Here is a 97,882-nt window from a genome sequence, read left to right as displayed (position 1 = left end):
AGGCACACCTGACCCCAAGGCACACCTGACCCCAAGGCACACCTGACCCCAAGGCACACCTGACCCCAAGGCACACCCTCGTTGATCTCATCCTCGACACCGTGCGGTTCTCCACCGAGCAGCGGGAAAAGGCCGGTCTCTACGATTACCACCAGGCCCTTGCCGAGCGGATACGGACCGTCCTGGACCGGGAGGTGGTGGCGGAGATAAACCGGATCATGACGATGGGGGAGGGGGAGGAGCGGGAAGCCGCCGTGGCGGCACTGAAGCTCAAGCACGAACACTTTCTCAACCGGCCGGTGGAGTCGTTTCTGCAATAGGTGCGGAAAGCAGAAGTGAGGCAGAATGGGAAACGCCGTGTGGCCTTGGAATCAAGGGCGCACGGCGTTTTTGTTGTCGTGTGGCGAGAAGGGCTGTGGCTTGAACGTGCATGAGGCTGACCCCCGACCGCAGGGAGAGGGGTCGTGCCGAGAGTTGGGACATTCATTTCTTATTTTGAATTTAATGCGGCGGTCTCAGATGTTTTGTTGTCTCTGGACATTGTGAGCGCAGTTATTAGCGTGTTAAACTGCTCCTGTGTTAGCACGATATTGTTGCAGCTATTATTTGAGTCCTTTGAAGTTGTTGCTCTTTTTGCCTGTTTCGTCCTTGCTGGTTTGTTATTTTTTGAACTGGATGTCAAATTTAATACTGGTTGAGAGATTTTAGGAATATCTCCGGTTACTCGATCTCGATATTGTGTCCAGGCAAACCTTCCCAGTTATCCTCTATCCTTTCCGTAAAGACATTTAAAGGGCCTGCAACTATGCCATGTTCCAATTCAATTGATTGCTGCTCAGATGCCAGCCTGAGTGCTGCCTTGACCTGGTCCCACGCGCCTGGAACATTAAGGTCAACGTATTGTAGTCGAGCAGCTATGTGAGTCGGTACTTCGCAAGGCTCAAGCAGCAGCGGGATTACATAGATGTCTGTAAGTTGCTTATATCTTAAGCGTTCTATCGCATCATTAGCTTCTCTCTGCACAAAGCCCCGCTTTGTCACGCTTCGCTTGCTGAGCAAAAGCACCACTACATTTGCATCACTAAAAGCCCGCTCTATTTCCGCTTCCCAGTTCTGACCTGGCAAAAGGTGCTTAAAATCAACCCACGGTGACGCTCCCTCTTTAGCCAGAAGTTCATAATAGCGCTCGGCACTTTCGCGGTCTTCCTTGGCATAGCTAATAAAGACTTTCAGAGCCACATTATCTCCATTTATAAGTTTTGTTTTCCAACTCATTATTGAGCAGTTAGAAAGTAACATCTACCAGTATATACATGCATATACAGTTAGATGCTTGCATCTATATATAGATGCTGTCCTTGTATATACATATAGATGCTTTTAGGCAAATTGCTGCTTATCCTTTGCATCTATATCTATATGCTTTTACCGTTCCGTTCTGTCGCCCTGCCATGGCGAATCGATTATGCAATGCAAAAACGCCCGGCCGGTTCTGAGCCGGCGCGGGCGTTCTGCTTGGAGGAATTCTACCCCTGCGACCTGCCGGCGATCCCTTTGACCGCTCCCAGGATATCCGCCGGCAGGACGAAGGTCTTGGCGTTGCTCGATGTGGAGAGTCTCTGGATGGCGTTGACGTAACGGTCACCGAGGAGGAAGAGGGCGGGGAGTTCCTTGTCGCCGACCGCGCCGGCGATGTCCTCTATCGCCTTTGCCGACGCCTCGGCCAGGGTTACCTGGGCCTCGGCCTCGCGCTTTGCCGCCTCCAGCTTCCCTTCCGCCTCGCGGATCATTGCTTCCTTCTTCCCCTCCGCCTCCAGGATCATGGCCCGCTTGAGCCTCTCTGCCGTGGCCTGCTGCTCCATGGCTTTCTGCATGGAGTCGGACGGCTTGATGTCCTGGATTTCCACCGATTTCACCAGGATCCCCCAGTCGGTCACATCCTCTGAAATTATGTCCTTGAGCCTCGCCTTGATGATGTCTCGGGAGGAGAGGGCCCGGTCAAGTTCCATTTCGCCGATGATTGCCCGTAGCGATGTCATCACCAGGTTCTGGATGGCGTACTCGTAGTTGCTGATGCCGTACACCGCCTTGACCGGATCGACGATCTTGATGAAGGCGATGGCGTTGGTGACGATGACCGCGTTGTCCTTGGTGATCGCCTCCTGGGCGCCGATGTCCAGGGGGATGTCCTTGGTGGTGAGGCGGTAGGCGACGATGTCAACGTAGGGGATGATGAAGTTCAGCCCCGGCTTGAGGGTCGAGTGGTACTTGCCGAGCCGCTGGACGACGAACTCGTAACCCTGGGGGACGAGACGCACCCCCATGAAGATTGTGGTCAGAACCAGAGCAAACAGTACTCCCAGTACGATCGTTCCCGGACTCATGATTTTTCCCCCCTGTCGGTTTTTTCCACCTTGAGCAGATGTCCCTCCACGTCTACCACCCTGATCCGGTCCCCGATCTCCAGGGGCTCGTCCGCCATGCAGGGCCACTCATCCGCCCCGAGTACCGGCAACTGGAATCTGACCCGCCCCTTTTCGAAGGTGGCGGCCCCCACGATGACCAGCCCCCTCTCGCCGACGACCGCATCCTTGGATGAACCGGAAACGGTCCTGGTGCGCGGCTTGAAGAAGCGGAACCAGGCTAAGGTCAGCCCTGCCGAGAGAACGGTCCAGGAGAGGATTTGCCCGGCAATGGACAGACCGGGGAAGATGACAAGGATAATGCCCACCAGGACGGCACCGAGGCCGAACCAGATGATGGTGAATGAAGGGATTACGAGTTCGAGGCCGATGAGGACCAGCCCCGTCACAAGCCAGTGCCACCAGGATATGCTCATGCGGATCTCCTTGCCGGGAATGGACAGCCCGGGAAAAGATAGGGCCACGCCCTACGGTTGCGTGTTTTTTATGGTGTTGATCAACCCTTTATGCTGGCATCTTTACGCTGTTACCGTTCCGTTCAATCGTGCTGCCATGGCGACTCGGACCTGCAATGCACAAAACGCCCGGCCGGCTCTAAGCCGGTGCGGGCGTTTTAATTGCGGAGATTGGGCAGTTCCATGGCGACTTGTCCCCTGTGGCTGCTGCGTTGTGTCGATTAGATGGTTGTAATCCTCTTGGTTGCGGGTGTCAAGGAAGTTCTTTCCCCTGCAACCGCGTGACATGGGCGACTATGGGATGGTGTCGTTTGAATCACCCCGAAGCCCGGTAGCGCAGCAGGGGGACGATGCCCCGCGCCAGCACAGCGCCGATGATGACGGCCCCGCCGCACAGGGCGAGGGGGCCAGGGATTTCGCCGATGAAGAGCAGGGTCCAGATGGGGTTGAGCACCGGCTCTATGGTCGGGATGAGGAGCGACTCGACGGCGGTGACGTGGCGGATCGCCTTGGTGAAGAAGACGTAGGCCATGCCGAGCTGCACCACCCCCAGGGCCGCCAGCCGCAGCCAGCCGGCCGGGTCCGGGAGGTCGCCGGTCATGAAGGGGATGCCGGCCAGCCCTGCCAGCAGATTGCCGAGCAGTACCGATTCCATCGGTGAGGTGTCCTTCTGGCGGCGCATGAAGAGCGCCATCCAGGCGAAGGTGAACCCGCTGACCAGGGCGGCGATGTTTCCCCAGAGACCCGCCAGGGTCAGGCGGTCGAGGAAGAAGAGCACCATCCCCCCCATGACCACCACAAGGGTGATCCAGTCGCTGCGCCGCGGCCGCTCCCCCAGGTACCAGATGCCGAACAGGGCGGCGAAGGCGGGCGCCGTGTACTGTAGGAGAATGGCATTGGCGGCGGTGGTCAGCTTGGTGGAGACCACGAACAGGATGGCGGTGGCGGCGTAGGTGAGCGCACCCCCCAGCTGGGGAACCGACCAGGTGAAGCGGGGGCGGCCGAAGACCAGCAGGATGAGGGCGGCGGCGATGAAGCTGCGTACCCCCGAGATGGCCATGGGGTGCCACATGACCCCCTTGATCAGCACCCCGCCGAGGCTCCAGCAGAGCGCGGCGCAGAAGAGATATATCACGGCAGTCCGCCGTTCCATGGATTATCCTTTCCGGAAAGAGTGTCATGCGGGTCGGGAGTGCATCGTGCCCCACGCGGGAATCCGTTATGGCATGGGTTCGTGGAAATAGCAAGAGGAGGTGGGAGGCCGGCCGGAGAATTGTAGGGATTGATGGCGAACAGGAAAAAAATCCTGTTGAAAAATGAGACAAATTAGATACATTTAACGGTATCATCTGTCTATAAGGGGTAACAGTCATGGATATAACCATCATGAACAGCCGTGGGTTCATCGGTATCGTCTCCGCAGCGGACCTTGACGGTCTCATCCGCAATAACGAGATCCTTGCGTTCATGAGGTCCGACGGATGGGCGAGAGTAGGCATGGAGCCCATGCGCAAGAGTCAGCAACCGTTTGCCGGCGAGGGGCGGCGGGCAGAAGACCGGTCCGGGAACGGGTTCTCGACGCGTAAAGAACACTATTGTCCGTCAGGAGGGGGAGAGTCATGGTAATTAAAGTCATTTTCCAGGATGGCTATTCCGGGGTTGTCTCGTCGTCCACGCTCAACTACCTGATCGAGAAGAGAGCCGTCGTCGCCTTCAAGAGATCGGACGGGTGGGCACGAATAGGGCGGGATGTAATACGCACCAGGCAGCAGCCTCTTGACGGCCCCGACAAGCGGGAAAAGGGGCAGATCCTCTTCTAGCCGCTCCTGCCCGCAGTTCATCATGGGACGGGGGAATGCCGGACCATTCCCGGTCATTCCCTCGTCTCTCGCCGCCAGACCCCTTTTGCCCCACACTTCGTGTGCCCGTAACGTAATATTCCCACCGCATTTTTCCGAAAAAATATCTGTTGACAAATGCAACATTACATGTAATATTGCATGAAAACAAACCGCGATACTTTAATCGTGCAACCATCATGGTCAAAAGGGGGAGAAGAAATGGCGACGGCGAAAGACTTCTTAATCATTGATTGTGAGGCGCATACCATGCCTCTCGACTTCAGGAAGCATATCAACTACTACCCGGGAACGCGCTATTTCTCCAAGCCGGAAGAATCCCCCACGGGGCGGTGGTGGTGCACCAACCCCATCACGGGGGAGCGGCGGGAGAAGCCGGCCGACTGGACCAAGGAAGGGCTCATCGCGGACATGGACAAGGCGGGGATCGACATGGCCTGCATGCTGCGGGAGTCGTTCCTCGGGCTCTCCTACAACGGCGTCCCCTGTTCCACCAACTACCACGTCATCGAGGCGATGGAGCAGTATCCGAACCGGATCATCGGCTGTTCCAACGTCGGCCCCCACCTCAACCGCGGCGTGAAGAACGCCATCAAGGAGCTGGAGATCCTCCACACGGAGTACGGCTTCAAGTGCACCAAGGTCTATTCCCCGGAGGATGGCGGGCCGATCAACCACAAGGACATGATGCCCTTCTACGAGAAGTGTCTCGAACTGGGGGTGGTGGTCTTCATCCACACCGGTCTCGCCGTGGGGGGACATTCTGACTATTGCAGACCGATGCAACTTGATGATATATGTCTAACGTTCCCGGAACTGAAGATCGTCGCCTACCACTTCGGCTGGCCCGAGCACGAGACCCTGAACGCCCTTGCCTGGAAGCACAAGAACCTCTACATCGGGATGAGCGGCATGCTCGGGCCCCTCTACTACGCGCCGGTGAAGCTTGCCCACATGGTCGGCAGCATCATGAACATGATGCTCGGCAGCGAGAAGATCGTGTTCGGCACCGACTGGCCGGCCGCTCCCGCCGACCTGCAGGTCCAGGCGATCCTCAACCTCCAGATCCCGAAGGATCTGCAGGAAGGGTGGGGGTATCCCCCCATCACGGACCAGGACCGGGCGAACATGCTGGGGATAAACCTGGCGAAGCTCCTGAACATCGAGGTACCGAAAAAATACAAAAAATGGGTGAAGTGACGTGATGGTGAGCCCGGGTTGCCCGTACGGCAACCCGGGTCCACGGCAGCTCACTCGAAGGATTGGTGACCATGGGCGAGAGAAATCTGAATAACGTTGTCTACCAGAAGATCAAACAGATGATGCTCGATTACGAAATTACTCCGGGGCAGCGCCTGACGTTTGCGGATCTGGCGGAAAAGCTCGGGGTGAGTCGCACCCCGGTCAACAATGCCTTGAGCCTCCTCAACAAGGAGGGGTTTCTGGATTTTACCCCCAACCAGGGGTATACCGTCCACCAGATTACCAAGGAAGAGGCGGATCAGTTGTACGAACTGAGGACGATTCTGGAACTCGGCGCCATTGAAAAGACCATCCAGAACCTGACCCCGGCGAAGTTCAAGGAACTGGAGAAGCGGGAACGCCTGTTCAAGCAATCGGTGGATGAAAATCAGAGCAGGAGCCGCTTTTCCCTTGACGAGGAGTTCCATGCCTACATCGTCGAGATGTCGGGGAACTATTATCTGGCCGAGTATTTCCGCGAGGTGTACCAGCGGATCTTCCTCCGGCACCGGATCCGCCCCCTGAAGGGGGAGCGGGTGGTGCAGGTTCCCGCCGAGCACCACGAACTGGTGCAGGCGATCGGCAACCGCGACGTGGAAAAGGCAAAGCGGATCGTGGCGGAGCACATCGAGAGCGGCAAGCAGTACATCTATTCGTTCATCTTCGATTGATCGGAGCTGTCCATGTCGATTTCCGGCGAACATACCCTGGCTCTCTCCCTCGCACAGCGTGTCCTTGATATCCGCACCGCGCCCTTGGGGGATGCTGCCGTCCGCAAGGTCCGGCAACACCTCCTCGACGGGATCGCGTCGGCGTTTATCGGCTGCAGGAGTTCGGTTTTCGAAGACATCGCAGCCGGGATCGTTCCCAAGTGGGGCGGGGCTCTCCCCCGGGGAGAGGACTGCGCCATGGCCTGGGCCTTTGCCATCAACGGCTCCGTGTCCGAGGACGGCTCCCGGGAGGGGGCCTGCCATCCTGCGGCGGTCGTGGTGCCGGTCATCCTCGCCTTCGGCGAGGGGAAATCGCCGGAAACCATCGACCGGGCCATGGTGGCGGGATATGACGTCATGATCCGCCTGGCCCGGGCAGGCAATCCCCATTTTGCGCGCAAGGGTTTCCACGGCACCGCCGTCACGGCCCCCTTCGGTGCTGCGGCAACGCTGGCGCAACTGCGGGGTTACGATCTCGCGACCACCAGCCATGCCCTCTGTCTTGCTGCGTTGGGCGGTTCAGGCCTGATGGCGGCGTTCAAGAACGGCGGCACCCAGCCGGTGCAGGTGGGGTGGAGCGTGCGCAACGGCGTCGAAGCTGCCCTGCTGGCGGAAAAAGGTCATGGGGGGTACGGCAACGTCCTGGAAGAGGGGTTCTTCCCGGCGTACCTGGAGAAAGGGCTGCATGAATCGGTCATGGCGCCGCTCGAGAAAGAGTACGCCATCGAAGGGTGCTATCTGAAGCCCTACCCGGGGTGCCGCCACATGCATGCGTCCCTGGAGGCGTTCAGCACCATCGTCGAACAGCAGGGGATCGGGCATGGGGAGATCGCGGGAGTCAGGGTGGGGACCTACCGGATTGCCCTGGAGACCGGCATCAAGAACGTGAAGAAGCGCGGCGACGCGTATTTCAACATCCCCTATGCCATCGCCGCCCGGGCTGTTCTCGGCGTCGCCACCTACGACTCCTTTGACGAGAGGCACTTTGCCGATCCCGACATCGCGCGGCTGACCAGCCTCGTTGCCGAGAGCGTCGATCCTGATATCGAGTCCCGGTACCCCCGGCAGCGGGGGTCCCGCGTGGAGGTAGAACTGGCTGACGGCAGAACCTTCTCCCACAGTGTCAGCTATCCGCTGGGCGAGCCGGAAGCCCCCCTCTCCCTGGCGGTCACCCGGGCTAAATTCGTCAGCTGCACGGACGGCTACCTGTCCGATGACGAGCGTGAAGCTGTCCTCCGCCGCGTGGAAGGGTGTCCGGACGAACCGGCGGGAGCGGATTTTTGCGGTGTGCTGTCGCGGCGCCTTTTTTGTGACCGCTAAAATTACATGTAAAAATACATACAAAAGAACATGGTAAACCGGAGATCCCTATGAAAAACGACGCATGGAAAAAGTCTCTCGAGGCGGATTACGCAAAGCGTGGCCGCAGGAAGCCGGTGTATCTCTCCGAGTCGAGGATCGAACTGAATGATGTCTATGACCAGGACGATCTCAAGGCGGCGGGCTTCGAGGCGGAAAGGGACATCTCCCTGCCGGGCCAGTATCCGTATACCCGGGGGATCTATCCCTCCATGTACCGTGCCGAATTCTGGGCGATGGGGCAGTACGCCGGCTTCGGCAACCCCGAAGCCACCAACCTGCGGTACAAGTACCTGATGTCCAAGGGGCAGACCGCCCTGGCCGTCGCCCTGGACCTCCCGACCCAGCTGGGGGTCGAGTCCGACGACGAGCTGGCGGACGGGGAAGTGGGGAAGGCGGGGGTGGCGATCAACAGCCTCAAGGACATGGAGGCGCTGTTCGACGGCATCCCCCTGAATACCACGCGCCAGATCTTCACCACCGCCAATGCCATCGGCCCGATCATGCTGGCCCTCTTCCTCGCCACGGGGGACAAGCAGGGGGTCGATCCCTCCGAGTACGTGGTGGTGCTGCAGAACGATATTCTCAAGGAGTACGTGGCCCGCGGGGCCTATGTCTTCCCCCCCACCCCCTCCCTGAAATTCGCCGTGGACGCCATCGAGTACTGCACGAAGCATCACCCCAGGTTCAAGCCGATCTGCATCTGCGGTTCCCACATGCGCCAGGGGGGCGCCACCGCCGCCCAGGAGATCGCCTTCACCCTGTCCAATGCCCAGGCCTATATCGACGAGGCGTTGAGCCGCGGCCTGCACATCGATGACTTCGCCCCCCTCCTGGAGTGCCAGCTTTCGGTCCCCATGAACCTGTTCGAAGAGATCTGCAAGTACCGCGCATTCCGGCGGATGTGGGCGCGCATGATGAAGGAGCGCTACCACGCCCAGAAGGAAGAGAGCATGAAGTGCGTGATCCGGGTCTACACCACCGGCTACACCATGACCGCCCAGCAGCCGATGAACAACATCGTGCGGGTGACCATCGAGTGCCTGGCGGCCATCCTCGGCGGGGTGCAGAGCCTCTCCGCCAACGCCATGGACGAGGTCATCTCCATCCCGACCGAAAAGGCGGCCAAGGTCGCTCTCATGACCCAGCACATCCTCGCCAACGAGACCGGCATCGCCGACGTGGCGGATCCGCTGGGGGGCTCCTATTATATCGAGTCCCTGACCAACGAGCTGGAGCAGAAAGCGCTGGCCATCATGGAAGAGATCGCCGCCAAGGGGGGCGCGCAGAAGGCCATCGAGGAGGGGACGTACCAGGCCCACTGCCGCAAGGCGGCCAGCGAATACCAGCAGCAGATCGAAAGCGGGGAGCGGGTCATCGTCGGCCTGAACAAGTTCCAGGACGACGACGAGGTGATCGACGCCGAGAGCTTCAAGTCCGAAGAGGGGATCCAGGAGCGAATCATCGCCAAGATGCAGCAGGTCAAGGCGGAGCGGGACAATGAGGCGGTGGCCCGCTGCCTGAAGAGACTCGAAGAGGATGTGCGCGCCGGCAAGAACACGGTCCCTGCCCTGATCGACTGCGTCAAGGCCTACGCCACCATCGGCGAGATGTGCCAGGTGCTCGGCGGAGTATGGGGATATTACAAGGAGGGGTCATCATGGATGTAGCGAAACCAACCCGCAAACCGCGGGCCCTGATAGGGAAGATCGGCCTGGACGGCCACAACCGGGGCGCTTACGTGGTTGCCCATGGTCTCAGCCTCCAGGGGGTGGAGGTCATCTACACCGGCCTGCGCCAGACCGCTTCGACCGTGGCACGTGCTGCGGTCCAGGAAGATGTGGACGTGATCGGCATATCCTCCATGGTCGGCGCCCATCTCGCCATCGTCAAGAAGCTGCGGGCCGAGCTGGAAAAGCTGAACGCCCTCGATATCCCGGTGACCATCGGCGGGATCATCCCCCGGGAAGATTACGACAAGCTGTATGCCATGGGGGTCCAGAAAATTTATCCCACCGGCACGGAAGTGAAGGAGATCGCCGAGTACGTCTTCTCCCTGGTAACGGAGAAGGAGTGGAAGTGCGACGTTCCCGGGACGCTGAAAGGGAAAACCCTGCAGCAGATGTCGCTGGTGGGTACGGCATGCGCACAGTGCAGCCGGACCTATTTTCCGAAGCGCCGCAACTGCCCCCACTGTCTCGACGACGCCCACGTGAAGGATGTGGAACTGAGCAGGACCGGGAAACTGCAGAGTTTCGTCGTCACCAAGGCGGCTCCCCCCGGCTACTCCGTCCCCCATGCCCAGGGGTACGTGACCCTTGACAACGGACCGACCCTGTTCACGCTCCTCACGGAGTACGAGGAGGAGAAACTGCAGGCGGGGTGCACCATGGAGCTGAAGTGCGTGGAAACCCGCCGGGACGAGAACAACGAGCCGGTCATCGGCTACCGGTTCAAGCCGGTCTAGCATAGTACTCCCTCCCCCTAACCCTCTCCCCCGGGGAGAGGGAACTGTTCAAGAAGGAGAATCCGTCGTGAGAGATACCTATATACTCGGTGTGGGAATGAGCAATTTCGGCAAGCATCTGGACAAAGGTCTGAAGGATCTTGCCTATGGCCCGATATGGGACGCGATCCGCGACTCCAAAGTCGATCCCCACGCCATCGACATCGCCTTTGTGGGGAACGCCTACGGCGGTGTCCTCCAGGGTCAGGAGTCGGTGCGGGGGCAGGTGATCATGCGGGAAGCGGGAATCACCGGCATCCCCATCATCAACGTGGAAAACGCCTGCGCGTCCGGCTCCACCGCGTTCTACCTCGCCCATCGCGCCGTTGCCGCGGGGCAGGCGGAGCTGGCCCTGGCCGTCGGCGTGGAGAAGCTTTTCTGCGGCGACACCCCGACCAGTCTCAAGGCGCTCTCCACCTCCACGGACGTGGGGATCGAGGGGCAGATGGGGATGCTCTTCGCCGGGATCTACGCCATGCGCTTCCGGAGCTACATGGCGAAATACGGCGTCACCAGGGAGCAACTGGCGAAGGTGGCGGCGAAGAACCACCTCCATGGTTCGCTGAACCCCCACTCCCAGTACCGCAAGCCCTACTCGGTGGAGGAGATCCTGGAGTCGCGGACCATCGCCGACCCGATCACCCTGCTCATGACCTGCCCGCTGGGGGATGGCGCCGCCGCCCTGCTCGTCGGAACGCGGGAGATGGCGGAGCGGATGGGCAAGCGGCCTGTCAAGGTGGGATCGAGCATGCTCGGGAGCTTCGATATCAGCGGTCGGCAAGAGCTGTCCATTGCGGCCCGCACGTCGCAGAAGGCCTATGCCGAAGCAGGGGTGACCGCCAGGGATATCCAGGTCGCGGAGATCCACGACGCCGTGGCGCCTATCGAACTCTACCTCTACGAAGAGCTCGGATTCTGCGAGCCGGGGGGGAGCGGGCGGATGATCGATGAGGGGGCGACCCGCTACGACGGGAAGCTGCCGGTCAACACCTCCGGCGGCCTGACGGCCAAGGGGCACCCCGCCGGGGCGACGGGGATTGCCCAGCTTGCCGAAGTAACCTGGCAGATGCGGGGCGAGGCGGGGGGACGCCAGATTTCACCCCCACCCAACGTCGGCATGACGGAAAACGGCGGCGGCAACATGGCCGGCGAGACGGCGGTGGTGGCGGTCAACATTCTCAAGGGGGAGTGACCCCTTACAATTCGCACAACGCAAGTTACTAATTCGAAACCTGACTACTCGACATCAACCCCCACCCAACCCTCCCCCGCTGGGGGAGGGCAAAGAGTTCTCCCCCCGGAGGGGGGAGGAAGGAAGGGGGGCATGGCGAGTAGTAATCACATCAAATTAGTACTTGTGGAAAAACTACACACATTGAGGAGACAGATATGGGAACCAACATCAAGAAACCATTGGAAGGCGTAAGAATCGTGGACCTGACCGCCTGGCTCTCCGGGCCGTACACCACGGAGATCATGGCGCACCTGGGTGCCGAGGTGATCAAGATCGAAAAGCACGACGGAGGCGACGCCGTCCGGAACAACGGCCCCTACTTCGGCCCCAACGGCATCACCCTGAAGCGGACCGACCCCCGGGACATCTCCCTCTGCATCCTCAAGCGCTCCCGGGGCAAGAAGAGCGTCTCCCTCAACCTCAAGTCGGAGGAGGGGAAGGAAATCCTGCGCAAGCTTATCGCCACCGCCGACGTGGTGGCGGAAAACTTCCTGCCGGGGACGATGGAAAAGCTCGGCTTCGGCTACGAGGACCTGAAGAAGATCAAGGCCGACATCATCCTCGGTTCCTGCTCCGGTTTCGGCCAGGACGGCCCCTACAAGAACCTGGCGGCATTCGACCCGGTCGTCGAGGCGATGAGCGGCGTCATGGAGGTGACCGGTTACGCGGAGAACGCCCCGGTCCGTCTCGGGGTCGCCGGTGGCGACCTGATCTCGGCCCTCTACCTCGCCATCGGCCTGCAGGCGGCGTTGCGGTTCCGCGACCAGACCGGCAAGGGGCAGCATGTGGATGTCTCCATGCTCGACTCACTCTTCTCCTTCCTCATGGAAGAGAGCCTGGACGTCTTCATCGACAACAACATCCCGATCCGTACCGGCAACCGGCGTCTCCGCCTCACCCCCTTCAACTCCTACGAGTGCAAGGACGGCTATGCCGTGATCTGCAGTGCGGCCGACAGCCACTGGGTCGGGCTCTGCAAGGCGATGGGGCGCGAAGACCTGATCAAGGACCCGCGCTGCGAGAAACTCGATTACCGCCAGCAGCATGCCGACTTCGTCGACGAGACGGTGGAGGCCTGGACCAAGACCCTGACCAAGAAGGAGGTCGTCGCCAAGGTCCGCGCGGCCGGGGTCGCCTCCGGCGAGGTGGCGACCATTCCCGAGGTCCTGGACGACCCGCAGCTCAAGCATCGCGGCATGATCACCGACCTCTACCATCCGGAGTTCGGCAAGGTCAAGGGCGCGGTGGGTCACGATTTCCCCTTCCGCTTCACCGAGGCCGAAATCGGCTTCGAACTGCCGGGGGGGTACCTGGGAGCGCAGAACGAGGAGGTGCTCTGCGGCATCCTCGGCTACTCCAAGGAGGATCTGGCCAGGTTGAAGGAAAAGGATGTCATCTAAACCGATAAAACATGGGTTTAGATGTTTTATCGCAGGTTATGAACTCAACAAAGCTACGCATCGCTACCTGTACGGGTCTATGTCTCCTTTGTCCGATGATGTCATAGGTGATGCGTGTAAAGAAACGGAATGCAAAAAAAATAAAAAACTGTTGCATTAGATGACTAGTAGTTGTATAGTACAACTATCCCGATGCGGAGGACCCCTATGTCAAAGATACCCGAACTGTTGGCCAGGCCCGGCAAGATAGGCACGATGGAGCTCAAGAACAGGCTGATCATGCCGGCCATGTGCACCAATTATACCCGCAACGGTCACTTCACCGACGCGGCATGCCATTACTACGGGCTCCGTGCCCAGGGGGGGGTCGGCCTCATCATCATCGAGGCGGCGGCCATCGACTATCCCATCGGCCGCTCCGTCATCAACTGCGCCATTTCCGATGACTCCTACATCGCCAGCCACAAGAAGCTGACCGACAGCGTCCATGCCGGTGGGGCCAAGATCGCCCTGCAGATCATGCATTCCGGACGGCAGACCTCCGCGGAGACCGCCGGCACCCAGCCCCTCTCTTGCTCCTCCTTCGGCAGCGCCGAGGCGCTCGGCTACGCCACCCCGCGGGAAATGACCCTGTACGAGTGCAAAAAGACCCTCCGCCAGTTCGGCGAAGGGGCGCTGCGGGCCAAGAAGGCGGGCTACGACGCGGTGGAGGCCCACTTCGCCCACGGTTACATGCTCAGTTCCTTCCTTTCCTCCTTCATCAACAAGCGTACCGACGAGTACGGCGGTATGGAAGGGGGGCTGAAGTTCTGCTGCGAGGTGATCCAGGAGATCAAGAGGACCTGCGGCGACGATTATCCTGTCATCTGCCGGATCAACGGCGACGACTACTATCCGGCGGGGGGGGTGACCCACGTGGATTCCCGGATGATCTCCGTCGCTCTGGAGAAGGCGGGGGCTGACATGATCAACGTCTCCTCCGGCCTGCGGGAATCCAACCATCGCCTCCACGACCAGACCATGGCGTCGCCGCGGGGGTCCTGGGTCTACATGGCGGAAGGGATCAAGAAGACGGTGAAGATTCCCGTCGCCGTCGCCAAGCGGATTTCCGAGGACATGGTGGAGGGGATCCTGGAGAAGAATCAGGCCGACTTCGTCTGCATCGGCCGTCCCCAGATCGCCGACCCCGATTATGCCAAGAAGATGCTGAGCGGCAAGGCGGAGGATATCCTCCCCTGCATCTGGTGCTGCCAGGGGTGCTTCGATGTCCTCTGGATGCTCTATCCCACTACCTGTCTCACCAACCCGGCTGCCGGCCTCCTGGACGAGAAATCCCTCGACCAGTACGCCCCGGCAACGGAAAAGAAAAAAGTGATGGTGGTCGGTGGCGGTCCGGCCGGCCTGGAAGCGGCCCTCATTGCGGCCCGGCGCGGCCACGAGGTGGCCCTCTATGAGCGGTCCGCAAAAATCGGCGGCGCCTACGGCCTCGCCTCCACCTCCCCCACCAAGGCGGAGACGGCGCGGCTCTTCACCTTCTTCGAACATGCCCTCCCCAAGGCGGGGGTCACGGTAGTCCTGAACACGGAGGTCACCCCCGAGCTGGTTGAGCAGGCAAAGCCGGACGCGGTGGTCCTGGCGGTCGGCTCCGACCCGGCGATCCCGGCCAAAACACCCGGCGTCGACGGCAAGAACATCGTCGATGCCCGGGAGATCATGAGCGGCAAGGCGGCAGTGGGGGAGAAGGTGGTCATCTGGACCTGCAGCTACCAGTGCAGCTACACCTGCTGCGCCAAGCCGGCCCCCATCGAGGGGGACCCGACGGGGACCCACTCCAAGTACAGCTATGCCTGCTGCGCCGGCTATGCCGCCGTCGATACGGCCGAGTACCTCGCCTCCCAGGGGAAACTGGTGAGCATCGTCACCGAGCGGGAAGGGGTGGTTCCCGGTATGGGGTATACATCGCGCAACTACACCATCAAGCGCTTCTACAACTCCAACATCCGGGTCTGCACCAGCGCCAAGGTGAAGGAGATCAACGACAACGGCGTCGTGATCGAGAAGGCCGGCGTGGAATTCCTCCTGGATGCGGACCACGTGGTGGTGAGCGTTGGCGAGCGTTCCAACAAGACCCTTGCCAAGGCGCTGGAGGGGAAGGTGAAGGAACTGTACCAGGTGGGTGACGGCGCCAAGGTCGGCAATGCCATGAAGTCCATCGAATCGGCGTTCAACGTGGCGGTGAAGATTTAACACATCAGAGAGAACCAACGCGGGGAGGAAAACTATGAAGTATACGACAAAGGATGAGCAGCAGTATGTGAACTGTACCCTCAGCGGTCCGGTCCGGGTCTTCGTCAAGGACAAGAAGATCGTCCGTATCCTGCCGCTGGAGTATACCCAGGAGGACGATGCCAAGCCATGGTCCATCACGGCCCGTGGGGAGACCTTCGTCCGGCCGAACAAGGCGGGGATCGCCTGCTGGGTCCAGGGGAGCAAGCAGCAGGTCTACTCCAAGGACCGCCTGCTGACGCCGTTGAAAAGGGTGGATTTCGACCCGAACGGCGAGCGCAACCCCCAGAACAGGGGTGTTTCCGGCTATGAACCGATCACCTGGGACGAGGCGCTCTCCATCGTCACCAACGAGATCGTCCGGATCAAGGATGAGAACGGGCCGTCGGCCATCGCCGTGACCGGCTCCTCCCACGACTCCTGGGGGAACATCGGCTACCGGATGAGCGCCCTGGAGCGGTTCTGGAACCTGGTGGGGTGCACCTGGATCGACCACGACCCGGACAGCTGGCAGGGGTCCTACTGGGGCGCCATCCACGCCTGGGGCTTCCACTGGCGTCTCGGCCAGCCCCCCGCCTTCGACCTGCTCGGCGATACCTTCGAGAACACCGACATGATCGTCTTCTGGAGTTCCGACCCCAACACCACCTCCGGCGACTATGCCTGGAACGAGACCGATCACTGGCGCTTCCACATGAAGAAGCTCGGGATCAAGTTCGTCTTCATCGACCCCCACTGCAACTACACCTCCGTCATCGACGGGGACAAGTGGATCAAGCCGAAGCCGGGGACCGATACCGCCATGGCGCTCGCCATCGCCTACACCTGGATCAAGGAGGGGACCTACGACAAGGAGTACATCGCGAGCCACACCGTCGGCTTCGACAAGTGGGAGTCCTACCTCATGGGTAACGAGGACGGCGTTGCCAAGACCCCCGAGTGGGCCGCGGAGAAAACCGGCGTCGAGGCGAACATCATCAAAGCCCTCGCCCGGGAGTGGGCCAGCAAGCGGACCACGCTGGCCGGCGGCGGCCGCTCCGGCATGGGGCACATCATGCGCTCCTCCTACGGCCATGAATGGTCCCGCGCCATGGTCCTCCTCATGGGGATGCAGGGGCTCGGCAAGCCGGGTGTCAACTACTACTCCACCACCGGCGGCGCCCCGGCCGACTGGGAATTCTTCTTCCCCGGCTACGCCGACGGCGGCATCAGCGGCGGCAGCGCCGGTCCCAAGGACCTCGGCCCCCGCGGCTTCCCGAAGCGGGCCACGGCCAGCCAGATCCGCCAGCGGATCAACCGGGCCTGCCTCCCGGAGTGCGTTATCAGTCCGCCACAGACCTGGCGCGGCGTGTACGGCTACTACGGCCAGAGCGCCCAGCAGCAGTTGACCGAGTGCACCTTCCCGTTCCCCGGCTACTCGGAGATCAAGATGATCTACCGTCAGGGTGCCTCCTACATCGGCACCATGATGGAGACCAACCGCTTCGCCCGGATGTACCGGGATCCGAAGCTGGAGTTCGTGGTCAACCAGACCATCTACAACGAGCCGGAAGCGAAGTTCGCCGACATCATCTTCCCGGTCTGCACCAACTTCGAGCGGTACGACATCGGCGAGTGGGCCAAGATCTCCGGCTACTCCAACAAGCTCTCCCCCACCAACGCCCGGGTGGTCGTGTTCCAGCAGAAATGCATCGAGCCCCGGGGTGAGTCCAAGCCCGACTACCAGATCTTCGCGCTCCTGGCCGAGCGGCTCGGCATCGGCGAGATGTTCACCGAGGGGCATCCGGACGAGATGAGCTGGATCAAGCGGATGTACGAGGTCTCCGACCTGCCCAAGGTGATCAGCTGGGAGAAGTTCCTGAAGAAGGGGTACTACATCATTCCGCCGAAAATGGACAAGAAGCCGACGCCGGCACTGCGGTGGTTCTATGACCAGCGTCCCATCGACATACCCGATCGCCCCATGTCCACCGACCGTCCCACCAATGCCACGGAAGGGCTCTCACGCCTCTCGACGCCGACGGGGAAGATCGAGTTCGAGTCCCAGCTTCTCAAGAAATTCGATCCCAACGACAACGAGCGGCCGCCGGTCCCGCACTACGTACCGTCCTGGGAAGGTTCGGAGAGCACGGAGATCCTGAAGAAGTATCCGTTGCAGCTCATCTCCCCCCATCCCCGCTTTACCTTCCATTCCCAGCATGACGGGAAGACCCTCTGGAACGACGAGATCCCCCATCACCGCCGCCTCATCAACGGCTACCGGTACTGGGTGATCCGGATCAACCCGGCGGACGCCGCCAGGTACGGGATCAAGGAGAACGACCTGGTCAAGGTCTGGAACGACCGCGGGGTGGTGCTCTGCGCCGCCAACGTCACCGAGCGGATCAGGGAAGGGGCGGTGCACTCCTACAGCTCCGGCGGCGGGTACGATCCCCAGGGTGAGCCGGGCAACAATGCTACCATCGACAAGGGGGGGACGATCAACCAGCTGACCTCCTCGCGGTTCCTGTCGAAAAACTGTGCGGGGATGGCCCCCGGTTCGTGCCTGGTTGAAATAGCTAAATGGACTGAGGGGGTGTAACATGGCAAAATACGCAATGGCCATAGATTTGAACAAGTGCATCGGCTGCTACAACTGCCAGATCGCCTGCAAGGACGAGCACGTTTACAACGCCTTTCCGCCCATCGCCGCGGAGCAGCCCGCTTTCGGCCAGTTCTGGCTCAGCATCGAGGAGCGGGAGCAGGTGTGGGACCCTTCCCACATCAAGGTGACCTATATCCCGAAACCGTGCCAGCACTGCGACGACGCACCCTGTGCCAAGGCGGCCGAGAACGGCGCCGTCTACAAGCGGGACGACGGGATCGTCATCATCGATCCGGAAAAAGCGGTGGGGCAGAAGGAGCTGGTATCGTCCTGCCCCTACGGCTCCATCTACCTGAACGAAGAGAAGGGGCTCCCCCAGAAATGCACCTTCTGCGCCCACCTGGTGGATGACAACTGGCAGGAGCCCCGCTGTGCCCAGTCCTGCCCCATGAGCTGCATGTATTTCGGCGACGTGGAAGACCCGGAGAGCAGGATATCCAAGTTCCTCGCCGCCAACCAGGGGGAGGCGTTCCATCCCGAGTACGGCACCAAGCCGAATGTCTATTATGTCGGTCTCCCCAAGCCCAACCTCTCCGGAACCGTCCGGCTGGCGGAGGGGAACGAGTGCGCGGCGAACGTGGCCGTGACCTTTACCGGCGCCGACGGGGTGAAGCGGCAGGCGGTTACCGACTGTTTCGGCGACTTCCAGTTCAAGAACGTGGCGCCGGGGAAAGGGACGATCACCTATGAACTGGCGGGCTATGCGCCCCAGTCGTCCCCCCTCGTTCTCGACAGGGAGATCACGTTCCTCGGTGAGATCAAGCTGAACCGCTGACAGGCCACACAACCGTCATGCAGTCCCGGGGGTTCCCCCTGGATGCATGACGGTACTTTTTATTCTTCAAAATTACATGAAAAACTACATGCAATCTCCGGGTGCCCGTCATCCCGCGACTGCAAGGAGAACCCGATGAACATCCACGAATACCAGGCAAAAGCGATACTGCGGAAATTCGGCGTGCCGGTCCCGGACGGGCATGTCTGCTATAACGGGGCGAGTGCCCGGGAGTGGGCGAAGCGTCTCGGCGAAGGTCCCTGGGTGGTGAAGGCCCAGATCCACGCCGGCGGCCGGGGGAAGGGTGGGGGGGTCAAGCTGGCCCGCACCTCCGAAGAGGTACGGCTCATTGCCCGGGACATGCTGGGGATGACCCTGCGGACCCATCAGACCGGGCCGGAGGGGAAGGTGGTCACCCGGGTCCTGGTGGAAAACGGCTGCAACATCGACCGTGAGCTGTACGTGAGCCTCCTGGTTGACCGGGGGACCTCCCGGGTTACCGTCATGGCCTCCACCGAGGGGGGGATGGACATCGAGGAGGTGGCGGCAACGACCCCGGAGAAGATCTTCCGGGAAGCGGTCGATCCGCTGGTGGGGCTCACCCCGTTCCAGAGCCGCAACCTCGCCTTCTGCCTGGGGCTGACCGGCAAGCTGACCGGCAAGGCGGTCAAGCTGCTGCAGGGGCTCTACGACACCTTCCTCGCCTGCGACTGCTCCCTTCTGGAGATCAATCCCCTCGTGGTCACCAAAGAGGGGGATCTGCTGGCCCTGGACGCCAAGTTCGGCTTCGACGACAACGCCATGTTCCGCCATCTCCAGATCGGCGACATGCGGGACTTCGACGAGGAAGACCCCAACGAGATCGAGGCATCCCAGCACGACCTCTCCTATGTCTCCTTGAACGGCAACATCGGCTGCCTGGTCAACGGCGCCGGCCTGGCCATGGCCACCATGGACATCATCAAGTTTTCCGGTGGCGAACCGGCCAACTTCCTGGACGTAGGGGGCGGAGCCACCATCGAGCGGGTCACCGAGGCGTTCAAGATCATCCTCTCCGACAGGAACGTCAAGGGGATCTTCGTCAACATCTTCGGCGGCATCATGAAGTGCGACGTCATCGCCACCGGGGTCATCGAGGCTGCCCGGCAGGTATCGCTCAACGTGCCGCTGGTGGTACGCCTTGAAGGGACCAACGTGGAAATCGGCAAGAAAATGCTGGCCGAGAGCGGCCTGAACATCGTCGCCGCCGACGGGATGGCCGACGGAGCCCAGAAAATCGTCCAGGCCGTAGCCGCCTGAAGGAGAGAGCAATGAGCATACTTATCGATAAGAACACCAAGGTCATCACCCAGGGGCTCGGCGCCACCGGCCTCTTCCACGCCCAGGGGGCCCGGGAGTACGGCACGCAGATGGTAGGGGGGGTCACCCCGGGCAAGGGGGGTACGGTCATCGACGGCTTCCCCGTCTACGACACCGTCAGGGAAGCCGTGGCCAAGATCGGCGCCACCGCCTCCGTCATCTACGTGCCGCCACCCTTCGCCGCCGACTCCATCATGGAGGCGGTGGACGCGGGGCTCGACCTGGTCATCTGCATCACCGAGGGGATACCGGTCCTGGACATGGTCAAGGTCAAGCAGTACATGCAGGGGAAAAAGACCCGGCTGGTCGGCCCCAACTGCCCCGGGGTCATCACCCCCGGCCAGTGCAAGATCGGGATCATGCCGGGGTACATCCACAAGCCGGGGAAGGTGGGGGTCGTCTCCCGCTCCGGCACCCTCACCTACGAAGCGGTCTGGCAGTTGACCAACGTGGGGCTGGGGCAGTCCACCTGCGTCGGCATCGGCGGCGATCCGGTCAACGGGACGAACCATGTGGACGTGCTCCGGATGTTCGAGGAAGACCCCGACACCGAGGCGGTGATCATGATCGGCGAGATCGGCGGCAACTCCGAGGAAGAGGGAGCGCGGTTCGTCAAGGAGCAGATGACCAAGCCGGTGGCGGCGTACATCGCCGGCGTTACCGCCCCTCCGGGAAAACGGATGGGTCATGCGGGTGCCATCATCTCCGGAGGGAAGGGGACGGCGACGGAAAAGGTGGCCGTACTGGAAGAGTGCGGCATCTCCGTAGCCGCCAGTCCGGCCGACATGGCCAAGGCGCTCCTCAAAATCTACACTCCCAGGAATTGAAAAAAACGGCAGGAACAACGGGGGGTGCATGACGCGGGATAACGCTTCATGCGCCCTGGACGGGGTGATTGCATGGGAAAATACAGCGAAAATGCCAGGTACGACGTGATATCGATCAGGGTTACCGAAGACGAGAAGCGAAAAATTCAGGATATTGCCACGTCGAACAACATAAATATGACCAATTTTATCAGGGAAATTCTCTTCGGGTCAGGCCTGATAACGAAGGGGAAGATAGCTGACTCAAGCTGCTCGGATTGGATGTAGTGATGACTGCTGAAATTTGCCGAACTGACCTGATTACCTTCTTGACATGGGTATAATAAGTTGTAGAATGCAACTAAATGAGACATAACAAGACGACATATTCATTTGAAGAATCCCTTGGTCACCTGACCAGCCAGGCTTCGCGGATGATCCTGAAACGGATCAACCAGGAACTGGCGCGGCGCGACCTCCCCCTCACCTCGGACCAGTTCTCCACGCTGGTGTACGTCTGGAACCAGAACGGGCAGCCCCAGTACACCCTCGCCGAGAGCCTGAACAAGGACAAGACGACCATGACCCGGATGCTGGCCGGACTGGAGTCGGCGGGGCTGATCGTCCGCCTGCCAGGGAGCACGGATGCCCGGGAGAAAAACGTGTTTCTCACGGATCGCGGCAACCAGATGATGCAGGACGTGACGCAGGTTGTGCAGGAGGTGCTGGAAAACGCCATGGCCGGTATCGAAGAGGCGGATATCGATATCTGCAAGAACGTGCTGCGAAAATTCTACGGGAACCTGTGCAGTCTGTAGCGTCCAGCGCTCCTTCCGGCGGTGTCGCCCGGATACCCCGTTTATTCCCCCTCGGAAAATTTGGCTCTTGGCGGAAAAGTGCAAAAAAGATATTGACTCGATGTTTGATTGCATGTAATATTGCATGCAAAAGTTCAAGGAGACCACCGTGAGCGAAGTGATGCTGGAACATCCTGCAGATGGGGTAGCCCTGGTGAGGCTCAATCGGCCGGAAGCGAAGAATGCGCTCAACCTTGCCGTGCGGCAGCAGCTTGCCGAGCATTTCCGGGCGCTGGGTGCGGATCCGGCGGTGCGGTGCATCGTGCTGACCGGCGGGGGCGAATGCTTCGCCGCCGGTGCGGACATCAAGGATATGGCCGACAAGGGGGCCATCGACATGCTGCTGCGCAATGTCCAGCTCTACTGGCAGGCGATCGCGGTCTGCCCGAAGCCGATAATCGCGGCGGTCAACGGTTATGCCTGGGGGGGCGGCTGCGAGCTTGCCATGCATGCCGACATCATCATCGCCGGCGAGAACGCCTCCTTCTGCCAGCCGGAGATCAAGGTCGGGATCATGCCGGGGGCGGGGGGGACGCAGCGGCTCACCAGGGCGGTCGGCAAGTTCCAGGCCATGAAGATGATCCTCACCGGCAAACCGGTTTCGGGGCGGGAGGCCTTCTCCATGGGGTTGTGCAGCGAAGTGCTCCCCGACGACGAAGTGCAGGCCGCGGCGTTGAAAATGGCGTCGGCCATCGCTGCCATGCCCCCCATCGCGGTAGCCCAGATCAAGGAAGTGGTGCTGGCGGGGCAGGACATCTCGCTTGATGCCGCCATCATGCTGGAGCGCAAGGCCTTCCAGCTCCTCTTCGACACGGAGGACCAGAAGGAAGGGATGCAGGCCTTCATCGAAAAAAGGAAGCCGGTTTACAAGGGGAGGTAGACGATGTCGGTCGATGCCACAAAAAGCGACCTGGTGCTGGGGATTGTCGGCACGGGGATAATGGGGCGGGGGATCGCCCAGATAGCGGCCCAGGCGGGGGTGACGGTTCTCCTGTTCGATGCCAAGGAGGGTGCGGCTTCCGACGCGCGGAATTCGGTGCAGGCCGCTCTCGCCAAGCTTGCGGAAAAGGGGAAGATACCGGTGCAGGATGCCGAGGCCGCCGTCAGCCGACTTGTCATCGCCGACTCCCTCGATGCCTTCTCCGTTGCGGATATCGTTGTCGAAGCCGTTGTGGAGAACATCCAGGTCAAGCACCAGCTGTTCCAGTCCCTGGAAGGGGTCGTTGGCGACGGCTGCCTCCTGGCCACCAACACCTCGTCCCTGTCGGTGACCGAGATTGCCGCCGGCTGCCGGCTGCCGGGCCGTGTCGGCGGGTTCCACTTCTTCAACCCGGTGCCGCTCATGAAGATCGTGGAAGTCATCGACGGCATCCTGACGGAGAGCTGGGTCGGTGAAACGCTCACCTCCCTCGCTGTCCGGATGGGGCATACGCCGGTGCGGGCCAAGGATACCCCCGGCTTCATCGTCAACCATGCGGGGCGCGGCTACGTCACCGAGGCGTTGCGGGTTCTCGGCGAGGGGATTGCCGAGCATCACGTCGTCGACCGGATACTCCGGCAGGGGGCCGGCTTCAGGATGGGGCCGTTCGAACTGCTGGACCTGACGGCGCTCGACGTGTCCCATCCGGCCATGGAGGCGATCTACAACCAGTACTACCAGGAGCCGCGGCTGCGCCCCTCACCCATCGCCCGGCAGCGCCTCATGGCGGGGCTTCTGGGGAGGAAGGTGGGCCGGGGGTTCTATACCTACACCGCCGCAGGAGCAGAGGCGATCCCCGAAGCGGAGTTGCCCGCCGTCCAGCCCACCTCGGTCTGGGTCAGCTCAGCCCGCCCCGACGCCCACGCCGCCGTTACCGATCTCGTCACCAGGCTGGGGGCTCCACTGGACACGGGGACAGCCCCTGCCGCCGATGCGGTCTGCGTCGTCATGCCCCTCGGAACGGACGCGACGACCGCCTGTCTGGCCGAGAACCTGGATCCGGCCCGTACCGTTGCCCTGGATACCCTGTTCGGGCTGGATTCCCATCGCACCCTCATGACGACCCCGCTGACGGCGCCGAACGTGGCCTATGCGGCCCACGGCCTGTTCGGGAAGGACGGCGTCCCCGTCTCCGTGATCCGCGACAGCGCGGGATTCGTTGCCCAGCGGGTGCTGGCGGTGATCGTCAACAATGCCTGCGACATCGTCCAGCAGCGGGTCACCTCCCCTGGCGACCTGGATCGGGCGGTCACCCTGGGGCTCGGTTATCCCAGGGGCCCCCTGGCCTGGGGGGACGACATCGGCCCGCGGAACATCCTGACAATTCTCAACGAAATGATGGCATTTTACGGCGATCCGCGCTACCGGCCGAGCCCGTGGCTCACGAGGCGCGCCAGACTCGGCGTGTCGCTGCTTACCCCTGAAAACTGATACCGGGAGGAATAACCCATGTTGGATGCCTATATCTATGACGGTTTGCGGACACCCTTCGGCAGACATGCCGGCAAGCTGGCTTCGGTCCGACCCGATACACTGGTAGCCGGTGTCATGAAGGCGCTGCTGGAGAAAAACAGCTTCAAGCCCGACGAGGTGGAGGATGTCATCATCGGCTGCACCAACCAGGCGGGTGAGGACAGCCGGAACATCGCCCGGCATGCGGTGCTTCTCTCGGGGCTTCCGGTGACGGTTCCCGGCCAGACCGTCAACCGCCTCTGCTCCAGCGGTCTGGCGGCGGTGGTCGATGCCGCCCGTGCCATCACCTGCGGGGAAGGGGAGCTCTACCTGGCCGGCGGCGTGGAGAGCATGAGCCGGGCACCTTTCGTCTTCGCAAAGTCCGAGTCAGCCTACAGCCGCGATTTGAGGGTGTTCGACTCCACCATCGGCGCCCGTTTCCCCCATCCGGAGATCATCTCCCGGTTCGGCAATGACACCATGCCCGAAACGGGGGATAATGTGGCGAGGGATTTCGCCATCAGCAGGGAGGATGCGGATATCTTCGCCGCCGGCTCCCAGGCGAAGTACGCGAAGGCTCTCGGGGAAGGATTCTTTACCGGGGAGCTGACCCCCGTTACGATTCCCCAGGGGAAGAAGCCGCCGGTCATCGTCGATGCCGACGAGCATCCCCGTCCCGAATCGGACCTGGAGGCGCTGGCCCGCCTGAAGCCCCTCTTCGCCGACGGGGTCGTCACCGCCGGCAACGCATCGGGTGTGAACGACGGAGCCGGCATGCTGCTGGTGGGGAGCCGTTCCGTGGGGGTGAACAAGGGGGTCGAGCCGATGGCCAGGGTCGTCGCATCGGCGGCGGTCGGTGTCGAGCCGCGGATCATGGGGATCGGGCCGGTAACCGCCATCCAGAAGGCGCTTAACCGTGCGAAGCTGTCCCTCAAGGATATGGACGTCATCGAGATCAACGAGGCCTTCGCCTCCCAGGTCCTCAGCTGTCTGAAGCTGCTGGATGTACCGTTCAACGACAGCCGGGTGAATCCGAACGGCGGGGCGATCGCCGTCGGGCATCCCCTGGGGGCGTCCGGCGCCAGATTGGCACTGACTGCTGCCCGGCAGTTGAAGAGAAGCAATGGTCGCTATGCTGTCATCAGTCTCTGCATCGGCGTCGGCCAAGGGCTGGCGGTGGTCATCGAAAACGTTCGACAGTAGCACCACGTGGCGGGGGCGAATCCGGTATTCGCCCGGGGTTCGAGGGGGATCACGGGGATTGCCCCAACGAGGAATCGATCATGGAAGCGACGCGCGAAATATACTGGAACATCGGTCACGGGGTGGTGATACCCATGTACCTCCTGAGCATCGCAGCCGTTGCGGTGCTGGCGTGGGGGTTCTGGAAGCGCCTCCCTCTCTATCGGCTTGGCCGGTCCCTGGACCGTTTCGACCGGTACGACGAGCGGGTGAGGCGGATGATCGACGAGGTCTTCGGCCAGGGCAAGGTGGCCCGGGTAAAGGACGGCGGGCTCCCCCACAACCTGTTCTTCTGGGGGTTCCTCACCCTGTTCGTCGGCACCCTGCTGGTGATGGCCCAGGCCGATTTCTTCACCCCGCTGATGCACGTCAACCTCCTCTCCGGCGAATTCTACAAAGCCTTCTCCCTGGTGCTGGACCTGGCGGGGCTCGTGGCGCTGGTTATGCTGGGAGGGCTCTTCTGCCGCCGCTTCGTCAAAAAGCCCGAAGGGCTGGAGACCACAGAGCAGGACTATGTCATCCACCAGCTGCTGTTCGCCATCCTCCTCACCGGCTTTCTCATCGAGGGTGCCCGAATGGCGGCCACCGAGCTGCAGCGGAACCCCGGGCTGGCCGTCTACTCGCCGGTCGGTTACGCGGTGGCCCAGCTCTTCACCAGCTTCGACGAAGCCTCCATCCGGACCACCCACAAGGTGCTCTGGTGGCTCCATTTCGCCCTGGTGCTCGGCTTCTTCTGCGCCATTCCCTACAGCAAACTGCGCCATATCGTCACCACCAGCCTGAACGCTTTCTTTGCCCCCCTGGAACCCAAGGGGAGCATCGGCACCATCAACCTGGAAGACGAGAGCGTCGAGCAGTTCGGGGCGGCCAAAGTCACCGACCTCGCCTGGAAGGACATCTTCGATGCCGATGCCTGCACCAGCTGCAAACGGTGCCAGGACCGCTGCCCCGCCTACGCCACCGAAAAGCCCCTCTCCCCCATGAAGGTGATCCAGCAGGTGGGTGAGGTGGCCGAGACCGACCCGACGGCCAGTCTCTGCGACACCGTCGGCCAGGATGTTCTCTGGTCCTGCACCACCTGCCGCGCCTGCCAGGACATCTGCCCGGCCAACAACGAGCACGTCAACAAGATCCTGGAGATGCGCAGAAACCTCACTCTCATGGAAGGGGCCTTCCCCGGCGACGAGGTGCGCACCGCCATCAGCAACATCGAGGTGAACGGCAACCCCTTCGGGCTCGCCTTCGCCGCCCGCGGCGACTGGGCCGACGGCCTGCCGGTCGTCCGGATGGAGGAAGGCATTGAGGTGGACATCCTCTACTTCGTCGGCTGCTATGCCTCCTTCGACAAGCGCAACCGGGAGATCGCCCGGAGCTTCATCACCATCTGCGCCGCCGCGGGGATCACGGTCGGCATCCTGGGGAAAGAAGAGAAGTGCTGCGGCGAGCCGGCGAGAAAGCTGGGTAACGAGTACCTCTACCAGATGATGGCCGCCGAGAACATCGAACTCATCAAGGGGTACGGGGTGAAGAAGATCGTCACCACCTGCCCCCACTGCTTCAATACCCTTTCCCGGGACTATAAGGACCTGGGGTTGGAGGTGCCGGTGGAGCACTACAGTACCTACCTGCACAGCCTGCTTAACAAAGGGGCCCTGACCCTGAAGCCCGAGCCCTTCGTCGCCACCTACCACGACTCCTGCTACCTGGGGCGGTACATGGACATCGTGGATCAGCCGCGGAGCATTCTGGCGGCAGCCGGCGGCCGGATACAGGAGATGGAGAAATCGGGCTACGACAGCTTCTGCTGTGGCGCCGGTGGTGGGCGGATCCTGGCCGAAGAAAAGCTCGGCACCAAGATCAGCGAGAAAAGGGTCAGGATGGCCCAGGAGACCGGGGCACCGCTTCTGGTCTCCAACTGTCCCTTCTGCCTTACCATGTTCGAGGATGGGATCAAGACTGGCGGAGCGGAAGGGGATATCATCGTCAGGGACCTGGCGGAGATCGTGGCGGAACGGATCGTCAGGCAGGGCTGACTGTCCTGGCCAGGGAGGATGACGTGTACGAAAAGCAGTACGACATCCCGGTCAGCGAGACCGGACCGTTTCCGGCAAAACTGACGGATCAGATTGCCTGTGCCCCCTTTGAAGAGTATCTGGGGATGAAGATCGAGAAGTCTGACCACACCGGTACGGAAATGTCCATGCCCTTCAATGTCAAGCTTGCCCAGTCGAAAGGGTTGATGCACGGGGGGGCGGTTGCGTCGCTTGCCCATACGACCCTGGCGGTGGCGATAAAGAAACAGCTGCCGGTGGGAAACGATATAGAGATCATCACGTTTTCGCTCCGGTTCCATCTCCCCGTACGGGGAGGAACGATCCGTGCCAGCGGAAAAGTCGTCGAGGAAACGGAAAGGGATATCCGGGGAGAAGTGCTGGTGTACAATTGCCATGGCGAGAAGGCCGCGACCTTCAGCGCTGCCTACCGCAAGGAGCGGGCCCGGAAGCTGGGCTGATGTATCATAAGTTGCTAGGACCTATGGGTCTTATAAGACCAATGGGACCGAGGAAAGTCTTACTCAGGAGGTTTTATGAAGATACTGGTCTGCATCAAGCAGGTGCCTGACATGGAGTCCCGGTTCAAGCCGGGAGCGGGGGGGACCTGGTACGACGAAAGCGACCTTGCGTGGCGGATGAACGAATACGACGAATACGCCGTGGAGCAGGCGGTGCAGCTCAGGGAGCAGCTGGGGGAGAGCGCCGAACTCACCGTCCTCTCCATCGGTCCGGACCGGGTCGGCGAAGCGATCAAGAAGGCGCTGGCCATGGGGTGCGACCGTGGTGTCCATGTGCAGGACGACGCACCAGCCACCAGAGACCCCTGGCAGATCGCCGGCATCATCGCCGCCTACGCCAAGGACCAGGGGTACGACCTCATCTTTACCGGCATGCAGTCCCAGGACCGGGGCTCGGCCCAGGTAGGGGTCACCGTTGCCGAAGACCTGGGGTACGCCTGCGCCACCACCCTGGTCGGCTTCGCCTTTGCCGACGGGACCGTCACTGCAAAGCGGGAACTGGAGGGGGGGATCAAGGGGGTCGTCAAGCTGGCCACCCCGGCCCTGGTTACCTGCCAGCTGGGGCTCAACGTCCCCCGCTACCCGACGCTCCCCAACATCATGAAGGCGAAGAAAAAAGAGATCCAGGCCATCCCCGTGGCGGAACTCCTCAAGGAAGAGCCCCTGGCCGCCACTGTCAGCTTCCACCCCCCCGCCAGGAAGGGTGGGGGGATCGTCCTGGAAGGGGAGGTCGGGGCACTGGCCGACCAGCTCGTGGGGATACTCAAGGAAAAGACCGCGATATTAAGGTGAAGCAGGCAGAGGTAAAGGTAAAGGTAAAGAAGGCAGCTAGTAAAGCAGGTTTCTCTACCTCTACCTCTACCGTTACCTGCCTCCAAAGGAGGCATTATGAAAACATTACTGATCGGCGAATACCGCGAAGGGAAACTTCTCGACAGCACCTATGAGCTCCTGGGCTTTGCCGGCCAGCTCGGGGCGGAGACCGCCATGCTGCTGGTGGGGAGCGACAGCCAGCTCCCCGCCTGCGGCGGCACCCTCTACCTGGCCGACGCAAGCCAGTGCGGGGAGTACAACCCGGACCTGCACAAGCAGCTGATCCTCGATGCCGTCCAGAAGGAAAACCCCGACTACGTCGTCTTCCTCCACTCCTCCTACGGGTGGGACCTGGCGCCGCGGGTGGCTGCCAAACTCAGGGTCGCCCAGGTATCGGAAGTGATCGGCCTGGCCGAGGGGGGCTTCGAGGTGGGGTGCTGCAACGCCAAGATGCGGCGGACCGTCAAGCCTGCTACCCCCAAGGCGGTCATCACCATCCAGGCCGGCGCCTTCGCCCCCCAGCAGCCCGGGGGTAACCCTAGCGTGCAGAAGGTAACCGCCTCCGTCATGAGCAACGTCACCTTTACCGGTTACGAGCCGGCCGAGGCGAAGGATGTGGACCTGACCCGCGCCGAGGTGATCGTCACCGCCGGGCGGGGTGTGGGTAAGAAGGAGAACGTGCCGGTCATCGCTGCCCTGGCCAAGGCACTGGGGGGCGAACTGGGCGCCAGCCGTCCTGTCGTCGATGCGGGGTGGGTGGAGCACAGCCACCAGGTCGGGACCACCGGCCAGACGGTCAGTCCCAAGCTGTACATCGCCTGCGGGGTGAGCGGCGCCATCCAGCACCTGGCGGGGATGAAGAAATCGGACTTCATCGTCGCCATCAACAAGGACAAGGACGCCCCCATCGGCGAGGTCGCCGACGTCCTCGTGGTCGCCGATGTGCTCCAGTTCGTTCCTGCGCTCACGGCCAAGTTGTAAGTGGTGTCAGGACACCTGTCTTTTTCTTGCATGGGTTTCAGGTTGAAGGGTTGTTATCGCCGCCATGGGCGCCTTTCACTGTGATGGTGGGGAGGTTGCCAGCCTCCCCCGTATTTTCCGTACAGTTTGAATATCAGCGCTTTAATGCGCAACAGTTACACCGTTATTTCCAATCCTTCCGCAGTTGAAAGGAGCTATCGTATGATAAAAGATGAAAGTACCCTGAACGTCATGGTTGAAACCGTGCAGAAATTCGTCAAGGAGCGCCTCATCCCCTTTGAAGAGCAGTGCTCGGAAAATGACGAGATTCCCCATGAGATAATCGATGAGATGCGGGAACTGGGGCTGTTCGGACTCTCCATCCCCGAAGAGTACGATGGCCTGGGATTGACCCTGGAAGAGGAGATCAACGTCGTCCTCGAACTGTGCCAGGCGTCCCCGATCTTCCGGTCCGTCATCGGCACCAACGTGGGAATCGGGGCGCTGGGTATCGTCATCGACGGAACGGAAGAGCAGAAGAAGAAATACCTGCCGAAGCTCGCTTCCGGAGAGATCATCGGCTCCTTCGCGCTGACCGAACCGGATGCCGGTTCCGACGCCGCCTCCCTCCGCACCTCGGCGGTGAAGGACGGCGACCACTACGTACTGAACGGAACGAAGCGGTTCATCACCAATGCGCCGGAGGCGAGCGTCTTTACGGTATTCGCCCGGACGAACCCCGACATCAAGGGTGCCGGCGGCATCTCCGCTTTTCTGGTGGACAAGGGAACCCCTGGCCTGTCCCTGGGGAGAAACGAAAAGAAGATGGGGCAGTGGGGGGGGCACGTGTGTGACGTGATCCTGGACAACTGCCGCGTGCCGGCTTCCGCTATCATCGGCGAGAAGGAGGGGGTCGGATTCAAGACGGCCATGAAGGTCCTGGACAAGTCCCGTACCCACATAGCCGCGGTCTGCGTCGGGGCGGCGACCCGCATACTCGACGAGGCCCTCAGGTACGCCGTCGACCGGAAGCAGTTCAATAAACCGATCGCCGACTTCCAGCTGATCCAGGCGATGCTTGCCGACAGCAAGGCGGAGATCTACGCAGCCAGATGCATGGTGCTGGAAACCGCGCGCAAGTACGACCTGAAGAAGAATATCTCCACCGAATCCTCCTGCAGCAAACTGTTCGCTTCGGAAATGGTCTGCAGGGTCGCGGACCGGGCCGTGCAGATACTGGGAGGGTCGGGCTACATCCGCGACTACGCCGTGGAGCGGTTCTATCGCGATGTGCGCCTGTTCCGGCTCTATGAAGGGACGAGCCAGATCCAGCAGCTCATCATCGCCCGCAACATGATCAAGGACGTCAGCTGAACCCTGGAACAGGTATCTCCCCCTGCCCAGGAGGAGATACTTTTTTGTCACCGTATTTTACATGTAATATTGAATGCAATATCCGCCCATGATTTCCCGAGGTCCCCATGCTTATCGTCGTCTGCATCAAACAGGTACCCGACACGACCCAGGTCCAGATCGACCCGGTGACCAACACCCTGGTGCGGGAGGGGATCCCGTTCATCGTCAACCCCTACGACACCCATGCCCTGGAGGAGGCGTTGCGGCTCAAGGACCGGTTCGGGTACAGGGTCGCAGCGCTTTCCATGGGGCCGCCCAACGCCGAGGCCACCCTGAAGAAAGCACTGGCCCTGGGGGTCGACCGGGCCATCCTCCTGTCCGACCGGGTCTTTGGGGGTGCCGACACCCTGGCCACCAGCAATGTACTCGCTGCGGCCATTCGCAAGCTGCACGACGAGTTCGACAGGGTTGGCCTTGTGCTCTGCGGCAAGCAGACCATCGACGGCGATACCGCCCAGGTCGGCCCGGGGATTGCCAGCCGCCTCAACTTCCGGCAATTGACCCTCGTTGATCGTATCGTGAACCTGGACTCCGTCGGGAGAAAGATCCGCGTCAGCCGAAAGCTGGAAGGGCGCCACGAAATCGTGGAAACCCCCCTGCCGGCCATGCTCACCGTTGTCCGCGAACTGAACCGTCCGCGCTATCCCAAGGTTCCCCTGCGGCTGGCTGCGGCGGAAGCCACCGTCGAGGTCTGGAACAACCAGGTACTCAAGCTCGATGAACAGAACATCGGCCTGAAAGGCTCCCCCACCTGGGTAAGCAAGATATTCTCCCCGGAACGGGCCAAGGGGGAGATCCTGGGGGACGGCATCGCCGAGCCGGCGGCGGCGACCCGGATGCTGATTGACAGGCTTCTCAGTAAAGACCTGCTGGCGTTGTAACCCCCCTCGGTCCCCCCTTGTCAGGGGGGAAGATAGCCCCTCCCTGACAAGGGGAGGCGGGGGAGGGGTTTGATCATACCCCAAACCGTAAGGAACCATCCATGACCGAAGCGAAGAAACCGACCAAGAAACCCCGCGGCGTGGCGCAGCTCATCGCCGGAGCCTGCATCGCCTGCGGCGCCCGCTGCCAGAGCGTCTGCCCGGTCAACTGCGTCGACATGAACGACGCCGGCGAGCCGGTGGTCAACGGTGCCAAATGCATCGGCTGCCAGAAATGCGTGAAAATCTGTCCCGCCACCGCACTGGAGATGTATTTCACCCCCGAGGAGCGGAAGATACTGGACGAGCTGGCTGCTTCGGCCACCCCCGTCGAAGAGGAGATCGACCCGGAAGCCGCCGCCCTGGCAGAGAAGCTGGCCGGCTACCGGGGGGTATGGGTCTTCATCGAACAGACCGAAGGGGAACCTGCCAAGGTCTCGTGGGAACTGCTCGGTATCGGAAAAGAGCTGGCCGCCAAGCTGGGGGTGGATCTGTGCGCCATGGTCATCGGCGAAAACGTGGAACACCTCTGCCGGGAGGCGTTTGCCTACGGCGCTACCAGAGCCTACCTGGTGGATGCCCCGGTCTTCAGGAACTACCGGACCGAAGCCTATGTCGAGGCTTGCTGCCACCTCATCGACCGGTATAAACCCGAAGTCATCCTCATGGGGGCCACCGGCATGGGACGCGACCTGGCGGGTGCCGTCGCCACCCGGGTCGCCACTGGTCTCACGGCCGACTGCACCGGCCTGGACATCGACGCCAAGCGGAACCTCATGCAGACCCGCCCGGCCTTCGGCGGCAACATCATGGCCACCATCATGTGCGACAAATTCCGTCCCCAGATGGCCACCGTCCGCCCCAACGTCATGCCCCTGCCGGACCGTACCGGTGCCTCGACGGGGGAAATCATCCGGGAAGAGTTCACCGTCCCGGAAGAGAACATCTTCACCAAGGTCATCGAGATCATCCGGGACGCCAGGAGCAAGAGCCACGTGGATATAGCCGGTGCCGATTTCATCGTCTCCGGCGGCCGCGGCATGATGGCTCCCGAGAATTTCACCCTCCTCCAGGACCTGGCCGACGAGCTGAGCGGCGTGGTGGGCGCCTCCCGCAGTGCAGTCGATGCCGGCTGGATGCCGGGCGACCGCCAGGTCGGGCAGACCGGCAAGACCGTCCGCCCCAAGATCTACATCGCCTGCGGTATCTCCGGCGCCATACAGCACCTGGTGGGGATGCAGGACTCGGACATCGTCATTGCCATCAACCGCGACCGCAACGCCCCCATCTTCGAGGTTGCCACCTACGGCATCGTCGGCGACCTGTTCCAGATAGTCCCCATGCTGACGGAGCATATCCGCGAGCTGAAACGGCGGAAAGGCAGGGACTAGGGATTGGGGACGAGGGACCAGCAAAGGCTTGTACCAGTCCCTATTCCCCAGCCCCCAGTCCCTAAGACTACACGAGGTTTGCATGACACCCAATCCGACCATCTTCATTCCCTTGCTGGTGATATCCTTGAGCATCTTCGCCTGGGGATGCTGGCGCCGGCTGAGCCTGGTGACCGTCGGCACCGGCGAGGAGCGCTTCGATAACCCCGGCCGCCGCGCCGGCGAGATGCTTCGCTACGCCTTCGGCCAGAAGCGGGTCGTTGCACGGCCGTTCGGCGTCAACCATGCGGTCATCTTCTGGTCGTTCCTCGTCCTGCTCATCGCCAATGGGGAATTCGTGCTCCACGGGGTGTTCCCTGCCGTCGCCCTGGAGAAGCTTTCCGCGGGGATATACCACCCCCTGGCGCTGTTGCTTGACGTGGTGTCGCTCCTGGCCCTGGTGGCCGTCTGCGTCGCCGCGGTGCGCCGGGTGGCGTCCCCCCCCTATCCCGAGGCGCGCACCGTCGAAGCCTTTGCCATTCTCGGCCTGATCGCCATCCTGATGCTCGCCTCCTTCGGCATCAACGGCTCCCGCATCGCCGGAGGGGAACTGGCAGGGGCCCGTTCCTGGCTGCCGGTCTCGGGGCTCGTCGCCTCATGGATCACGGCGTCGTCGGCCCCCCTCTACTACCTGGCCAGCTGGTGGGTCCATGCCATAGCCCTGCTGCTGTTCATGGCTTATCTCCCCAACAGCAAGCACCTCCATATCCTCACCGCCATCCCCAACTGCTTCTTCCGGCGGCTTGAGCAGCCCAACACCCAGCCGCGGGAGGAGTTCGCTCCGGGTAACGAGTTCGGTGCAGCACGGGTGGACCGTCTCAGCTGGAAGGACCTCCTGGATTCCCTCTCCTGCACCGAATGCGGTCGCTGCCAGAATGTCTGCCCGGCCGCCATCACCGGCAAGCCCCTCAACCCCCGGGGGGTCATCCACGACATCAAGGTCAACCTCCTGGAAAACGGCCCGCTCCTCAAAAAGGGAGAGAACCCTTCCCGTCCCCTGATCGGCGAAGGGGAGGGGAGCTGTACGGAAGAGACCCTCTGGTCCTGCACCACCTGCGGCGCCTGCATGGAGGCGTGCCCGGTCTTCATCGAGCATGTGTCCAAGATCGTCCAGATGCGCCGTAATCTGGTGGAAGCCGAGGCCCGGTTCCCCGAGGAGCTGCTCAACCTGTTCGAAAACATGGAAGGTCGCAGCAACCCTTGGGGGATAGCCCCCACGGAGCGGACCAAATGGTCGTCCACCCTGGAGGTAAAACCCTTCGAGGCGGGAAAGACCGAGTACCTCTTCTACGTGGGATGCGCCGGCTCGTTCGACTCCCGCAACAAGCACGTGACGGTGGCGCTGGCCCAGCTCCTGAACCGGGCCGGCATCTCCTGGGGGATACTGGGGAAGGACGAGAAGTGCTGCGGCGACAGCGTACGCCGCCTGGGGAACGAATTCGTCTTTGACCGGATGGCGCGGGAGAACGTGGCGCTCTTCAGGGAGCGGGGGGTGACGAAGGTCATCACCCAGTGCCCCCACTGCTTCTCCACCCTGAAAAACGACTACCGCCAGTTCGGCCTGGAACTGGAGGTGATCCACCATTCCGAGCTCCTGCGGGACCTGGTGCGGGACGGCAGATTGGCGCCCGATACATCGGCGGCAGCCTTCGGCGCTACCGTATTCCATGATTCCTGCTACCTCGGGCGGCACAACGACGTCTACGATGCCCCCCGTGAGGTCATCCGGGCCAGTACCGGCACCGCTCCGGCGGAGATGGAGCGAAGCCGCGACAACGCCTTCTGCTGTGGCGCGGGTGGGGGACGGATGTGGATGGAGGAGCACGCGGGGACGCGGATAAACCTGGCAAGGGTGGAAGAAGCCCTGCAGCAGAACCCGGATACCATCTGTGTCTCCTGCCCCTACTGCATGACCATGATCGAGGATGGGCTCAAGGATGTGAAAGCCGAAAACGTCAGGGTCAGGGACCTGGCCGAGGTCCTGGCCGAAGCGGTGTTACGGGAAAAATCCGCGTGATGGCCCTGCGTCGTGACGACGCTGTGTAGTGTCGTGTCGTAGGTCGGGCGACGGGTGGCTGCAACGTCCCGAGCACCATGTAAAAAATAGAACAAGGGAATGGTAAGCATGTATTGAGGTCATGAAAGGGGTGTCGGCCCCGAATTGTTGCCGCTGTTCCATGCAACGATTCCGGCTGGTTATGGCAATGCATGGCGGTGATTAGCAATAAATAATCGCCGTTTAATTTACAAACAATATTTTAAAAACGCAATTTTTGTGCTTGCAATGGGATGTATAAAGTTGTATAGTACAACTATATCCCGCGGGAAAGCAGCGTAGATTTTTCCCTGGGGTGTCGGAAGAGATTCAGATCGACACGACAGACGGAGACCCAACAATGAGCGCAACCACTCTCCAGCTGATCACCACGTTCCATCACGTCATCCGGGAGCAGACCGGCAATGACGTCACCATAGCGCGGGCCAAGACGATGATCGCCCTCGCAAGTCTTACCTGGCCGACCCTCGGCATTGTGGTCACCCCCCATTACATAACGTCGGCGCGCATCATCTGGAAATCGGACGATTTCGATGCGATGGACATCGGCGGCTCGTTCCGGCGGGATCCGGTCGGTGACGATGCCTCCATCATCATCGACAGTGACGAGCCGAAGGAGCTGGTCATGATGGACGAGATGCGCGCATGTGCGGAGTTCATCCCGCTGTTCGGCCGGCAGAGCCTGGAGCGGTTCAATTCCACCCTTGCCGGTCTCTATTCCCGCAAGGCAAACGGTGCAGCGCTCCCCGTGCCGTCGAATGCAGCGGGCGAATTCCCCAACGAAAACGAATACCGGCAGCTTTACGAATGGCTGGTGGCCCACGGTACCATCTCACCGGACGGCGGGTGGCGGACGGTCGAACGATACATCCCCGCATAGGGGAGGAGAAGCCGGGATGATATCCATCGAAGAAGCACGACACCTTGTTTTGCGGCATGCCGGACTCCTCGGGAGCGAGGACGTTCCTCTCCTGCAGGGGCTGGGTCGGGTCGTCGCCGGGGATGTGGTTGCCCCCTGGAATATCCCCCTTGCCGACAGTTCCGCCATGGACGGCTATGCGTTTTCTGCTGCCACATGTCATGGGGAGTCTGTTCGGGTCGTCGGGTTTCTTCCGGCCGGGGAGCGCCGAGATACACCCCTTGCCGCAGGGGAAGCGGTAAAGATAATGACCGGCGCCCCCCTCCCCCCCGGCAGTGACACCGTCGTTCCCATCGAAGAGGTGGAGGAGACGGTCGAAGGCATCAGGCTGCGGGGTGGGATAAAGGCCGGGGCCCACGTGCGGAAGGCGGGTGATGACGTGAGGATGGGCGACCAGGTGATCGTGGCCGGCACCACCCTCAGGGCCCAGGAGATCGGCCTGCTTGCCTCTCTGGGAAAGGTTTCGGTCAGCGTCTACAGGGTTCCGTCGGTCGCCATCATCGCCACGGGAGACGAACTGGTGGATTCGGATACGGAGCCGGTTCCGGGTAAGACGATCAACAGCAACAGTTTCAGCCTTGCCGCCCAGGTCCTGGAGTGCGGCGGCAGACCGCACATCCTGGGGATCGCGGCGGACGAGCGGAAAACCGTATGCGAGAAAATCGAAGAAGCTCTGCAGTACGATGTTATACTTACTACCGGCGGGGTGTCGGTGGGGGACCGGGATCATGTCAAGGAGGCGATTCAATCCCTGGGGGGTGAGATCGTGTTCTGGAAGGTCCGCATGAAGCCGGGGAAGCCGGTCGCCTTCGCGCTGCTCAAGGGGAGGCCGGTGTTCGCCCTTCCCGGCAATCCCGTATCGGCCATGGTTGCCGGTGAGCTCTTCGTCAGGCCCGCACTGCTCACCATGCGGGGGGTGCGGAATGTTTGCCGCCCGGTGGTGAAGGGGACGGCAACCGAAGGGTTCCGCAATGCCGGCGAACGTCCCCATGTCGTTTTTGTCGATGCCACACTGCATGAAGGGAAGTACGTGGTAGGGTCCACGGGTCGCCAGAGCTCTTCCCGCCTCTCTTCGATGACGGCGGGGAATGGTTACGTGCAGTTGCCGCCCGGGGCCAGCCTGGAGCCCGGTGACGTGCTCGATGTCACCCTGCTGGATACCGCGTCGGACAGGAGGATGGACAATGCCGCTCCGTGATTCGTATGGAAGATCCATAAACTACCTCCGGCTCTCCATAACCGACAGCTGCAATCTCAAGTGCCTGTACTGCGTTCCGGCCACCGGCTGCCGGAAGAGCAGGAAGGACAACCTTCTTAGCTATGACGAGTTGTTGCGCCTGACCAGGGGGGCGGTCGGCATCGGGGTGGAAAAGGTCCGGGTCACCGGCGGCGAACCCCTGTGCCGGCCCGGAATTACGCCGTTCCTGGAAAAGCTCGGCCAGATCGAGGGACTGAAGAAGCTGGTCCTGACGACGAACGGCATACTCCTGGAAGAGATGGCGGAAGGGCTGAAGAACGCCGGTGTGAGCAGTCTGAACATCAGTCTCGATTCGCTGCGGCCGGAGCGGTTTTTCAGCATTACGCGCGGGGGTGACCTCAGGCGGGTGCTGCGGGGGATCGATGCGGCCGAGCGGGCCGGCATCCGGAACATCAAGATCAACGTCGTGATGATGAGGGGGGTGAATGACGACGAGTTGTTCGATTTCGCCGCCCTGACACGGGACGCCCCTTACAAGATCCGGTTCATCGAGTACATGCCCACCTTGAACGACGGCAGGGAGCAGTCGCTCATGGTCCCCGGTGAAGAGCTGCTGGCAAGGCTTGCCCGGGCGTTTGCCGTCGAGAAGGTGGAGAAGGATACGATGGACGGCCCGGCCGTGTATTACCGGATTGCCGGCGCCCAGGGGGAGATCGGCCTGATAACGCCCGTTTCGTGCCATTTCTGCCATGAGTGCAACCGTATCCGGGTTACCTCCAGCGGTATGCTCAAGACCTGCCTGTTCGACAACGGAGTGATGAACCTGAAACCCTTCCTCGGCGAGGGGGGGGATGGTGAGCTGCAGGAGGTGCTGCGCCGGATGGTGAGTGCAAAACCACGGCAGCACTCGCTCCATGATGAGACCGTATCCCGCCGGCCCATCGCCATGTCGTGCATAGGCGGCTAGGGTCGGCACATGCCGGGAAATTCACGCGCAAGGTGGTGACAGCCATGAAAGGTGAAGTCGTCGCAGTCTGTATCAGTGAAAACAAGGGGGAGAGGAAAACCCTCGTCCCCCAGGTGGAGCTGCGTGTCGACCACGGCATCGTCGGCGACGCCCATGCCGGGGACTGGCACCGGCAGGTAAGCCTGCTCGCCGAGGAAAGCATAGAGAAAATGCGCCGCCTGGGGCTTTCCGTTTCGGCCGGTGCCTTTGCGGAAAACATCACCACCAGGGGGCTCGATCTCGTTTCCCTTCCCGTGGGAACCAGGCTTCATCTGGGTGAGGCTCTGGTGGAGGTGACCCAGATCGGCAAGGAGTGCCATACGCGATGCGCCATCTATTACCAGGCCGGAGACTGCGTCATGCCGAAAGAGGGGATTTTCGCCAAGGTGCTCCGCGGTGGAGTGGTAAAGCCGGGGGATGTCGTTTCGGTCGAGCAGGGCGCCTGAACTTCTTTGCCGGGGTGGGGAGCTTTTCGGGGGTGATGATGCGCTTCATTTTTTCGTTGGACAAAGCTCATAATAACACGGTTTAAAAATAGTCCCCTCTGGATTCCTGTCACAAAAAAATCCTTGCCGAATAGTTAGTTGCGCGTTGTTTGCCCGTTGTGCGCGCGTGAGTTTATGGGGTAAATTAGCATGCCGCGCGTGAAAATATCGCGCTGCATGAAAAAAATGACTTGCACTTTAAACAATGTTCTGTTATCTTGCATGTAACATTGCATGTAAGATAACATGTTGCATGGATCGGTAGGGTGGAAGATGCGGTTGTGTTGTCGTCGGTAACTGCATGTGCCATCGGGTGCGAATTTAACCACGTAAATCGCTGACGGAGAGAACGTAATGGATTCCACGATTTTTCTGCTGCTCGCCCAGGATGCATTGACCAACGGCGCCATCTACATCCTGCTGGCCCTGGCGACAATCCTGATCTTCGGAGTCACACGCATCATCTTCATCCCTCAGGGAGAGTTTGTCGCCTTCGGCGCCCTCACCCTGGCTACCCTGCAGATGGGGGAGGTGCCGGGCACTGTCTGGCTGGTGGTGGCGCTGGCGGTGGTCGCGGCGATCATGGAGGCTTACCGGCTGCTGCGGATGGGGGTGAGCCGCGAGATTCCCGCCGCAGTCGCCAGGACCCTCGCCCCGCCGCTCGTCGTTTCGGGAATCGCCTATGTCTGCGCACCGCTCAACCTCAACCTCGGGTGGCAGGTGCTCCTGACCGTCATGCTTGTCACCACGCTCGGCCCGCTCGTGTACCGGGTCGCCTTCCGGCCCATTGCCGACACATCGGTTTTGAACCTCCTGATAGCAGCCGTAGCCGTCCATTTCGCCCTGGTCGGGCTGGCGCTCCTCTTTTTCGGTGCGGAAGGATTCCGTACCCCCGCCTTTTCCGAAGCCCAGATTCCCTTGGGCGTTCTGACCGTTTCCGGGCAGAGCATCTGGGTCTACGTGATGAGCATCGCTTTCATCGGGCTACTGGCATATTTCTTCGGCAGGACGATGTACGGCAAGGCCCTGCGCGCTGTTGCCTTCAATCGTAACGGGGCGCGCCTGGTCGGCATCAGCCCGAGCCTGGCGGGCACCCTGGCCTTCGCGCTGGCAGCCCTCATCGGCTGCCTGTCGGGCATTCTCATCGGGCCCATCACCACGATCTATTACGATTCCGGATTTCTCATCGGTCTCAAGGGGTTTGCCAGTGCGATCGTCGGCGGTCTGGCCAGCTACCCCATGGCAGCGGGGGGAGCATTGCTGGTCGGCATTACCGAATCCTATTCCTCATTCTGGTTGAGCGCCTACAAGGACGTCGTGGTGTTCACCCTGATCATACCGGTGCTGTTGTGGCTGTCACTGAGGAGTGTCCATTTCGAGGAAGAGGAATAAATCATGGCTGATCAAACCGGTTCTTCCGTGGCTGCCGTCGCGGAATCCCCTCATCAAGCACAAGGAATACTATCTATGCGACGGGTTGGATTGATTGCCTTTCTGGCACTGGTGGCGATGATACCGCTCAGCCCCCCCTTCTATGTCACCATGGGGAGCTACATAGGGCTCTACACCATGGTGGCGCTCGGTCTGGTCCTCCTGACCGGGGTGACCGGCCTTACATCGTTCGGCCAGGCGGCCTTCATGGGGCTGGGGGCTTATACGAGCGCGGTTCTGACAACCACCCTCTCCTGGTCCCCCTGGCTTGCGCTGGTCATCGCCCTGCTCCTGACCATCGGGGTCGCGCTGGTTCTCGGTGCTGTCACCCTGCGCATGGGAGGGCATTATCTCCCCCTGGCGACCATGTCCTGGGGAATCAGCCTCTTTTTCCTCTTCGGTTCCCTGCCGGAACTGGGGGGGCAGACCGGACTGAGCGATATACCTGCACTCGCGATTGCAGGGGTGGAGCTGCGCGATGAGCGCATTTACTACTATCTCATCTGGCTGGTCTGCCTTGCCGCCATGTGGGGGACCGTCAATCTGCTGGATTCCCGGGAGGGGCGCGCCATCCGGGCCCTCAAGGGGGGGCTGCACATGGCCGAGGCGTTTGGCGCCAGCGGCCTCCGCCTCAAGATGGTCGTATTTGTCTATTCCGCAGTCCTTGGCTGTCTCGCGGGATGGCTCTATGCCCACATGCAGCGCTTCGTCAATCCGTCCCCCTTCGGCATCAATGTCGGTATCGAGTTCCTCTTCATGATCACCATCGGCGGCGCAGGAAGCATCTGGGGGTCCGTTATCGGCGCAACGCTGGTGTCGTTCCTCAAGACGGCCCTGCAGGGAATACTTCCCAAGATCATCGGCCATACCGGCAACTTCGAAACCATTATATTCGGGATCATGATCCTCATGGTGCTCCAGTGGATGCGCGGCGGCATCTGGGTGTTCGTCGAGCGGTTCCTCCCCCCCAAGCCCAACAAGGATGTGGGGGAGGCGTCGGACCTGCCGGTTCGGACACAGCCCCGGCGCGGTGAGCCACTGCTCAGGGTGGACGGGATACGCAAGGAGTTCGGCGGCCTGGTGGCCGTGAAGAACGTGAGTTTCGAGGTCGCCGCCGGCGAGATCGTCGGGCTCATCGGCCCCAACGGGGCGGGTAAGTCCACGACGTTCAACCTCATCAGTGGAGAGTTGCCCCGCACCGATGGCAACGTCTACCTGGGAGCCGAAAAAATCAGCGGCCTGCGCCCGTCCAGGATAGCGCGCCGCGGCCTCAGCCGGACCTTCCAGCACGTCAAGCTCATTCCCGGCATGACGGTGATCGAAAACGTCATGCTCGGCGCCTACCTCCGGACCAACGAAGGCTTCTTTTCCGCAGGATTCCGCCTGAACCGGACCATGGAGAAAAGGGTCGCTGCCGAGGCGGCAAGGCAGCTCAAACGGGTAGGGCTCGAAGAAAGCATGCATGTCCCTGCAGGGAGCCTGCCGCTCGGCAAACAGCGCATCGTCGAGATCGCCCGGGCACTCTGCTCCGATCCGATACTGCTCCTGCTCGACGAGCCCGCCGCCGGCCTCAGATACAAAGAGAAACAGGAACTGGCCCGTCTGCTGGAGCAGCTCCGGAGCGAGGGGATGACCGTGCTGATCGTCGAGCACGACATGGAGTTCCTCATGAATCTGGTCGACCGTATCGTGGTGATGGAGTTCGGTAAAAAGCTTGCTGAAGGGCTGCCGCACGAGATCCGCTCCAACCCGGAGGTTCTCGAAGCATATCTTGGGGGTGTGTGATGTCGGAACGTTTGCTTGCGGTGAGTGACCTGAATGTCCGCTACGGGAAGGTCGAGGCGATATACAAGGCGTCGATCAATGTCGACCGGGGAACCATCGTCAGTGTCATCGGTCCCAATGGCGCCGGCAAGACGACCTTGCTGAACGCCATCATGGGGGTGCTGCCGTCGCAGGGGGGGATCGAATTCTGCGGTGCAAACATCGGCAGACTCACCACCGAGCAACGGGTAGCCAAGGGCATGTGTCTGGTTCCGGAAAGCCGGGAACTGTTTGCACAGATGTCGGTGGCTGACAACCTGGAGCTGGGGGCGTTCACCCGCTACCGGCGAGGGGACAAGGGGATCAAGCAGAGTCTCGACGAGGTATACGAGCTCTTCCCGCGTCTCCTGGAACGGCGCACCCAGCTGGCAGGGAGCCTCTCCGGCGGCGAGCGGCAGATGCTCGCCCTGGGGAGGGCTCTCATGAGCAAGCCCACCCTCCTGATGCTCGACGAGCCGAGCCTGGGACTGGCCCCCCTCATCGTCAAGGAGATTCTGCACAACATCAGTAACCTCCGCTCCACCGGCGTCAGCATCCTGCTCATCGAGCAGAACGCCCGTGCCGCCCTGCAGATATCCGACTACGGGTATGTGCTGGAAAACGGCGATATTGCCATGGAAGGGCTGAGCAAGGAGCTGGCCAACGACCCGAAGGTCATCGAGAGTTACCTCGGCATGGGGGGAGCGGGACAGGACAGGGACAAGAAGTAGCGGTACCCGCAGGCTGCAGTACACCTCAACCGACCGAAAGGACAAGGACATGAACAGACTCAGATTGCTGACGGGAATGGTTACATTGCTTTTTACCGCAACAGTTGCGATGGCGGATATCACCATCGGCGTCAACCTCTCGACCACGGGGCCTGCCGCCTCCCTGGGGATTCCCGAGAAGAACGCCCTCGCTTTCGCTCCCAAGACCATTGCCGGCCAGAATGTGAAGCTGGTTGTCTATGATGATGCATCCGACACTACTACGGCGGTGCAGAACACCAAGCGTCTGGTTTCGGAGAACAAGGTCGACCTGATCATCGGGTCGTCGACCACCCCCTGCTCCCTGGCGATGGTCGATGTCGCTGCCGGGGCGAAAACCCCCATGCTTTCCGTAGCCTCGGCGAGCGCGATCGTCGCTCCGGTGGATGCGAAACGGAAATGGGCTTTCAAGGTGTCGGCCAACGACGATATTTACGCTGCAGCCATGGTTGCCCACATGGTCAAGAAAGGGGTGAAGAGCGTCGGCGTTATCGCGGTTGACGACCCCTACGGCGAATCCAATACCCAGGAATACGTCAAGCTTGCCAAAAAGTACGGCATCAAGACCCAGTCGATCGAGAAGTTCAAGAAGACCGATACGAGCGTTACCGCCCAGGTCCTGAAGCTGATGAGCGGCAAGCCCGATGCCATGTTCATCGTCGCCGTCGGCACCCCGGCAGCACTCCCCCACACCGCCCTGGTCGAGCGCGGCTACAAGGGGAAGATCTATCAGACCGGCGGCGCGGCGAACGCCGATTTCCTCCGGGTGGGTGGCAAGGCACTGGAAGGGTCTTTCCTGCCGGCGTCCCCCGTGCTGGTGGCGGAACAGCTTCCCAACGGCTACCCCACCAAGGCTGAGGCCCTCAAGTTCGCCAAGGCGTACGAAGGAAAGTACGGCCCCCGCTCGACCTTCGCATCGCACATCTGGGATGCGCTGAAAATCGTCGAAGCCGCCGTGCCGAAGGCCCTGAAAAAGGCGAAGCCGGGTACTCCCGAATTCCGCCAGGCGCTGCGCGATGCCATCGAAACGACCAAAGGGTACAACGGGGCGTACGCGGTATTCAACATGTCCCCGACCGATCATTCGGGAGTGGATCAGCGCGGCATGTCGGTCATCAAGATTGAAAACGGGAAATGGAAGCTGGAGGACCATGCCAAATTTTAGCCGGTTTTTCCTCCGGAAACTCCGGAGGAGGCTCCGATCGGTTTCCGCCCGGCATACTCCTTTCCGGGCGGAAACTGCCATTGAGGGAACAGCAGGAAGTTGTGATTTCATGCATTGCACATGTGGCGAAGAACAGTGTGGAGCAACCAAACGAAGAAGGGGGAAAACATGAAAAAATGGACGGCAGCACTCAGTATGTTCGCAGTCATTACTTCGGCAACGGCGGCCATGGCAGACATCACCATCGGGGTTACCATCGCGACGACGGGGCCGGCGGCCTCTCTCGGCATACCCGAGAAGAACGGCCTCGAATTTGCTCCCAAGACCATTGCGGGGCAAAAGGTCAAGTTCGTGGTCTATGACGATGCCTCGGATACCACCACGGCGGTGCAGAACACCAAACGGCTCATCTCCGAGAGCAACGTCGACCTGATCATCGGCCCGAGTACGACGCCGAACGCCCTCGCCATGGTCGACCTGGCAACGGAAGCCAAGACCCCCATGATTTCCCTCGCTTCGGGAAAACCGATCGTGGTCCCCATCGAGAAACGGAAGTGGATATTCAAGATGACGGCCAACGATGAGATCGCCGTAGGGGCCATGGTCAATCACATGGTCAAGTCGGGGGTGAAGACGGTGGCCGCGATCGCGACGGACGATCCCTATGGCGAGGCCAAGATCAAGCCGTTCAACGAGCTGACGGCAAAGCACGGCATCAAGGTGCTCATGATCGAGAAATTCAAGAAGACCGACACGAGTGCCACGGCCCAGATCCTGAAGATCATGAGCGCCAAGCCCGATGCGGTATTCGTCGTCGCGGCGGGAACTCCCTCGGCAATGCCCCATACGGCTCTGTTCGAGCGCGGCTACAAGGGGAAGGTCTACCAGTCCGACGGAGCGGCTAACTCCGATTTCCTCAGGGTCGGCGGCAAGGCTCTGGAAGGTGGCCTGGTGTCCGCATCACCCGTCCTGGTAGCCGAGCAGCTGCCGAAAGGGTACCCCAACCGTGAAGAGGCCCTCAAGTTCGCCAAGGCGTACGAAAGTAAATTCGGCCCCCGTTCCACCTTCGGATCCCACATGTGGGACGCGCTGAAACTCGTCGAGACCGCCGTGCCGAAGGCGCTGAAAAAAGGGAAGCCGGGTACGGTCGAATTCCGCGAGGCACTGCGGGATGCGATAGAAACAGCCCATGTCAAGGGAGCGTATGCGGTGTTCAACTTTTCACCGACCGACCACTCGGGGGTTGATGTGACCGGTATCGCCATGCTGAAGATTGTGAATGGAAAGTGGAAGCTCGAAGACTACGCTAAATTCAAATAGTTCTGAACAGGGGGGCGGACAGTCCGTCCGTCCCCCGGCAGTTCCCTGCACATGACGGAGACACCGATGAAATTCAAAGACATCTTGGTTCATCTCGACAGCTCACCCCAGTCGATGAACAGGCTCGATCTGGCAATCAGGATTGCAAAGGAGCACGGTGCCCGCCTGACGGGGTTGTACGTGGTGGTTCACCAGCAGTACAAGCCGGAAAAGGAGTATCTGGCCCAGAGGATTGCGGACATTGAAAAGACGTTCCTGGAGAAAACCGCCGGTGAAGGGGTGGAGTCCTGCTGGATCTGTGCCGACTGGCCTGTCGTCGGCCTCAGCGTGGTGGAAGTGGTAAATTACTACGCCCATTCCAGGGACCTCGTCATCGTCGGGCAGGCAACCCGGGACCAGACCAAGAGCAGTGTGCCGCTCGATCTTGCCGAGCGGGTCATCCTGGGTGCCGGGCGACCGGTTCTCGTCGTACCGTACGCGGGTAGTTTTACCTCCGTCGGCGGACGGGTGATCGTGGCCTGGCGGCCGGGACGGGCGTCGGCCCGGGCGGTCAACGATGCCATGCCGTTTCTTGCGGCTGCCCGGGAGGTATGCCTGCTCGAAATCCGGCCCCCCGACGGGCAGGGGGTGGTGGACGGCTTCACACCCAAGGCGGACATCGTAGGGAATCTGCGGTGCCACGGCATCAAGGTGACGGAAGAGCACCTGGTTACCGGAAATATCACGGTTGCCAACATCCTGATGAACTATGCCTGGGAAAACGGCTGCGACCTCATCGTCATGGGAGCTTCCACGTCGGGCAAGGGTGCAGCGTCCCTGGGTGCGGTGGCGAACCAGATGCTTGAACTCATGACGATCCCCGTTCTCATGGCCCATTGACTAGACAGCACAGGACGGGGACATATGTCCCGATGGTGCGAGCAGCAGCACTATCGGTAGCGAAAAAATGAAAGGGGTCAGCTTTGTTAGCTGACCCCTTTCATTATGTAATTGCATTTAATCGTCTCACGTGGTACGTAAAACACATAAAAATTTGAAGCGATTTTTGAGACGAATCCATGGATACCTACATCTGGCAACTGGACAACTGGCCCCAACTGACTTGGGACACCGACAGGCTCCTGGCCCCGTTGGGAGAATGCCGCCTGCTGCAGGGCAAGCTGCTGGGCAGGATCGGCGAGCTGGGGATGCAGCTGGATGCTCAGGCCCAGGCCGAAATCCTCGTGGAGGAGACTATCAAGACCTCGGCCATCGAGGGGGAACAGCTGGATGTGCGTTCCGTACGTTCATCGGTCGCCCGTCGGCTCGGCCTTCCCTCGGCGGGCCTGCCGGTGGACCGGAGGATCGACGACCTGGTTTCCGTGCTGCTGGACGCAACTCAGCATTTTGATAGACCACTTACCCAGGAGCGTCTGTGGGGATGGCAGGCGGCCTTATTCCCTTCCGGTTATTCCGGCATGCACAAAATCAAAGTCGGTGGCTGGCGTGACAGCGACGAACCGATGCGGGTCGTCTCCGGTCCCATCGGCCGGGAGAAGATCCATTTTGAAGCCCCTCCCGCCGGCAGGCTCGATGCAGAAATGGGACGTTTCCTGTCCTGGTGGGATGATAGTCTCGGCAAGGTCGAGGGGCTGGTGCGGGCGGCGCTGGTGCATGTGTGGTTCGTGACGATCCATCCGTTCGACGACGGTAATGGCCGTATAGCCCGCGCCTTGACCGATATGGCACTGGCCCAGGATGACAGGCAGCGGGTACGTTACTACAGCCTGTCAACCCAGATCATGGCCGAGCGTGAAGGGTATTACGAGATATTAGAGAAGACACAAAACGGCTCTGGCGATGTCACTGATTGGCTGGTCTGGTTCCTGGGGTGCTTTGCCAGGGCGATCGGGAAGTCGGAAGACATAATGAACGGCGTGTTCTCCAAATCGGAGTTCTGGCGGCACCACGCCCAGGATCAATTGACCGAACGGCAGAAGAAGGTTATCAATCGTTTGTTGGATGCTGGGGCAGAAGGTTTTGAAGGTGGGATGACCACGCAGAAGTATGCGTCCATGACCCATTGCAGTCGGGCCACGGCGTTTAGGGAGCTGGATCAGTTGTTGGAATTGGGGATTGTGAAGAGGGTCGGGCAGGGACGAGCGGCGAGGTATGAAATTGGATTAAAAAGGTGAGGAAGGCGCTTCCACGTAAGGAGTGATTACTTTACTATTGCCTGGGCTGTGTAAAAATGCTTCACGAGTTGATGACAGAGTATAAGTCGAAAGAGTAAGAAATGAACCGTGCGTATTATTCCGATCCAATAGCAATATTTTTGAGCCGATCGACAGAGGAAGTTATCGGTATTCTTAACTGTGCAAGTGAGTTCCCAGTTCTGCAGACTCAGCAACAGGCGTGGCATTACCAGATACAACTTCTGAAGTCCATTCTTGGTTCCTACAACGGTAAGATCTACTTCGAATATGCTATCCCTCGCATGGGGAGGCGCATTGACGTTTTGCTGTTGCTTGGTTCTGCAATTTTTGTTCTTGAGTTCAAAGTAGGTGAACAAGAGTACAGCGCGTACGGGGTCGATCAGGTCTGGGATTATGCCCTTGACCTCAAAAACTTCCATGAAACGACTCATAAGCAATTTGTTGTCCCGGTCCTCATTGCCACGGATGCAAATAATTCATTCATTGCAGCCACCCTTACCGGATGGCCCTTGATGAAACCTTATCTTCTGTGTCGGTCCTGTCAATTCAAGAAGCCCTGTACGTCACCCGTCCCACTCTTGCCACGGGAACAACGGTGATTGTCTCCACCATTCAGGCGTTCCGGGTAGATGCAACTGAAGGACGCAAGGTGTATGAACCTTCCGGCGCACTCATGGACCATTTCAGCGGGGTAGACCCTGCCTTGCTGGATACCTTGGATAAGTACGAAGACGGAAAGCCAGTGCAATCACTTGCAAACCTGCTCCGGCTTCACCGCCCCATTGTGATAGTAGACGAAGCACACAACGCCCGGACAACCCTTTCCTTTGAAACCCTGGCCCGGTTCAACCCTTCATGCATTATCGAGTTCACCGCCACGCCTGACACGGAAAACAGCCCTAGCAACGTGCTTCATTCCGTATCAGCGGCGGAACTGAAAGCGGATAACATGATTAAGCTACCTATCCGCCTTGAAACCCGCCCCAACTGGAAGGAGCTTGTAGGGGACGCAATCACCCTCCGCAAGAACCTAGAAGCCTTGGCAATAGCGGAGAAACGAGCAACGGGTGAGTATATCCGCCCCATCATACTTTTACAGGCCCAACCCAAGAGCCAGACACATGACACGTTGACTGTTGAAGTGGTTGAACAGTGTCTACCCATATAACACTCGCTATGAAGGAAGTTACCCCTTCCAGAAGCACTACTATAAGGAAGTAGGGAATCTGAAGGATACCGGGGAAGAGTTCGACTGTGCAAAGTTCCTTGACACCCTGCCTGAAGTGAAGTTTTGGGTAAGGAACATTGAACGCCGGGAACGTCATTCCTTCTGGCTTCAGACAACCACTGACAGGTTCTACCCGGACTTTGTTTGTATGCTCAATGACGGGCGGTTTCTGGTTGTCGAGTACAAAGGGGAAAACCTTTGGACTAACGATGATTCCAAGGAGAAGCGAACCCTTGGGGAGTTGTGGGAGAAGCGAAGCGGCGGAACCTGCCTGTTTATCATGCCGAAAGGGAAGGATTTGGAAGCTATAGTGGGGAAGATATGTAATCCCATCTAAAGTGGGGATAATACAGTTGAATGGGGGTATGCAATGTCATTGAAGTTTTTTATGATTACACTCTGTATGCTGTTCTTGCCTTGCTTTGCATTTGCTGATGACTCTAACTTATCGCGTGAACGCGAATTTCAAGAAGGGCTTAAACGTGCTGTAGATTCTGCTAATGCATCAAAAAAACGTCAAGCCCATTTTGAATCACTTCCTGCTGCTGAACAAGAACGGTTAGGGGAGGGATTCTTTTGGGCATGACTTCATCCTCCTTTTAGGTATACGAGGTTCAGGTTTGGTATATCTATGGTGAATTTATATACCAAAAACCTTTGGATTTAAGTATACCAACCCGGATGAAGGTGGACAACAGAAAAAGAAAAAGCCCCTATTTCTAGGGGCTTTCTGTACCACGTCGGTCTGTGGTGGACTATCTTATGGTGCCCAGGGACGGAATCGAACCGCCGACACGAGGATTTTCAGTTTTTTGCTCCAAAGTTAATGTATAATAAAATTAGCAAGTTGCATGATGTTTTTTTGACCGGTATAGTCAATAGATCCATTCGTGTTACCTGTCCGCAAGTGCCCGTCTGATGCCGGTTAGTGTCGGTATGTAGCGCGGCCGTTCCAGTTCATTTCCTGAGTAGGGTAGATTCCTTTCTTTTCCGGGGTAAATTCACTTCCGTAGACAGAATCAGTTGCGGAGGAATTTCTTCAGCTCCGATAATTCTCACCAGTTCATCCATGCTTTCGGCAATCCGGGAAAGTTTCCTGGTGGACACGCTTTCAAGTCCTCGCACCAAAAGTCCTTGGGGCACTTCAGGTGCCAAGACCAACAGTTCCTGTCCTTGTTCAGTCAGCGCGATTTCCACGACCCGCCGGTCTTCCTGGGAACGGGTACGAGAAACCAAATTCCTTTTCTCCAACCGATCGATAAGCCCGACAACAGTGGCCGGGTGAAGGTACATACGTCGTGCTAGTTCGGAAGGTTTTATCGGTGCGGCTTCGGCGATCACCTTTATTGCCCACAGTTGAGGACCCGTCAGTCCTGTTTCCCGTTCTGCACGCTTGGAATGCTCGTTAACCACTTGAAAAAAACGTCGTATGTTGTCAATGATTTCCGCCACAACTTCTGGGGTAGTTGCCATAACATTCCCTTCATCTGCATGATCGAAACTGCCTTACATGTCAATCACGATAAAACTGCCTAGTTGTTTTTTAGCACAAAACGACTGCAAAGCCTATTGGAAAGGCATTTCTATGTGTCTTGTTTAGTGCCTGTGTGCTTAGAGTGCCAAGAACATGCAGTAATTGTTGGGCAACTCAATTTGGTAAGCGTATTGTTGAGGGGGGTGTAAAAATATCTTTTTAAAACAGCCGGTTGTGGCTTAAATAAAAAAACAAAAATTATGGTTGCATGACAAATAAAAAGTTGTTATATTTTGCTGTAACAAATAATATTGTTAACGCTACTATTGTTGATAGCAAAGCAATTAGCCGGCGAGATATAAAAACGGGTTACCATGAACAGGAAGCTACTCATCAGCACAATTTTTATCGCAGCGTTCTTCCTGCTCTTCCTGGGGATGCGCAATCCTTGCCTGTCGGGCGGAAGCTCCCCCAAGCAGCGCCCGCGTGCAGTTATCGAAAACATCACACAAAAGTCACTTGATGTAGTAAAGTGGTCGAACGCTGAAGCTGCTGAACCCCCAAGGTTTTTCTATCTTGCTCCAGTTCAATACATAACGCTGTTAGCACCTACCTTAAAGCCCTCCTCACCGACTTTCATATCAACCGAAAGCCTGGCCGCTCGCGCACCACCCCATTCATGCATCTGATTTCCTGATTATCCGTACTTCTCGTAATTCTTTAGGAGGCTCAAAGCGGCAGTTTTATATCGCTGCTATCGAGAGTTGTCCACCGTTGCAGCGGCAATGGCTCAATACATCATGTGTCGCCGCTTTGCATTCTGGGTCGATAATAAAAGGCTGTTTGTGCGTATTCGTTTATCTCTACGATCTCGTGCTCAATGCCTATCCCCATGCTCCAACATTTCAAAGAAGCGAGGGAGATAAAAATATGGTGAAAAAAAACATTCAAGATTATTCCGTACGAACCGTGGAAAATGTATTTGACATACTGGAGCTGATAACAATTGAAGATATGACGCAGGTAACGATACCGCGTCTCTGCTCCGTATTGAATATCAGTAAGAACAAAGCGTTTCGACTCATGGTAACGCTCGAAAAACTGGGAATTGTGGAAAGGTATCCCGGAAGCGGCAATTATGGGCTTGGCGTCTGCGCCGTTGGACTTTCCCAGAAAATATTGCATTCCTCCAACATTATTGCCCATGCGCATCCGGTTATCGAAGAACTGGCAAGAAAGCATGATGAAGCGGTGTACATGACGGTCCTGAAGGATGACGAGGTGACGTTCCTGGACATGGTTGATTGCGAGCAGAAAGTCAAGGCTGCTCCACTGATCGGCAAGCGTTTTCCGTACTTCAGCAATGCTGCCGGCAAGGTCATCAGAGCCCTGGAAACGAAGGAACTGAATAAAGTGTTTAAAAGAACAGTGCGGAAACAGGACCTTTGTAATTTGGATCTGTTGGAGAACGAACTGGCTGACATCAGACAAAAAGGAGTCGCTGTCGATTGCGATGGTCTGGGAGACGGTATCATCAGCGTTGCTGTGGCAGTCAGAGATTACGCTGGCAAGGTCGTTGGTGCCATAACGATTCTTGGCCCATCATTCAGGATGTTGGCAGAGCGACTTGAAAATGAAATTATTCCCTCATTACGTGAGGGGGCGGAGATGCTTTCCGGAAGGTTCGGTTACGCAAAATGATCGAGTGAAGCGAGTTTACCTGTTCGGCGGGGGAAAGGGGGAGCACGAACTGTACATTGATTCCCATATTAATCGATGTTGATAGCTGGAAGAATTCACAACGAAAGGAGTAACTCCCATGGCAGACAAGCAGTATGACTGGGCGGCGATAGCCAGAAATCCCAAGTTTGTCGAGCTGCACCACAAGAAATCAGCATTTCTGTTTGGCTGGTGGATATTCTCCACCGTGTACTATTTCCTCCTCCCCATCGGGGCAGCTTATGCCCCCGGCCTGTTCAAGGTCAAGGTCATCGGCGTCATCAATATAGGGTATGTATTTGCCCTCTCCCAGTTCTTCGTTTCCTGGGGGCTGGCACACTATTATGCCCATGTGGCCAACAAGGATTTCGACCGTCTCACCCGTGAGCTGGTGGACGAACTCAAGTAAAGGAGGCTCAGAGAATGAAAAAATTAATTGCAGCGTTTACCCTGACCCTTTCCCTGGGCGCACTTGCTTACGCGGCTGAGCCGGCAAAAGTCCCGGACGCCGCCTCTGCAAGCGCATCAGCTCCGGTCGCCACTACACCTGCTGTAGCGACGCCGGTCCAACAGACGGTTACACAGGCCGCTGCCCCAGTCGCTCCGGTGAAAAAGGAGATCAAGGCCAACAAGACCATCACCATAGGCATGTTTCTGGTCATAGTTGGCATTACCATGTGCGTTGTCGTCTGGGCTGCAAAGAAGACAAAGACAGCCGCTGATTTCTACGCAGCGGGTGGCGGGATCACCGGTACCCAGAACGGCTGGGCCATTGCCGGCGACTACATGTCGGCCGCCTCGTTCCTGGGTATCTCCGGGATGATTTCCCTCTACGGGTATGACGGCTTCATGTACTCGGTGGGGTGGCTGGTTGCCTATATCACCGTGCTCCTGATCGTGGCCGAGCCGTGCCGAAATGCCGGCAAGTATACCCTTGGGGATATCCTCTCCTTCCGGACCGAGCCGAAAAAAGTACGTGCAGTTGCCGCCCTCTCCACGGTTGCCGTTACCACCTTCTACCTCACCGCGCAGATGGTTGGTGCAGGCAAGCTGATGGCTCTGCTGGTCGGTATCCCCTACAAGGCTTCCATCATCGGCGTCGGCATCCTGATGGTCGGCTACGTCGTCTTCGGCGGCATGACCGCCACCACCTGGGTTCAGATCATCAAGGCCGGCCTCCTCATGTCCGGCGCCTGCCTGCTGTCGGTGCTGGTTATGGCCAAGTCCAACTTCAATCTTATTGGCTTCTTCTCCGACATCGTCAACAACCCCAGCATCCAGGACCATGTGTCCAAAATGGTGTTGAGGGACGGCGTCACCCTTGCCGGTGCCGATGCCGGGCAGCGCTTCCTGGAGCCGGCCCTCTTCATGAAGGCACCCCTTGACCAGATTTCCCTCGGTATGGCCCTGGTGCTTGGCACCGCCGGCATGCCCCACATCCTCATGCGTTTCTTCACGGTTCCCACCGCACAGGCGGCCCGCAAATCAGTCATCATTGCCATGTGGATCATCGGTATGTTCTACGTTCTCACTACGTTGCTCGGCTTCGGCGCCGCCATCCATGTTACCCCGCAGGGTATCTCCGGTGTGGACAAAGGTGGCAACATGGCAACCCTACTCCTGGCCCAGCAACTGGGTGCTGACATCGCTCCGATCGTCGGCGACATCTTCCTCGCCTTCCTCTGCTCCGTTGCCTTCGCGACGATCCTGGCGGTCGTCTCCGGCCTGGTTCTGGCGGCTTCCGCGGCCATCGCCCACGACATCTACGTCAACGTCATCAAGGACGGTCATGCCGACCAGCATGAGCAGGTCATGGCGGCACGTATCACGTCACTGTGCGTCGGAGCTGTCGGCATAATCATCGGCATAACCGCCGAGAAACAGAACGTCGCCCACCTTGTCGCGCTTGCCTTCGCCGTCGCAGCTTCCGGCAACCTGCCAGTCGTGGTCATGTCGCTGTTCTGGCGCAAATTCAACACTGCCGGGGTCATCGCTGGTTTAGTGGTCGGCACTATCGCTGCAATTGGTCTGGTTATGGTATCCCCTAACATGACGTACCCCAAGACTGTTGCTGCCGGAGCCCAGAAAGTGATCACCGCCTTGGAGACCAAGCAGGCCGCCCTGCCTCCGGGTGCCACTCTTGACGAAAAAGATCTGAAGGCACTGGACAAGGCCAAGGTTGATTACGAGAAAAACAAGGACGGCACGTCCATCATGGGGCTTGATAAACCGTTCCTCAAGCTGAAGAACCCGGGCATCTTCTCCATCCCGCTGGGGTTCCTTGCAGCCATCATTGCCACTCTGGCCTTCCCAAGCCGTCGTTCGGAAGATATGTTCGACGAGATTTATGTCCGCCAGAATACCGGCATCGGCATGGCCAAGGCTATTGATCACTGATTTCTCCGCCAAAGAGATTGTTATGCGATGGGGGGCATTGCCCCCCCTTTTTTTGCAGAAGGTTATCAGTGGTTATTTTTAAATAGATGATTGATTTAACTGTTCTTAATTCTTGCGGGTGAAGATGAACACAACTGAACACCTGCTATACTTTGCATAAGCAAATTATGGGTATCTGCAAGGGTACGATTCAAAGGAGTTTGTTTATGGCAAATTCTCTCGACCTCGGCCTAATAGGCAACTGTCAGATAGGCGCACTGATTGATGCTACCTCTGAAATTGTCTGGTGTTGCTTGCCGCGTTTCGATGGCAATCCCGTTTTCTGTTCTCTGCTCAGCAATAGTGCTGCGGCAGACCGGATAGGTTTTTGCTCTGTGGAAATGATAGAACAGATAGGGGCCGAACAGACCTATCTTGCAAACTCGGCAGTGCTTGTCACACGGCTCACTGATGCCCAAGGTGGGGTTGTTGAGATCACCGATTTCGCTCCGCGCTTCCGGCAGTATGGTCGGATGTTTACGCCGACGATGCTGATCAGAACGGTTCATCGCCTGCAGGGGAGTCCCCGCATCCAGCTTCATATCCGCCCCTCCCATGATTATGGCCGGGGACTGTGCGATATCACCTACGGCAGTCACCACATCCGTTACGTATCGCCCAATGGGGTAATGCGGCTCAGCACGGACGCGTCCATTACCTCCATTATCCAGGAGATTCCTTTCTTTCTTGAAGATCGAATAACGCTTATCTTCGGTCCCGACGAGACGATTCCGGGAGGCATTCAGGAACTGGCCCAGAGGTTCCAAGCTGAAACGCTTTCCTACTGGCACGAATGGGTGCGTGACTTGGGGATCCCCTTTGAGTGGCAGGACGAAGTCATTCGCGCTGCGATTACCCTCAAACTTAATACCTTTGATGATACGGGGGCCATCATTGCCGCCATGACCACTTCAATCCCCGAAGCACCCGATTCCGGACGAAATTGGGATTATCGCTATTGCTGGATTCGTGATTCCTATTTCGTAGTCAACGCGTTGAATCGTCTGGGCGCTACCAGAACCATGGAACACTACCTGAGTTACCTGATCAACGTTGTCGCAGCTGCTCCCGGGACGCAGATTCAACCGGTATACGGCATAGACGGCCGGGCGCGACTCGAGGAGAATGAAATCAGTACTCTCCCAGGATACCGTGGTATGGGACCGGTCAGGGTTGGCAACCAGGCATATGAACAGATTCAGCATGACGTGTACGGTTCGGCAATCCTCGCGGTAACCCATGTCTTTTTCGACCAGCGTCTGGTGAATCGTGGCGATACGGCCCTGTTCCATCGTCTTGAACCGCTCGGAGAAACCGCAATCCAGGTTCACGATCAGCCGGATGCCGGATTGTGGGAGTTACGTGGTACCAAGAGAGTGCACACCTTTTCCAGCATCATGTGCTGGGCGGCATGCGACCGGCTGGCAAAAATCGCCACTAAACTCGATTTGGCCGAACGTGCTACCTACTGGTGCACACAGGCTGAACGAATTCATGCAACTATCTGCGAACGTGCCTGGAACGAACGTAAGAAGGCATTCGTTGCATCGTTCGAAGGAGATACCATGGATGCAAGCCTTCTGCTGATGCACGATGTGGGGTTTCTTGCAGCGGAAGACCCCCGCTTTGCAGGAACCGTCGTCGCAATCGAGAGAGAGCTGCGTCATGGTGATTTCATTTTCAGGTATGTGGAGGAGGATGATTTCGGTGCACCCGAAAACGCTTTCATTGTCTGTACCTACTGGTACATATACGCCCTGGTGGCACTCGGCCGCAGTGATGAAGCCCGGCAGCTGTTTGAAAATCTGCTGGTGCGTCATAACCAACATGGATTGATGGCCGAACATCTGGATGTCCGCACCGGCGAGCAGTGGGGCAATTTTGTCCAGACTTACAGTATGGTGGGACTCATAAACTCTGCCATCCGTCTCAGCAAGCGATGGGACCATGCCTTTTAAAAAATGCGGGAAAGCCTATCTCGCAAAGAAAGGATGCCTTAGACCGGAGGTGCACGATGAAACCATTTCACGTGAGCGATTGTACTCTTTTGACCAATATGAGTGGTTTGCCGGTTGCCGTCAATTTACGGGAACTGCGTGACCGGATTGCAATATGCAGTGCTGACGTTCTCTATCACCATTTCTGTGAAACACCCCTGGTCCCCTTTTTCGACAATCCTGACTACCGCAATGATTTTGCCGTCTGGGCCAAACTCCATCTCAATGACCGGGTGCTGGCGGAGCGTCTCGGGATCATTGATCCTTACCTTTTTGCCGATATCGAAATTCTCCGTTCTCAGGTGCTTGACATTATTGATGAGCGCTTGAGTGAGGTTCAAGTCGTACCCACCGCACTCTCCGGTTCCGAATTCTATTTCCTGGAAGCAACGACCGTCGTTTTTGATACCGGTAACGTAATTGAACATCCGACCGGTCTTAGGAATGCCATCCTCAACATGACCAACAGCAGCATCTATTTCCATTTTCTGGAGGCGAAACGCCGACCTCCCGTTTGCATTGACGATTTCTCCGCTTGGCTTGCCGACTGGGGGAGCGATTTTGAACCCTATATTCAGGCGCTGCGGTCCATTGATTTAATGTTCCTTTCTCTTGCCGAACTCAAGAACGAACTGACAACCGTTGTGGCCATGCAGGGAGAGTAATTATGGGACGCAAACTTGAGGCCTATGAAGGGATTGTGGGAACGGCAGTCATCCGGCAACTCCGGCAACTCGGCGACAAACTCGCCGGAAAACGGGTGGTACACGTCAACTCAACCCGTGAAGGGGGCGGTGTGGCAGAAATCCTTGCCTGGATGGTTCCCCTCATGGAAGACCTGGGACTGGATGCACGTTGGGAAGTGATTACCGGGTCCGGAGACTTTTTCAGCGTAACGAAATCCATCCATAACGGCCTGCAAGGCTTTCCGCTCACCATTTCCTCCGCAGGCTGGCAGACCTACCAGGATGTCAATGCTGTGAACTTCGAGCGGATGCGTCCTTTACTGGAGGATGCCGACGTGGTCATCATCCATGACCCCCAGCCCGCACCTCTGCTCAATCTCTGCAGCGACAGGAAAGGGAAATGGATCTGGCGCGGCCACATCGATATCAGTCACCCGTTCCGCCCGACATGGAAAGCACTGAAAAACTTTATTGTGGGATATGACGCCAGCATCTTTTCCATGTGCCAGTTTGCGAAAACACTTCCCCATCAACAGTTTCTGATTGCCCCGAGTATTGATCCACTTAGTGACAAAAACTGTGATCTGGACATCCATGAACTGGAAGAGGTGCGGGCCAGGTTCGGACTCGATCCGACCCGGCCCTTGGTCGTCCAGATATCCCGTTTCGACCGGTTCAAGGACCCAATCGGCGTTATTGAAGCCTATCGGCTGGTTCGTAGGGTCATCCCGGTCCAGTTGGTTCTGGCCGGTGGCGGAGCTACAGATGATCCGGAAGGAAAAGCCATGCTGAACGACGTACTTGAAGCAGCTGCCGGTGATCCTGATATCCATGTGCTGCTTCTCCCCCCCGATGCCCATCGTACCATCAACGCATTGCAACGGCTGGCCGATGTCGTGATACAGAAATCGACCCGGGAAGGTTTCGGTTTGACGGTCACAGAGGGGCTCTGGAAAGGGAAACCGGTCATCGGCGGTGATGTGGGAGGGATACGCAGCCAGGTCGTTAACTACCATACCGGTTTTCTGGTGAACACCCCGGAAGGTGCAGCCCATCGAATACGGTTCCTTCTTCATCATGCCGAACTGCGGAACAACATGGGAATGAAGGCGCAGGAATACGTGCGGGAGCATTTTCTGCTCACCAGGCATCTCAGGGAGTACCTGACTCTCTTTCATCAGCTTCTCAGTAAACGTGAAGAGAAGATGTTCTATGTTTGAAAATCACCTGCTGGAATGCTGCCCGTGTTCTTCGGATTTTCTTCGTAGGCACGATATCGGTGTCGTTCCCCTTGCGGACGGGAACGACAGAACAATAATGGTGATAGTATCCCGTTTTCCCGCTGCCTTGCTTGAAAGCCTCATCACCGCTTGAACAGGGAGGAACTATTCATGCAAAAAAAGGAGTCGGTTTATGACCGCCGCGGCGGAACAGACGCGGCTACTGACCCCATCTGTGGCATGACCGTCGACCCGGCTACGACTGCGTACCGATACGAGTACAAGGGAAAAAGCTGGTTCTTTTGCAGCGGCCACTGTTTGGAGAAATTCAAGGCCTCTCCCGAGAACCATATCGCGGCCCACGGCGGCGTAGTGATTGAAGAACCGGCCGCGGGAGCAACCTACACTTGCCCCATGCACCCGGAGGTGTTACAAAGCGGGCCGGGAGCATGCCCCAAGTGCGGCATGGCGCTTGAGCCGCTGCAAGTCGCTCCCGAAGAGGAGGAAAACCCCGAACTGGCGGATATGCGGCGGCGCTTCCGAATAGGAATCGCCCTTACCCTCCCTCTCTTTTTCGTAGCCATGGGTGAGATGTATCCCAGGATGCCACTGGGGGGAGTAGTGCCAGCGGCCGCTTTCGGCTGGCTTGAACTCATCCTGGCGACTCCGGTAGTCCTCTGGTGCGGCTGGCCTTTTCTTGTCAGGGGGTGGCAATCGCTCATTAACCGCAGTCTCAACATGTTTACCCTCATCGGAGTGGGGGTTGCCGTCGCCTACCTCTACAGTGTCGCAGCCACCCTCTTCCCCGACATTTTCCCCGATTCTTTTCGCGATGAACATGGAGCAGTTGCAGTCTATTTCGAGGCGGCGGCCATGATTGTCTCCCTCGTCCTGCTGGGGCAGGTGCTGGAACTGAAGGCCCGCTCCCGGACCGGTGCCGCCATAAGGGCGCTTCTGGGGCTTGCGCCAAAAACTGCGCGCCTCGTCAGGGACGACGGTATGGAGGAAGACGTGCTGCTTGACCGGGTTGCTTCCGGGGACCGGTTGCGCGTTCGTCCCGGCGAAAAAGTGCCGGTGGACGGGACGGTGCTCGAAGGAAGGAGCAGTGTGGATGAATCTATGCTCAGTGGCGAACCTATCCCGGTTGAGAAAGGGCCGGGGGATCGGGTGACCGGGGCCACGGTGAACGGAACCGGCAGTCTGGTGATGCGCGCCGAACGGGTCGGCGCCGAAACCGTCCTGGCGCAGATTGTGCGCATGGTCTCTGAAGCTCAGAGAAGCCGGGCGCCGATCCAGAAGCTGACTGATGTCGTTGCCGGCTGGTTCGTACCGGCCGTGGTGCTGGTAGCCGCGGCGACTTTTGTCGCATGGGGGCTCTTCGGGCCGGAGCCGCGCATGGCCCACGCTTTGGTGAATGCCGTTGCGGTCCTCATCATCGCATGCCCCTGTGCTTTGGGGCTCGCCACCCCCATGTCGGTCATGGTTGCCACCGGCAAAGGTGCCACCATGGGAGTACTCTTCAAAAACGCCGAGGCGATCGAGCTTCTGCGCCAGGTGGATACCCTCGTGGTGGACAAGACGGGCACCCTCACCGAGGGGAAGCCACGGCTTATGTCAATCGAGACCAGCGGCGAACTCGACAGCGAACGGCTTCTCTTCCTGGCGGCGAGTCTGGAGCTTGGGAGCGAGCATCCCCTGGCCGCCGCCATCGTGAACGGAGCACGGGAGCGGGAAATCAAACCCGCAGAGGCCGAATCCTTCGAGTCGGTGCCCGGCAAGGGGGTCAAAGGGCGGGTGGACGGGAGGGAAATTCTCCTTGGCAACCGGCCGTTTCTGGAAAGCTTCGGTATCGAAGCCGATTTTCTCATCAACCTGGCCCAGGCCAGGCGCGTCGAAGGGGAGACGATCATGTTCGTCGCTGTCGATGGCAAGGCAGCCGGACTGCTCGGCGTCGCAGATCCTATAAAGAGTACTAGCCAGGAGGCGATCAGAAAGCTGCACGAGGAGGGTATCCGCGTTGTCATGCTTACCGGCGACAACCGGATTACGGCCAAGGTGGTTGCGGAAAAGCTCGGCATCGACAAGGTGATCGCCGAGGTCTTACCGGAGGTAAAAGCCGACAAAGTGAAGGAACTTCAGGAGCAGGGAAGAGTCGTGGCCATGGCCGGGGACGGGATAAACGACGCGCCGGCCCTCGCCCAAGCCACGGTGGGAATCGCCATGGGGACGGGGACCGATGTAGCGATGGAAAGTGCCGGCGTAACCCTCGTCAAGGGTGACCTGCGCGGCATTGTCCGGGCGATTCTCCTCAGTCGGGAGACCATGCGAAACATCAAGCAGAACCTCTTTTTCGCCTTTGTCTACAACTCCGTGGGTGTTCCCGTGGCAGCCGGCGTGCTCTACCCCTTTTTCGGTATCCTGTTGAGTCCCGCCATTGCCGCCGCGGCCATGAGCTTAAGCTCGGTCTCGGTTGTGGGTAATGCCCTCCGTCTCAGGTGGGTGCGTCTCTGATCGCAGGCAATTAAAATAATAGCACAGGAGGAGGTAACCATGCTGGGACGCGCAGAGATTGCCGGATAATGTCCTTGGCCTTGTGGCAAAGGGTAAAGTGGCCGGGGATGCCGCCTGCCTCCGGATTTTCCAGACCGGTGCCAGCGCGGAACATGGTGAAAAACAGGATTCGGACAAGTACGGGAAGTGAGGTCAGATGTCATTGCCAGCCTTCAATAAACGGATTTTCTGGTACGTCCTGCTGTGGCTACTGCTTCCGGCGCTCTCAGCAGAGGCGGACGAGGTGCGGATGAAAAACGGCGACCGGCTCACCGGCGAGATCGTCAGGATGGAGAAGGAACTTCTCGTTTTCAGGACGAGCTATGCGGAGGAAAAGCTCAGTATAGCCTGGAAGGAAGTAGGCTGCATCGTCTCAGATCGCAACCTTCCCGTGGAATTCAAGGGCAATGAATTTCTTATCGGCAGGATAAACTGCCCGGAAACCGGCAAGATCCAGGTCGAGAGCGTGGTGCTCGGCAAATCACAGCCGGTACCTTTGGTTCAGCTTTTGGCAGTCAACCCGTCCACATATTCCGGCGTATTCAATCTCGGGGGCAGTTTCAACAACGGCAATACCGATACGAGGGGGGTGAACATCGCAACCCAGTTCCAAGTCAGGACGCATAAGCACCGATTTACCGTCGGTGCCAAGTACAATTACGCCGAGGCCAACGGAGCGGCAACCGCCCGCAATTCCTCGGGCAGTCTGAAATACGACTTCTTCACCACGGAGAAAATATATTCTTACGCCCAGTCGCTTACCGAGCAGGATACATTTGCCAACCTCAATCTCCGGAATACTGAAGGGCTCGGACTTGGCTACCAGTTCTTCGATTCCAGACCACTCAGCCTTTTTGTCGAAGCGGGCATTTCCTATTTCAACGAAGACGTCAAGACTGGTGAGGACAAGCGTGACGCTGCGGGGCGCTGGTCTGCAGGGCTAGATTGGGAAGCCGTTCCAAAGCGACTCAAGCTGTTCCATCGTCAGGAAGGTTATTACAGTTTCAGTGTGGGCTCCGTGGTTCTGCGGGCGGAGCAGGGGTTTCGCATGCCACTCCGTGACAGCATCGCAGCCAATTTCGAAGTTGATTATCGATTCAATAGTTCTCCCGAAGCGGGAAAGAAAACATCCGACCTGAGTCTGATACTCGGACTTACCTACGAATATGCCTATTGGTGAGTTTCGATGGAGGAATATCATGAATATACGACTTGACGGCAAACGTGCCGTTGTTACCGGCGGTATCCCATGCGCTATACTGCTTGTAGAGAATATTCACCAGTGTCACTACAAATAAAAGAGGAGGTGTACCATGTTGGAACGTATCCAGGGGCTGCCTGATAATGTTCTCGGCTTTGAGGCAAAAGGAGAGGTTACTGGAGCCGACTACGAATCTGTACTCATTCCGGCCGTTGAGAAGATGCTTGCACAGCGAAAGAACATCCGCTTTCTATACCACCTCGGAAATGAGTTCACGGGGTTTAATGCCAAAGCCATGTGGGACGATGCTAAGGTGGGGTTACAGCACCTCTCTGCATGGGAGCGAGTTGCCGTGGTCACCGATGTGGAATGGATTCGTGTGGCAATGAAGGCGTTCGGATTTGTAATGCCGGGAAAGCTGAGGGCCTTCGGCAACGACGAGCTTGTGGAGGCTCGGCGATGGCTTGACATAGAGGGATAACATGTCAGAAGGACTGAGTTCATATGATGGTTTGTGCCGGCTGGAGTGAGCAATGAATATCTCGTTGGACAGATTCACCTGCCGGGTGAGGGCATGGCTGCTGAGTCAGTCTGAAAAGATCAATCACCGCGGGGTCATCAAGGATGTTTTCGCCGAAGGGGAGATGTCAGCGGGCTATATCTTCTCCCTCAACGTGGCGAATCTGATTGCCCTCTGCGGCCTACTTGTCAACAGTTCCCCTGTGATCATCGGCGCTATGCTCATCTCTCCGCTCATGGGGCCGTTCTTAAGCTTTGGTTTCGCCTTTGTCACGGGGGATGGCATCATCTGGAGCAAGGCTGTAAGAAAGATCATTCTGAGCGTTACCTTGTCAATCGTTGTCGCCGCTTTCGCTACCTATCTATCACCCCTTAAGGAGCTTACTGGCGAAATCGTCTCCCGCACGAGGCCCAACCTCTATGACCTTATCATCGCCTTTCTTGCCGGCCTTGCCGGAGCGAGTGCCCTCTGCACCAAGAAGAACTTTCTAACTGTCGTGCCTGGAGTAGCCATTGCAACTGCTGTCATCCCTCCCCTGAGCGTGGTGGGCTTTGGGCTGGGAACATGGAATCTGCGAGTGTTTTTAGGTGGATTCCTCCTCTTTTTTACCAACTTCGTTGCCATCATCATCTCGACTTGTATCGTCTTCTACTTTTACGGCTTCCGGCGGAGTATGGCCACAGAAGTCGAACTTTCCCAGTTGAAGAAGCGTCTGGCTTTTCTTGTGACAGTTCTCATAGTCATTTCCATTCCGCTTGGCTATACCCTTCAACGTTCTATCAGTGAAGTCAAACTACGCAACACAATCCGTGACGTCCTGCATGCCAGACTGGACAGGGCAAATCAGTCCCATCTCGCTACCTTCACGTACAAGGTCGGAAGCGACGACGTGCTGAAGATCGATGCGGTGGTAAATACCGTGCGCTACCTGAATGAAGCAGACGCGAGACAGGTGGAGAGTGCTCTGTCATCGACTTTGCGGCAAAAAGTGGTCCTCAACCTCGAACAGATCAAGGTTCAGACTGGCGGACTCAAAGAATTGCCGCGATCGCAACCTCCCGCGATCGCTTCGTTGAAGCCTGTCGTCGAGACACCGATCAGCCCCGGCGAACACTTGAGGACCACCGTGAAACGGACAGAAGACCGGCTTGCCCAAGTGATAATCCCTGCCAGGATTGCCGCTCTCTCAGTCGGCTTGCGCAATTATTCTGCAGGCGGCCTCGCCATCCGGATGAAACTTCAGCGTGACACTCCCCTGACTGGCGACGAGACGGCATGGCTGCGGAGGTATCTTGCCGCGGACTTGGGTAGTGAGGTTCAACTGACGGTCGAAACCGCGCCTTTTGTCCCCTTGCTTGCATTCCGGACAGGGGAAACTATTCTTTCCGAAGAGATGAAAAAAAAGATGCTCAAACTCAGGGATGTCTACCAATCCGACAGGAGTGTTACCATCCAGGTGGAAGCGTTGCCCGGGCGGGCCAGTAGCAAAGAAAGACGCCTGGCGGCTGAACGGCTCAGTGGGGTGGCAGATTATCTGACCACGTCGTGCGGGGTGCCCCGTGACCGGATTACGACGAAAATCGGTCCTCTGCGAAGAAAGGGTGCGGCGGTAAAGATTTCTGTTTTGGCCGAATGAAACGTAGGATGACACCGCGAACCATGAACAGCCTTCTCGGAGCCAGATGCAATGGCAACGTTACTTGCGCATCTTAGGGTAGAATGAAGCACAATTCCAACGAAAAGCAGGACAGCAAGGTAGATGCGACCCAGGAGAATGGCATGCGCCGTGGTCTGGCGCTTAGCATTACTGCTCTTGGCGTTGTCTATGGTGACATCGGCACGAGTCCTTTATATGGGCTCAGAGAGTGTTTTCACGGCAGCCACCCCCTCCCATCAACGCCTGAAAACGTACTTGGCATACTTTCCCTCGTCTTCTGGGCTCTCACCCTCGTAATCTCCGTCAAGTATCTCCTTTTTCTGACCCGTGCGGACAACCGCGGAGAAGGAGGTATTTTGGCGCTTCTTGCCCTTCTCACCCCGCGGCAGTTTCTTTCAACAGCCCAGCGTCGCTGTCTGCTTCCTCTCGGTCTTTTCGGAGCAGCCCTTCTATATGGCGACGGGGTGATCACTCCCGCTATCTCGGTCCTGAGCGCCGTTGAAGGTCTCAAGGTGGCTGCTCCGACTCTGGAACGATTCGTCGTTCCAACCACCGTTCTGATCCTCATCCTCCTTTTTCTCTTCCAGAAGCGCGGGACCGCAAAAATAGGTGCCGTATTCGGTCCGGTCATGGCAACCTGGTTCTCCGCCATCGCCATACTCGGCATTGGTGGCATCGTGCGGGCACCCGAGGTCATTTATGCCATAAATCCACTCCATGGCGTGCTCTTTTTCATGGAGAACGGCCCCCTCGCATTTCGCGCTCTCGGTTCTGTTTTTCTCGTGGTAACCGGCGGAGAAGCCCTCTATGCCGACATGGGACATTTCGGCCGCCAGCCGATTCGCCAGGCGTGGTTCACTTTTGTGCTCCCCGCCTTACTCCTCAATTACTTTGGCCAAGGCGCCCTGCTTCTCGTCCGCCCTACAGAGGCGACCGAACCATTCTACCACCTGGCTCCGACATGGGCGCTTTATCCCCTCGTAATCCTTGCCACACTTGCGACGGTGATCGCCTCCCAGGCCGTCATTTCCGGTGCCTTTTCGCTAACCAGGCAGGCAATGCAACTCGGTTACAGCCCCCGTTTCCGACTGGTCCAGACTTCATCCGAGGAGATCGGTCAAGTTTATCTTCCGACGGTTAACTGGGGACTTATGCTTGCCACTCTCACCCTTGTTTTCGGCTTCGGTACGTCGGCAAATCTCGCCGGTGCGTATGGTGTCGCCGTAACCACCACCATGGTCATCACGACCATACTCGCCTTCTTCCTCATGATGAAGCGCTGGCACTGGAAAGCCATGGCAGCCTGTACGCTGGCCGGGCTCTTTCTCTCCATCGACCTCTCCTTCTTCGCTGCAAATCTTCTGAAGATTGGCAATGGAGGCTGGTTTCCCCTTGCTGCCGGCACCGTGGTCTTTACTCTTATGGCCACCTGGCAGCGGGGACGGAACGTGCTCGGCAAGAGATTGCGAGGAGGCTTGGAATCCCTTAAAGGTTTCATCTACAGGCTTGCTACGGCACCACCCTGCCGGGTGAAGGGAACGGCGGTCTTCATGACCGGTAACCCCACCGGGACTCCCCCCATTATCCACCATCATCTGGCCCACAACCAGGTACTGCATGAGCAGGTCATTATTCTCACCGTCCTCACGGAGGAGGTCCCCCGTGTGCCTGCTGCGGACCGGGTCACGGTAAACATCCTGCCCCTGGGGTTCGCAAGGGTCATCGTCCGGTACGGTTTCATGCAGAGCCCCAACGTCCCCGTGGCGCTTCGGCAGTGCGAGCCCCTTGGGCTGTCGGTGGATCTTGAGCACACGACCTATTATCTTGCCCGTGAAACCGTCATTTCCACCCCGCAGCCATCGGGAATGATGCGCTGGCAGGAAAAGCTTTTCGCCTTCATGTCCCGCAATTCACTGACGGCGACCGCTTTCTATAATATTCCGGCTGAACAGGTGGTCGAACTTGGGCAGCAGGTGGAAATCTAGTATGGTTTCAAATGTTAACATCCGCCGGTTTTCAGTTCGCTTGTTGTGACCTCGTGATTTCCTCACCTGATAGAGTCTCTTCCCCCTTCGTCTCGTCCTCCTGTTTATGGTGCAGGAATATCCGCCTCCGCTCCTGGAGCCTGCAGAAGTTTTCCGCGTTGCTTCGCACCTTCAGGTGATCCCCTGTCCGGAGTACAATCGGTCCGACTGCGGCCGCCATGACGAAGATCAGGACTATCACGAGTCAACGGTCATTAACATCCTCAATGCCGCGTCACATAATACCTCAATTACGGCCAACATTTGCGAAGGTGCATAGAAACGTTGGCACTATGGTGATTTCAGCGGGCATGAGATCGCTTTTGGTGTCTTTTCTTGATGCCCATCATCTTGCCGGCCACGATGTGAATTCTCTCTCAAACGGCCCGATTGTCCCGTTCTCCACTGCTTCACGCTATGGTTACGTCGAGTCCGACCATCCGGCGGATTTGCTCTACAAGTGATAAATGGTCCTTGACGATTTGTGCCCCAGCGACAGGAAAAGAACTTCCCACCATGAGAGCATTTCCTCCCCGATGGATGACCCACCTCATGGCAACGGCATCATTTTCGTCATCACCCGCATATACGACTGTGCCGCTTGAGAGATCTAAATTTAGTATTTGGCAGAGCATCCGCACGCCAAAGGCCTTGTCGACTTCAGGGAAAAGTTGAATTTCCAGAACCTCCGGACCGCTGAATATCCTTACCGGATGGGGTGGACGCCACGATATAATCCGCGAATAAAGTTGTTCCTTCGCCTGCAATGTAGCGTTGCGGGTATGGAGGGCAACGGACCATTTCTTGTCCTCGAGTTCAACGCCGGGAATCACGGCAATGCTGTCGAGGTCATGCAGAAGTGAACCTCTTGTCCGGGAGAGCCGTTCCGCCCAATTGCCATCCGACATGATGTGTCGTCCATCCGGGAAGTACCACTCGATACCACTCCCCCCTCCCAGATAAACTCCCTCTATTGGCACCCGCGAAATCAGATCCTCAAGCGAGCGACTTGAGAGAACGGCGACCCGCTGGTGGGGAAGGGAGGCCAGAGCTTCCAGTAGTCGTTTGCATTCAGGGTGAAGCTGTGCCCGTTCCCTGTCAGGAACCAATGGCGACAGGGTGCCGTCAAAATCAAAAATCCACAGCCTTTCTTGATCCATTCCGTCTCCTTTACATTTTACTGGTGCCGGCCGATGCGTAAAGCCAATTTCTCCCGTTGCCGGATACGGGCTGCGTCGAGCAGCATACGTCCTGCCCAGCGATAGACGTTGAAATCTCGAACCAGTGCCCGCATGCTTCGCATCCGCTCCTGCTGTTCGAACGCGGGCATTGAAAGTGCCTGGAACAGTGCGTCGGCGGTCTGTTCGATATAGTAGGGGTTAACGAGCAGCGCTTCGTGCAGCTCGTGGGCCGCACCGGTAAACTGGCTGAGGACCAGCACCCCTTTTTCGTCATCCCGGGCTGCCACATACTCCTTGGCCACCAGGTTCATGCCATCGTGGAGGCTGGTTACCATGCAGACGTCCGCAGCGCGGTAATAGCGGTTCACGAGCTCCGGCTCGTGATGTTCAGCCTTGAGAATAATCGGCTGGTATGATCCAGTCGAGAACCGCTGGTTAATGCGCGTTGCGAGGTTGCGGACCTGTGCTTCGAATGCCTGGTAATCATCAAGTGCCGAACGGGTGGGTGCGGCTATCTGAACGAAGCTGAATCGCCCCACCATTTCCGGATGTAATTCCAGCATCCGTTCAACTGCAAGGAAACGCTCCAGTATGCCTTTGGTGTAATCCTGACGGTCAACGCCGAGTCCTATGAGGTGAGTGGGAGAGAGCCCGAGTGACGTCAATATTTCATTACGGCATTCGTCGACCGTCGGAATAGTATCCTGCCACGGGTATGGCCACTGGATCGAGATGGGGTAGCTTTCCACCAGTGTCAGATTACCCCCGTGGGAAATGGTCGAGGATTCATGTTCGATGCGGGTTTCCAGATAGCGATCTACTGTTTCAAGAAAATTCTTGCAGTGAAAAGGTGTATGGAAGCCGAGGATTGTGCTCCCGAGCATCCCCTGAAGAAGTTCTTCCCGCCAGGGGCAAATGCCGAAAGATTCCGGGTTGGGCCAAGGTATATGCCAGAATGTTATGACCGTGGCCTTGGGCAGGACTGACCGGATCATTCGCGGCAGAAGTGCAAAATGGTAATCCTGCACGAGCACCACCGGGTCGTCGCTATCAGCTTCCTTCACAATTGCATCGGCAAATCGTTTGTTGATCGCTTTATACTGCTGCCAGTCACTTAACCGGAAAATGGGGCGGACATGGGCGATATGACAAAGCGGCCAGAGGCCTTCGTTGGCAAAACCGTAATAATAACCAGTTTCTTCCTCTTTTGTAAGCCAGATGCGGCGCAGAGTGTAGTCGGGATGACTTGGCGGAACCGGCACCCGGTCGTGACGATCAACGGTTTCACGGTCGGCTGAGCCACTGCCATGAGCGATCCATGTTCCCGAGCAGGCCCTCATGACCGGCTCCACGGCAGTGACAAGGCCACTGGCTGGTCGGTGAATCTCGACTCGTCCATGTTCCTTGGTATGGATGTAGGGCTCGCGGTTAGAGACGACGATGATTCGCTCACCGGTTAATTCTTTGTGGAGAAGTCTGCGCAGGGTATCGGGGGTCCAGGAAATAGTGGCGTCATCGGCAAAACGGCGCTCAGCATCAATGTTCCGAAGAAGTGTCCGCAGATCTCCCACCAGTGGTTGCAGTTCAGAACTGGCAGCTGGCTGACTAAAAGGACGGAAAATCCCCTCGCCCCGCAGCATGGACCTGACTCCCTCGACCCAGCCACGCCAGCAAAGATGGGCGACCAGCACCGTAATCAATGAAACTACCACACCAAGAACGGCAAAGAGAGCGATCACATACTTCTGGGTGTCGCTGCTTCGCCGTTCGACAAAACTCATATCGTGCACGAGTATGAGGGTTCCAAGAGCTTCTCCTGTCATCTCGATCTGGCTGGTGGAAACGTACAGCGGCCCTTGAGCCAATTTCAGTATTGAACCGGACTCGGAATGGCCGGTGCCGGCGGTGCACCTGACCGATTCGGGGAAAGTAGGAGTTTTGTAGAGAAGATTACCCTTTCCGTCGCAAAACCCGAGGGCGAACAGCCTCTCATCCTTGATGGCACGCATAAAAAGAGCATTGATCTTCGCTCTGTCTCCCTGTTTGACCAGATCTGCGAGGGGGTCGTGAAAGGTGCTTGCAATGAGACGAGACCGGATATCTAGGTCCTTTTCAAACCAGCGCAGTGTCAGCTTCCCGACCAGCGGCATCACCGTGTATGCGAGCAAAACCAGGGCCAGTGCTAGGGGAATTATAAACCGGAGTGAAAGACGTAGTGAACGGAGCGAAACCATATAAAGCCTCCAGATGTGCAGTGCCAATCAGTGACACCCGCATGGCAGCGTTGCAGTTTACGCATATTGCGGGGAGTGTAGGGTTCTTTCCCTCAATTGAGCATCACCATCAATTTGCGTTGACTTACTCATTCGTCAGGCAGTTTTGGGCATCTTAGCCGGATCAGATTTTACGCTGAGTGCAGTGGCTGTGGAGTGATAGCGTCTGCGCCAAGAATGCGCACGAGCAGATCCATCCCTTCGCTGACTTTGGTAAACTGCTCATCTGTTAACTCCTCAAGTCCCCTGATCAGCATGACCTGGGCAACTTCGGGCGCTTTGGCCACTACGTCTTTCCCCTTTTCGGTGAGATTCAAGTCGATGGCCCGGCGGTCTTCCTTCGAGCGGGTTCGCGTGACAAGCCCTTTTCCTTCCAACCGGTCAAGGATTCCTACAACTGTTGCCGGACGCAGGTACATCTGGTGCGCCAATTCAGAAACCCGTAAAGGAGATGTCTTTGCAAGAATTTTCAGAGCCCAGAGTTGAGGTCCCGTTATTCCGGATGTTTTTTCGGCGGTTTTTGAGTATTCGGTTATTACTTGGAATACTCGCCTCAAATTGTCGATGATCTCAGGGGTCGCAGCTCTATTTTTCTTCATTTTTGATTCTCCAAATAGCTTGACAATATAATTAGCAACGCTGATAATTAGCAACGCTAATAATATTTGCATCCCAATAATTCGTCAAGGTTTGATTTGGTAGCCACATCTCTAGGAGGGTTTTCCACGTAAAGGAGGTAGTAAATGTACAAGCATACTGTAAGTCTGTTGTTGGCAGTGAGCAGCCTTATGATCTTTTTCGGGGGGTGCTCCAAGAGTGATATGGTGAAGAAGGAAGAGCCTGTCGTGCCAGTTGCTAATGTTGCCGGAACGGTCAAGACAGAATCGGCAAGTAAGAAGCCAGCCATCCAGTCCTCCAAGGATAGCATCGTTAGCGAAACAGTAAACCCTATCACGAATGCGGGCGAACTAAAGGCTGCTCTGGAAAATATTTATTTCGATTTTGATGCACATGTTCTTTCCCCTCAAGCGCGTGAAACCCTTGCGAAAAACAGCGAGATGATTAAAAATGACTCTGCCATTAATGTGCGGATAGAAGGCAATTGTGATGAGCGCGGCTCGGACGACTATAACCTGGCCTTGGGTGAGAAGCGGGCTAAAGCAGCAATGCAGTACCTCATGACATTGGGTATTTCCGAAAAGCGGTTATCCGTCATCAGTTATGGCAAGGAAAAGCCTGTTGTTGCAGGCCATGATGAAGCTTCATGGGCCAAGAATCGCCGGGATGATTTTGTCATTACATCAAAATAGAATTTTCAGTTCCTCCCTTCTTGCATGATAAGGGAGGAACTGACTTTTGTGGGTCACGAATGCAGAGAAAGTTGATCGAAGAGATAACCCTCTTGGCAAGTGTGGTCAAGTGGACTACTTATGCTGCAATAGTAGGTGTACTGGTCGGCTGCGGCACGACCGTGTTTCTCACCACCCTCACCTGGACTTCCAGTCAGGTCGGCCGTTATCCTTGGTACTATTACTTCCTGCCGATGACCTTCGCCGTCAGCAGCTTTCTGGTTGCCTGGCTCGCTCCCGAAGCTGCGGGGCATGGGACCGAGAAAGTCATCGAGGCGGTGCACAAGCGGATGGGACGGATTCCCTTTAAGGTTGTACCGGTGAAGCTTCTGGCCACGGTGATTACCCTCGCCGGTGGTGGCTCTGCGGGTAAAGAGGGACCGTGCGCGCAGATTGGCGCCGGACTTGCCTCGTCGTTTGCCAGTCTACTTCGGCTCGACGACGTGGACCGTCGCAAGCTCGTCATCTGCGGGATCAGCGCTGGCTTCGCTACGGTGTTTGGTACACCGGTTGCCGGGGCACTCTTCGGCGTAGAGGTGCTGGTTCTGGGGCAAATGTTCTATGATGTGCTCTTCCCCTCCTTTGTCGCCGGGATCGTTGGTTATCACGTTGCCACCAATCTGGGCGTACAGTACGCGCATTCGCCGATCTGTGTCCTTCCCCATATGACCGGTTGGAGCATGGCGGAAATTATCCTGCTCGGAGCCTGGTGCGGCCTTATTGCCCTTTTCTTCATTGAGATGATGAAGCTGAGTCACAGATCCTTTGACCGATTTTTCAAGGGCCGGCTCCTGAAGGCGGTTGTTGGAGGGGGGGTGCTCGTGCTGATCGCCGTGTTTGCTTCACCAGCTTATCTGGGGCTTGGTCTCGATACTATCGATGCAGGCTGGAAAGGAACGGTTCTGCCGACTGGCGCCTTTTTCTGGAAAAGTATAGCCACCTCAATCACCCTCGGTTGTGGCGGAAGCGGCGGGGTGGTTACCCCCATTTTCTTCATCGGCACGGCGGCAGGGAACCTGTTTGCTCATCTCTTCAATCCCCAGTATATAGCTTCTTATTCTGCGATCGGTATGGTTGCCCTTCTGGCCGGTGCTGCTAATACGCCCATTGCAGCATCGGTAATGGCGATCGAGTTATTCGGTCCGGCGCTCGCCCCTTATGCTGCGGTCGCCTGCATGGTCAGTTTCCTTGTCGTAGGCTATCGAAGTATCTATCCAAGCCAAGTTCTGGGAATGCAGAAAAGCGCTTCTTTGCCGGTCATCACGGGTAAACCTGTTGGTGAGTCCGACGCAGCCGTCGTTTCCTTGCGTGAAAAGTCCTTGATCGGTATAATAACCAAACTGTTTCGTTCAAGAAACTTGAAAGATAAATGAACTCACGGAGTAATTTCGCACATGTCGTAGCAGCGAGTCAAAAACTGACACAACTCTTCTTGCATGAGCTACGTATTTGTTTTACGCACATAAATTAAGCTTGTACGTTGGTTTAGTACCCTCAAAGTGACGTCATCATGAATAAATTATTCCTTGGTATAATTCTCTATCTGCTTTTTGCAGGTGTAACAGCCTATGCACGAGAGAAGATTGAATTCCCCTTAATATGTCAGAGCTGCGGGATGAGCAGAGGGGGAGTGAATGTCAAGAATCGAGTGCTAATTACTTATGCCGATGGAAGCGTCGTTGGAACGTGCAGTCTTTACTGTGTAGCTCTTGTAAAGAGCAAGGACCGAGACCACAAGATTGTGTCTATCAAGGTTGCGAATTACATGACTGGAGAACTCATTGATGCAAAATCGGCGATATGGGTGATTGGCAGTAAGAACAAGGGAGTCATGTCCAGTGTTGCACGATTTGCCTTTGCCAATAAAAAGGACGCTCAATCGTACATTGATAAATATGGGGGGAAGGTTGCTACATTCGAACAGGCCATCAAGTTGGCAGAAATAGAAAGTGCCGCACACAGGCTTAATTATCCTCCGAGTAGACTCTGGGCTTCCTCGAAAAATGCTGAAAAGCGAAGACTCACGGAGTCCTGTGTTGCAATAATGACACTGTTGCCGGAGTTGTTGCGGGAGAACGGTTTCTGTTATAGCTGCCTTGCCAAGGTAGATGAATCCCATATGCTTGCATTGTTTATAGTAAATGGAGGTCAAGGCCTGCTGATGCAAGTGTTTGGAGAGGAACGGATGGCTCATTTGCTGGAGGAGATAGGCCGGCAGCAAAACAAAGGTCCTATGAAAACGGTAGTAATTGACAAAGCGCTCTTTGATGGTGCCGGTGCTGTGGATCGAGATGCCATTGGGCAGCTACTTAAAATTTTCGGTGTCGAAGCAGCAGTGCAGGATCGGATTTTAAATGCCCTGGCCAATGTAGCTTCGGCGCAGTACGACTTGTGGTGGAAGTTGACGGAAAACAAGCGCTCAGAGATAATCAGCAGGATAGGTGGGGAAATTGTAGATAACAAGGTCCAGATAATAGACCTTTTGAAGTATCTGGTGGTGAAAGAAAGTTATGACCTGTTTGAACATGACCGTGGAGAGCTTATTGCCATGATAACGCAGCCTCGCAAGTTTAGGGGCGGTCTGATAGACAGTTAGCGGCCTCAGCCCTACCTACCTACCATTGAAATGTGGCCACCTCAATTTACCAGTCAATCACCAGTCATTTTTTAAAACAAAAAGGCTTCGCGGAAAACCCGCGAAGCCTTGATTTTACTGGTGCCCAGGGACGGAATCGAACCGCCGACACGAGGATTTTCAGTCCTCTGCTCTACCGACTGAGCTACCTGGGCAAAAAGAATCTACCTTATAAAACTATTTGGGGCCGCTGTCAACTGGTTTTTTGCCTTGGAGAAACGTGGATTTTTCCCAAGGTCAAGGCAATCGAGGGATAACGTGGAGGCCCTCACCCGGCCTTTGGCCACCCTCTCCCAGAGGGAGAGGGTAACTGGATACCTTCTCCCTTCGGGAGAAGGATAGGATGAGGGGCGCTGCCGCACAAGGAATCCCGAAGATTAACGCAGAGATTGGGGAAAAGCCGCGTTTCTCTCATGCCCGGGAGATGAAGCGGCCGTCCCGGGTATCGACCTTCACCTTGTTGCCGGTCTCCAGGTAGGGGGGGACCTTGATCTTCAGACCGGTTTCCAGCAGGGCTTCCTTGGTCTCGGCGGTGGCGGTGGCGTTCTTGATGACCGGGGCCGTGTCGGTGACGGTCAGTTCCACGGTCATGGGGAGCTCCACGGTCACCATCCGCCCTTCGAACAATCCCAGTACTACCTCGGTCCCCTCCAGCAGGTAGGGGGAGTTTGCCGCGAAGTCGTCCTCGTCCTGCTCGAACTGCTCGTAAGTCTCCAGGTCCATGAAGACCCCCCGGCCACCATCGGCGTAGAGGAACTGCCCCTTGTGCCGCTCGAAGTCCGCCTCGTCCACCTTGTCGCCGGAGCGGAAGGTCTTGTCCAGCACCTGACCGGTGATGAGGTTGCGGTAACGGGTTTTTACCATGGTGTTGGCCCCCCGGGCGGAGGGGGACTGAAAGGTGACGTCGATGATCAGGCAGGGGGCGCCGTCGAGCTGGATGACGATCCCCCGCTTGAAGTCGGATGTGGTAAGCATGATGCGGTTCTCCTTTTCAGAAAGTTCCCCTTTTTAGCAGAAATTCGTGCTAAAAACAACCTGCAAGCAATCTGATACGGAGCAGTGCCATGAAGATCGATACGGAGTACATCAAGCTGGACAGCTTTCTCAAGGCAGTGGCGGCCGTCGGGTCCGGCGGGGAGGCGAAGATCCGGATCGCCGGGGGTGAAGTGCGGGTGAACGGCGAGCGCGAACTTCGCCGGGGGCGGAAGCTCCGGCCGGGGGACCGGGTGGAGCTGGCCGGCCGGACCTACGACGTGGAGTGACCCCATGGACCTTCTGCAGATAACCGCGGAGCTGGTAAGGGAGCTGGATCGGCTGAGCTTCGCACCGCCGGTGGCCCACGTCTACAACCCCCTCGTCTATGCCATCAAACCCCACGAAGAGTACCTCCGCCGTTACGGGACAGCCCCGAAGGAGACGGTGTTCGTCGGAATGAATCCGGGGCCGTGGGGGATGGCCCAGACCGGGGTCCCCTTCGGCGAGATTTCGGTGGTGCGGGAGTGGCTCGGTATCGACGGCACCGTGGAGCGACCTGCGGACGAGCACCCGAAAAAGCGGGTGACGGGGTTTGCCTGCCGGCGGAGCGAGGTGAGCGGCCGGCGTCTCTGGGGGCTGATCCGGAAGAGATACATCACTCCCGAACGGTTCTTTGCCCGTTTTTTCGTCCTCAACTACTGCCCGCTCCTCTTTCTCGACGCCGACGGGCGGAACCTCACTCCCGACAAGCTGCGCCCCTCCGAACGGAGTTCCCTCAACGCAGCCTGCGATCGGGCTCTGCGTCGGGGGGTGGAAATCCTCCAGCCGTCCTGTGTCGTCGGCGTCGGCAACTTCGCTGCTGACCAGGTAGTGCGAGCCCTGGCCGATACCGACATCCGTGTGGTGCGCATTCTGCATCCGAGCCCGGCCAACCCTGCCGCCAACAAAGGGTGGGAAGAGGTCGTCCTGCGCCAGCTGGCCGAGCAGGGGGTGGCGTTTTGAGCGGGTGGGGAGGAGGATGGCGTGATGCGTAAGCTGTTACTCGTAGTTTGTACGGCGATCGGCCTGGTAACCGCCGTGACGGCTTATGGCGAGGCGGGGCTTGCCGACCAGGTGCTGGCCGAGATCAACCTGGCCCGGACCAATCCGAAGGCCTATGCGGGCTTTCTCCGGGAGTTCCGCACGCAGTTCCGGGGCAAGGATTACCGCCAGCCCGGGTCGCCCATCCTCATCCGGACGACCGAGGGGGCAGGTGCGGTAGACGAGGCGATCCGTGTCCTCTCCCGCCAGAAACCCCTGCAGCCGCTTTCCTGGTCCCGGGGACTTGCCGCTGCAGCGGCGGAACTGGTTGAGGATGAGGGGGAGAGCGGGATGACCGGCCACGTCGGGCATACAAGCGGCTCACCCCTGGAGCGGATCGAGCGGCATGGAACGTGGCAGGGGCTCATCGGCGAGAGTATCGGTTACGGGCCTGACAAGGCACGGGCCATGGTCATGCAGCTCATCATCGATGACGGGGTGCCGGACCGCGGGCACCGGAAATCCATCTTCACCCCGGCCTACCGAACGGCCGGCGTCGCCTGCGGTCCCCACCCCCGCTACGGAAACATGTGCGCCATCGATTTTGCGGCTGGCTTCCGGGAGAGGAGGTAGTCGAGCGCTTTACCCAATCCCCCGGTCGATGACACCTTTACAAAAATAGGACATCCCCCTTTCGCTTCACGGTTGTTCTGGTAACATTTTCCCAGGAGCATGAAGAACAGTTGCCTGCCGGTGCGGGGAAAGGGTCCGTTGGATGTTCCGAAAACGTGTGATTCCGGCCTCTTTCAGGATTTCCATCCTCTATCTGCTGATCGGAGGGGCGTGGGTTTTCTTTTCCGACAAGATTCTCGCGGTGCAGGCCGAAGACCGGGCCGCTATTATCCAGTTTTCCATTGCGAAGGGGTTGCTGTTCGTCAGTGCCACCGCTGCAATGCTCTTCGTTCTCATCAGCAGGTCCATGAAGGAAATAAGCCAGTCGCGGGATTTCTACCTGAAGGTGTTCGAAGAGTTTCCCGCCCTCATCTGGCGTGCGGGGACAGACGGAGCGTGCGACTATTTAAACAAGACCTGGCTTGCCTTTACCGGGCGTACCCGCGAACAGGAACTTGGTTACGGCTGGGCCGAGGGGGTCCATCCTGAAGACCTGGGCAATTGCCTGAACGCCTATCGGGAAGCGTTCGATTCCCGGAATCCCTTTGTCCTGGAATACCGCCTGCGCCGACATGATGGTGAATACCGCTGGATACTCGACTCGGGCAGGCCGTATTACGATCAGCATGACAAATTTGCCGGCTATATCGGCTCATGTTATGACATGACGGAGCACAAGCGGACTGAACAGGCCCTGGCCCAGAGCGAACGGCGATTCCGCGACCTCACCGAAAATACGAGCGACTGGATCTGGGAAGTGGGTCGCACCTTGCGCTACGTTTATGTCAGTCCCAAGATTACCGATCTGCTCGGGCATGCTCCGGCCGACGTGCTGGGAAAGACCCCTTTCGATCTCATGCCGCCCGATGAGGCGGCTCGCTTGCGACCGGCTTTCGACGAGTTCATGAAAGATCCGCGGCCGTTCGCAGCTTTAGAAAATGTGAATGTGCGACGTGACGGCTCCCTCGTCGTGCTGGAGACGAGCGGCATCCCCCTGTATGACGCGGAGGGGCAGTTTTCGGGATTCCGGGGCATCGACCGCGACATCAGCGCTCGCAAGGCGGCGGAAGAAAGGATCAACACGCTAAACGCCGAGCTTGCCGCCAAGGCTGCAGAACTGGAAGTCGCCAACCGGGAACTGGAAGCCTTTGCCCATACCGTATCCCATGACCTGCGAACCCCCTTGACCAATATCACCTTGAGCTGCCAGGTTATGAGGGAGATATGTAAAGAGAAGAACGGTGATCAATGCAATGAGTTGATTCAGGGGATCTGTAACGCCGCCGAACGGATGGACAGGCTCATAACCTCCCTGTTGAATTTTGCCCGTATTTCCCGCAGCCCCTTGAATGTGCAGCCGGTCGATCTCTCCGAAATGGCGAGGGTCATAGCCGCCGAGCTCCAGCTCAATCAGCCGGACCGACGGGTGACGTTCATTATAGCCGAGGGGATAACGGCCCGGGGTGACGGGAACCTTCTTCACATCGTTTTGACAAATCTCCTCGGCAATGCCTGGAAATATACCCGCAACCGGGAAACGGCCGTCATCGAGTTCGGCATGACGGAGATAGAGGGGAAACAGGCGTATTTTGTCCGCGACAACGGGGCGGGTTTCGACATGAACCAGGCGGACAAGCTGTTTGGCGCGTTCCAGCGATTGCATAGCGCGAAAGAGTACGAAGGGTACGGGATAGGTCTGGCGACGGTCAAACGGATCGTCCAGCGTCATGGAGGAAGCGTCTGGGCCGCGGGTGAGGTGGAAAAAGGGGCGACCTTTTATTTCACCCTGGCGCCGGAATGGCAAGGGGAGGCTGCTCCCTCGGCGTGACGACCATGCCCCCTTTTCCTTTGCCCATCTTCTGGTACTATTCCCGTAGGACACGGATAATAATGAAGATAATGACGTGATTTCTGAAGACAGGAGACAGCCATGAAAAGGATATTCCTCGCAGCACTGATGGCGGTAATGACGCTCCCCTTTGTGGGATGCGGCGGTCACGACAATCCGCCACCGCCACCGGTCGTTACCCAGATACTCAGCGATCCGGTGTATGACGGCGATATCTTCAAGGATAACCTTATACCGCCCGCCTATACGGTGACGCAGGGGATGCGCCTGAGCCCGCCCGTGCAGAGCGTGTTTGCCGGCATAGATCCGACGCCGGTTACGGGGGGTGAATACCGTGCGTTCCTGGATTTTTTCCTGGGAGATCCGGTAGGGGGAGTCCCTCTCAATGTCTTTATCGATTCGGCGATTCTTGACATGGTTGTCACCAGCAATATCGCCGGTCCGATTCCCCTTACCATCGATCTTGTTTCCTTCCAGCCCCCGACAATGCAGACTACGGATTTTGACCGTTCAATCCTGCGGCCGTGGGCAACCACCGCCACAACTATCTTTATCAATCAGGCCAACGTCGCCCAGCAGGTGTCCATTGACGTGACCCCTTTGATGGCGGAAGCGCAGCGTCAGGGTTTCCCTGATTTTCAAGCCAGAATACTGTGTGGTGTAGGAATCATCGAAATCGACGATCCGACAGATCCAACGGTAAATCGGGGTCAGTTTGCACCCCTGCTGCAGGTCGGCTATTTCTTCTGATTCTGCGGCCCGTTTAAGGAGGCATGACATGAAACGTTTCATGGTCATCGGAGCTCTGCTTCTCGCAACGGGGTGCGCGGCGGTCGTCACTCCCCACGGAACCTACCTGGAACCGCTTCCCTTCGCCGTTACCATAGGACCACCCGTAGTGGCTGTCGAACCGTCGCCGTATGTGAACCTGCTCAGGCCCCTTCCCGAGGTGTACGTCTACCCGGACCGGCCGGTCTACTCCTACGGAGGGCTGTATTACCATTACTGGAACGGTGGCTGGTACTACGGGAGAGAACGGCGCGGCCCGTGGTATAACCTGCCGAGAAACTACTACCCGCGGGGAATGCACCGCCGGTAGTGGCATAAGGGGGGTAAGCCCATGAAAAAGCCCGCTCGATGCGGGCTTTTTCATGGTCATGTTCAGTGCAGGTCCCGCCGCACCAGCGGGATGTAGCTGACGGTCGGGACGGTCCTGCCCCGCTTGACCTTGATCCCCCTGACCACCAGGTACACAATGTTGTCGTCGGCGATCTTTTCCAGCCCCGCGAAGCCGGGATGGAGGAGTTTTTCCCCCGCCCCCTCGAAACGGACCAGCAGGTTTCCCCCCTGGAATGTCTTCAGCACCTTGCCGATACCCCACGCCGGCAGTACGGGATGCCGTACCAGGTCTCCCTTTGCAATCATTGTCCTCTCCCGGCAAATCCTGCCGCAATCAAAAAAATTATAGGCGATTAATTTTATCCTCCTCTCCATGATTTGCAAGGGGGGGGTGCCGTTCCGCTGGTGCGGTGCGCACCGGCCTCCAACGGGAAAATTTCCTTGCACCGGCGCCGGAAAAGGTGTAAGCGTGATGGTCCAAATTTTCAGAGAAGGAGATGCACCATGGGTATTCTGTCCAACACCGTCAGTATCTGCCAGTTCCGGGTCGCGGGGGATATCCCCTCCGGCGACCTGTTCACCTGGGCGTCCGAGCGACTTGCCCGCCAAGGGTTCCAGTCCATAGAGGGGAGTTCGGCGGAGCTTTCCGTCGGCTGGGTCCATCTGGATGATAACCGGGAAAGCGACTTTGCCGTTCCCGCCGCCTTCTGGCGCGACCATTACCTTACCTTCACCCTTCGCCGCGACCAGCGGAAGCTCCCGGCGGTCCTGCTCAAGGCCTACCTGCAGGTGGCCGAGCACGAGCACCTGGCCGCCAATCCCGGCCTCTCCCGGGTTCCGAAGCAGAAGCGGGAGGAACTCCGGGAAGCGGTGCGCGCGGCCCTCCTCTCCAGGACCCTCCCCGTGCCGACCTCGTGGGACGCGGTCTGGGATACCCGGACCGGCCTGGTGACCTTCACGGCCCTGTCTCCGGCGATCATCGAGCTGTTCGAGGCCCAGTTCAAGAAGACCTTCGAGGGACTGCGGCTGGTTGCAGTCCATCCCTACGCCCGTGGGACCGAGGTCGTTTCCGATGATCTCCTGTCAGCCCTTGAAAAGGCCAACCAGGCCACTTCCGAGGCGGTCCTCGACCTGATCCGGAGCAACCGGTGGCTCGGAACCGACTTTCTCCTCTGGCTCCTGTACCGTACCATGGAGGAGTCCTCCGAGTACCGGGTTCGTCGCCCCGGTCCGGCGGGGGAGAACGACCCCTTCGTCGCCTACCTGAACGACCGCCTGGTGCTCCAGAACGCCGGCGAGAACGGGGTGCAGAAGATCACGGTGGCGGGTCCCCAGGATCATTTCAGCGAGGTCCGCACCGCCCTCAGAAACGGGAAGGTGATCACCGAGGCGACCCTCTATCTGGAACGGGAAGAGCACGTCTGGCGGCTCACCCTCAAAGGGGAGATGTTCCAGTTCGCCTCCCTGAAGGGGCCGGCGGTGCAGATCGAGAAGGATAACACGGTGGATGGGGCGAGCGAGCGGGAGGCGGTCTTCTTCGAGCGGATGCACATTCTGGAGGAGGGGTTGCAGTTGTTCGACAGCCTCTATGCCACCTTTCTCGCCGACAGGCTCTCGCAGGGATGGGGGAGCGAGTCTGCCCGCATTCAGGAGTGGCTGGCGGGGGAGTAGGGGATCACCTAGGCAATGGAACGCTGAAGGGGCGGATTTAAACCGCTGAACGCCGATAAAGGCTTTGACGTCGAAGTTTAATAGCCGTGTATCAGGGGGTGCTCCCCCAACAAAAAAGCCTGCAAAAAAAGCAGGCTTTTTGCTTTCTCTCGGGGGGAAGTTATTCGACGGGGAATTGTCGGAACCGTTCCACCGCCCCGGGAATCTCCTCGGCCCGGATGTTGCCGAAGGCGAGCCGCAGGTACCCCTCCAGTTCCGGGCCGAACACCTCCCCCGGGAGGCAGAGAATTCCCGCTTCCCGAACGAGGCGTCGCGCTACTTCGCGGCCGGTTCGTCCCGAAAAGGGGTGGCGGACCCAGCCGAAGAAGGCGCCGCTGGCGACGAGCTGGAACGGGTTTTCCGGCCGGGAGAACTCGGTCCGGAACAGGTCGTGGCGGCGCTCCATCATGACTCGGTTGGCGGCGACCCAGTCGTCCAGGTTCTCCACGCCATACTGTACCGCAAGCTGGGTCAGGCGGGGCTGGCAGACCACCATGGTGTCCTGGGCCTTGAGGGCGTGGTGGATGAATTCCTCCGATGCGGCCAGAAGCCCGGCGCGATAGCCGGTCAGGGCATAGGTCTTGCCGAAGGACATGATCTGGACGAAATGGTCCCCCCAGTGCGGGTCGACGAACAGGTTGTGGGGCGCGGCGCCACCGGCGATGAAGTCGCTGTAGGTCTCGTCCAGCACCAGGGCGATGCCGCGCCGGGCGGCGAGGCGGTAAAGCTTGTCGATGGTTTCGGGTGGAGTGACCGCGCCGGTCGGGTTGGAGGGGGAGACAATGAGGATGGCGCGGGTCCGCTGGGTGATGAGGGCGGCGATTCCCTCCACCGACGGGACCCCTTCCCTGGCCTCGATGAAGGGGGCGTAGACCGGGGTGATCCCCAGGGTCTGGAGGGCCATGGGGTGATCGAAGTAGGCGGGGAGCTGGACGATAACTTCGTCGCCGGCCCGGCAGAGGGTCACCATGGCGAGCCAGAAGGCCTGGCTGGCGCCGGCAGTGAGGCAGAGCTGGCCGGGAACGGGGCCGGCGCCGTAGATCCTTCGGTAACGGGCGCAGATCGCCTCCCGTACCTCGGGAAGTCCCTCGTCGGGCGAGTATTTGGCTACCTGGGGATCGTCGAGGAGTTCTTTCAAGTGCCCGGTCAATTCCCGTGCCGGCGGGTAGTCGGGAACCGCCTGGCAGAGGTCAACAAGGGGGAGAGGGGAATCGGCCGGCCGGTCGGCAAGCCACCCCTTAACCTCGGTGATGGGGGGAGGGTGCACGCTTCTGATCTGGGGTGAGATGGGGAATTTCATGATGGCGGCTCCGTGTCGGGGGGTATCTCGTACTCAAGACTAGTGCATTCCTGTCTCCCCGTCAATCGGTAGCCGGTCGAGATTCGTGTGAAAATGGAGATAAGTCCCCCTTCCTTGCCCATCCCCACGCTTCAAGAGCTTCTGGTGAAAACAAAAAGCCCCTCTCCTCCTGCCGATGGGTCAGGGAGAGAGGGGCTTCATCGTTAACGGGATGTGGCGCCTACGGGCAGCCGCAGCCGGTGGAAAGGGCGAGCTCGTACCCCTTGCGGATGAGCCGCGCCACATCCTTGGCGTGGTAGGTGAGGATGATGTCGGCACCGGCCCGCTTGAAGCCGGTCATGGTCTCCATCACCACCCGCTCCTCGTCGATCCACCCCATGCTGGCGGCGGCCTTGATCATGCTGTACTCGCCGGAGACGTTGTAGACCGCCACGGGGAGGTCGAACTCGTTCCGGAGATCGCGGACGATGTCCAGGTAGGGGAGTCCCGGCTTGACCATGATGATGTCCGCCCCTTCTTCGATGTCCATCTGGGCCTCCCGCGTCGCCTCGCGGCGGTTGGCCGGATCCATCTGGTAGGAGCGGCGGTCACCGAATGCGGGGGTGGACTCTGCCGCCTCGCGGAACGGGCCGTAGTAGCCGGAGGCGTACTTGACGGCGTAGCTCATGATCGGCAGGTTGCCGAAGCCGTTCTCGTCAAGGATTTCCCGGATCGCCATGACCCGGCCGTCCATCATGTCCGACGGGGCGACCATGTCGGCACCGGCCCGGGCGTGGGACAGGGCTTCTTTCGCCAGCAACTCCAGGGTTGCGTCGTTTTCCACGTCGCCGTCCTTGATGATGCCGCAGTGGCCATGGTCGGTGTACTCGCACATGCAGACGTCGGTGATGACCGCCAGACCCGGCACCTCTTTCTTCAGAGCCCGGATGGTCTCCTGGATGATGCCGTGCTCGGCGTAGGCGTCGCTTCCGACCGCATCCTTCGTTTCGGGTATGCCGAACAGGATGACCGCCGGAATCCCCAGTTCCTTCACCTCCTGGGCCTCGGCGACGATGTGCTCGATGGACTGCTGGTAGATGCCGGGCATGGAGGAGATCTCTTTCCTGATTCCCTTGCCGAAGGCGGAGAACATGGGGTAGATCAGATCGCTGGCGGAGAGGGTGGTCTCACTGACCATCCGGCGGAACACTTCTTTGCCCCTGATGCGGCGGGCACGAAACTGGGGATAGAACATGCCAAATCTCCTTTTTCACTGCGTGTATGCTGTGAATCAAATCCTGGAACGATAATAGCTTACAATTTCCGCGGTCAACGCTGCAAGGGTATATTCGCGAGGCTCGACATGGACCTCCAGTCCGAGTTCGCGGCAGGTGCGGGAGGTGATCGGACCTATGGAGGCTACGGTCAACCCGCCCAGCAGATTCAGGAAGCGGTTTTCCCCGAGGAGGTCGGCCAGATTGGTGGCAGTTGAGGAGGCGGTGAAGGTGACGCAGTCCACCTGCCGTTCCTCCAGCGCCGTGAGCACCGCCTGGGGGACGGCATCCGGCGACAGGTTCCGGTAGGCTACCGGCGCGGTAACTTCGGCTCCCTGCTGCTGCAGGCCGGCAGGGATGACGTCCCGGGCCCGGTCTCCCCTGGGGAAGAGGATCTTCCGGCCCCGGATGTCGAGGTCTGTGAAAGCGGCAACGACCCCTTCTCCCTTGTAGTCGTCCGGCATCAGGTCGGCCCTGATGCCATGGGACCGGAGCAGTTCGGCGGTTTTCGGCCCGACGGTGCAAATCTTACAGGGACCGATGGCCCTGCTGTCGAGCCCCAGGCAGTTCAACCGGTCAAAGAACGCGGCGACGGCGTTGGCGGAACTGAAGACCAGCCAGTGAAAATCCGCCAGACGGGAGATGGCGTCGTCAAGCCCGGCAAAGCTTTCCGGGGGGACGACCCGGATGGTGGGGCATTCCAGCACCCGTGCTCCTTGCGCCTCCAGAAGCCGGGAAAACTCCCCTGCCTGGTCGGCGGCCCTGGTGACCAGCACCGTCCGGCCGAAGAGGGGACGACTGTCGAACCAGCGGAGCTTCTCCCGGAGGGTTACCACGTCTCCCACCACGGTGATGGCCGGAGCTTTGAAGCCGTTTTTGCGGGCCTTCTCGGCGATATCGGCCAGGGTACCGGTGAGGACCTTCTGGTCAGGCCTGGTCCCCCAGCGGATGAGCGCCACCGGCGTTTCCGGTGTCCGCCCCTGGGTTATGAGGCTCGCCGTGATCTGGGGGAGGTTCTTGATCCCCATGTAGAAGACGAGAGTGCCGCTCCCGAGGGAGAGCCGTTCCCAGTCGATGGTGGAAACGTCCTTGTCGTGTCCTTCATGGCCGGTCACGAAGGCGACGGAGGTGGTGAAGTCGCGGTGGGTGAGGGGGATGCCGGCGTAGGCGGCGGCGCCGATACCGGCAGTGACGCCAGGGACGACCTCGAAGGGGATCCGGTGGGCGGCCAACTCCTCGCACTCTTCTCCGCCTCGTCCGAAAACGAAGGGATCCCCTCCCTTCAGACGGGCAACGATCTTTCCCTCCAGCGCCTTCTGGATCAGAAGCTCGTTGATCTGGGACTGTTCACGGTTGTGCGCCCCCCCCACCTTGCCAGCGTAGATCAGCTCGGCATCTTGCCGGGCATGACGAAGCAGTTCCTCGTTGGCCAGGTAGTCATAGAGGATCACGTCGGCCAGGCCGATGCATTCCCGACCCCGGACAGTGATGAGCCCCGGGTCGCCGGGACCGGCGCCGATGAGGTAGACGAAACCGTTTTTGTGTGTAATTTCGGGCATGGTTTAAAGGCAAAAGCGCTTACCGCAGAGGACGCGGAGTCTCACAGGGAAGACAAAACCTGTGTGCAAAAATTTTGATTCCAGAATCCCCAAAGATTTTGATTGTCGGGATTCCCTGCGTTCCTCTGCGGTTAAGGCTTTATTGTTTTGAGGTTAAACCGGGATTTCCTTGTCCCGCGACACTTCCCTCTGGTAGACCTCGGCCAGGATGGCGTGAGCGCCGTCCTTCAGGAGTTGTTCGGCGAGGGTGATACCCAGCTTCTCGCACTGCTCCACCGGACCGCTGATGGTTCCCCGCACCGACTGCTTGCCGTCCACCGAGGCGACAAAACCGGTCAGGAACAGTTCTCCGCCGTTCACCGTGCCGTGGGCAGCGATGGGAACCTGACACCCCCCCTCGCAACGCCAGAGGAGTGCCCGCTCGGCCCGCACCGCATGACTGGTGTCCGGGTGATTGAAGAAGGCGATGGTCGATGTGATCTCCTCGTCGTCGAGCCGGCATTCGATGCCGAGGGCACCCTGGCCGATGGCCGGGATGGAGAGGTCGGTATCCAGGTACTCGGCCACCTTGTCGGTGTAGCCGAGACGCTTGAGCCCCGCGGCGGCGAGGATGACCGCATCGAGCTTGTCCTCTTCCAGCTTCCGGAGGCGGGTTTCCACGTTCCCCCGGATGATGACCATCTCCAGGTCGGGGCGGACTTTGAGGAGTTGTGCCTGGCGCCGCAGCGCCGAGGTGCCGATACGCGCCCCCTTCGGCAGGTCGGCGAACTTCACGCCGCGGGAGATCACGGCGTCGCGCGGGTCTTCCCGCTCCGTTATGCAGTAGAGGCCGAGCCCTTCGGGGAATTCGGTCGGCACGTCCTTCATGCTGTGCACCGCGATGTCGATGTCACCGCGCAGCATCGCCTCCTCGATCTCCTTGACGAACAGTCCCTTGCCGCCGACCTGGGCCAGGGGAACGTCGAGGATCTTGTCCCCCATGGTCTTGATCTTTACCAGTTCCACCGCCATGCCGGGGTAGCGTTTCTCCAGCTCCGACTTCACCCAGTTTGCCTGCCAGAGCGCCAGCTGGCTGGCGCGGGTGCCTATGCGTAACTGCTTCGGTGCCATAACAACTCCTTTGGTGAAGGCACGAGGCACGAGGCACGGGCTCGGGGAAAAACCCAGAGCCCATAGCCCATAGCCCATTGCCCGATGTTATTCTTCCAGTTCTCCCAGCTCTTCCGTTTCCGTTGTCTGTGCCGTCATCTCCAGGTCGAACAGGTTGCGGAGGGCGTCCACGTAGAGGTCGGTGCGTCCTCCCTGTCCGGCCCGCTTGAGGAGGCTGGTCGGCTGGTGGAGGAGTTTGTTGACGATGGCGGCGGTGCACGCCTCCAGTCGTTTCCGTTCTTCCGGCGTCAGGTCCTTCCAGTTGGCCAGGGTCTTTTCCAGTTCCGCCTGGCGCACCTCTTCGAACTTGCCCCGGAGTGCCACGATGGTCGGGGTGGCATCAAGGGTGGAGAGCCATTTGAAGAACTGGCCGATCTCCTGGTCGATGATCCCTTCGGCTTTCTGCGCTTCCCTGTTCCGCTGCTCCAGGTTGGTGGCTACCACTCCCTGGAGGTCGTCCATGTCGTAGAGGTAGACGTTGGAGACCTTGTTGACCCGGGAATCGATGTCCCGCGGCACCGCGATGTCGATGAAGAACATCGGTTTCTGCCGGCGGCGGCGGATAACCTCCTCCACGTCCTTCGGGCCGATGATGTGGTGGGGGGCGCCGGTGGAGGAGAGAACGATGTCCGCCTTGTGGAGGTGGTCGAACAGTTCCTCGAAGTTGACCGCCTTGCCGTCGAACTCTTCGGCCATCTTCACAGCCCGCTCGAAGGTCCGGTTGGTGACCATGACGCCGCGCACGCCGTTGTTGAGGAAGTGCTTGGCGGCCAGTTCGCACATCTCGCCGGCGCCAATGAGCATGACGGTCTTGTCCGAGAGGTCGCCGAATATCTTCTTGGCAAGTTCCACTGCGGCGAAGGAGACCGAAACGGCGGAGGATGCGATTTTCGTTTCGGTGCGGACCCGTTTGGCGACGGAGAATGCCTTGTGGAGGAAACGGTTGAGGATGATGCCGGAACTCTTGTACTCGGCAGCATAGCCGTAGGCGGTCTTGATCTGTCCCAGGATCTGGGGCTCACCCACTACCATGGAGTCGAGGCTGGCGGCGACCCGGAAAACGTGGCGGATGGCCGCTTCACCGTGATGGCTGTAGAGATGCGGTTCCAGGGTTTCCATGGGAATGTGGTGGTAGTCGGCAAGGAAGCGCTTGATGCGGGCCATCCCGCCGGCGATGTCCCGGGTGGTGGCGTAGATCTCAACCCGGTTGCAGGTGGAGACGATGATCCCTTCGGTGATGTCTTCCAGCGCCACCAGCTCCCGGAGCGGCTTGTCCATGTGGGTCGGGGCGAATGCCACCTTTTCCCGTATTTCCACGGTGGCGGTCTTGTGGGACAGCCCCACGACGACGATGTTCATGATGTGGTGCCTCTACTTATAGCTGTGCAGCCCGGGGAGGAGCAGGTTGACCCCGAGGAAGGTGAACAGCATGACGAAAAATCCTATGATGGCCAGGATGGCGGCCCGCCTGCCGCGCCAGCCGGTGGTGAGCCGGCCGTGGAGCAGGGCGGCATAGATGAACCAGGTTATGAGGGACCATGTCTCCTTGGGGTCCCAGCTCCAGTAGGTTCCCCATGCGGTTTCGGCCCAGATGGCGCCGGAGATGATGGCGAAGGTAAGGAGCGGAAAGCCGAAGGTGAGGCAGCGATAGTTGATCTCATCCAGGGTATCGAGGGAGGGGAGCTTCTGGTACAGGGGGCCGAGCCGCTTGTTCTTCAGGAAATGCTCCTGGATCAGGTACATGATGGCGGCACCGAACGCCACGGCAAAGGTGGCATACCCGAAAAAGGCCATGGTGGTGTGAACCGCAAGCCACTTGCTCTTGAGCGCAGGGTTGAGGGGAGCGATGGCGCTCGGGAAGAGGGCCGAAATGAGCAGGATGACCAGCGCCAGGGGGGTGACGAAGGAACCGAGGATGGATACCTTGTATTTGCGTTCGAAGGCGATGAAAATGCCGACGATGGCCAGGCTGAAGAACGACAGGGATTCGTGGAGGTTGGTTATGGGGGTGTGCCCCGCCTCCAGGTAGCGGTCGATGGTGAACATGCAGTGTATGATGAATCCGCCGGAGATGACCCAGTGGGAGATGCGGCCGAGCACCTGGCGGGGTTTGAAGAGGTAGGCGAGGTACGCCAGGGTGGCCAGGAAATAGGCTCCCATGGTAAGTTTGAAGAGCAAGGCGTTCATGAAGTTTCCCTTTCCCTTATCCCGAGCTCTTCCAGGGTGAAGCCGGGCCCGAAGATGTCCGTCAGGATGTGGTCCAGAACGGATGGGGACCAGCTTTTCAGAAGCAGCGGCAGATCGCGGTCGAGCAAGGCATTGAAAAGCTCTTTATTGTATGCGGTGTTCCCCTTTTCCGTCAACAGCTTTTCACGGATTGCACCCAGGAGTTCCAGCGCGGTGCCGTATTCCCCGCCGTACCGCTCTGCCAGTTCGGCCCGGAGCCGGGCCGACAGGGCAGGGCTTTTGCCTCCCGTCGAGATGGTGATGAGCAGATCGCCCCGGCGGACGGTGGCGGGTGTGACGAAGGTTGAGCATTCGGGTGCGTCCACGATGTCGGCCAGTATTCCGCGGGCTGCTGCTTCCTCTGCTACGGCACGGTTGACAGCGGCATCACCGGTAGCCGCAAACACCAGAAAGGCGCCGTCCAGGTCGCCGTAGCGGTAGGGACGGGACTCGTGAACGATCCGGTTCTCCCGGCAAAGTTTCTCCAGTGCCGGGTCGAGGCACGGCGCGACGACGGTTATCCGTGATCCGGTTGCCAGAAGCGATTCGCATTTGCGGGCGGCAACCGCGCCGCCGCCGATGATGACGGTACGTCTCCCGGCGAGGACAAGATTGACCGGATAGTGCTGCATAATTGACTCCCCGATGGCACATGTTGCACGCTTTTCCGAAGCCGTTGACAGTTATAGCACCTCCGGGTGCAGTGGTGTCAACCAATTATCATCCGTTGCGACGGCGGGGGTGAGTAGCCTGTCCCCGCGCTTTAGCCCTTGATTTTTTCCCCCGTATGGTTAATATTGGAACAATCCATATTATGAGATTAAAGGAGAAACAGCGCATGGCCAGCGAAAAGGTAGGTACGTTCGGAGACGATAATTTTGACACTGAAGTGCTCCAGGCCGGGGTGCCGGTTCTGGTCGATTTCTGGGCGACCTGGTGTGCTCCCTGCAAGGCGATTGCGCCTTTGATCGATGCCATTGCCGAAGAATACGACGGGAAGGTGAAGGTCGGTAAGGTGAACGTGGATGACAATCCCGCAACCCCCGGCAAGTATGGAGTGCGCGGCATTCCGACCGTCATCCTGTTCAAGGATGGCAAGGTGGTCGACCAGGTGGTGGGGGCGGTCCCCAAGGCCCAGTTGGAAGCGCTCATCAAGAAATCCCTCTAGGGTAAAGGCTGCAAGCGTGAAATTTGCCAAGCTTTCCAGCAGTCTTGTCCCGGTCCTTGTGACGATGGCCCTCCTTTCACCCGCCATGGCCCACGCCATACTGCAGAAGGGTGACCCGGCCCCTCCCATCAAGGTGACGACGACGTCCGGCCAGCAGGTGACCCTCGCCAACTACCAGGGGAAGGTGCTGGTTATGGATTTCTTTGCAACCTGGTGTGTCCCCTGCAGGGATTCCATTCCCCATCTCGTGGGGCTCACCCGCAAGTTCGGCAAGCAGGGGATGCATGTCCTCGGCATGAGCGTGGACGAGGGGGGGGCCAAGATCGTCAGGGAGTTCGCCGCGAGCAAACAGCTCAACTATCCGGTTGCACTGGCCGACGAAGATCTGCAGACCGAGTATGGACTCCGTTCCGTACCGACCATTTTTGTCATCAGCAAGAAGGGGGTCGTGGCTGAGCGGTTCCAGGGATTCAACGAGGATATCGCCCGGAAGATGGATGCACTGATCGTGAAATTGCTTGCGGAATAGGTCCCGGGATACCGGGACGGGGAGAAGGGAAAGGCGGTGCCGAATCAGGTGCCGCCTTTTTTGTCGGTTGCAAGGTGGTGGTGGATAGTCCGGGCCAGTTCGCCGGTGATGCCCGGAACGCCGGCAAGTTCTTCTGCCGTCGCCGCGGTGATCCGCTTCAGGCTGCCGAAGTGCCTGAGGAGCGACTTTTTGCGGACGGTGCCGACGCCAGGTATTTCGTCGAGTTTTGACGTCAGGGATGCCTTGCTGCGGAGTGTCTTGTGGTACGTGATGGCGAAACGGTGGGCCTCGTCCCGGATCCGGGCCAGAAGCAGGAGGGGGGAGGAGTTCTGGCGAAGCACGACGGGGTTCTTCCTCCCCGGGAGAAAGACCCGCTCGTCGCTCCTGCGTATCTCGGTGGCCGCCATCTCCCGGTCTACCCTGCTTTTAGCCAGCGATGCGGCGGCCACGTCATCCACCCCGAGGTCACGAAGGACGGCGGTCAGTACGTTGAGCTGGCCGGGGCCGCCGTCGATGATGATGAGATCGGGGCGTTCCGCATCTTCCTGCTGGTGTCCGAATCGGCGGGAAAGAACTTCATGGAGCATGGCGAAGTCATTGGCACCGGAAACGGTTCTGATGCGGTAGCGACGGTAGTTGGCCTTGTCCGGCCTGCCGTCGGCAAAGGCGACACCGCTCCCCACAGCTTCTCCCCCCTGGAGGTTGGATATGTCGTAGCATTCAATCCGCCGGGGCGGGCGGGGGAGATGGAGGCGTTCCTGCAATTCAGCGAGAATTGTGCGGGAATCGGCGGCGCGCTGCTCTTTTTCCCGGGCGGAGGTTGCCGCGTTCTTCTCTGCGAGTCTCACCAGTTCCAGTTTGGTGCCGCGAAGAGGATGGGCGACCGCCACCCGTTTCCCCCGCTTCACTCCCAGGAATTCTGCAAATGCATCGCTTTCCGGCAGGGGGAGGGGGACGAGCAGTTCATCGGGGATCATCACCTCGCCGCTGTAGTACTCGCGAAGGAAGGAGGCGATTCCTTCGGCGTCGTCCAGTTCCCAGGCAAGTGAGTAGCTCCTGCTGCCGATAAGGCTGCCGCCGCGGATGAAGAGGAGGGAGAGTTCCATCCTGTTGCCGTCGCGGTGAAAACCGGTGACGTCCGTATCACCGGCGTGACTCACCATCTTCTGTTTTTCAACCGTCGTCCGAATAGCCTGGAGCAGGTCACGATACCGGGCTGCCGTTTCGTACTCCTCCTTGCCGGCCGCTGTCTCCATTCTCTGTCGGAACAGTCGGACCAGTTCGTTGCTTCTCCCCGACAGAAAGAGCGTGGCACCGTCCACGAGCGCTGCGTAATCCTGGGGGGAGATGAGTCCGTGACAGGGGGCCGAACATTGCCTGAGCTGGTGAAAGAGACAGGGGCGCCGGCGCCGTCGGCACGTCTCCAGCGGGTAGTGGCGCAGGGGGAATATCTTGTAGAGCTGCTTCAGCACTTCGCGGGCAGCGGCGGCCGATGCATAGGGTCCGAAGTAGCGGGCGCCGTCACGGGGGACTTTGCGCACGATGCCGAGGCGAGGGAATTCCTCGGTCGGGTCGAGACGGAGAGAGAAGTAGGTCTTGTCGTCCCGCAGGTTGAAGTTGTAGCGGGGGCGATACCGCTTGATAAGGGTGTTTTCAAGGATAAGCGCTTCATTCTCGGTGTCGGTGACGATTACCTGGATGTCCGCTACCCTCTCCATGAGAAAACGTATGTGGTACCGGGCATCGCGGGCGGCGGTGAAGTAAGAGCGAACCCTTTTTTTCAGTTCCCGGGCCTTGCCGACGTAGAGGACCTGGCCGTCCTTTCCCTTCATCAGGTAGACGCCCGGTGCGGATGGCAGATTGTCGATTCTGGTGCTGTCCAGCATCTGCCAAGTATAGCGGCATTACCTTCTCCTGCAAAGGGTTTTCCTGGTCGTGGCGGGCACTGGCAAGCTTTTGCCGGCTGACAATGAATTTTTCAGGTGATTTTACGTGGGGTTAGGAGGTGCTCAAGCCCGCATTCACCGTTGACAAGGCCTGTTTATGATGGTATGTATCCATAACAATTTTCTACCCACACGTCCAGTACCGGATTGGAAAGGTTAACCCCGTGGATTTCTTAAATATTTTCCGCGCTGCAGTCTGCAGATGCCTCGTGGGGGTTATGCTCGTAACCTCACTGTTCGCCAATCCCGTCCTCGCCCTCGATTCAGAAGATTCCCAGATTTTCATCACCGGCTTCAACGCCTACCAGAAAAGGGATTACCAGGGAGCCATCGACAAGATGTCCCTCGTGCTCCAGAAATACCCCGACACGCCGCTGCGCGACATGGCCATCTTCTGGCTGGCGCGGGCCAATTACAAGGCAGGCAACGAGAAGGATGCCGCCCGGTACATGGCCCAGTTCCTGCGCGAATATCCCGACAGCCCCCTCAAGGGGACCGTGGAGGACAGTCTGCTGCAGAGTGCAGCCCGCTACGAGAAGGGGGAACCGATCCTTGCGGCGGGACAGGATAACGCCGCGGCCGAAAAGCTGGCGGCCGCGAAGGCTGAGGCTGACCGCCAGGCGGCGAGGAAGGCGGAACTGGAGCGGCTGGCAGCACAGAAAGCCGAGGCAGATCGAGTGGCTGCCGAACAGGCAGCGGCATCACAGGCTGCCGCGGCGAAGCTCGCTGCAGACCAGGCGGCAGCGAAGGCCGCCCAGGAGAAGCTTGCTGCGGACCGTTTGGCTGCAGAGCAAGCTGCCGCTGCGCAGGCGGCAGCCCAGAAGCTGGCGGCTGAGAAAGCCGAGTCCGATCGTCTAGCCGCCCAGAAGGCTGCGGCAGCGAAACTTGCAGCCGAACAAGCAGCTGCCAGGGCTGCCCAGGAGAAGGCTGCTGCGGAAAAACTTGCTGCAGAGCAGGCCGCGGCCCAGAAACTTGCGGCTGAGAAAGCTGAATCCGAGCGGTTGGCAATGCAGAAAGCTGAAGCGGACCGGCTGGCGGCTGAAAATGCGGCTGCGGCGAAACTTGCGGCTGAACAGGCCGCTGCGAAGGCAGCCCAGGAACGGGCAGCAGCTGATAGATTGGCTGCAGAGCAGGCAGCAGCCCAGAAACTTGCGGCGGAAAAGGCCGAGGCAGAGCGCCAGGCGGCGAGGAAGGCGGAACTGGAGCGGCTGGCGGCACAGAAAGCGGAGGCAGATCGACTGGCTGCAGACCAGGCAGCAGCGAAGGCTGCCCAGGAGAAGCTTGCTGCGGACCGGTTGGCTGCAGAGCAAGCTGCCGCTGCGCAGGCGGCAGCCCAGAAGCTGGCGGCTGAGAAAGCCGAGTCCGAGCGTCTAGCCGCCCAGAAGGCTGCGGCAGCGAAACTTGCAGCCGAACAAGCAGCTGCCAGGGCTGCCCAGGAGAAGGCCGCTGCAGAAAAGGTTGCTCTGGCGGCGCCCGTGGTCACCGCTCCGGCCGTTGCGCCCGCTCCCCATTCCGACGCGATGCGCGAGAAAGCGATTGCCGAGTACAAGAACGTGATCGATCGCTACCCCGGCACAACAGCAGCTGTTTCGGCTGCAGCCAAGCTGAAAACCTTCGGGATCGTCTACCCGCAGGAAGCTGCCATCGCGGCGGCGCCTGCGGTCCGGCCGGGAGAGAAGGCCCAGATACTCACCCTCGAAGTAGACCAGTCTTCCGCCATGACATTCAACCTTCTCCCCATGGAGCAGAGTTCCGTGGTGGGGAAACGTGTCGTCATTCCGTTCGAAGTGTCAAACAGGGGTAACGGGATGGACAACTTTGCGTTCGAATCGGGATTCCCCGCCGAATTCAAGGCCCAGTTTACTTCTGCCGCCGACATGAACGTCCCCCTTGGCAGCACTCCCCAACTGGCGCCGGGGGAAAGCTTCCGGGGCGCTGTGGGGATCACCATTCCTTCGGGAGCCATCGACGGGCAGAAGATCAACTATCCGCTCCGCCTCAGTTCCCAGGCCACGCCGGAGGTATCCCAGACGCGCCAGGTCTCACTGGTTGCTTCAGCACCGCTTCTGCGGGCGGTCATCAAGGGGGACAAGGGCCTCATCCTGCCTGGAGAAAAGGTCGTCTACCGGATCGCCCTCCTCAATATCGGCACCTCTGCGGCACCCAGTGTGACCATGCGGCTCAATTATCCCCCCCAGTATGAGCCGGTAGATTTCGCCGCCGCGGGGTTCCGCAAGGATGTCAACGGTGTGCTGGAGCACGACCCGCTTCGCATCAATTCCGGTGAAAGCAAGGAATTCAACGTTGTCTTCAAGCTGAAAGAGGAAGCCATAGCCCGGCAGGAGCTGTTCCTCCGGTGTGACACCGTCAACAACGAACTCGACACCCGGGATTCGTTCATTTCCACGGCGTCCCTTGTCCAGGGGGTAAGTGGTGTCGCCGTGCGGACCACCGCGGGCAAAGTGGCGGTCATACCGGGGCAGACGGTTGCCATCCCTCTGGTGGTTACCAATACGGGGAATCTTACGGAAAATATCGCAGTCAGACTCGACCTGCCTGCGAACCTGCGGGGGACCCTCTTCCACGATCTGAACCGGGATGGTATCCGGCAGGTCAACGAGCCTGCCATCACCCGTACTCCCGCTCTTTCTCCCAAGGAAGAAGCATACCTGCTGCTGGAAGTGGCGACACCGTCGACCATGAGCGACGGTTCCGAGGCGCGCCTCGGCCTGGTCCTCGTGCCGGAGAGCGAACAGAGCAAACAGGCGGTGCTGAACGCCCTCGTCGTATTTACCCGGCCGGTGGTGGAGATGGTCATGTCGGGCAAGGGGGGCAAGCTGAAACCGGGAGACGTATCCTCCTTCGAGCTGACCGGAATCAACCGGGGGTCCCTCCTGGCCAGGGTAGTGGAGATGCGGAGCACCATGCCGGCGAACCTGGAACTGGTTACGTCGGAGCCCCCCGTTTCGGGTGGACAGGATGGGAATTACCTCTGGAGATTCGCCGAACTGGGTGCGGGGGAAAAGAAGGTGGTAAAGGTAACGTTCAAGGTTAAGCAGGGAATCGCAGTCGGCACCAGCATCCAGGTGAAGAATATCATAACCTATGAAGATCCTCTGGGGAACGGATACTGATGGAAACCAAACGGATAGTGTTCATGCTGATGCTGCTGGTGGCAGGAGCGCCGGCACTGGCCATTGCGGGGGACGAGTACAATCTCTATACTCCCCACAAGGTTGCGTCGGGGCAAGCCCCCTCTTCGCCGGAGGAAGGGGTTCTTACCAGGACCATCACCATCAGGCGCGGCGATACCCTCTGGGGGCTCTCCCGGAAATATACCGGTGCGGGCTCCTATTATCCCCAGATTCTTCCCTTCAACGTGATTGAAAACCCCGACCTCATTTATGCCGGGGCGAGCCTGCAGGTTCCCGTGGCACGGGGAACGTCCGCCGAGGCGTCTGTCAAACCGGTCAAGGCAGTACAACCGCCGAAGGGAACGAAAGCGACGAAGGCCCGGCATACGGCTACTGCTCGAAAGGAGAAGCAGCACGAGGGGGGCGAGAAGGCAGCCGCAGCCGTCCACACTCCTGCTATCGTTGCACCGGCTGTTCCAGCCGCCAGAACGGTTTCCCCTGCCGCAGCATCCGAAAGCGGGAGCCAGAGGGACTATCAGCGTGCCGTCACCATTTACAAGAAAGGGGAGTACCGGGAGGCCCTCGACGCCTTTGACGCGTTTCTGGCCCGTCACCCCGATTCTCCCCTCGCTCCCGACGCGACCCTTTACCGGGCGGACTGCTACATGAAGCTCTCCGAACGCTGACGACCGCCGCTCTTTCAGCGGCGGTCACGGCGGTTTCGCGGTAGTTCCGCCCCCTTGCATCTCCTTGCACCAGCCCCACCCTCGTTTATTCCCCTGTCCCCAGCACCTCATGCCGGAACCGTTCGATACCGATCTCCTCGATGATCCGTCCCAGACGCTGCTCCTGGGGCCAGTTCCTGTAGAGCTCGATGATGCGGGCGATGATTGCCAGCACCTCCTCCTCCCCCGGTACGTTGTCCACGAGCAGATCTCCCAGGCGGGGACGTGCGCCGGCATTCCCCCCCACCATGATACGCCACCCCTTGGGGGTGCCCATCACGCCGATGTCCTTCACCGCCGTTTCGGCGCAGGAGACCATGCAGCCGGAAACCCCCATCTTCATCTTGTTGGGGAGCTGCATGGCATGATAGATGGCGTCGATCTTCAGACCGAGGGAGACGGAATCCTGGACACCCCGCTTGCACCAGGTGGTGCCGGGGCAGATCCTCACGCTCCGGACGCAGAGGCCGATGGCTGCCCCCGGTTGCTGGTCCAGCTCGGACCAGATGTCATCCAGATCCTCCTCCCGGATTCCGAACAGCGCGATGCGCTGGGCCGAGGTGAGTTTCAGTTCCTTGATACCGTATTTGTCTGCCACGTCGCAGATCTTGCGCAGTTCCTCTGTTGTGGTAATCCCTCCCGGGATGTGGGGGGCAATGGCATAGGTCTCGCGATCCCGCTGCAGTATCGCTCCCTTGGCGACGATATCCTTTTTCATGGCTGCTCCTCTTCAATTTGTGGAAAATGTGTGTCGGGGAATGGTTGGTGAAATGTAGCGAGCTGTCATTCTTCAATCCGGCTCGTATCAGCGGTTATGAAACGGGTGCAGAGAAAGCAGAAGCCTGCAGCAAGAGCGATTGCAACCGGCGTCACCAGCAGGGCGCTACGCAGGCCCCACCGATCGGAGAGCCATCCGAGCAGGGTCGGCGACACGGCGTCTCCCAGGGCGTGGATGAAGAATATATTGACAGCGAAGGCCATGGCACGGATTGCGGGTGGAGTAACGTTGACAATGACCGTGTTGAGGGGGCCGGTATTGAGAAAGAGGAAGAACTCGGCGCAGAACGTGGCGGCCAGGCAGCTGGTCAGGGAAGGGGTGAGGATGGCGTAGGCGGCCACAGGGGTCCCGATCAGGAAACCCCATCCCGAAACCAGCAGATAACCCTTGGGAGTTCTTGCCTGGCAGCGGTCTCCGAGCCAGCCTCCCGCCAGGGTGCCGGTAATGCCCGCTAGGACGGTGATCCCGCCGAAGAGGGTGTTTGCCTTTGCCACATCCAGGCTGTGCATGCGGCAGAGGAAAGTGGGAAGCCACTGGGCAAGGCCGCCGAGGGCAAAGGTCATGGCGGTCATG

89 protein-coding genes and 1 tRNA gene (1 of these 90 running past the window's edge) are annotated in these 97,882 nt (G+C 59.0%); 69 read left to right on the top strand and 21 right to left on the bottom strand.

The window, feature by feature from the left end; all coding sequences use genetic code 11:
* Positions 1 to 101 precede the first annotated feature (101 nt).
* Together KI810_RS10510 and KI810_RS10505 are read left to right on the top strand one after the other, a co-directional pair.
* Positions 102 to 320: a hypothetical protein gene (locus KI810_RS10510; RefSeq protein ID WP_214175485.1), complete on the top strand. Its 219-nt coding sequence runs from the start codon at positions 102 to 104 to the stop codon at positions 318 to 320.
* A gap of 144 nt (positions 321 to 464) precedes the next feature.
* Positions 465 to 698: a hypothetical protein gene (locus KI810_RS10505; RefSeq protein ID WP_214175484.1), complete on the top strand. Its 234-nt coding sequence runs from the start codon at positions 465 to 467 to the stop codon at positions 696 to 698.
* 22 nt (positions 699 to 720) lie between these two features.
* Here the strand turns inward: KI810_RS10505 and KI810_RS10500 are convergent, their stop codons facing one another.
* From KI810_RS10500 to KI810_RS10485, 4 genes are all read right to left on the bottom strand, one after another.
* Complete coding sequence (locus tag KI810_RS10500; protein WP_343213491.1) at positions 721 to 1,239, bottom strand: toll/interleukin-1 receptor domain-containing protein; 519 nt, start codon at positions 1,237 to 1,239, stop codon at positions 721 to 723.
* Positions 1,240 to 1,526: 287 nt separating this feature from the next.
* Positions 1,527 to 2,384, bottom strand: a complete 858-nt coding sequence (locus KI810_RS10495; RefSeq protein ID WP_214175483.1) for an SPFH domain-containing protein — start codon at positions 2,382 to 2,384, stop codon at positions 1,527 to 1,529.
* On the bottom strand, positions 2,381 to 2,839 hold the full coding sequence (locus KI810_RS10490; protein WP_214175482.1) for an NfeD family protein: 459 nt from the start codon (positions 2,837 to 2,839) through the stop codon (positions 2,381 to 2,383). Before KI810_RS10490 ends, KI810_RS10495 begins: the two co-directional genes overlap by 4 nt.
* Positions 2,840 to 3,194: 355 nt before the next feature.
* The gene (locus KI810_RS10485) at positions 3,195 to 4,031 is read right to left on the bottom strand and encodes a DMT family transporter (protein ID WP_214175481.1); all 837 of its coding nucleotides are present in this window, start codon (positions 4,029 to 4,031) and stop codon (positions 3,195 to 3,197) included.
* Between the two features lie 218 nt (positions 4,032 to 4,249).
* Between KI810_RS10485 and KI810_RS10480 the strand changes: the two genes are divergently transcribed.
* From KI810_RS10480 to KI810_RS10280, 41 genes are all read left to right on the top strand, one after another.
* On the top strand, positions 4,250 to 4,504 hold the full coding sequence (locus KI810_RS10480) for a GSU3473 family protein (protein WP_214175480.1): 255 nt from the start codon (positions 4,250 to 4,252) through the stop codon (positions 4,502 to 4,504).
* Positions 4,498 to 4,698: a GSU3473 family protein gene (locus tag KI810_RS10475; RefSeq protein WP_214175479.1), complete on the top strand. Its 201-nt coding sequence runs from the start codon at positions 4,498 to 4,500 to the stop codon at positions 4,696 to 4,698. Before KI810_RS10480 ends, KI810_RS10475 begins: the two co-directional genes overlap by 7 nt.
* Positions 4,699 to 4,938: 240 nt before the next feature.
* The gene (locus KI810_RS10470) at positions 4,939 to 5,937 is read left to right on the top strand and encodes an amidohydrolase family protein (RefSeq protein ID WP_214175478.1); all 999 of its coding nucleotides are present in this window, start codon (positions 4,939 to 4,941) and stop codon (positions 5,935 to 5,937) included.
* Positions 5,938 to 6,008: 71 nt separating this feature from the next.
* Positions 6,009 to 6,650: a GntR family transcriptional regulator gene (locus KI810_RS10465; protein WP_214175477.1), complete on the top strand. Its 642-nt coding sequence runs from the start codon at positions 6,009 to 6,011 to the stop codon at positions 6,648 to 6,650.
* Positions 6,651 to 6,662: 12 nt separating this feature from the next.
* A complete protein-coding gene (locus tag KI810_RS10460) occupies positions 6,663 to 8,009 on the top strand; it encodes an MmgE/PrpD family protein (RefSeq protein ID WP_214175476.1) in 1,347 nt (448 codons plus the stop codon).
* Between the two features lie 50 nt (positions 8,010 to 8,059).
* The gene (locus KI810_RS10455) at positions 8,060 to 9,718 is read left to right on the top strand and encodes an acyl-CoA mutase large subunit family protein (protein WP_214175475.1); all 1,659 of its coding nucleotides are present in this window, start codon (positions 8,060 to 8,062) and stop codon (positions 9,716 to 9,718) included.
* Positions 9,709 to 10,515, top strand: a complete 807-nt coding sequence (locus KI810_RS10450; RefSeq protein WP_214175474.1) for a cobalamin-dependent protein — start codon at positions 9,709 to 9,711, stop codon at positions 10,513 to 10,515. Before KI810_RS10455 ends, KI810_RS10450 begins: the two co-directional genes overlap by 10 nt.
* A 67-nt stretch (positions 10,516 to 10,582) precedes the next feature.
* Positions 10,583 to 11,746 carry a thiolase family protein gene (locus tag KI810_RS17590; RefSeq protein ID WP_214175473.1) on the top strand — a complete coding sequence of 388 codons (1,164 nt, stop codon included), beginning with the start codon at positions 10,583 to 10,585 and terminating at the stop codon, positions 11,744 to 11,746.
* Between the two features lie 197 nt (positions 11,747 to 11,943).
* On the top strand, positions 11,944 to 13,188 hold the full coding sequence (locus KI810_RS10440; protein ID WP_214175472.1) for a CaiB/BaiF CoA transferase family protein: 1,245 nt from the start codon (positions 11,944 to 11,946) through the stop codon (positions 13,186 to 13,188).
* A 207-nt stretch (positions 13,189 to 13,395) separates the two neighbouring features.
* The gene (locus KI810_RS10435) at positions 13,396 to 15,435 is read left to right on the top strand and encodes an oxidoreductase (protein WP_214175471.1); all 2,040 of its coding nucleotides are present in this window, start codon (positions 13,396 to 13,398) and stop codon (positions 15,433 to 15,435) included.
* 34 nt (positions 15,436 to 15,469) lie between these two features.
* Positions 15,470 to 18,055 carry a molybdopterin-dependent oxidoreductase gene (locus KI810_RS10430; RefSeq protein WP_214175470.1) on the top strand — a complete coding sequence of 862 codons (2,586 nt, stop codon included), beginning with the start codon at positions 15,470 to 15,472 and terminating at the stop codon, positions 18,053 to 18,055.
* A 1-nt stretch (position 18,056) separates the two neighbouring features.
* On the top strand, positions 18,057 to 18,893 hold the full coding sequence (locus KI810_RS10425) for a 4Fe-4S dicluster domain-containing protein (protein ID WP_214175469.1): 837 nt from the start codon (positions 18,057 to 18,059) through the stop codon (positions 18,891 to 18,893).
* A 135-nt stretch (positions 18,894 to 19,028) separates the two neighbouring features.
* A complete protein-coding gene (sucC, locus tag KI810_RS10420) occupies positions 19,029 to 20,192 on the top strand; it encodes an ADP-forming succinate--CoA ligase subunit beta (RefSeq protein WP_214175468.1) in 1,164 nt (387 codons plus the stop codon).
* Positions 20,193 to 20,203: 11 nt separating this feature from the next.
* Positions 20,204 to 21,079, top strand: coding sequence for a succinate--CoA ligase subunit alpha (sucD, locus tag KI810_RS10415; protein ID WP_214175467.1), 876 nt, complete (start codon positions 20,204 to 20,206; stop codon positions 21,077 to 21,079).
* Positions 21,080 to 21,151: 72 nt separating this feature from the next.
* The gene (locus tag KI810_RS10410; RefSeq protein WP_214175466.1) at positions 21,152 to 21,346 is read left to right on the top strand and encodes a plasmid mobilization protein; all 195 of its coding nucleotides are present in this window, start codon (positions 21,152 to 21,154) and stop codon (positions 21,344 to 21,346) included.
* Between the two features lie 77 nt (positions 21,347 to 21,423).
* Positions 21,424 to 21,876 (top strand): MarR family winged helix-turn-helix transcriptional regulator, encoded by a 453-nt coding sequence (locus tag KI810_RS10405; RefSeq protein WP_214175465.1) that lies wholly within the window; start codon positions 21,424 to 21,426, stop codon positions 21,874 to 21,876.
* Positions 21,877 to 22,024: 148 nt separating this feature from the next.
* The gene (locus tag KI810_RS10400) at positions 22,025 to 22,795 is read left to right on the top strand and encodes an enoyl-CoA hydratase (protein WP_214175464.1); all 771 of its coding nucleotides are present in this window, start codon (positions 22,025 to 22,027) and stop codon (positions 22,793 to 22,795) included.
* A 3-nt stretch (positions 22,796 to 22,798) separates the two neighbouring features.
* Positions 22,799 to 24,325, top strand: a complete 1,527-nt coding sequence (locus tag KI810_RS10395; RefSeq protein ID WP_214175463.1) for a 3-hydroxyacyl-CoA dehydrogenase — start codon at positions 22,799 to 22,801, stop codon at positions 24,323 to 24,325.
* Between the two features lie 18 nt (positions 24,326 to 24,343).
* Positions 24,344 to 25,549, top strand: a complete 1,206-nt coding sequence (locus KI810_RS10390; protein ID WP_214175462.1) for a 3-oxoadipyl-CoA thiolase — start codon at positions 24,344 to 24,346, stop codon at positions 25,547 to 25,549.
* Between the two features lie 80 nt (positions 25,550 to 25,629).
* Positions 25,630 to 27,621 (top strand): heterodisulfide reductase-related iron-sulfur binding cluster, encoded by a 1,992-nt coding sequence (locus KI810_RS10385; RefSeq protein ID WP_214175461.1) that lies wholly within the window; start codon positions 25,630 to 25,632, stop codon positions 27,619 to 27,621.
* A gap of 23 nt (positions 27,622 to 27,644) precedes the next feature.
* The gene (locus tag KI810_RS10380) at positions 27,645 to 28,100 is read left to right on the top strand and encodes a PaaI family thioesterase (protein WP_343213490.1); all 456 of its coding nucleotides are present in this window, start codon (positions 27,645 to 27,647) and stop codon (positions 28,098 to 28,100) included.
* 75 nt (positions 28,101 to 28,175) lie between these two features.
* Positions 28,176 to 28,952, top strand: a complete 777-nt coding sequence (locus KI810_RS10375; RefSeq protein WP_214175460.1) for an electron transfer flavoprotein subunit beta/FixA family protein — start codon at positions 28,176 to 28,178, stop codon at positions 28,950 to 28,952.
* A 96-nt stretch (positions 28,953 to 29,048) separates the two neighbouring features.
* Positions 29,049 to 29,954 (top strand): electron transfer flavoprotein subunit alpha/FixB family protein, encoded by a 906-nt coding sequence (locus tag KI810_RS10370; RefSeq protein ID WP_214175459.1) that lies wholly within the window; start codon positions 29,049 to 29,051, stop codon positions 29,952 to 29,954.
* A 201-nt stretch (positions 29,955 to 30,155) separates the two neighbouring features.
* On the top strand, positions 30,156 to 31,307 hold the full coding sequence (locus KI810_RS10365; protein WP_214175458.1) for an acyl-CoA dehydrogenase family protein: 1,152 nt from the start codon (positions 30,156 to 30,158) through the stop codon (positions 31,305 to 31,307).
* Between the two features lie 107 nt (positions 31,308 to 31,414).
* Complete coding sequence (locus tag KI810_RS10360; protein WP_214175457.1) at positions 31,415 to 32,230, top strand: electron transfer flavoprotein subunit beta/FixA family protein; 816 nt, start codon at positions 31,415 to 31,417, stop codon at positions 32,228 to 32,230.
* Positions 32,231 to 32,331: 101 nt separating this feature from the next.
* Entirely contained in the window at positions 32,332 to 33,660 is a 1,329-nt protein-coding gene (locus tag KI810_RS10355; RefSeq protein ID WP_214175456.1) for an electron transfer flavoprotein subunit alpha, read from the top strand.
* Positions 33,661 to 33,742: 82 nt separating this feature from the next.
* A complete protein-coding gene (locus tag KI810_RS10350; RefSeq protein ID WP_214175455.1) occupies positions 33,743 to 35,716 on the top strand; it encodes a (Fe-S)-binding protein in 1,974 nt (657 codons plus the stop codon).
* 379 nt (positions 35,717 to 36,095) lie between these two features.
* Positions 36,096 to 36,635, top strand: coding sequence for a hypothetical protein (locus KI810_RS10345; protein WP_214175454.1), 540 nt, complete (start codon positions 36,096 to 36,098; stop codon positions 36,633 to 36,635).
* A gap of 16 nt (positions 36,636 to 36,651) precedes the next feature.
* Positions 36,652 to 37,872, top strand: coding sequence for a molybdopterin molybdotransferase MoeA (locus tag KI810_RS10340; protein WP_214175453.1), 1,221 nt, complete (start codon positions 36,652 to 36,654; stop codon positions 37,870 to 37,872).
* Positions 37,859 to 38,839, top strand: a complete 981-nt coding sequence (gene moaA / locus KI810_RS10335; protein WP_214175452.1) for a GTP 3',8-cyclase MoaA — start codon at positions 37,859 to 37,861, stop codon at positions 38,837 to 38,839. Before KI810_RS10340 ends, moaA begins: the two co-directional genes overlap by 14 nt.
* A 44-nt stretch (positions 38,840 to 38,883) precedes the next feature.
* Positions 38,884 to 39,324: an MOSC domain-containing protein gene (locus KI810_RS10330; RefSeq protein WP_214175451.1), complete on the top strand. Its 441-nt coding sequence runs from the start codon at positions 38,884 to 38,886 to the stop codon at positions 39,322 to 39,324.
* Between the two features lie 393 nt (positions 39,325 to 39,717).
* On the top strand, positions 39,718 to 40,755 hold the full coding sequence (locus KI810_RS10325; RefSeq protein ID WP_214175450.1) for a branched-chain amino acid ABC transporter permease: 1,038 nt from the start codon (positions 39,718 to 39,720) through the stop codon (positions 40,753 to 40,755).
* A 75-nt stretch (positions 40,756 to 40,830) separates the two neighbouring features.
* Positions 40,831 to 42,579, top strand: coding sequence for a branched-chain amino acid ABC transporter ATP-binding protein/permease (locus KI810_RS10320; RefSeq protein WP_214175449.1), 1,749 nt, complete (start codon positions 40,831 to 40,833; stop codon positions 42,577 to 42,579).
* On the top strand, positions 42,579 to 43,328 hold the full coding sequence (locus KI810_RS10315; protein ID WP_343213489.1) for an ABC transporter ATP-binding protein: 750 nt from the start codon (positions 42,579 to 42,581) through the stop codon (positions 43,326 to 43,328). The genes KI810_RS10320 and KI810_RS10315 overlap by 1 nt, the downstream gene beginning before the upstream one ends.
* A 49-nt stretch (positions 43,329 to 43,377) precedes the next feature.
* Positions 43,378 to 44,532: an ABC transporter substrate-binding protein gene (locus KI810_RS10310; protein ID WP_214175448.1), complete on the top strand. Its 1,155-nt coding sequence runs from the start codon at positions 43,378 to 43,380 to the stop codon at positions 44,530 to 44,532.
* A 168-nt stretch (positions 44,533 to 44,700) separates the two neighbouring features.
* Positions 44,701 to 45,852: an ABC transporter substrate-binding protein gene (locus KI810_RS10305; RefSeq protein ID WP_214175447.1), complete on the top strand. Its 1,152-nt coding sequence runs from the start codon at positions 44,701 to 44,703 to the stop codon at positions 45,850 to 45,852.
* Between the two features lie 66 nt (positions 45,853 to 45,918).
* Complete coding sequence (locus tag KI810_RS10300; protein ID WP_214175446.1) at positions 45,919 to 46,731, top strand: universal stress protein; 813 nt, start codon at positions 45,919 to 45,921, stop codon at positions 46,729 to 46,731.
* A gap of 179 nt (positions 46,732 to 46,910) precedes the next feature.
* Complete coding sequence (locus KI810_RS10295) at positions 46,911 to 48,026, top strand: Fic family protein (protein ID WP_214175445.1); 1,116 nt, start codon at positions 46,911 to 46,913, stop codon at positions 48,024 to 48,026.
* A 523-nt stretch (positions 48,027 to 48,549) separates the two neighbouring features.
* The gene (locus KI810_RS10290; RefSeq protein WP_214175444.1) at positions 48,550 to 49,215 is read left to right on the top strand and encodes a DEAD/DEAH box helicase family protein; all 666 of its coding nucleotides are present in this window, start codon (positions 48,550 to 48,552) and stop codon (positions 49,213 to 49,215) included.
* Positions 49,184 to 49,612, top strand: coding sequence for a hypothetical protein (locus tag KI810_RS10285; protein ID WP_214175443.1), 429 nt, complete (start codon positions 49,184 to 49,186; stop codon positions 49,610 to 49,612). Before KI810_RS10290 ends, KI810_RS10285 begins: the two co-directional genes overlap by 32 nt.
* A 33-nt stretch (positions 49,613 to 49,645) precedes the next feature.
* Complete coding sequence (locus KI810_RS10280; RefSeq protein ID WP_214175442.1) at positions 49,646 to 49,861, top strand: hypothetical protein; 216 nt, start codon at positions 49,646 to 49,648, stop codon at positions 49,859 to 49,861.
* Between the two features lie 371 nt (positions 49,862 to 50,232).
* On the opposite strand, the gene KI810_RS10275 is transcribed toward KI810_RS10280, so the two are convergent.
* Positions 50,233 to 50,748 (bottom strand): MarR family winged helix-turn-helix transcriptional regulator, encoded by a 516-nt coding sequence (locus KI810_RS10275; RefSeq protein WP_214175441.1) that lies wholly within the window; start codon positions 50,746 to 50,748, stop codon positions 50,233 to 50,235.
* A gap of 931 nt (positions 50,749 to 51,679) precedes the next feature.
* Between KI810_RS10275 and KI810_RS10270 the strand changes: the two genes are divergently transcribed.
* From KI810_RS10270 to KI810_RS10220, 12 genes are all read left to right on the top strand, one after another.
* Positions 51,680 to 52,450 (top strand): IclR family transcriptional regulator, encoded by a 771-nt coding sequence (locus KI810_RS10270; protein WP_214175440.1) that lies wholly within the window; start codon positions 51,680 to 51,682, stop codon positions 52,448 to 52,450.
* Positions 52,451 to 52,568: 118 nt separating this feature from the next.
* Entirely contained in the window at positions 52,569 to 52,877 is a 309-nt protein-coding gene (locus KI810_RS10265; protein WP_214175439.1) for a DUF485 domain-containing protein, read from the top strand.
* Positions 52,878 to 52,891: 14 nt separating this feature from the next.
* Positions 52,892 to 54,865, top strand: a complete 1,974-nt coding sequence (locus KI810_RS10260; protein ID WP_214175438.1) for a solute symporter family protein — start codon at positions 52,892 to 52,894, stop codon at positions 54,863 to 54,865.
* Between the two features lie 206 nt (positions 54,866 to 55,071).
* Positions 55,072 to 56,862 (top strand): glycoside hydrolase family 15 protein, encoded by a 1,791-nt coding sequence (locus tag KI810_RS10255; RefSeq protein ID WP_214175437.1) that lies wholly within the window; start codon positions 55,072 to 55,074, stop codon positions 56,860 to 56,862.
* Between the two features lie 56 nt (positions 56,863 to 56,918).
* Complete coding sequence (locus KI810_RS10250) at positions 56,919 to 57,566, top strand: DUF5752 family protein (protein WP_214175436.1); 648 nt, start codon at positions 56,919 to 56,921, stop codon at positions 57,564 to 57,566.
* Positions 57,567 to 57,568: 2 nt separating this feature from the next.
* A complete protein-coding gene (locus KI810_RS10245; RefSeq protein WP_214175435.1) occupies positions 57,569 to 58,807 on the top strand; it encodes a glycosyltransferase in 1,239 nt (412 codons plus the stop codon).
* Between the two features lie 171 nt (positions 58,808 to 58,978).
* Positions 58,979 to 61,318 carry a heavy metal translocating P-type ATPase gene (locus KI810_RS10240; RefSeq protein WP_214175434.1) on the top strand — a complete coding sequence of 780 codons (2,340 nt, stop codon included), beginning with the start codon at positions 58,979 to 58,981 and terminating at the stop codon, positions 61,316 to 61,318.
* A 58-nt stretch (positions 61,319 to 61,376) separates the two neighbouring features.
* Positions 61,377 to 61,508: a hypothetical protein gene (locus tag KI810_RS17465; protein ID WP_281412579.1), complete on the top strand. Its 132-nt coding sequence runs from the start codon at positions 61,377 to 61,379 to the stop codon at positions 61,506 to 61,508.
* 6 nt (positions 61,509 to 61,514) lie between these two features.
* The gene (locus KI810_RS10235; RefSeq protein WP_214175433.1) at positions 61,515 to 62,537 is read left to right on the top strand and encodes a DUF481 domain-containing protein; all 1,023 of its coding nucleotides are present in this window, start codon (positions 61,515 to 61,517) and stop codon (positions 62,535 to 62,537) included.
* A 133-nt stretch (positions 62,538 to 62,670) separates the two neighbouring features.
* Complete coding sequence (locus KI810_RS10230) at positions 62,671 to 63,039, top strand: SpoIIAA family protein (RefSeq protein WP_214175432.1); 369 nt, start codon at positions 62,671 to 62,673, stop codon at positions 63,037 to 63,039.
* A gap of 52 nt (positions 63,040 to 63,091) precedes the next feature.
* A complete protein-coding gene (locus KI810_RS10225; RefSeq protein ID WP_214175431.1) occupies positions 63,092 to 64,714 on the top strand; it encodes a TIGR00341 family protein in 1,623 nt (540 codons plus the stop codon).
* A gap of 143 nt (positions 64,715 to 64,857) precedes the next feature.
* Positions 64,858 to 66,720, top strand: a complete 1,863-nt coding sequence (locus tag KI810_RS10220; protein WP_214175495.1) for a potassium transporter Kup — start codon at positions 64,858 to 64,860, stop codon at positions 66,718 to 66,720.
* Between the two features lie 449 nt (positions 66,721 to 67,169).
* Here the strand turns inward: KI810_RS10220 and otsB are convergent, their stop codons facing one another.
* From otsB to KI810_RS10205, 3 genes are all read right to left on the bottom strand, one after another.
* Positions 67,170 to 67,919: a trehalose-phosphatase gene (gene otsB, locus KI810_RS10215; RefSeq protein WP_214175430.1), complete on the bottom strand. Its 750-nt coding sequence runs from the start codon at positions 67,917 to 67,919 to the stop codon at positions 67,170 to 67,172.
* Positions 67,920 to 67,936: 17 nt separating this feature from the next.
* A complete protein-coding gene (locus KI810_RS10210; RefSeq protein ID WP_214175429.1) occupies positions 67,937 to 70,174 on the bottom strand; it encodes an alpha,alpha-trehalose-phosphate synthase (UDP-forming) in 2,238 nt (745 codons plus the stop codon).
* 170 nt (positions 70,175 to 70,344) lie between these two features.
* Positions 70,345 to 70,812 carry a MarR family winged helix-turn-helix transcriptional regulator gene (locus KI810_RS10205; protein ID WP_214175428.1) on the bottom strand — a complete coding sequence of 156 codons (468 nt, stop codon included), beginning with the start codon at positions 70,810 to 70,812 and terminating at the stop codon, positions 70,345 to 70,347.
* 144 nt (positions 70,813 to 70,956) lie between these two features.
* Here KI810_RS10205 and pal point away from each other — a divergent pair, with 144 nt between their 5' ends.
* The 3 genes from pal (at position 70,957) to KI810_RS10190 (ending at position 74,158) form a co-directional block, all read left to right on the top strand.
* Entirely contained in the window at positions 70,957 to 71,523 is a 567-nt protein-coding gene (gene pal, locus KI810_RS10200) for a peptidoglycan-associated lipoprotein Pal (protein ID WP_214175427.1), read from the top strand.
* A gap of 71 nt (positions 71,524 to 71,594) precedes the next feature.
* Complete coding sequence (locus tag KI810_RS10195) at positions 71,595 to 72,935, top strand: chloride channel protein (RefSeq protein WP_246525454.1); 1,341 nt, start codon at positions 71,595 to 71,597, stop codon at positions 72,933 to 72,935.
* Positions 72,936 to 73,072: 137 nt separating this feature from the next.
* The gene (locus KI810_RS10190; RefSeq protein ID WP_214175425.1) at positions 73,073 to 74,158 is read left to right on the top strand and encodes a nitrous oxide reductase accessory protein NosL; all 1,086 of its coding nucleotides are present in this window, start codon (positions 73,073 to 73,075) and stop codon (positions 74,156 to 74,158) included.
* 118 nt (positions 74,159 to 74,276) lie between these two features.
* Here KI810_RS10190 and KI810_RS10185 read toward each other — a convergent pair.
* Both KI810_RS10185 and KI810_RS10180 read right to left on the bottom strand, forming a co-directional pair.
* Positions 74,277 to 74,352: transfer RNA gene (locus KI810_RS10185), tRNA-Phe, on the bottom strand.
* A 256-nt stretch (positions 74,353 to 74,608) separates the two neighbouring features.
* Positions 74,609 to 75,172 carry an elongation factor P gene (locus tag KI810_RS10180; protein WP_214175424.1) on the bottom strand — a complete coding sequence of 188 codons (564 nt, stop codon included), beginning with the start codon at positions 75,170 to 75,172 and terminating at the stop codon, positions 74,609 to 74,611.
* An 89-nt stretch (positions 75,173 to 75,261) separates the two neighbouring features.
* Between KI810_RS10180 and KI810_RS10175 the strand changes: the two genes are divergently transcribed.
* The 6 genes from KI810_RS10175 to KI810_RS10150 all read left to right on the top strand — a co-directional run bounded on the left by KI810_RS10175 (position 75,262) and on the right by KI810_RS10150 (position 79,812).
* Positions 75,262 to 75,459: an RNA-binding S4 domain-containing protein gene (locus KI810_RS10175; protein ID WP_214175423.1), complete on the top strand. Its 198-nt coding sequence runs from the start codon at positions 75,262 to 75,264 to the stop codon at positions 75,457 to 75,459.
* 4 nt (positions 75,460 to 75,463) lie between these two features.
* Positions 75,464 to 76,174: a uracil-DNA glycosylase family protein gene (locus KI810_RS10170; RefSeq protein ID WP_214175422.1), complete on the top strand. Its 711-nt coding sequence runs from the start codon at positions 75,464 to 75,466 to the stop codon at positions 76,172 to 76,174.
* A gap of 24 nt (positions 76,175 to 76,198) precedes the next feature.
* Positions 76,199 to 76,825, top strand: coding sequence for a CAP domain-containing protein (locus tag KI810_RS10165; RefSeq protein WP_214175421.1), 627 nt, complete (start codon positions 76,199 to 76,201; stop codon positions 76,823 to 76,825).
* Positions 76,826 to 76,967: 142 nt separating this feature from the next.
* On the top strand, positions 76,968 to 78,692 hold the full coding sequence (locus tag KI810_RS10160; protein ID WP_214175420.1) for a sensor histidine kinase: 1,725 nt from the start codon (positions 76,968 to 76,970) through the stop codon (positions 78,690 to 78,692).
* Between the two features lie 102 nt (positions 78,693 to 78,794).
* Positions 78,795 to 79,463 (top strand): hypothetical protein, encoded by a 669-nt coding sequence (locus KI810_RS10155; protein ID WP_214175419.1) that lies wholly within the window; start codon positions 78,795 to 78,797, stop codon positions 79,461 to 79,463.
* 28 nt (positions 79,464 to 79,491) lie between these two features.
* A complete protein-coding gene (locus tag KI810_RS10150; protein WP_214175418.1) occupies positions 79,492 to 79,812 on the top strand; it encodes a hypothetical protein in 321 nt (106 codons plus the stop codon).
* Between the two features lie 62 nt (positions 79,813 to 79,874).
* Here KI810_RS10150 and KI810_RS10145 read toward each other — a convergent pair whose 3' ends face one another.
* Positions 79,875 to 80,138, bottom strand: coding sequence for a DUF3553 domain-containing protein (locus KI810_RS10145; RefSeq protein WP_214175417.1), 264 nt, complete (start codon positions 80,136 to 80,138; stop codon positions 79,875 to 79,877).
* Positions 80,139 to 80,336: 198 nt separating this feature from the next.
* Between KI810_RS10145 and rdgC the strand changes: the two genes are divergently transcribed.
* Positions 80,337 to 81,503 (top strand): recombination-associated protein RdgC, encoded by a 1,167-nt coding sequence (gene rdgC / locus KI810_RS10140; RefSeq protein WP_214175416.1) that lies wholly within the window; start codon positions 80,337 to 80,339, stop codon positions 81,501 to 81,503.
* A 160-nt stretch (positions 81,504 to 81,663) separates the two neighbouring features.
* On the opposite strand, the gene KI810_RS10135 is transcribed toward rdgC, so the two are convergent.
* From KI810_RS10135 to KI810_RS10105, 7 genes are all read right to left on the bottom strand, one after another.
* A complete protein-coding gene (locus tag KI810_RS10135; RefSeq protein ID WP_214175415.1) occupies positions 81,664 to 82,842 on the bottom strand; it encodes an aminotransferase in 1,179 nt (392 codons plus the stop codon).
* A 220-nt stretch (positions 82,843 to 83,062) separates the two neighbouring features.
* Positions 83,063 to 84,076 carry a porphobilinogen synthase gene (gene hemB, locus KI810_RS10130; RefSeq protein WP_214175414.1) on the bottom strand — a complete coding sequence of 338 codons (1,014 nt, stop codon included), beginning with the start codon at positions 84,074 to 84,076 and terminating at the stop codon, positions 83,063 to 83,065.
* 36 nt (positions 84,077 to 84,112) lie between these two features.
* Positions 84,113 to 85,654: a uroporphyrinogen-III C-methyltransferase gene (cobA, locus tag KI810_RS10125; RefSeq protein ID WP_214175413.1), complete on the bottom strand. Its 1,542-nt coding sequence runs from the start codon at positions 85,652 to 85,654 to the stop codon at positions 84,113 to 84,115.
* A 153-nt stretch (positions 85,655 to 85,807) separates the two neighbouring features.
* Positions 85,808 to 86,764, bottom strand: coding sequence for a hydroxymethylbilane synthase (hemC, locus tag KI810_RS10120; protein ID WP_214175412.1), 957 nt, complete (start codon positions 86,762 to 86,764; stop codon positions 85,808 to 85,810).
* An 87-nt stretch (positions 86,765 to 86,851) separates the two neighbouring features.
* Positions 86,852 to 88,162, bottom strand: a complete 1,311-nt coding sequence (gene hemA / locus KI810_RS10115; protein WP_214175411.1) for a glutamyl-tRNA reductase — start codon at positions 88,160 to 88,162, stop codon at positions 86,852 to 86,854.
* 12 nt (positions 88,163 to 88,174) lie between these two features.
* Complete coding sequence (gene ccsB, locus KI810_RS10110) at positions 88,175 to 88,990, bottom strand: c-type cytochrome biogenesis protein CcsB (protein ID WP_214175410.1); 816 nt, start codon at positions 88,988 to 88,990, stop codon at positions 88,175 to 88,177.
* Complete coding sequence (locus tag KI810_RS10105) at positions 88,987 to 89,661, bottom strand: precorrin-2 dehydrogenase/sirohydrochlorin ferrochelatase family protein (RefSeq protein WP_214175409.1); 675 nt, start codon at positions 89,659 to 89,661, stop codon at positions 88,987 to 88,989. The genes ccsB and KI810_RS10105 overlap by 4 nt, the downstream gene beginning before the upstream one ends.
* A 206-nt stretch (positions 89,662 to 89,867) precedes the next feature.
* Here KI810_RS10105 and trxA point away from each other — a divergent pair, with 206 nt between their 5' ends.
* Positions 89,868 to 90,197 (top strand): thioredoxin, encoded by a 330-nt coding sequence (gene trxA / locus KI810_RS10100; RefSeq protein ID WP_214175408.1) that lies wholly within the window; start codon positions 89,868 to 89,870, stop codon positions 90,195 to 90,197.
* Positions 90,198 to 90,213: 16 nt separating this feature from the next.
* The gene (locus tag KI810_RS10095; RefSeq protein ID WP_343213488.1) at positions 90,214 to 90,726 is read left to right on the top strand and encodes a TlpA family protein disulfide reductase; all 513 of its coding nucleotides are present in this window, start codon (positions 90,214 to 90,216) and stop codon (positions 90,724 to 90,726) included.
* Between the two features lie 44 nt (positions 90,727 to 90,770).
* Here the strand turns inward: KI810_RS10095 and uvrC are convergent, their stop codons facing one another.
* Positions 90,771 to 92,612 (bottom strand): excinuclease ABC subunit UvrC, encoded by a 1,842-nt coding sequence (uvrC, locus tag KI810_RS10090; RefSeq protein ID WP_214175407.1) that lies wholly within the window; start codon positions 92,610 to 92,612, stop codon positions 90,771 to 90,773.
* A gap of 278 nt (positions 92,613 to 92,890) precedes the next feature.
* Here uvrC and KI810_RS10085 point away from each other — a divergent pair, with 278 nt between their 5' ends.
* Together KI810_RS10085 and KI810_RS10080 are read left to right on the top strand one after the other, a co-directional pair.
* Positions 92,891 to 95,806, top strand: coding sequence for a hypothetical protein (locus KI810_RS10085; protein WP_246525451.1), 2,916 nt, complete (start codon positions 92,891 to 92,893; stop codon positions 95,804 to 95,806).
* A complete protein-coding gene (locus tag KI810_RS10080; RefSeq protein WP_214175405.1) occupies positions 95,806 to 96,492 on the top strand; it encodes a LysM peptidoglycan-binding domain-containing protein in 687 nt (228 codons plus the stop codon). Before KI810_RS10085 ends, KI810_RS10080 begins: the two co-directional genes overlap by 1 nt.
* Positions 96,493 to 96,577: 85 nt before the next feature.
* Here KI810_RS10080 and KI810_RS10075 read toward each other — a convergent pair whose 3' ends face one another.
* Positions 96,578 to 97,249 (bottom strand): nitrite/sulfite reductase domain-containing protein, encoded by a 672-nt coding sequence (locus tag KI810_RS10075; protein ID WP_214175404.1) that lies wholly within the window; start codon positions 97,247 to 97,249, stop codon positions 96,578 to 96,580.
* Between the two features lie 65 nt (positions 97,250 to 97,314).
* Positions 97,315 to 97,882, bottom strand: partial view of a spinster family MFS transporter gene (locus KI810_RS10070; RefSeq protein WP_214175403.1) — the 3' portion only. It continues 665 nt past the right edge of the window; 568 of the gene's 1,233 nt are visible here — the last part of the coding sequence; its start codon lies beyond the right edge, outside the window — the gene reads right to left on this strand; the stop codon is at positions 97,315 to 97,317.

This window comes from Geomobilimonas luticola, assembly GCF_018476905.1.
In the GTDB taxonomy this organism is placed as follows: domain Bacteria; phylum Desulfobacterota; class Desulfuromonadia; order Geobacterales; family Geobacteraceae; genus Geomobilimonas; species Geomobilimonas luticola.
This window is presented reverse-complemented; position numbering and strand designations above follow the sequence as displayed.

Coding starts and splice junctions, on each gene's coding strand:
- KI810_RS10410 (WP_214175466.1), top strand. CDS start 21,152: ATGGGAAAATACAGCGAAAATGCCAGGTACGACGTGATATCGATCAGG.
- KI810_RS10330 (WP_214175451.1), top strand. CDS start 38,884: ATGAAAGGTGAAGTCGTCGCAGTCTGTATCAGTGAAAACAAGGGGGAG.
- KI810_RS10230 (WP_214175432.1), top strand. CDS start 62,671: ATGTTGGAACGTATCCAGGGGCTGCCTGATAATGTTCTCGGCTTTGAG.
- KI810_RS10300 (WP_214175446.1), top strand. CDS start 45,919: ATGAAATTCAAAGACATCTTGGTTCATCTCGACAGCTCACCCCAGTCG.
- KI810_RS10440 (WP_214175472.1), top strand. CDS start 11,944: ATGGGAACCAACATCAAGAAACCATTGGAAGGCGTAAGAATCGTGGAC.
- KI810_RS10455 (WP_214175475.1), top strand. CDS start 8,060: ATGAAAAACGACGCATGGAAAAAGTCTCTCGAGGCGGATTACGCAAAG.
- KI810_RS10220 (WP_214175495.1), top strand. CDS start 64,858: ATGCGCCGTGGTCTGGCGCTTAGCATTACTGCTCTTGGCGTTGTCTAT.
- cobA (WP_214175413.1), bottom strand. CDS start 85,654: ATGCCCGAAATTACACACAAAAACGGTTTCGTCTACCTCATCGGCGCC.
- KI810_RS10175 (WP_214175423.1), top strand. CDS start 75,262: ATGAAGATCGATACGGAGTACATCAAGCTGGACAGCTTTCTCAAGGCA.
- hemB (WP_214175414.1), bottom strand. CDS start 84,076: ATGTTCTATCCCCAGTTTCGTGCCCGCCGCATCAGGGGCAAAGAAGTG.
- KI810_RS10275 (WP_214175441.1), bottom strand. CDS start 50,748: ATGGCAACTACCCCAGAAGTTGTGGCGGAAATCATTGACAACATACGA.
- KI810_RS10310 (WP_214175448.1), top strand. CDS start 43,378: ATGAACAGACTCAGATTGCTGACGGGAATGGTTACATTGCTTTTTACC.
- KI810_RS10295 (WP_214175445.1), top strand. CDS start 46,911: ATGGATACCTACATCTGGCAACTGGACAACTGGCCCCAACTGACTTGG.
- KI810_RS10165 (WP_214175421.1), top strand. CDS start 76,199: ATGCGTAAGCTGTTACTCGTAGTTTGTACGGCGATCGGCCTGGTAACC.
- KI810_RS10485 (WP_214175481.1), bottom strand. CDS start 4,031: ATGGAACGGCGGACTGCCGTGATATATCTCTTCTGCGCCGCGCTCTGC.
- KI810_RS10325 (WP_214175450.1), top strand. CDS start 39,718: ATGGATTCCACGATTTTTCTGCTGCTCGCCCAGGATGCATTGACCAAC.
- KI810_RS10450 (WP_214175474.1), top strand. CDS start 9,709: ATGGATGTAGCGAAACCAACCCGCAAACCGCGGGCCCTGATAGGGAAG.
- KI810_RS10360 (WP_214175457.1), top strand. CDS start 31,415: ATGCTTATCGTCGTCTGCATCAAACAGGTACCCGACACGACCCAGGTC.
- KI810_RS10405 (WP_214175465.1), top strand. CDS start 21,424: ATGAGACATAACAAGACGACATATTCATTTGAAGAATCCCTTGGTCAC.
- KI810_RS10260 (WP_214175438.1), top strand. CDS start 52,892: ATGAAAAAATTAATTGCAGCGTTTACCCTGACCCTTTCCCTGGGCGCA.
- KI810_RS10365 (WP_214175458.1), top strand. CDS start 30,156: ATGATAAAAGATGAAAGTACCCTGAACGTCATGGTTGAAACCGTGCAG.
- KI810_RS10290 (WP_214175444.1), top strand. CDS start 48,550: ATGGCCCTTGATGAAACCTTATCTTCTGTGTCGGTCCTGTCAATTCAA.
- KI810_RS10080 (WP_214175405.1), top strand. CDS start 95,806: ATGGAAACCAAACGGATAGTGTTCATGCTGATGCTGCTGGTGGCAGGA.
- KI810_RS10280 (WP_214175442.1), top strand. CDS start 49,646: ATGTCATTGAAGTTTTTTATGATTACACTCTGTATGCTGTTCTTGCCT.
- KI810_RS10480 (WP_214175480.1), top strand. CDS start 4,250: ATGGATATAACCATCATGAACAGCCGTGGGTTCATCGGTATCGTCTCC.
- KI810_RS10470 (WP_214175478.1), top strand. CDS start 4,939: ATGGCGACGGCGAAAGACTTCTTAATCATTGATTGTGAGGCGCATACC.
- KI810_RS10395 (WP_214175463.1), top strand. CDS start 22,799: ATGTCGGTCGATGCCACAAAAAGCGACCTGGTGCTGGGGATTGTCGGC.
- hemC (WP_214175412.1), bottom strand. CDS start 86,764: ATGGCACCGAAGCAGTTACGCATAGGCACCCGCGCCAGCCAGCTGGCG.
- KI810_RS10265 (WP_214175439.1), top strand. CDS start 52,569: ATGGCAGACAAGCAGTATGACTGGGCGGCGATAGCCAGAAATCCCAAG.
- KI810_RS10465 (WP_214175477.1), top strand. CDS start 6,009: ATGGGCGAGAGAAATCTGAATAACGTTGTCTACCAGAAGATCAAACAG.
- KI810_RS10385 (WP_214175461.1), top strand. CDS start 25,630: ATGGAAGCGACGCGCGAAATATACTGGAACATCGGTCACGGGGTGGTG.
- KI810_RS10340 (WP_214175453.1), top strand. CDS start 36,652: ATGATATCCATCGAAGAAGCACGACACCTTGTTTTGCGGCATGCCGGA.
- hemA (WP_214175411.1), bottom strand. CDS start 88,162: ATGAACATCGTCGTCGTGGGGCTGTCCCACAAGACCGCCACCGTGGAA.
- KI810_RS10345 (WP_214175454.1), top strand. CDS start 36,096: ATGAGCGCAACCACTCTCCAGCTGATCACCACGTTCCATCACGTCATC.
- ccsB (WP_214175410.1), bottom strand. CDS start 88,990: ATGAACGCCTTGCTCTTCAAACTTACCATGGGAGCCTATTTCCTGGCC.
- KI810_RS10315 (WP_343213489.1), top strand. CDS start 42,579: ATGTCGGAACGTTTGCTTGCGGTGAGTGACCTGAATGTCCGCTACGGG.
- KI810_RS10085 (WP_246525451.1), top strand. CDS start 92,891: ATGCTCGTAACCTCACTGTTCGCCAATCCCGTCCTCGCCCTCGATTCA.
- KI810_RS10180 (WP_214175424.1), bottom strand. CDS start 75,172: ATGCTTACCACATCCGACTTCAAGCGGGGGATCGTCATCCAGCTCGAC.
- otsB (WP_214175430.1), bottom strand. CDS start 67,919: ATGGATCAAGAAAGGCTGTGGATTTTTGATTTTGACGGCACCCTGTCG.
- KI810_RS10245 (WP_214175435.1), top strand. CDS start 57,569: ATGGGACGCAAACTTGAGGCCTATGAAGGGATTGTGGGAACGGCAGTC.
- KI810_RS10145 (WP_214175417.1), bottom strand. CDS start 80,138: ATGATTGCAAAGGGAGACCTGGTACGGCATCCCGTACTGCCGGCGTGG.
- KI810_RS10225 (WP_214175431.1), top strand. CDS start 63,092: ATGAATATCTCGTTGGACAGATTCACCTGCCGGGTGAGGGCATGGCTG.
- KI810_RS10205 (WP_214175428.1), bottom strand. CDS start 70,812: ATGAAGAAAAATAGAGCTGCGACCCCTGAGATCATCGACAATTTGAGG.
- KI810_RS10390 (WP_214175462.1), top strand. CDS start 24,344: ATGTTGGATGCCTATATCTATGACGGTTTGCGGACACCCTTCGGCAGA.
- moaA (WP_214175452.1), top strand. CDS start 37,859: ATGCCGCTCCGTGATTCGTATGGAAGATCCATAAACTACCTCCGGCTC.
- KI810_RS10495 (WP_214175483.1), bottom strand. CDS start 2,384: ATGAGTCCGGGAACGATCGTACTGGGAGTACTGTTTGCTCTGGTTCTG.
- sucC (WP_214175468.1), top strand. CDS start 19,029: ATGAACATCCACGAATACCAGGCAAAAGCGATACTGCGGAAATTCGGC.
- KI810_RS10270 (WP_214175440.1), top strand. CDS start 51,680: ATGGTGAAAAAAAACATTCAAGATTATTCCGTACGAACCGTGGAAAAT.
- KI810_RS10320 (WP_214175449.1), top strand. CDS start 40,831: ATGCGACGGGTTGGATTGATTGCCTTTCTGGCACTGGTGGCGATGATA.
- uvrC (WP_214175407.1), bottom strand. CDS start 92,612: ATGCTGGACAGCACCAGAATCGACAATCTGCCATCCGCACCGGGCGTC.
- KI810_RS10350 (WP_214175455.1), top strand. CDS start 33,743: ATGACACCCAATCCGACCATCTTCATTCCCTTGCTGGTGATATCCTTG.
- KI810_RS10370 (WP_214175459.1), top strand. CDS start 29,049: ATGAAAACATTACTGATCGGCGAATACCGCGAAGGGAAACTTCTCGAC.
- sucD (WP_214175467.1), top strand. CDS start 20,204: ATGAGCATACTTATCGATAAGAACACCAAGGTCATCACCCAGGGGCTC.
- KI810_RS10425 (WP_214175469.1), top strand. CDS start 18,057: ATGGCAAAATACGCAATGGCCATAGATTTGAACAAGTGCATCGGCTGC.
- KI810_RS10250 (WP_214175436.1), top strand. CDS start 56,919: ATGAAACCATTTCACGTGAGCGATTGTACTCTTTTGACCAATATGAGT.
- KI810_RS10475 (WP_214175479.1), top strand. CDS start 4,498: ATGGTAATTAAAGTCATTTTCCAGGATGGCTATTCCGGGGTTGTCTCG.
- KI810_RS10235 (WP_214175433.1), top strand. CDS start 61,515: ATGTCATTGCCAGCCTTCAATAAACGGATTTTCTGGTACGTCCTGCTG.
- KI810_RS10075 (WP_214175404.1), bottom strand. CDS start 97,249: ATGAAAAAGGATATCGTCGCCAAGGGAGCGATACTGCAGCGGGATCGC.
- KI810_RS10160 (WP_214175420.1), top strand. CDS start 76,968: ATGTTCCGAAAACGTGTGATTCCGGCCTCTTTCAGGATTTCCATCCTC.
- KI810_RS10435 (WP_214175471.1), top strand. CDS start 13,396: ATGTCAAAGATACCCGAACTGTTGGCCAGGCCCGGCAAGATAGGCACG.
- pal (WP_214175427.1), top strand. CDS start 70,957: ATGTACAAGCATACTGTAAGTCTGTTGTTGGCAGTGAGCAGCCTTATG.
- KI810_RS10375 (WP_214175460.1), top strand. CDS start 28,176: ATGAAGATACTGGTCTGCATCAAGCAGGTGCCTGACATGGAGTCCCGG.
- trxA (WP_214175408.1), top strand. CDS start 89,868: ATGGCCAGCGAAAAGGTAGGTACGTTCGGAGACGATAATTTTGACACT.
- KI810_RS10460 (WP_214175476.1), top strand. CDS start 6,663: ATGTCGATTTCCGGCGAACATACCCTGGCTCTCTCCCTCGCACAGCGT.
- KI810_RS10240 (WP_214175434.1), top strand. CDS start 58,979: ATGCAAAAAAAGGAGTCGGTTTATGACCGCCGCGGCGGAACAGACGCG.
- KI810_RS10355 (WP_214175456.1), top strand. CDS start 32,332: ATGACCGAAGCGAAGAAACCGACCAAGAAACCCCGCGGCGTGGCGCAG.
- KI810_RS10210 (WP_214175429.1), bottom strand. CDS start 70,174: ATGGTTTCGCTCCGTTCACTACGTCTTTCACTCCGGTTTATAATTCCC.
- rdgC (WP_214175416.1), top strand. CDS start 80,337: ATGGGTATTCTGTCCAACACCGTCAGTATCTGCCAGTTCCGGGTCGCG.
- KI810_RS10430 (WP_214175470.1), top strand. CDS start 15,470: ATGAAGTATACGACAAAGGATGAGCAGCAGTATGTGAACTGTACCCTC.
- KI810_RS10150 (WP_214175418.1), top strand. CDS start 79,492: ATGAAACGTTTCATGGTCATCGGAGCTCTGCTTCTCGCAACGGGGTGC.
- KI810_RS10135 (WP_214175415.1), bottom strand. CDS start 82,842: ATGAAATTCCCCATCTCACCCCAGATCAGAAGCGTGCACCCTCCCCCC.
- KI810_RS10170 (WP_214175422.1), top strand. CDS start 75,464: ATGGACCTTCTGCAGATAACCGCGGAGCTGGTAAGGGAGCTGGATCGG.
- KI810_RS10155 (WP_214175419.1), top strand. CDS start 78,795: ATGAAAAGGATATTCCTCGCAGCACTGATGGCGGTAATGACGCTCCCC.
- KI810_RS10490 (WP_214175482.1), bottom strand. CDS start 2,839: ATGAGCATATCCTGGTGGCACTGGCTTGTGACGGGGCTGGTCCTCATC.
- KI810_RS10105 (WP_214175409.1), bottom strand. CDS start 89,661: ATGCAGCACTATCCGGTCAATCTTGTCCTCGCCGGGAGACGTACCGTC.
- KI810_RS10255 (WP_214175437.1), top strand. CDS start 55,072: ATGGCAAATTCTCTCGACCTCGGCCTAATAGGCAACTGTCAGATAGGC.
- KI810_RS10190 (WP_214175425.1), top strand. CDS start 73,073: ATGAATAAATTATTCCTTGGTATAATTCTCTATCTGCTTTTTGCAGGT.
- KI810_RS10305 (WP_214175447.1), top strand. CDS start 44,701: ATGAAAAAATGGACGGCAGCACTCAGTATGTTCGCAGTCATTACTTCG.